The 82,770-nt window shown below is 61.6% G+C and carries 77 protein-coding genes, 4 tRNA genes and 2 pseudogenes (1 of these 83 running past the window's edge); 54 read left to right on the plus strand and 29 right to left on the minus strand.

Annotated elements, in window-relative coordinates; all coding sequences use genetic code 11:
- The 5 genes from HFC70_RS08520 to HFC70_RS08540 form a co-directional block, all read right to left on the minus strand.
- Positions 1-721, minus strand: partial view of a serine/threonine-protein kinase gene (locus HFC70_RS08520; protein WP_168472799.1) — the 5' end (the start) only. 755 nt of this gene lie to the left of the window's left edge; the window shows 721 of its 1,476 coding nt (coding positions 1-721); the start codon lies at positions 719-721; its stop codon lies off the left edge, out of view.
- Positions 722-828: 107 nt separating this feature from the next.
- The gene (locus HFC70_RS08525) at positions 829-2,490 is read right to left on the minus strand and encodes a sigma 54-interacting transcriptional regulator (protein ID WP_168472800.1); all 1,662 of its coding nucleotides are present in this window, start codon (positions 2,488-2,490) and stop codon (positions 829-831) included.
- 138 nt (positions 2,491-2,628) lie between these two features.
- On the minus strand, positions 2,629-5,310 hold the full coding sequence (gene tssH, locus HFC70_RS08530; RefSeq protein ID WP_168472801.1) for a type VI secretion system ATPase TssH: 2,682 nt from the start codon (positions 5,308-5,310) through the stop codon (positions 2,629-2,631).
- Between the two features lie 467 nt (positions 5,311-5,777).
- Positions 5,778-6,290, minus strand: a complete 513-nt coding sequence (locus HFC70_RS08535; RefSeq protein ID WP_168472802.1) for an Hcp family type VI secretion system effector — start codon at positions 6,288-6,290, stop codon at positions 5,778-5,780.
- 141 nt (positions 6,291-6,431) lie between these two features.
- On the minus strand, positions 6,432-6,749 hold the full coding sequence (locus tag HFC70_RS08540) for a hypothetical protein (protein ID WP_210259189.1): 318 nt from the start codon (positions 6,747-6,749) through the stop codon (positions 6,432-6,434).
- On the opposite strand from HFC70_RS08540, the gene HFC70_RS08545 reads away from it, so the two are divergent.
- The 13 genes from HFC70_RS08545 (at position 6,739) to HFC70_RS08605 (ending at position 24,963) form a co-directional block, all read left to right on the plus strand.
- Positions 6,739-9,936, plus strand: a complete 3,198-nt coding sequence (locus tag HFC70_RS08545) for a DUF2169 domain-containing protein (protein ID WP_168472804.1) — start codon at positions 6,739-6,741, stop codon at positions 9,934-9,936. The two genes, HFC70_RS08540 and HFC70_RS08545, sit on opposite strands and share 11 nt — an antisense overlap.
- On the plus strand, positions 9,929-11,044 hold the full coding sequence (locus tag HFC70_RS08550) for a pentapeptide repeat-containing protein (RefSeq protein ID WP_168472805.1): 1,116 nt from the start codon (positions 9,929-9,931) through the stop codon (positions 11,042-11,044). Before HFC70_RS08545 ends, HFC70_RS08550 begins: the two co-directional genes overlap by 8 nt.
- Positions 11,045-11,046: 2 nt before the next feature.
- Entirely contained in the window at positions 11,047-11,451 is a 405-nt protein-coding gene (locus HFC70_RS08555; protein ID WP_168472806.1) for a PAAR-like domain-containing protein, read from the plus strand.
- A 58-nt stretch (positions 11,452-11,509) separates the two neighbouring features.
- A complete protein-coding gene (locus HFC70_RS08560) occupies positions 11,510-13,027 on the plus strand; it encodes a type VI secretion system Vgr family protein (protein WP_168472807.1) in 1,518 nt (505 codons plus the stop codon).
- Between the two features lie 34 nt (positions 13,028-13,061).
- A complete protein-coding gene (locus HFC70_RS08565; protein ID WP_168472808.1) occupies positions 13,062-14,054 on the plus strand; it encodes a hypothetical protein in 993 nt (330 codons plus the stop codon).
- 41 nt (positions 14,055-14,095) lie between these two features.
- Positions 14,096-14,740: a DUF3540 domain-containing protein gene (locus HFC70_RS08570; RefSeq protein WP_168472809.1), complete on the plus strand. Its 645-nt coding sequence runs from the start codon at positions 14,096-14,098 to the stop codon at positions 14,738-14,740.
- 10 nt (positions 14,741-14,750) lie between these two features.
- A complete protein-coding gene (locus tag HFC70_RS08575; protein ID WP_168472810.1) occupies positions 14,751-16,706 on the plus strand; it encodes a tetratricopeptide repeat protein in 1,956 nt (651 codons plus the stop codon).
- Entirely contained in the window at positions 16,707-17,069 is a 363-nt protein-coding gene (locus tag HFC70_RS08580; RefSeq protein WP_168472811.1) for a hypothetical protein, read from the plus strand. It begins immediately after the preceding gene.
- 147 nt (positions 17,070-17,216) lie between these two features.
- Positions 17,217-18,005: a hypothetical protein gene (locus tag HFC70_RS08585; protein ID WP_168472813.1), complete on the plus strand. Its 789-nt coding sequence runs from the start codon at positions 17,217-17,219 to the stop codon at positions 18,003-18,005.
- Positions 17,995-20,133, plus strand: a complete 2,139-nt coding sequence (locus HFC70_RS08590) for an MFS transporter (RefSeq protein WP_168472814.1) — start codon at positions 17,995-17,997, stop codon at positions 20,131-20,133. The genes HFC70_RS08585 and HFC70_RS08590 overlap by 11 nt, the downstream gene beginning before the upstream one ends.
- Positions 20,134-20,143: 10 nt before the next feature.
- Positions 20,144-21,193, plus strand: coding sequence for an ABC transporter substrate-binding protein (locus HFC70_RS08595; protein WP_168472815.1), 1,050 nt, complete (start codon positions 20,144-20,146; stop codon positions 21,191-21,193).
- A gap of 4 nt (positions 21,194-21,197) precedes the next feature.
- Positions 21,198-23,285, plus strand: a complete 2,088-nt coding sequence (locus HFC70_RS08600; protein WP_168472817.1) for a hypothetical protein — start codon at positions 21,198-21,200, stop codon at positions 23,283-23,285.
- Positions 23,275-24,963: a PP2C family protein-serine/threonine phosphatase gene (locus HFC70_RS08605; protein ID WP_168472818.1), complete on the plus strand. Its 1,689-nt coding sequence runs from the start codon at positions 23,275-23,277 to the stop codon at positions 24,961-24,963. Before HFC70_RS08600 ends, HFC70_RS08605 begins: the two co-directional genes overlap by 11 nt.
- Positions 24,964-24,995: 32 nt before the next feature.
- Here HFC70_RS08605 and radC read toward each other — a convergent pair.
- From radC to HFC70_RS08625, 4 genes and pseudogenes are all read right to left on the minus strand, one after another.
- A pseudogene (gene radC, locus HFC70_RS08610) lies at positions 24,996-25,754 on the minus strand (DNA repair protein RadC); the annotation flags it as partial.
- A 106-nt stretch (positions 25,755-25,860) separates the two neighbouring features.
- Complete coding sequence (map, locus tag HFC70_RS08615) at positions 25,861-26,691, minus strand: type I methionyl aminopeptidase (RefSeq protein WP_168472821.1); 831 nt, start codon at positions 26,689-26,691, stop codon at positions 25,861-25,863.
- Positions 26,692-27,444, minus strand: a complete 753-nt coding sequence (sfsA, locus tag HFC70_RS08620; RefSeq protein ID WP_168472823.1) for a DNA/RNA nuclease SfsA — start codon at positions 27,442-27,444, stop codon at positions 26,692-26,694.
- A gap of 40 nt (positions 27,445-27,484) precedes the next feature.
- A complete protein-coding gene (locus HFC70_RS08625) occupies positions 27,485-29,332 on the minus strand; it encodes a PHA/PHB synthase family protein (protein ID WP_368669585.1) in 1,848 nt (615 codons plus the stop codon).
- Positions 29,333-29,486: 154 nt separating this feature from the next.
- Here HFC70_RS08625 and HFC70_RS08630 point away from each other — a divergent pair, with 154 nt between their 5' ends.
- From HFC70_RS08630 to HFC70_RS08665, 7 genes are all read left to right on the plus strand, one after another.
- A complete protein-coding gene (locus HFC70_RS08630; RefSeq protein ID WP_168472825.1) occupies positions 29,487-29,876 on the plus strand; it encodes an SHOCT domain-containing protein in 390 nt (129 codons plus the stop codon).
- Positions 29,877-30,103: 227 nt separating this feature from the next.
- A complete protein-coding gene (locus HFC70_RS08635; protein WP_168472826.1) occupies positions 30,104-31,321 on the plus strand; it encodes an LL-diaminopimelate aminotransferase in 1,218 nt (405 codons plus the stop codon).
- 62 nt (positions 31,322-31,383) lie between these two features.
- Positions 31,384-32,706 carry a homoserine dehydrogenase gene (locus HFC70_RS08640; RefSeq protein ID WP_168472827.1) on the plus strand — a complete coding sequence of 441 codons (1,323 nt, stop codon included), beginning with the start codon at positions 31,384-31,386 and terminating at the stop codon, positions 32,704-32,706.
- 578 nt (positions 32,707-33,284) lie between these two features.
- Positions 33,285-34,283 carry a calcium-binding protein gene (locus tag HFC70_RS08650; protein ID WP_168472828.1) on the plus strand — a complete coding sequence of 333 codons (999 nt, stop codon included), beginning with the start codon at positions 33,285-33,287 and terminating at the stop codon, positions 34,281-34,283.
- Positions 34,284-34,556: 273 nt separating this feature from the next.
- Positions 34,557-34,772, plus strand: a complete 216-nt coding sequence (locus HFC70_RS08655) for a hypothetical protein (RefSeq protein WP_168472829.1) — start codon at positions 34,557-34,559, stop codon at positions 34,770-34,772.
- Between the two features lie 125 nt (positions 34,773-34,897).
- Positions 34,898-36,700 (plus strand): single-stranded-DNA-specific exonuclease RecJ, encoded by a 1,803-nt coding sequence (recJ, locus tag HFC70_RS08660; RefSeq protein ID WP_168472830.1) that lies wholly within the window; start codon positions 34,898-34,900, stop codon positions 36,698-36,700.
- A gap of 100 nt (positions 36,701-36,800) precedes the next feature.
- Positions 36,801-37,643, plus strand: coding sequence for a hypothetical protein (locus HFC70_RS08665; RefSeq protein WP_368669586.1), 843 nt, complete (start codon positions 36,801-36,803; stop codon positions 37,641-37,643).
- Positions 37,644-37,742: 99 nt separating this feature from the next.
- On the opposite strand, the gene HFC70_RS08670 is transcribed toward HFC70_RS08665, so the two are convergent.
- The 4 genes from HFC70_RS08670 to HFC70_RS08685 all read right to left on the minus strand — a co-directional run bounded on the left by HFC70_RS08670 (position 37,743) and on the right by HFC70_RS08685 (position 39,592).
- A tRNA-Glu gene (locus HFC70_RS08670) sits at positions 37,743-37,817 on the minus strand.
- 212 nt (positions 37,818-38,029) lie between these two features.
- Positions 38,030-38,104 (minus strand) — tRNA-Glu (locus tag HFC70_RS08675).
- A 211-nt stretch (positions 38,105-38,315) separates the two neighbouring features.
- The gene (locus tag HFC70_RS08680) at positions 38,316-39,044 is read right to left on the minus strand and encodes a hypothetical protein (RefSeq protein WP_168472831.1); all 729 of its coding nucleotides are present in this window, start codon (positions 39,042-39,044) and stop codon (positions 38,316-38,318) included.
- 107 nt (positions 39,045-39,151) lie between these two features.
- Positions 39,152-39,592: a VOC family protein gene (locus HFC70_RS08685; protein ID WP_168472832.1), complete on the minus strand. Its 441-nt coding sequence runs from the start codon at positions 39,590-39,592 to the stop codon at positions 39,152-39,154.
- A 189-nt stretch (positions 39,593-39,781) separates the two neighbouring features.
- Between HFC70_RS08685 and HFC70_RS08690 the strand changes: the two genes are divergently transcribed.
- From HFC70_RS08690 to HFC70_RS08735, 10 genes are all read left to right on the plus strand, one after another.
- Entirely contained in the window at positions 39,782-40,360 is a 579-nt protein-coding gene (locus tag HFC70_RS08690) for a cold-shock protein (RefSeq protein ID WP_168472833.1), read from the plus strand.
- Positions 40,361-40,397: 37 nt separating this feature from the next.
- Positions 40,398-40,835 (plus strand): DUF192 domain-containing protein, encoded by a 438-nt coding sequence (locus HFC70_RS08695; RefSeq protein WP_246735686.1) that lies wholly within the window; start codon positions 40,398-40,400, stop codon positions 40,833-40,835.
- 96 nt (positions 40,836-40,931) lie between these two features.
- Positions 40,932-41,008, plus strand: a tRNA-Pro gene (locus HFC70_RS08700).
- Between the two features lie 96 nt (positions 41,009-41,104).
- On the plus strand, positions 41,105-41,410 hold the full coding sequence (locus HFC70_RS08705; protein ID WP_168472835.1) for an ETC complex I subunit: 306 nt from the start codon (positions 41,105-41,107) through the stop codon (positions 41,408-41,410).
- Positions 41,411-41,463: 53 nt separating this feature from the next.
- A tRNA-Arg gene (locus HFC70_RS08710) sits at positions 41,464-41,540 on the plus strand.
- Positions 41,541-42,275: 735 nt separating this feature from the next.
- Entirely contained in the window at positions 42,276-42,791 is a 516-nt protein-coding gene (locus HFC70_RS08715) for a spore coat U domain-containing protein (protein ID WP_210259190.1), read from the plus strand.
- Positions 42,792-42,815: 24 nt separating this feature from the next.
- A complete protein-coding gene (locus tag HFC70_RS08720; protein WP_168472837.1) occupies positions 42,816-43,244 on the plus strand; it encodes a molecular chaperone in 429 nt (142 codons plus the stop codon).
- Positions 43,245-43,252: 8 nt separating this feature from the next.
- Positions 43,253-45,691 carry a fimbria/pilus outer membrane usher protein gene (locus tag HFC70_RS08725; protein WP_168472838.1) on the plus strand — a complete coding sequence of 813 codons (2,439 nt, stop codon included), beginning with the start codon at positions 43,253-43,255 and terminating at the stop codon, positions 45,689-45,691.
- On the plus strand, positions 45,672-46,652 hold the full coding sequence (locus tag HFC70_RS08730; RefSeq protein WP_168472839.1) for a spore coat protein U domain-containing protein: 981 nt from the start codon (positions 45,672-45,674) through the stop codon (positions 46,650-46,652). The genes HFC70_RS08725 and HFC70_RS08730 overlap by 20 nt, the downstream gene beginning before the upstream one ends.
- Positions 46,653-46,876: 224 nt before the next feature.
- Positions 46,877-47,620, plus strand: a complete 744-nt coding sequence (locus tag HFC70_RS08735) for a thermonuclease family protein (RefSeq protein WP_168472840.1) — start codon at positions 46,877-46,879, stop codon at positions 47,618-47,620.
- Between the two features lie 88 nt (positions 47,621-47,708).
- On the opposite strand, the gene HFC70_RS08740 is transcribed toward HFC70_RS08735, so the two are convergent.
- The 4 genes from HFC70_RS08740 to HFC70_RS08755 form a co-directional block, all read right to left on the minus strand.
- Complete coding sequence (locus HFC70_RS08740) at positions 47,709-48,482, minus strand: amino acid ABC transporter ATP-binding protein (protein ID WP_168472841.1); 774 nt, start codon at positions 48,480-48,482, stop codon at positions 47,709-47,711.
- A 15-nt stretch (positions 48,483-48,497) separates the two neighbouring features.
- Entirely contained in the window at positions 48,498-49,658 is a 1,161-nt protein-coding gene (locus HFC70_RS08745; RefSeq protein ID WP_168472842.1) for an amino acid ABC transporter permease, read from the minus strand.
- A gap of 3 nt (positions 49,659-49,661) precedes the next feature.
- Complete coding sequence (locus tag HFC70_RS08750) at positions 49,662-50,855, minus strand: amino acid ABC transporter permease (protein WP_168472843.1); 1,194 nt, start codon at positions 50,853-50,855, stop codon at positions 49,662-49,664.
- A 101-nt stretch (positions 50,856-50,956) separates the two neighbouring features.
- Positions 50,957-51,982 carry an amino acid ABC transporter substrate-binding protein gene (locus HFC70_RS08755; RefSeq protein ID WP_168472844.1) on the minus strand — a complete coding sequence of 342 codons (1,026 nt, stop codon included), beginning with the start codon at positions 51,980-51,982 and terminating at the stop codon, positions 50,957-50,959.
- Positions 51,983-52,121: 139 nt separating this feature from the next.
- Between HFC70_RS08755 and HFC70_RS26775 the strand changes: the two genes are divergently transcribed.
- Both HFC70_RS26775 and HFC70_RS08765 read left to right on the plus strand, forming a co-directional pair.
- Positions 52,122-52,283, plus strand: coding sequence for a hypothetical protein (locus HFC70_RS26775; RefSeq protein ID WP_210259191.1), 162 nt, complete (start codon positions 52,122-52,124; stop codon positions 52,281-52,283).
- 59 nt (positions 52,284-52,342) lie between these two features.
- Positions 52,343-53,533, plus strand: coding sequence for a cystathionine beta-lyase (locus HFC70_RS08765; protein WP_168472846.1), 1,191 nt, complete (start codon positions 52,343-52,345; stop codon positions 53,531-53,533).
- A gap of 2 nt (positions 53,534-53,535) precedes the next feature.
- Here HFC70_RS08765 and HFC70_RS08770 read toward each other — a convergent pair whose 3' ends face one another.
- Positions 53,536-54,699: an FAD-dependent monooxygenase gene (locus tag HFC70_RS08770; protein WP_168472847.1), complete on the minus strand. Its 1,164-nt coding sequence runs from the start codon at positions 54,697-54,699 to the stop codon at positions 53,536-53,538.
- Between the two features lie 28 nt (positions 54,700-54,727).
- Positions 54,728-54,973, minus strand: a complete 246-nt coding sequence (locus HFC70_RS08775; RefSeq protein WP_168472848.1) for a zinc-finger domain-containing protein — start codon at positions 54,971-54,973, stop codon at positions 54,728-54,730.
- Positions 54,974-55,157: 184 nt separating this feature from the next.
- Between HFC70_RS08775 and HFC70_RS08780 the strand changes: the two genes are divergently transcribed.
- A complete protein-coding gene (locus tag HFC70_RS08780; RefSeq protein WP_168472849.1) occupies positions 55,158-55,940 on the plus strand; it encodes an alpha/beta fold hydrolase in 783 nt (260 codons plus the stop codon).
- A 37-nt stretch (positions 55,941-55,977) separates the two neighbouring features.
- Here the strand turns inward: HFC70_RS08780 and HFC70_RS08785 are convergent, their stop codons facing one another.
- Positions 55,978-56,781 (minus strand): enoyl-CoA hydratase-related protein, encoded by an 804-nt coding sequence (locus HFC70_RS08785; RefSeq protein WP_168472850.1) that lies wholly within the window; start codon positions 56,779-56,781, stop codon positions 55,978-55,980.
- Positions 56,782-56,856: 75 nt separating this feature from the next.
- Here HFC70_RS08785 and cysE point away from each other — a divergent pair, with 75 nt between their 5' ends.
- The 7 genes from cysE (at position 56,857) to HFC70_RS08820 (ending at position 62,863) form a co-directional block, all read left to right on the plus strand.
- The gene (gene cysE / locus HFC70_RS08790) at positions 56,857-57,699 is read left to right on the plus strand and encodes a serine O-acetyltransferase (RefSeq protein ID WP_168472851.1); all 843 of its coding nucleotides are present in this window, start codon (positions 56,857-56,859) and stop codon (positions 57,697-57,699) included.
- Positions 57,700-57,793: 94 nt separating this feature from the next.
- Complete coding sequence (locus tag HFC70_RS08795) at positions 57,794-57,997, plus strand: DUF3126 family protein (RefSeq protein ID WP_168472852.1); 204 nt, start codon at positions 57,794-57,796, stop codon at positions 57,995-57,997.
- Between the two features lie 248 nt (positions 57,998-58,245).
- A complete protein-coding gene (locus HFC70_RS08800; RefSeq protein ID WP_168472853.1) occupies positions 58,246-58,596 on the plus strand; it encodes a phasin family protein in 351 nt (116 codons plus the stop codon).
- A gap of 250 nt (positions 58,597-58,846) precedes the next feature.
- A complete protein-coding gene (clpS, locus tag HFC70_RS08805) occupies positions 58,847-59,194 on the plus strand; it encodes an ATP-dependent Clp protease adapter ClpS (protein WP_168472854.1) in 348 nt (115 codons plus the stop codon).
- Between the two features lie 10 nt (positions 59,195-59,204).
- Positions 59,205-61,700, plus strand: a complete 2,496-nt coding sequence (gene clpA / locus HFC70_RS08810) for an ATP-dependent Clp protease ATP-binding subunit ClpA (protein WP_168472855.1) — start codon at positions 59,205-59,207, stop codon at positions 61,698-61,700.
- Between the two features lie 72 nt (positions 61,701-61,772).
- Positions 61,773-62,525, plus strand: a complete 753-nt coding sequence (locus HFC70_RS08815) for an AzlC family ABC transporter permease (RefSeq protein ID WP_246735687.1) — start codon at positions 61,773-61,775, stop codon at positions 62,523-62,525.
- Positions 62,522-62,863 carry an AzlD domain-containing protein gene (locus tag HFC70_RS08820; protein ID WP_168472856.1) on the plus strand — a complete coding sequence of 114 codons (342 nt, stop codon included), beginning with the start codon at positions 62,522-62,524 and terminating at the stop codon, positions 62,861-62,863. Before HFC70_RS08815 ends, HFC70_RS08820 begins: the two co-directional genes overlap by 4 nt.
- 3 nt (positions 62,864-62,866) lie before the next feature.
- Here the strand turns inward: HFC70_RS08820 and HFC70_RS08825 are convergent, their stop codons facing one another.
- The 4 genes from HFC70_RS08825 to HFC70_RS08840 all read right to left on the minus strand — a co-directional run bounded on the left by HFC70_RS08825 (position 62,867) and on the right by HFC70_RS08840 (position 65,742).
- Positions 62,867-63,292, minus strand: coding sequence for an HIT family protein (locus HFC70_RS08825; RefSeq protein ID WP_168472857.1), 426 nt, complete (start codon positions 63,290-63,292; stop codon positions 62,867-62,869).
- Between the two features lie 61 nt (positions 63,293-63,353).
- On the minus strand, positions 63,354-64,547 hold the full coding sequence (locus HFC70_RS08830) for a GNAT family N-acetyltransferase (protein ID WP_168472858.1): 1,194 nt from the start codon (positions 64,545-64,547) through the stop codon (positions 63,354-63,356).
- The gene (locus HFC70_RS08835; RefSeq protein WP_168472859.1) at positions 64,544-65,275 is read right to left on the minus strand and encodes a glycerophosphodiester phosphodiesterase; all 732 of its coding nucleotides are present in this window, start codon (positions 65,273-65,275) and stop codon (positions 64,544-64,546) included. The genes HFC70_RS08830 and HFC70_RS08835 overlap by 4 nt, the downstream gene beginning before the upstream one ends.
- The gene (locus HFC70_RS08840; protein WP_168472860.1) at positions 65,272-65,742 is read right to left on the minus strand and encodes a RidA family protein; all 471 of its coding nucleotides are present in this window, start codon (positions 65,740-65,742) and stop codon (positions 65,272-65,274) included. The genes HFC70_RS08835 and HFC70_RS08840 overlap by 4 nt, the downstream gene beginning before the upstream one ends.
- Before the next feature lie 118 nt (positions 65,743-65,860).
- On the opposite strand from HFC70_RS08840, the gene HFC70_RS08845 reads away from it, so the two are divergent.
- The 14 genes from HFC70_RS08845 (at position 65,861) to lpxB (ending at position 80,048) form a co-directional block, all read left to right on the plus strand.
- Positions 65,861-66,688, plus strand: a complete 828-nt coding sequence (locus tag HFC70_RS08845; protein WP_168472861.1) for a cell envelope integrity EipB family protein — start codon at positions 65,861-65,863, stop codon at positions 66,686-66,688.
- A 208-nt stretch (positions 66,689-66,896) separates the two neighbouring features.
- Positions 66,897-67,664 carry a 30S ribosomal protein S2 gene (gene rpsB / locus HFC70_RS08850; protein WP_168472898.1) on the plus strand — a complete coding sequence of 256 codons (768 nt, stop codon included), beginning with the start codon at positions 66,897-66,899 and terminating at the stop codon, positions 67,662-67,664.
- Positions 67,665-67,925: 261 nt separating this feature from the next.
- A complete protein-coding gene (tsf, locus tag HFC70_RS08855; RefSeq protein WP_168472862.1) occupies positions 67,926-68,852 on the plus strand; it encodes a translation elongation factor Ts in 927 nt (308 codons plus the stop codon).
- A gap of 94 nt (positions 68,853-68,946) precedes the next feature.
- Positions 68,947-69,669 (plus strand): UMP kinase, encoded by a 723-nt coding sequence (gene pyrH, locus HFC70_RS08860; protein ID WP_168472863.1) that lies wholly within the window; start codon positions 68,947-68,949, stop codon positions 69,667-69,669.
- A 52-nt stretch (positions 69,670-69,721) separates the two neighbouring features.
- Positions 69,722-70,282: a ribosome recycling factor gene (gene frr, locus HFC70_RS08865; RefSeq protein ID WP_168472864.1), complete on the plus strand. Its 561-nt coding sequence runs from the start codon at positions 69,722-69,724 to the stop codon at positions 70,280-70,282.
- A 44-nt stretch (positions 70,283-70,326) separates the two neighbouring features.
- Entirely contained in the window at positions 70,327-71,070 is a 744-nt protein-coding gene (locus HFC70_RS08870) for an isoprenyl transferase (protein ID WP_168472865.1), read from the plus strand.
- Between the two features lie 5 nt (positions 71,071-71,075).
- Positions 71,076-71,909 (plus strand): phosphatidate cytidylyltransferase, encoded by an 834-nt coding sequence (locus HFC70_RS08875; protein WP_168472866.1) that lies wholly within the window; start codon positions 71,076-71,078, stop codon positions 71,907-71,909.
- 29 nt (positions 71,910-71,938) lie between these two features.
- Entirely contained in the window at positions 71,939-73,072 is a 1,134-nt protein-coding gene (gene rseP / locus HFC70_RS08880) for an RIP metalloprotease RseP (protein ID WP_168472867.1), read from the plus strand.
- A gap of 196 nt (positions 73,073-73,268) precedes the next feature.
- Entirely contained in the window at positions 73,269-75,599 is a 2,331-nt protein-coding gene (gene bamA / locus HFC70_RS08885; RefSeq protein WP_168472868.1) for an outer membrane protein assembly factor BamA, read from the plus strand.
- A gap of 50 nt (positions 75,600-75,649) precedes the next feature.
- A complete protein-coding gene (gene lpxD / locus HFC70_RS08890; RefSeq protein WP_168472869.1) occupies positions 75,650-76,711 on the plus strand; it encodes a UDP-3-O-(3-hydroxymyristoyl)glucosamine N-acyltransferase in 1,062 nt (353 codons plus the stop codon).
- Positions 76,708-77,175, plus strand: a complete 468-nt coding sequence (gene fabZ, locus HFC70_RS08895; RefSeq protein ID WP_168472870.1) for a 3-hydroxyacyl-ACP dehydratase FabZ — start codon at positions 76,708-76,710, stop codon at positions 77,173-77,175. The genes lpxD and fabZ overlap by 4 nt, the downstream gene beginning before the upstream one ends.
- A complete protein-coding gene (lpxA, locus tag HFC70_RS08900; RefSeq protein ID WP_168472871.1) occupies positions 77,172-77,987 on the plus strand; it encodes an acyl-ACP--UDP-N-acetylglucosamine O-acyltransferase in 816 nt (271 codons plus the stop codon). The genes fabZ and lpxA overlap by 4 nt, the downstream gene beginning before the upstream one ends.
- Before the next feature lie 4 nt (positions 77,988-77,991).
- Positions 77,992-78,870: an LpxI family protein gene (locus HFC70_RS08905; protein ID WP_368669587.1), complete on the plus strand. Its 879-nt coding sequence runs from the start codon at positions 77,992-77,994 to the stop codon at positions 78,868-78,870.
- Positions 78,867-80,048, plus strand: a complete 1,182-nt coding sequence (gene lpxB / locus HFC70_RS08910) for a lipid-A-disaccharide synthase (RefSeq protein ID WP_168472873.1) — start codon at positions 78,867-78,869, stop codon at positions 80,046-80,048. The genes HFC70_RS08905 and lpxB overlap by 4 nt, the downstream gene beginning before the upstream one ends.
- A gap of 22 nt (positions 80,049-80,070) precedes the next feature.
- Here the strand turns inward: lpxB and fghA are convergent, their stop codons facing one another.
- From fghA to HFC70_RS08935, 5 genes and pseudogenes are all read right to left on the minus strand, one after another.
- Entirely contained in the window at positions 80,071-80,904 is an 834-nt protein-coding gene (gene fghA / locus HFC70_RS08915; RefSeq protein ID WP_168472874.1) for an S-formylglutathione hydrolase, read from the minus strand.
- A gap of 23 nt (positions 80,905-80,927) precedes the next feature.
- Complete coding sequence (locus HFC70_RS08920; protein ID WP_168472875.1) at positions 80,928-81,587, minus strand: DUF1345 domain-containing protein; 660 nt, start codon at positions 81,585-81,587, stop codon at positions 80,928-80,930.
- Positions 81,588-81,630: 43 nt separating this feature from the next.
- Positions 81,631-82,071, minus strand: coding sequence for a YaiI/YqxD family protein (locus HFC70_RS08925; protein ID WP_168472876.1), 441 nt, complete (start codon positions 82,069-82,071; stop codon positions 81,631-81,633).
- 54 nt (positions 82,072-82,125) lie between these two features.
- Entirely contained in the window at positions 82,126-82,491 is a 366-nt protein-coding gene (locus HFC70_RS08930) for a hypothetical protein (RefSeq protein ID WP_246735688.1), read from the minus strand.
- Between the two features lie 158 nt (positions 82,492-82,649).
- Positions 82,650-82,770 (minus strand): annotated as a pseudogene (locus HFC70_RS08935) (S-(hydroxymethyl)glutathione dehydrogenase); the annotation flags it as partial.

Consider the following 82,770-nt stretch of genomic DNA (forward strand, 5'->3'; position numbering starts at 1 on the left):
TGCCGCCGCGGCCGATCTCGGTGTCGAGAATGAAGCGGTCGCGCAGGATGGAGCCTATGCCGGCGCGCTGGGTGGAATAGTCGGAAAGCTTGCCCAGCGTCACGCCGCTGGTGGCGCCGTCGCGCACGGCGCGCTTGGCGTCGGAGCGAAAGCGGGCGCTGCGATAGGTGCCGAGCAGGCCGTCGAGCATGTTGCCACGCTTTGCGCCGGCGTCATCCGATGCTTCGCCGCCGCGCGTCTGCCGCAGCGACCGGTATTCGCCGATCAGGTCGGACAGAACCGCATCATCGACGCGGGTCTTCAGGGTGTCGAAGCCGGGCAGGGCGGACGCTCCGGTATCCCGCGGCCCGGCCGGCGGCATGACCCCGGTTTGAGCTGCCGCTGGCATCGGCGGCACTCCGGGTAACGGTCCGGTCGGCGACAATCCGTTCGGTAATGGGCCGGCTATCGGTGCCGCCGGCACGTCGCCGCTCTGCGTCGGCCAGGTCGGTGACGGGGTGAAGGCATGCGGCACCGTGTCTTCCTCGAAGAGGTCGCTTTCGGGAGATGGGTGAGGTGGAGACGAAGGCGGCGCAGCCGCGTCCGATCGGTCCTCGGCGGGCAGCATGGATAGAAGGATCGCAGCAATATCGTCCGGCAGGCGGCCGGCATCGGTTATCGTCTGGAGCGCATGGCGCACGGCTTGGGCATCGTTGGCCGCATCCGCCTTCAGTCGCGTCACCAGGGCATCATAGCTCAGTCGCCCGCCGATGAAGGCCGCCAGCGCGCTGTCAGGATCGGTAATTTCGCCGGACTGTTGCCGGGCGCCAGCCTTGCTGCCGAAGAATCTCAGGTTTCTGCTCTCTCAAGATCGCCGCGGATGGGAAGTCCGGGCCGTCTTATGTCGTATCTGTTCAGTTTCTCAACAATCGTCCGCCGGCTGACCTTGAGATTGCGGGCCGCGTGGCTCTGGTTCCAGTTTGCCTCGCGAAGCTTGGTCTCGATCACCAGCGCTTCGTATTGTCCCACAATTGTCTTCAGATCGCCATCGGGAATCATGCCGGGCAGGGACGGCGGCGGCTGGTCGTCCTTGAAGCCGCCGACTTCGGCCGGCAGATGCTCGCGGCCGATCGGCTGGCCCTTGTTGGCCAGAAGCACGGCCCGTTCCAGGATGTTCTTGAGCTCCCGCACATTGCCGGGGAAGCTCCAACGCAACAGGGTATCGAGGGCTTCCCGCGACAGTTGCGGGCGATGATCGCCATTGCCGTAGGCGCTCTGGAGAAAGTGTTCGATCAGGCCGGGAATGTCGGATGGTCGTTCCCGCAAGGGCGGCACGACGATCGGGAAGACGTTCAGGCGGTAGTAGAGATCCTTGCGGAACTCGCCGCGCTCGATCTTTTCCTCAAGATTGACATTGGTCGCCGCGACGATGCGCACATCGACATGTTCGGTCTTGGTGGAGCCGACCCGGCGCACCTCGCCCTCTTGCAGAAGGCGCAGCACCTTGGCCTGCAGGCCGAGCGGCATGTCGCCGACCTCGTCGAGAAACAGCGTACCGCCATGGGCCTCGTGGGCAAGGCCCGGCTTGTGGGCCATGGCGCCGGTGAAGGCGCCCTTGACATGGCCGAACAGCTCGCTTTCCAGCAGGCTCTCGGGCAAGGCGGCGCAGTTCTGTGCTACGAAGGTGTTGGCGTGGCGGTCGCTCGACAGATGGATGTAATTGGCCATCATCTCCTTGCCCGTGCCGGTTTCGCCGCGCAACAGGATGGGGACCGACGAGCCGGCCGCCCGCTCGATGAGATCGAAAACCTTCTCGATCGGCGGGCTATTGCCGATCAGACCCTTCGGCTTGGCGGATTTGGTCGCCGCCTTGCTCAACAGGCGGGTATTTTCCTCCAGCAATTCCTCGTTCATCCGGCCGAGCTGCTTGATCAGGCGCTGGTTTTCCTCAAACAGCCGGGCATTGCGGATGGCGGCGGCTGCGTGGGCGGCAAGTCCCTGTAGCGGCCGCATCATCGCTTTCGGCAGGCCGCCCGTCAGCCCACCGGATCGATCGCGCAGATTGACGAGCTGCAGCATGCCGATCGTCTCTTCGCCATCGACGGTCAGCGGAATGATGACCAGGGATTTCGAGCGGAAGCCGATCCATTTGTCCATCTCGCGGATCACTGAAAAATCGAATCCGGGCGCATTGTCGATGTCGGCGACGTTGACGACTGTCGAGGTCGAAATGGCAAAGGTGGCGGGATCGCGCAGGTTGGGGGTCAGCGACTTGTCGTAGAGCGAGATCCGCGCCTCCGACTGGTTGGCCGTGGTAATACCGCGATAGTTGAAGCAGACCCGATGCAGATGCCGGGCCAGCCGGTCCAGCGTGAAGATCGCCGCACCCTCGGCCTTGGAGAGCCGCAGAGCGGCGTCCAGAACGTGGACAAGCAGGGCCTCGACACGGCGTTCCTTGGCGAGCGCAATCGTCAGGTCCAGCAGATCCTCGTAGATCGTCTCGTTACTCATCTTGACCGCTCCCCCGGTTGCGGTGTTTCAGTCGGCTGGTCGCCAATCGCCGGATGACCGGGCCAGTGCGCCACCAAGCATTGCCAGCCGTGGCCATGTCCGGCAGATCGTTGTGGCCAACCCCCCGGCCGCCTGAATTTATGACAATGTATAAACGAAACTGCCGGCCTCGCTGACGCTGATGTCGACTGCGCTGTGGGATTTGCCGTCCTCGCCCATGTTGCTCAGCAGTTCGGTTGCGAGTTCCGGCAAAATCGTCCGGTTGACGATATGGTCGATATTGCGGGCGCCGGTTTCGACTTCCGTGCAGCGCGCCGCAATCGTCTCGACCACGGCTTCCGAATAGCTGAAGGCCATTTTCTGGTTTTCCCGCAACCGCTTGCCGACCTTGTTGAGCTTGAGCCGGACAATATTCTGCAGCGGTGCGCCGATCAGCGGATAGAAGGGCACGATCTGCATGCGGGCCAGCAGCGCCGGCTTGAAATGCCGGCTGAGGATCGGCCGGATCGCCTCGACCAGTGCATCCGGTTCGGGGCGGTCGGGCCGCAGGCCCAGTTCCGTCAAGGCGTCGGTCGCCAGGTTGCTGGTCAGCACGACGATGGTGTTCTTGAAATCGACCTGTCGGCCTTCGCCGTCCGACAGCACACCCTTGTCGAACACCTGATAGAACAGGTTCATCACTTCCAGATCGGCCTTTTCGACCTCGTCGAGCAGCACCACCGAATAGGGGCGCTGGCGCACCGCTTCGGTGAGGATGCCGCCTTCGCCGTAGCCGACATAGCCGGGGGGCGAGCCGACGAGCTTGGAGACCGTATGTTTTTCCTGGAATTCCGACATGGCGATCGAGATCAGGAAGCGTTCGCCGCCGAACAGCTGGTCGGCAATCGCTGTGGCCAGTTCCGTCTTGCCGACGCCGGACGGGCCAACGAACAGGAAGACGCCCATCGGCGCGTCCGGGTTCTGCACGCCGGCTTTGGCGGCGCGCACGCCGTCGTCGATGGCGCGGATCGCCTGGTCCTGACCGATCACCCGTTTGGACAGGTTTTCGGCCAATTGCAGAATGGATTTCGCTTCGTCACGCACCATGTTGCCCAGCGGAATGCCGGTCCAGTCGGCAATCACCTGGCCGATTGCCTCGGCGGTCACCTCGAAGGAAACCAGCGGATCGCCGCGCTGCAAATCGTTGAGGCGGCGCACGGCCTGATCGAACTCGGTGCGCAGGGCTTCCTCGTCGATGACAGGGGTTTCCTCGACGGCGTCGGCATCGGCGGTCGCCGCCTTGTCGCCCTGCAGCGACAGGCCGAGCAGTGCGCGGATCTCCAGAATGCGGTGCACCAGCGCCAGTTCTTCGTCGCGTTTGGCGGACAGGCGGGCGGCTTCTGCCTCAAGAGCGACGATGTCGGCCTCGATCTCGGCGATGCGCGGGTCTTCAGCACCGATCCCCGATTGCTGGTCGCGGCGCAGGGCGGCAAGCGCACGATGCTGCTCGGCGATGCGCTTGACCTTCAACTCGATGACCGGCGGTGTCGAGGACAGGGAAAGCTTGACGCGGGCGCAGGCCGTATCGAGCACGTCGACGGCTTTGTCCGGCAACTGCCGGCCGGAAATGTAGCGCGCCGACAGTTTTGCGGCCGCCTCGACGGCGCTGTCGCGGATATAGACGCCATGGGCCTTTTCATAGGACGAGCGCAGGCCGCGCATGATGGTGACGGCCTGGTCCGGGCTCGGTTCGTCCAGTTTGACGAGCTGGAAGCGGCGGGCCAGCGCCGGATCCTTTTCGAAGTACTTCTTGTATTCGCTCCAGGTCGTCGCGGCGATGGTGCGCAACTCGCCGCGCGCCAGCGCCGGCTTCAGCAGGTTGGCGGCATCCGCCCCACCGGCGGCACCACCGGCGCCGATCAGCATATGGGCTTCGTCGATGAACAGGATAATCGGCTTCGGCGAGGCCTTGACCTCGTCGATAATGCCCTTCAGGCGGCTTTCGAACTCGCCCTTGACGCCGGCGCCGGCCTGCAGCATGCCGAGATCCATGCCGATCAGCTCGACATCCTTCAGGAAATCGGGAACGTCGCCCTCGGCAATCTTCAGGGCCAGGCCCTCGACCACAGCCGTCTTGCCGACGCCCGGCTCGCCGACACAGATCGGGTTGTTCTTGCGGCGCCGGCCGAGAATGTCGATCATCTGCTGGATCTCGCGGTCGCGGCAGAACACGGCGTCGATGCGGCCCTTGCGGGCCTGCTCGGTGAAATTGGTGCAGAATTTCGCAAGGGCGCTGTCCCCGGAAATGCCGGGCGCTGCCGTTCCCGCAGCACTATCGGAGCCGGAGGGTGCCGCAGATGCGATGGTTTCCTGCGAGCCGCCGATGATGGTCTGGAAATCGGCCTTGAACCGGTCATACTTGATCGCCTCCAGGCCTGACAGCCAGCGTTCGTCGCCGAACCGGTTCGGACGGGCGAAGATCGTCGCGAACAGTGCGCCTGAACGGCACTGGTCGAGCGAGAATTCCACCGAGGCGACCAGCCAGGATTCCGTCAGCCATTCGACGAGGAGCGGCGAGAAGACCGGACGGCCCTGATTGCCGCCGCGAATGCCTTCGAGCAGCGACTGCAGCTTGCGCTTGAACGTCGCCGTGTCGATTTCGAAATGACGGCAGGCGGCCTGCACATCGTGCTGAGTGTCTTCGAGAAACACCAGCAGCAGGTGTTCGACCGACACCTCGTAATGGCCGCGCGACACGGCAAGGCCGGCGGCGGATTCCAGGGAGCGTCGGGAATAGGTGTTGAGGCGTCCGATGAGACGGCGAAGGTCGATATCAATCACTAAAGCATCCCCAGCGAAAGTGCCGCCGTACTTGCGGCAGTGCAATTTATGGATAAAGGCCTGCGATCCGAATTCGGTTGAAAATCTCAACGCGCTCCGCGTCATCGAAGGTATGTGCAAGTCCGCGCCTCGGCAAGCGCGAAGAATAGATTGCCACGGCAAATACGTCTGATGCCGATGCTCTTGAAACGTGACTGATACGGCAGCTGATCAAACTATATGAGTCATGGCCCGAACCAGCGGATTTCAAGAGGAAAGCCGGATCTATTGTCGTGCCCTCCGCTGCCCGAACGTTTGACCATGGATTGGATATCGATCACCGATCCTGCAACGACCCATAGTGGACGCATATGACAGGCGTTTGGCAGGCCTGTTCCGGTGATCGGCGAGGGCGTTGTATATCGGTACGGGCGGCGGTGGCCGCCCGCGCGAGCAGGCGGCCGTTCCGACGTCGGCCTTCGGGCGGCTCAGACCACAGGCTTGCGCCAGTCGTCGGAAGCGGAGGTGCCAGCCTTCTCATGGGTCCAATCGCATTTGCGATAGGTGAACGACCATTGTTCGGAATGGCCGCGGGCATCATTGGCGGAATCGTTGGTGTCGGGCAGGATGACCTTGCCGCCGACCAGGACGGCGTCCGTCCACTTGATCGTGTAGTAATGCTCCTGCGTGCCGGTGGTCGAGGTGCGCCAGAACTTCAGTTCGACCTCAAGGTTCTCACCGGTGGCCAGAGCCTGCCAGAGCAGGGGGGATGCCTTGTCGAGCGGCTTCAGGAAGGTTGCCGGCTCGTGGCGGCGGGTGCCGATGGCGGTTCCGGAGTTCGGATCGCGCGGAACGATCGCATTGCTTTCGAAGAAATAGACGATGGATTCGCCTTCGTGGCCTTCCTGCCAGACGTTGCCGATGGAGTCGGCCGTCGAGGCATCCTTGGTGATTTCGCCCTGGGTGGAGCCGGTGATTTTGATATATGCGATGCTTGCCATTCTAATCTCCTGTGGTGCTCGGGATGGTGACCGGGTATCAGCCGCAGCCGATGCCAGGAGATTTGCAAGCGCCGTGCCATGTTCGATACCGAAACTGAATATCGTTTTATAACAGATGGATAGCGCCGAAATCTGGCTGTTTCAGTCCTTCTGTAACTGAGAAGATATCTTCTCAGTTACAGGTGCGGTCGCGCAGTTTTCCGGCGGCTCGAACGAAGCAGAAAGTGCATGGCTGCCGGTTTCGAGGCGGGAAGCACCCAAACTTTTATGACAGGCCCTTTGTTTTCCATCGCTTTTTTCCGTCATCAAAATCGAAGCGAAAACGCTGCGCAGATTTTCGCGAATTGACCCCTTGGTTGGGTGGTGAAATCTTGCCGATCCACCGCCCAAGTTCCGGGACAATTTTGTCACGGGGGCTTCTTCAGCCGGCGAGAGGAAAGGGGTCAGCATGCCAGCCATCATCAAGCCTTCGCGCCTTGCTGCCGCCATCCGCACCGAGCCGGTGCCGCAGGGTGGGCTGATCACCGTATCGGCCTTTCTGCTGTTCGACTTCGAGAACCCCCGCGACTTCCTGACCGAGCAGGCGCTCTGGCCGATGGTCACCGAGCAGATGCCGTCCGGCATCTTCGACAAGGGCAGCCTCAAGCCTAGGGGTGAGTGGATCGTCGCCGGCGCGGCGCTGGCGCCGGGGTCGGAGCCTGTTCAAGGTGTGCGCGTCACGGCGCGGCTTGGATCTGCGGAAAAGCACCTGGCCGTTTTCGGTGATCGGTTCTGGCGCTTGACGGAGCGCGGCATCGTCATGACCGAAGCGCTGCCCTTCGACCGGATGCCGATCGACGAGGCCCATGCATTCGGCGGGCAGCGATTCAGCGAGAATACCCGCGGCAAAGGCCACGATGCGCGTGCCATTCTCGAGGCAGGCTATGACGCGCCACTGCCGAATGTCGAGGCGGCGGGTCGGTTGATCCGGTTCATCGACGACATGCCGCATCCCGCCCATTTCGGGCCGTTTGCGCCCGATTACGCGGCGCGCATGCGCTATGCCGGGACCTATGACCAGGCTTGGATCCAGACACGGGCGCCGATGGCACCGGACGACTTCAATCCGCTCTTTCATTGCGACGCGCCGCTCGATCAGCGGCTGGACGGCCATTTTGCCGGCAACGAAGAGTTTTTCGTGGCTGGAATGACCCGCGGCGGGCAGGCTGCCGGGCGTCTGCCCGATGTCGTCGTGCGCGGTTTTGTCCATCGCCCGGCCGACGACAGTTTCACCGAGATCCGCATGGTCTGCGATACCGTCACCCTGTTTCCCAATGTGACCAAGGCGGTGATGGCTTTTCGCGGTCTGGTCCAGTGCCGGGATTCGTTCGGGGAGGATATCGGAACCGTTCTGCTGGCCTTCGAAAACCGCGAGGATGTTCCCCGGCCGGCGGACTATTATCTGCACATCTTTCGCATGCGGACCGACAAGCAAGAGGCGCACAAGCATGCGCTGTCCGATTTCCAGCTGATGCCACATCGGGAAGCGACGGAGATCGCGGCGCGCCGGGCCATGCGGTTGCGCAAGGCACAGGACGATCGCGTGCTGTTCATGGAAAACCAGAACTGGGCGGCCCGCAGGGCCTTTGCCGACGAGGGCCTGTCGCCGTCACTTGTTCCGCCGCCGATGATCGCGGCGATCGACGACCTGCCGCTCGTCGCCATGCCGACGCGGGCCGATATGGAGCGCGGCGATTTCGATCTTGCCGAACTGATCGACGATATCGAAAAGCTCGACAAAGCGCTTCGAGCCAAGAGCGACCTCGAAATGGCGCGTACCGAACTTGTGCGCCGCTCCGTGGTGCGCAGCGCGCCGCATCACCTGTTGCCACCCTTGATGCTGGAGCCGCTGGTCTCTGACGAGAACATGGCAAGATTTGCCGATCTGTCGCCGGAGGCAGCGATCGACGGCATGGACTTCGAGGCCGCATTTGCGGAGCGGCCGGCGCCGATCGCCGACGAATTTTCCAGTGCCGCTGGAGAAGAACTCTCGCGGTCGATCGCCGAAGCATTCCAGCGTCTGGACGGACCGCAATCGGTCGATCCGCAGGCTGTGGAGGACCAGTATGCCAAGGCCTGCGCCCGTGCCCTGGGACTGCCCGAGGGGTCGCTGTTTCACGAATTGCGCCAATCGCTTGGCATCATCGCTCCGGGACTGGGAAGGGAAGGGCCGGTTGCGGATCCGGCCGAACCGAATTTCATCAAGGAGCTTTACGAGCGCATGAGCGCGATCGGCGAGATCCGGCTCGATGCCGCAGACGGCGTCGCGGCAGCGGGGCTCGCGCCATTGCCGGACGATGCCGGTGGCGATCCTGGTGCCCTCGACACAGCGCTGGTCGGTCTGTCCGATAGGCTCTCGTCGCTGGCATCGGGTGGAGTGGAAAACGAGGGCGACACTTCGCTGAACGCCATTCTGGCCGATTTGCAGGCTTCTATTCCGGCCGGTCGCCGTCAAGAAGGCGCAGCCACGATCGGCGCGACCCTGTCGCAGAAGACGTCAGACGTGCTGGCAACGCTGGAGGAGACGGAGACCGACACGCAGGACGCGATCGGCCAGTCCCGCCGGCTGTCGCCGGCGGCCTTGTTTCCGATGGAACCGTTCCATCCTGATGTGTCCGAACGGTTCGGGCGGTTCATTGCCGAGCGACTGGCGGAGGGGCAGGGGTTTCGCGGCGCGGATCTTGCCGGCGCGGATCTGCGTGGCATCGATCTGAGCGGGCTCGATCTGCGCGCCACCTTCTTCGAACGCTGTGATCTGCGCGGGGCCAACCTGTCGGGTGCGGATCTGGAAGGGGCCGTGTTCACCGAGGCCAATCTGGAAGGCGCCGATCTGACATCGGCGCGTCTGAACAGTGCCAATCTCAGCAAGTCCCGGCTGTCTGGCGCCCGGCTGGACGGCTGTAGCTTTGAAGGCAGCACGTTGATCCAGGTGGCATTGGTGGACGCCTCCCTGCGCGGTTCGCGCTTCTCCCAGGTGACCTTCATCGAATGCGATCTCCAGCACGCCGATTTCACCGGCGCCTTGTTGGCCGACATGCAATTCCTGCGCGGCAAAGCGGACGGCATTATCCTGGAAAACGCCAGGATGGCCCGCGCGGCGATTTTGCAGCTGTCCATGAAGGCCGGCAATTTCTCGGCCGCCCATTTCGAGCGGACAACCTTTGCGGAAGTGGCCGCGCCGGCTGCCAATTTCACCAAAGCCGTTCTGTCCGAATCCGGTTTTCTCGGCGATTGCGATCTCTCCGGCGGGAATTTTGCCGGGCTTGTGGCCAGCAGTTCTTCATGGAGCAAGGCACGGCTTGCCCAGTCCTGTTTTCTGCAGGCCGAATGCGACGGTTGTTTCTTCAATGGCTGCGAGATGTCGGAGTCGGATCTGCGGCTTGCATCCTTCCGGAACGCCCGCCTGGACAAATCGGTTCTGGCCGGCTGCGACCTGTTTGCCGCCAATCTCTATGCCGCCTCGCTCGGTGGCTGCGATCTGACACGGGCCTCGCTGCGCAGCGCGAACCTGTTCCTGGCCAATCTCGATGGAGCGCGCCTGGGCAGTTGCGATCTGACCGGCGCCAATCTCGGCAAAACGATGATGGAGCGCGCGACAGATGCCTAAGGGCCTTGCAAAGACCGTGACCACCAGAGGAGATATCCTCGACTATCTGGCGCATCGCCAGCAGATCGTCGCCAAGGATGCAGGCGGGCTTGATCTTTCAGGCGCGGTGCTGGCCGAGGCGATGTTTGTCAGCTGCGATTTCAAGGGATGCGATTTTTCGAGCGCCGATCTGTCGAATGCCACGTTCACCTCCTGCAATCTGTCGGGATCGGTATTTTCGGGCGCGGTCCTGACCTCGACCACCTTTGTCGACTGTGGCCTGGATGCCGCCGATTTCCGGGATTGCGATCTGTCGCAGACGCAGTTCATGGCAGGCACGGCGGCCGGGGCGGCCTTCGAGGGTGCGAACCTGGAACGCACGGTGTTTGCCAAGACCACTCTCTCCGGCAGCGATTTCAGCGATTGCGCGATGGAGCGCAGCTCTTTCCTCGACTGCGATATCGCCGGCATGTCGCTGGCCGACAGCGTGCTGAACACCGTGACGATTACCAAGGCGGCCCTGAACGCCGTCGATCTCTCCGGCACCCATGTCGATACCGGCCTTTTTGCTGAAGCGGATATGTCGGACATGGATCTCTCCGGCCAGTCCTGGCAACGCTGCACATTCTTTCAGGGGAATTTCTCCGGCACGCGCCTGAATGGTGCCCGGCTCGGCGGCAGTATCTTTGCGCAATGCGATTTCCAAGGTGCGACGCTGTCGGGCGTCGGGGCCAATTCGGCGTGCTTCACGCAAAGCCGCCTGGAGGGCGTCGATCTTTCGGGGAGCGACCTGACTCTCGCCAATTTTTACCAGGCGAAACTGTCGGGCGCGGTTCTCAATGCGAGCCAGCTTTTTTCGGCGGTCTTCATCGAGGCGGACTGCCGCGGCACGCAGATGGAAAAATGCGATCTCAGGCAGGCTGACCTGTCGCTCGCCGCTCTGGGCGGTGCCACACTGACGGGCTCGGATTTCTCGAATACGAAGTTTCATGCAGCCGAAACCGGCGGTACGCTGTTTCTCGGCAGTTCTGGGAGCACGATCGGAACGGATCAGGATCGGGCCATCGCCGAACTCTATGCGTCGAGCCGGGTCGCACTTTATGGTGACACCCGGGAAGGGAGGGGCTGAGCATGCCGTTCGTCAATTCGCAGGGACCCATACCCGGCATGGATTTTTCCGTGCCCGATGTCTACCTTCAGCCGACGCCGGTCGGGCCTATTCCCATTCCGCTGTTCAGCATGGGCATGCGGGCGACCGAGATCCCGACCAATTTCCGCTGTCTCATTTCCTGCATGCCGTCGCACAACATGATGAATGTCGCGCCGGTGACCATCAGCGGCCCCGGTCCGGGCGTCGCCTCCGGCATGGTCTGTTCAAATAGCCGCAATGTGAAGGGCTCGGTCAAGTTCTTCATTCAGGCGATGCCTGCCACGCGGGCTCTGATGGATCCGACGGTGCAGAACGGCGTTTCGCCCAACTCGGTCGGCACGACCATCGTGCCGTCGCAGATCAGGCTGCTCAATCCGAGCGGGTGAAATTCCAAAAACGCCACGACGACATGATTACAGGCCAGGTTTTGAAGGGATGAGCGCCATGGATGCCGCACAGGAAATAACGATCACCCTGCCGAATGTCGATGCGGGTGCTGTCTATGCCGACCGGGTCCGCGGCCGCGAGGCGCTGAGCCAGACATACGAATTTGAAGTGGATGTCCTGTCGCCCAAGGTGCTGGATATCGATGCGATGCTGGGAAAAGCCGCGACGCTGAAAGTGCGCGTGCTGGACGAGACCGCGACGGTGCATGGTGTGGTGCAATCGGCGCAAAGTCTCGACCCCACCAAGAACCGGGAATTCTGCTATCGTTTCCTGATCGTGCCCGCCTTGGCGATGATGCGCCACAGCACGCAAAACCAGGTCTACGGCACCGATCGCGACGTGAGCGTGATCGACATCGTGGAAAATGAACTGAAAGACGCCATCAAGCGCGCGTCGGCCACCGGCGGCAGCCGGTCTGATCGACGCATCACCTATCGCATGATGGCGGCCGGCGAATATCCGAAGCTGGATTTCGTGATGCAGTACCGGGAGAACGATTTCGATTTCATCTCGCGGCTCTGCGAGAAATTCGGCATCTTCTACGCCTTCGATCAGAGTGGCGATCGGGAGGAAGTGCTGTTTTGCGATAGGAACGTTCATTTCCAGCGGGTTTCCGGCAACAGCGTCAGCGGCGACATTGCCTATCGCAATGCGGCGCACACGCTGGGTGAGGGAGGATTTGCCATCCGCTCCTTCAATTCCGTTCACACAGCTGGTGCCGGCCAGTTCCAGTTGCGCGAGTATAACGACGAAACGCCAAGCGTCGATCTAAGGGTTTCCGCCAGCGCGCCTTTCGCCAGCCATGGCGTTGAGGTGTCGTACGGCGAAAACTATCGCACCACCAGCGAAGGCAAGATGCTTGTCAAGCTTCATGCGGAACGGGCTGCCGCCCGGCAGCTGCGGTTTGTCGGAGAGAGCAATATTCCGCTTCTGCGGCCAGGCTATTTCTTCACCCTGACCGACCATCCGGACGGTGCCTTCGAGCAGCAGTATGTCGTGACGGAAATCGAGCACCGGATCTGCGAGCCATCGCCACGCGGTTTCAGCTCGGCGGAAAAAACGGCCGAGCCCTACAGCAACCGCTTTGTCTGCATTCCCTTGAAGACGCCGTACCGGCCGGCCCTTACCACGCCGAAGCCGGTGGTCCATGGCGTGCTGGTCGCCTTCATCGACGGCCCGGACAATTCGACGCTGGCGCAGATCGACGAATATGGGCGCTATCACGTGCGCATTCTGGACGAGGAAAGCGGCCTTTCCGGCGGCATTGCCAGCCATCTGGTGCGCAAGACCGAACCCTATGGCGGTGGCGATGGCTACGGATCCCATTCCGTGCTGCTGGTCGGAACGGAGATCGTCCTGTCCTTCATCAACGGTGATCCGGACCGGCCGCTGATCGTCGGTGCGTTGTCGAATGCCGAGAAGAACAACACGGTTGTCGACAGCAACGCCGGTGTGGCGCATCGTACGCGCACGGCATCCGGAATCATTTTCGAATTCAACGACGGCGCCCTCTGACCGGCGGATCCTCGTGAACTGAAAGGAAAGAGAAATGGCTCTCGCATCCACTCCCGGCAAAGGCCCGCGGACGTCGATCCAGAACGGCTCCGCCCATCTGTTCGTTCCCTATTCGGCGGGAACAAACGCCCGCAGTACGGCCGACGATTCCCGCAAGCCCGGCGCCTATTTCCGTCTGGGCGGCTATTCCGGCGTAGAGACGGCGGCGATCGCCGCCGACAGCACGCAGCCGGGTTCGGGCGACAATCTCGCCAATTTCTATCCGCGCCAGCACCTGACCGACACCGGCACCAATGCCGTCGAGTTTGCCGCAGGCGAGGGCTCGAGTTACAAAGGCGGCATCATGCTGTCGTGCGACGGTCGCATGCTGATGCGCGCTGGCGAGAAATTCTACCTTCATGCCAAATCCGCGATGCACGTGGACACCGAGAGCACCCTGACGGTTTATGCCGCCGACGCCATCAAAGTGGAATCCGGCGTGTCGATGACGCTTCAGACGTACAATGCCGGGCCGATCACGATCAGCGCCGATGAAGGGAAGGGGTCGATCACCCAGAAGAGCGTCAAGTCATTGAAGGAAGTCAACGGCAACGATTACACGTATGTCACAGCGGACAGCTACACCTATACCAAAGCCGATTCCTATTCTTACCGATTGGGCCGGCAGGAAAGCGTTACGCTGGGTGGAACGTTGAGCCTGTTCATCGGCGGTACTATGTCGGTCAATGTCGGGGCGACTCTTTCGATCAAGCTGGCCTATGACGCGACTATCTATGTTGGCAAGCTTGATCTCGGCTACAGCAAGATCGATTTCTGCACTTTGAAAACGGAGATCAAGGCGGGCAAGATCGAGACGACAGCGACAAAAGTGACGTCCACGCTCACCACGTCCGCGCTGAATGCGATCGAGGCCAAGACGGGCGCTATCACTGCGATTTCCAACGGTATCGACAATGTCAAGGCTGGGCTCGAGGCCAAGGTGAATGGCCTGTCCAATAATCTCTCCGGCCTTTTCATGGTGACGTGATGACTGGCCGACGGAACCGACAGGTAGGGGACTAAACGAAGATGCAAGGTGTCACGCAGGCATTGACGGCCTCCCTGGCCGGGAAAGAGGCCGACCTTGGCGGGGCCTCCGCCGATGGTCTTTCCCATGCGATCGTAAGGGCTTTCCTGACCGAGACGGATGCCAGTCTCCAGACGCCGGGTGGCGGTAGCTTAATCGCTCGCCAGGCGGCAAGCTGCCTGCTGGCGCCGGTGATCGGCGATCGGGTGCTGGTCTATACCGATGGCGAGGAGGCCTTTATCCTGTCCGTTCTCGTGCGTTCGGCCGACCATGCCGCAGAGATTGCCGTGCCGGGCGCAGAGCAGGTGGTTCTCAGGGGCAAGGGTCGTCTCGACATCCACGCGCCGCATGTCTCGATCGGCACCGGACGGCTCGATGTGGTCGCCAAGGCGCTTTTTCAGGCCGGAGACAGGCTGACCAGCCATTTCAAGCGCATTACTGAAACCGTGGTCGACAAGGTGATCGGCGCACGGACCATCACCACGCAAGCCGAGACGCGGACCGCGGTGATCCGGGACGTGGAACTGCTGAGTGCCGGCACGCTGGTGCAGACCGTCGACAATGTCGCCACCCAGAAAAGCGAAATCGCGCTGATCACCGCCAAGCGTGACGTGCGGATCGACGCCGAACGCGTCAGCGTCGGGTGAGGCGGGCGCGATGATCCTGATCGAGGACAGGTTGCAGGCGGCAGAGGCGCATCGTCTGGAGGGGCGCAGCGAGAATGCGCTGCTGCTCTATCAGTCCGTTCTCGACATCAATCCCGCCAATATAGAGGCGATCAAGGGCGTTGCGGAGATCCAACTCGCTCAGGGCAATGTGGCCGAGGCTCTGGCGCTTGCCGCAAAGGCGGTTGCGCTGTCCAACTGCGACCTGGCGGCGCTGGCGCTTCTGGCGCAGGCCGCGCAACTCACCGGCGACGCGGTGAGAGAGGCGGCAGCGCTCGATCAGGCGGCACTCCTCGATCCCTTCGAACCGGTGACGATAAAGCTTCGAGCAGGCCTTGCGGCGCGCAACGGCGATCTCGTCACCGCCGAAAAAATCCTGGTCGATGCCCTGGCCGTTCATCCGCAGGAGATCGGGTTGATCGCCGCGCTGTCGCAGGTCTACATGGAGGCCGGTCTTGTTGGGGAAGCCCTCGAGCTTAGCCAGAAGGCGCTCGCGCTCAAGCCGCAGCAGCCGGACACTCTGATGCTGGCCGGCACCCAACTGGCAGCGCTCGGCGAGCATTCCCAGGCGCTCGGACTGTTCGAGCAGGCCTTTCTGCTGGAGCCGGGCAATGTTCTGTTGATGGCCTGCCTTGCCGACTGCCATGCCGGCCTTGGCCAATTGAGCGAGGCGCATCGGATCGCGCAGCGGGTGATCGGTCTTCGCCCGGATTTCCTTCCGGGCTGGCGGGTCTTTAGCCGGGTCATGATCCTTCGTGGCGAGGCGGCAATCGGGCTGCGGGATCTGGCGACCGCCTGCCGCCAACATCCCGATCGTATCGAGGCGCTGATCGCCCTTGCCGACGGCTACCGCGCAGCCGGCGAACACCGGCAGGCGCTGGCGCTGCTGGATCCGCTCGCAAACCGGCTGGCCGGGCTGCCGGCACAACAGCGGCAGAGCGTCATCGCACTGCTGCGCGATTGCCGCCTGTCGCTCGGGCTGATCGAAGAGGCTGGTGCGTTGACGGCCGATGTCCGCCTCGGCCAGCCGGATTCCACCTTTGGCCTTCCAAACAACGAGCAGGAAGCCGTGGCAGCGATTGGCAGTGGGGCGGTGGCGCAGGCCTTTGCTGCGTTGCCGGTCATCATCGGCCCGGCCGTGCCCATCCTTGAGGCCCTGCCGCTGCTGCGTTTCTGCACAGGCGGCGGCGATCGCAGGCGGCAGATCACGGGGCCGGCGGGTTTTGCTGATCTTGTCGATCTGGTGCCCGGAACAGTCTTCGCCATTGCCGAGGACGACGATCCTCAGACTCAGACTGCCGGCATTCCACTGGCTGCGGTGCTGGCGCTGCCGGCAGACGTGCGCGGCGGTATCGAGCTGCCTGAGCCCTATATCGAAGCGCCGCAGGAGCGGCGCGCCATCTGGCAAGGCACATTTGCCGATCTGCCACGGCCGCTCGTCGCCATCGCCTGGAACGGTTCACGACCGGGCCTGCTGTTGGACGACCTGCGCCCGGCTCTTGACGGATTTTCCGGTACGCTGGTGTCTGTTGCCTGGGACGACAGCCGTCATCAACTGGCCTTCATGCCGGACATTCTCGACGCGGGCGTGCATTTCGGCGGATTGTCGGATCTCGCCGGTGTCCTGGCCGAGATCGATGCGATCATCGGGCCGGACGGCGTCGCCCTGCACATGGCCGGCGCCATGGGACGTCCGGGCGCAGTTCTGGTGCAGCCGAACGCTGCCTGGTACTGGCATGCCAAGGACGAATTTGCGCTGTGGTATCCATCGATCCGGGTTCTGCGGACGGGCAAGGTGGGGCATTGGTCGGCCGTTCTGGATGATGTTCGCCAAGGGCTTGTGGATTTCCTTGCCGCGCTGCCGGCCAGCGGAGCCGCGGTTCCGAAAGCGGAGGACGGTGCCCTGCGTCAACCGACCGATCCGCAAACCAGATGCGAGGTGGCTTGAATGGCATCCTGGCGACCTGCCATACGCGAGACCGACCCCTTGCGTGCCGCTCTTCTGGACTATCTGCGGGCGCGCGCCGCGCGGGTCTTTCTGGAGGCGAGTGCCGGGGTGCAGCCGCTTGGGCGGGCAACCACGGTCACCAGCGACGGACAGCAGCTCGTCATCGACCTGACAGTGGCCCCCGAGCGTGCCGCGACGGTGGCAAACCGCGCCGCCCTGATCTTCGCAGTCGCCGGCCACGCCGCGAATCGCGAGGCCGGATACCAGGTGCAGGGCCGTATCGTGCTGGATCGAAAGACGCTGGCCTTCCTGTCGATCGAGGTCTCGGTCGAGTTTCTCGGGCCGCCTTCGTCCCAATACTGATCATGAATGGGAATTGGGCAAGCATTTCGTTGTTGGAAAGGACCAGATTCGGTCTATCCGCTAGACAATTTCCGATAGTCATGGAACCTTCAATGGGCGATGCTAAAGCTCGCCAATCGCGTTTCTTTCAGGATAGGGCAGCTTGATATGCGCATAGGCTTGCGCGTCTACATTTACAGTATGTTCGTGATCATGGCGGCCTTGGCTCTTTTGGGGCTGATGAGCATCGTCAAGTACGAGAACATCCTTACGAATACGCTGGCCAAACGGCTGACGATCGTGACCGAAGATACGCGGGCATCGGCAGAAAAGGCCGGGAGCCTTGGCGTGTCGCTGAAAGCACTGGCGCAGCAGAACGGCGGCCCCGTCGACGTCGCCTCGCAGCTGCTGCCGGAGGATGTGCGCGTCGTCGTGTTGGACCCGCGCGGCGAGGTCATCGCCGTGCCGGGCCGCGACAGTTCGCTGCCAGTGGCCGCCGAACCGCTGATCGGCAAGATAGCCGCCAAGCAGACCAACTGGCATATGCGCGAAGGCGGTTACCTGATCGCCGGCAGCACCGTGATCAACTCGTTCGGAGAGCCGGAAGGCGCGATCATTGCCTTGCAGCCCGATCAGATCATCGACCAGCGCGATACGGCTATGTTGCGCCGCATCACCAGCTTCTCGTTCCTGACGCTGGTGCCGATCGCCATCATTGCGGCGATCGTGGTGTTCATCAGCCTGCGTCCGCTCGGCCATTCGATCCACGCCATGCGTTCGGTAGTCGAGGAGCAGGATGCCGCCCAGATTTCCCGGGTGCATGGGCCTTTGGCGCCGACGTTGCACTGGTTCGGGCGGATCTTCGGCGATCTGGAAGAACAGCGCGACCAGGCCGTGAAAGCCTTGAACGAAATCGAGGCCCTTGCATCGACCGAGGGTAAGCGCGATGGCAAATGATACCGAAAGCATGACCGGCAGCGAGAAGCTCGTCGACAGTGCGGCGCAAAGAATTACGCGACATATCGGCATATCGATCGCGCTGCTCGTCGTCTTGGCGAGCTGCATCCTGTTTGTCCTGACCATTCAGGCCTTCCAGAAGGATCTGGAGCCGGATATCCGGGCTGCCAGCACCCAGGTGGCCCGCTCGGTCACCAACACCCTCGATTTCGCAGCCGAACTCGATATCCCGGTGCGTGAGCTGAGAGGCGTCGATCAGTTGTTCGATCTGACGATCGCCCAGAATCCGCAGATCCAGTCGCTGGCGCTGGTTTCTCCCGATGGGTCTCTGCTGGCGGCTGCCGGCCGAAACGCTGCCACGCCATCCGAAGACATGACAACCGGTTCCGAGCCGGTCGCGGCAGTGCGCGAGGATGGCCTGAGCCAGTTCCTGTTCGACAGTGCCGAAGGGGTGCTCGGGCTGTTTTCCACCACCGTGCCGGTCCTCGAAGAGCCGATCATGAAGGACGGCGCGCTGTTCGGGACGCTCAAGGTCGAAGTGGCCAAGGATTTCATCAACGGCCAGTTCCGCGACATTCTGTTCGACATGGTGGTGATCCTGATCGTCTCGCTGCTGGTGGCCTTCGAAATCATGACGGCCTTCATTCTCTTCCATATCGTCACGCCGATCCGGCGGCTGATCTTCCTGGTCGTCAATGGCGCGCATGGACGGTTCGACACCTATATCGTGCCGAAGAACGACGACGAGATCGGCCAGATCACCCGGCGGGTATCCGATGTGGTGATCGCCCTGCATCGCCGTTTCGTCACCATCATGTCGTCGCTGTCGAGTGCGGCCCCTGCGGTGCGCAGCCAGCTCGATCTGGCCTCGTCGCGGTTCAGCCTCAGCGCGGAAGGCCCGAAGCGCCTGTTCATCGGCAGTTTCGTCGATGTCCGGGTGCCGCTTTTCCTGTTCAGCTTTGCCGACGAATTGCAGAAATCCTGGCTGCCGCTCTATGCCAGGAGCCTGGCTGGACCGAATTCCTATCTGTCGCAGGAAGTCGTGGTCGGTCTGCCGATCTCGGTCTATATGGGCACGATTGCCATAGCCACGCCGTTTGCGGCGCGCTGGGCCGACCAGTATGGCGCGCGGCTGATGTTCCTGATCGGCCTGTTCCCGGCGGTGGTCGGCTACGTTCTTTGCGCGTTGGCGCCGGACGCGCTTTTCCTGGTGCTGGGACGAGGTGTCACGGCTTTCGGCTATGCGATCATCACCATTTCCTGCCAGGGTTATATCGCAGCCATTGCCACGAGCGAGAACCGCGGCCGGGCCATGGCGATGTTCGTCGGCGTGCTGATGAGCGCCACGATGTGCGGCACGGCGATCGGCGGCGTGCTGGCCGATCGCGTCGGCTATCGCGCCGTGTTCTGGATTTCCGTCGGGTTGTCGCTGGCGGCCGGCCTGCTGGCGCGGTCGATGCTGATCTCGGAACTGGCGGCCGACAGGTCGCCGAAGATGAGCCTGCTGCGCGGCATCAAGGCTCTGGCGCAGAACACCCGCTATTCCGCGATGATCCTGCTGGCCGCCATTCCTTCGAAGATCCTGCTGACCGGATTCCTGTTCTATCTGGTGCCGCTCTATCTCTCGAGCCTCGGATCCAACGAGGCGGAAATCGGCCGGGTCATGCTGCTCTATTCGCTGACCATCATCCTGTTCGGATCGGCGAGCGGTCGCATCGTCGACTGGCTGGGCCGCACCGGCTTCATGCTGGCCCTGGGTGGCGTGCTGTCGGCGGTCGGGCTGGTTGCCTTCTATGAGTGGCAGAACATCTGGTCCGTGGTATTGATGGTTTTCGTCATGGGGCTTGGCCATTCGGTGACCAAGAGCCCGCAGATTGCCTATGCGTTAGAAATTGCCGAGGAGGAGAGCGTGCGGATCGGGCGGACCACCGTTCTTGGCGTGCTGCGCACCACGGAGCGTATCGGTAGCGTGCTGGGGCCGATGCTGGCCGCCTTCCTGGTGCTGCAGTTCGGCTTCCAGCAGGCGATCCTTGGCATCGGCCTGGGGATCGTGGCAACGTCGGCGCTGTTCTACATCATCATCGCCCGCGAAGGGGCGAGCGGTGCGAAGACCGCATTGCCGAGCTAGGAAGACCGTCATGAAGCGTATTATGTCCAATTTCTTGCGACGGGCGGCAGGCGGTCTGTGCGTCCTGATGCTGACTCTTGCCCCTGCCGCGCAAGCGCAGCAGGCGACGGGCACGCCGGACAAGCGGTTTACCATCTACATGGCGGCCTGGCGCGGCTGCGAAGAGGCCTGCCAGGGCTTCATCGACTATGTCAAGGAAAGCGGCATGCCGGCCGATGTGGTGATCCGGGATGCCAAGACCGACAAGACCGTCCTGCCGGACTTCGTCCGGGAGGTAAAGGAAATGCGTCCGGACCTGGTCGTCACCTGGGGAACGACCGTCACGGCGCAGATGATCGGTCCCTACGATGCTGCCGACAGTTCGAAATATATCGGCGATATCCCGAGCATCTTCATGATCGTCGCCGATCCGGTCGAGGCGAAGATCGCCAAGTCCTTCGAATCCTCCGGGCGCGAATTCGTCAGCGGCACGCGCAACCGCGTGCCGGAAATCATCCAGCTGAAGGCCATGCTGGAATACCGTCCGTTCAAGCGTTTCGGCATCATCTACAACGAAAACGAGTTGAACTCGAAGCTCAATGCCGATGTCGTCAAGCGGGCGGCGGATGAATTGGGTCTCGACCTCGTCATGCTGCCGATGCCGCTTCACAACGGCGAGCCCGATGCCAATGATATTCCCGACCTGATCCAGGAAGCAGCCGACCGCGGCGTCGAGTTCCTCTATATCGGCAGCAGTTCGTTCATCAGCGTCAATGCCGACATCTACACCCAGACGGCGGTCAAGCTCGGCATTCCCGTGGCGTCGAGCTATGAAACGTCGGTCACGGAAAGTTCCGGCCTACTGGCGATCGCCTCGAAATACGGCATGGTCGGACGGCTGGCCGGCTACCAGGCCAAGCGAATCCTGGTCGACGGCATCAAGCCGATCGACCTGCCGATCGCAGCCCTCGACCGCCACTCCTATATCATCAACATCAAGACGGCGGCCGAGTTGAAACTCTACCCGCCGATGACGCTGCTCAGCTATGCCGAGATCGTCAACCAGCGCGGTGAAAACTGATCCGATGAGCGACGAACCGGGCCGCAGCCAGAGTGCCTTGTCGCGGCTGGCGTTTTTCGTTGCGGTCGTGGCCTTGTCGGGCCTGTCGCTGCTGGCGCTGACGGCAATCGGCAACCGGCTTCTGGAAATCCGGCTGATCCAGAGCCTTGATTCGGTCGCGGACAGCTTTGTCGACAATGTCGAGGCCTCGCTCGATTTCGGCCTGCCGATCAACGGGCCGGGCGGCGTGGAGGAGGCTCTGCAGCCGCCGGACGGTCTTTCTACCGGCCCGGACGCGCTGACCCTGACGCTCGACAAGCTGACCTCCGGGGACGGCGGCAAGGCTCCGGCCACCGGCGAGACCCGTCTGACCGGGGAGCATGCGGTGGTTGCCGAACGGTCCGTCCTCGACAGTCATGGCGAAGTTTCGGCCTTTCTTGTCGTCAAGCGGTCGACGGCGGGGATCGATCACGCATCCGAGCTTCGTGGCCGGATCCTTGCGATTTGTCTGGCCGTTTTTGCCGCCGTGACAGGGCTGCTGCTGTTCTTCCTGAAGCCGTCGCGCGTTCTTCTTCTGCCGGCCATCCTATTCCTTCCCGCGACACTGGCGCTGTCGGCAAGTTTCGGGCTGCAATCGACAAGCATCGCCCGGCAGGTTGCCGTTCTGGCGGTCGCCGATACCGGCAGCGACCTTGGCCGCGCCGCGCAACTGGGCATTTCCTTCGGCAATCTCGTCGGCATGCAGGACTATCTAAAGCAGCAGGTGGGCACCAATCCGGCGATCGACCGGATCGAGGTCAAAGGGCCCGGTGGCGTTCTCTATAAGGCCGGAACAGAGACGCTTGGATCGAGTGTAGCCGAAATGCTGTCAGTCCTGCCGTTTTCCGGCTTCGTCGATCTGACCGTCGGGCATGCCGTGTCCGAGGAGATCAGCGTGCGGGCCACCGCCAACATTCAGCCGATCCTTGCCGATCTCTCCGTCCTGCTGCTGGCCGCATTCGTGTTGTGGTTCTGCTGCGGAGCCCTGTTGCAGGGCGTATGGGGCGAAAAGGCAAGACATGACCGCATGAGTGCCGGTCCCTTTCTCGCCCCGGCTCTGCTTTTCCTTCTGCTGTTCCTGTCCACCCTCGGATCGCCTGGCGGCAGCGAGATCGCGCCTGCCACGGGGTTTGCAGCACTGGCTGCGGCATTTGCCGTGGGGTTGCTGGTGCCGGCCCGACTGGTGGCGCCGGCGCTCGTTGTGGGCGCGCTGGGCACGCTTTACGGCCTGTTCGGCAATGGCGCTGCGCTGCTGCTCGGAGCGGGCCTCGTGGCCGGCACAGGCTATGCTGCGACGGGTCTGCATCTGCGCCCGCTGCATCTGGCGGCAGCCCTTCTGCCGTCGATCGGCCTGTTATGGGTCTCCTATCTCAAGCTGATGCCTAGTGTCCCGTTCGGCGCCATCCTGTGCGTCGCACTCACGCTGGTTCTAGCGATGCTGGCCGGTTTCGGTCGGATGGGCCGGCCGACGGCCTCCCGTTCCATTTCCTTGCCGGTCGCTGCCATGCTGGGAGGAGCATGGATGTGGGTGTGCCTGTTCGTCATGCAATGCGCCGGTTTTCTGTTGCTGGCGATCGCTGCAACTCATGTCGGCGCCGACGGCCGCGAGCCTTCGCTCGCCTCCGCCTATCTGCTGCTGGGCGTGGTTCTCTATATCGGTGGAAACCTGGCGGCCGGCCTTTTGGGCAAGGCGGCGCGGCTACGATGGATCCTGTTCGAAATCAGCGTTCTCGTCGTGGTGCTGCTCATCGGTGCGGCCTATGTCGGCAACGGCGATTTGGCCCTCAACACGGCCTTGGCGGCCGCGCTGATGGGGGCCATCGCGCGCTGGTCTGCGGAACTGCCGTTTCTGGCGGCGCGCAACCGGCTGAGCGGCGCATTGGCAACCGCCATCGAATTGCTCGGCCTGGTGACGGCGCTGGCGATCGCTGGTTGGCTGAGTGCGCCTGCCTCTGCCGCCTTGCCGGCCACCTTGACCTACCTGGTCATGCTGTCGCCCTTAGCTTTCGCCATGATCGCCGGGATCAGGACGCAGCCGCGCCGTTCCGCGGAAGAGGCGGGACATGGCGCTTAGAACCCGCATCGCGCTCTTCGTCGGTCTTGCCACCCTATTGCTGAGCCTCATCTTCGTGGCGCAGGTGGTGCTGAGCGTGCGCGTCACCGACCAGTCGGCGCGCCGCGATACGACGCTTCTGATCGAGGCCATGTGGCAAAGCTATGTGGATGACGAGACCCTGGCGCAGGATGGCGTGGCAAACCGGGTGCGCCGCGACGTCGAGATCCTCAATGCGCTGTTTCAGGATCGCGGCGACATCATCCAGGCGCAGATGGATATCGGCGGCATCGAAAGCGGCGCCGATGGCCAGGTGATCATCATCATCAATCAGGCGCTGAAGCCGATCTACACGAATCTCACGAAACCGCTGCCGCCGGATTTCAGCCAGGCCAATACGCGTATGGTGCGGGTGACCGATACCGATGGATTTTCGAAATTCGATTTCGGCGAAGGCGAACTGGTCTACCGGATAAAGATCGTCCCGTTGCGCTTTCGCTTCGGCGTGGTCGGCTATGTGATTGTTGCAGCACCCGTCTCGAAGATTTTGGCGCGATTCGATCAATCCGTGGATCTCGATGCCAGGCTCGTCGACGTTGCCGATAGCGGGGCGATGTCGGCCCAGACCGTGATGATCCCGCTCGCCGACGGTTTCAGCGATGGCCGGGTTCTGGCCTATCTCGGGGCGTCCAACGACCGAACGGACGAGTTGCGCCAGACGCGCTGGCTGCAATGGATCGCCGGTGGCCTGGTGGTGGTCTTCGTCGGCCATGTGCTTGGCGGGCTGGTCTGGATGGTCAAGCGCGCGTTTCGGCCGCTCGATGCCGCGATCGACGTGATCGACAAGCTGACGCAAGGGCAGGAAGCGCCGCCGCTCGACACCAGTACGGGCACGATCGAAATCCAGCGGTTGTCGAAGGCGGTCGAGGCACTGCGCTCGGCCCATGCCAATCAGGAGGCACTGCGGCATTTGCAGGCGGAGCTCGCCATCGCCTCAGAACTGCAGCAGGCGCTCTTGCCGCGCGGCCCCCTGGTTGTCGAGGGCATTTCCTTCCATGGGCAGATGGTTCCCTCGCAGGAAGTGGCCGGCGATTATTTCGACTATTTCCAGATCGATGACAATCGCGTCGGCTTCCTGATCGCCGATGTCTGCGGCAAGGGAACGCCGGCCGCCCTGTTCATGGCCATGTCGCGGACCGTGGTCCGGTCGCTCGCCATGACCGGCCAGGCACCGGGCGAGGTGCTGACGGAGGCCAATCGCGTCCTTGCCGAGACCAATGACAAGAACATGTTCGTCACGCTGTTCTACGGGGTCATCGACCGGGCCGAGAAGCGGCTGCGTTATGCCAATGCCGGCCATGTGCCGCCGATCCTTAAAGGCCGTGACGGCTCGGTCTCGTACCTGCCGGCGACCGGCGACCTGGTGCTCGGGATGATCATCGATATCGGATACGACACCGTCGATATGCCGCTGCCGACCGACTGTCTGCTGGTATGCTACACCGACGGCATTCCGGAAGCCTTCGACAGCCGGGACCAGCAGTTCGGCGACGAGCGTCTGCTGTCGCTGATCGAGACGACGACGGTCAGCGATCCCGCGGAATTGATGGAACACCTGCGCAGCGCCGTGCTTCGATTTGCCGGCGGACGGCCGCAATATGACGATATCACCCTGTGCATCGGCGCATTTTCCGCCTGATCCGGTCTGATCCCGTCCAGTCGATAAGGTTGTCAGATCAGCCGCAGGCCTTTGAGGCTGGCGTGGCCGTCCTTGCCGATGATGATGTGGTCGTGCACCGTGATGCCCAGCGGCTTGGCGGTGTCGACGATCATCTTGGTCATGTCGATATCGGCGCGCGACGGTGTCGGATCACCGCTCGGGTGGTTGTGGACCAGGATGATGGCCGTGGCGGAGAGTTCCAGGGCACGTTTGACGACTTCGCGCGGATAGACCGGCGTATGGTCGATGGTACCTTTGCCCTGGACCTCGTCGGCAATCAGCGCATTGCGCTTGTCGAGGAACAGGATGCGGAACTGTTCGCGCGCCTCATAGGCCATGGCCGCGTGGCAATAGTCGATGACCGACGACCAGGAGCCGAGCACCTGCTTGCCCTTGATTTCGCTTTTCAGCATGCGCTGGCCAACGGCCGAGATCAGCTTCAGGTCGAGCGCCACGGCCTCGCCGACGCCCTTGACCTCCTGCAGCAGGGACGGCGGCGCGCCGATCACGCCGGCCAGGGTTCCGAACCGCTCGAGCAGCGCCTTGGCGATCGGCTTGGTGTCGCGCCGCGGGATCAGCCGGAACAGCAGCAGTTCGAGGATTTCATAATCGGCCAAAGCCGTATCGCCATTGGCGCGGAAACGGTCGCGCAGGCGCTCGCGATGGCCGTGGTAATGGGCCTGATCGCTATCGGGTTTTGAGGCCAGCAGCGGCGATTTCTTCAAGGTGCCTGATTTCGGTGCCTGCTCGGCGAAAAAGCCGCGTTCGTCAGTCTCATCGGGTTCGCTTGTCCCGACATTGTCCCCAGTCTCGACCCGTGGAACATGATCGTCATACGGCGGGAGATCGGTCGGGAGTCGGGCCATGGATTACCCTTTACAGAGGCGGAAGTCCGGGACGGTCGAGACCGGCTGGCGACAGGGTGAAGATCTCGCAGCCGGTCGCCGTGACGCCGACGGCATGCTCGTATTGCGCGGTCAGGGAGCGGTCGCGGGTGACGGCCGTCCAGCCATCGGAGAGCACTTTGACATGCGGGCGGCCGAGATTGATCATCGGCTCGATGGTGAAGATCATGCCTTCGCGCAGTTCCGGGCCTTCGTTGGCGCGGCCGTAATGCAGGATATTGGGCGAATCATGAAACAGCCGGCCGACGCCATGGCCGCAGAAATCGCGCACCACGGAACACCGCTCGGCTTCGGCATAGGTCTGGATCGCCTCGCCGATGGCGCCGGTGCGGGCGCCCGGGCGGACGGCGGCTATGCCGCGCATCAGGCATTCATAGGTCACTTCGAGCAGGCGTTCAGCAGCGCGCTTGATGGTGCCGACCGGATACATGCGGCTCGAATCGCCATGCCAACCGTCGACGACGTAGGTCACGTCGATATTGACGATATCGCCCTCGCGCAAAGGCTTGTCGTCCGGCATGCCGTGACAGACGACATGGTTGATCGAGGTGCAGACGGAATATTTGTAGCCGCGATAGTTCAGCGTCGCCGGCAGCGCGCCGTTATCCATGCCGAAGTCGAAGACGAAGCGGTCGATGGCCTGGGTGGTCACGCCCGGCTTGACGATCTCAACCAGCGCGTCGAGGCAGCGGGCCGTCACATTGCAGGCCTTGCGCATGCCTTCGAAGGCCTCCGCGTCGTAGAGCCGGATCGCGCCGGTATTCTTGAGCGGGGCGGACGCCGCATCGATATAATTCACCATTTATCCGCTTTCTGATAGTTCCATTTCTGTTGTTCTTAATGCAGCAAGGCCTGGTTCGTCTATGTGGATCAGGCGATGGGGCGTGATTTCGTTTGGCGTGATGCGGCATTTGACGGCATAGGCCTCGATGCCGCGGGCCGCCGCCAGCCGGAATGCGGCGTCATAGGCCGGGTCGAGATCACCCGACAGGCGGAAGAGTTCGCAATCGTCGCGCTGGATCAGGTAGATCATGATTGCCCGATGACCGGCGTCGGCCATGTCGGCGAGTTCAAGGAGATGTTTTGCGCCGCGCGCCGTGACTGTATCGGGAAATTCGGCAAGGCCTGATGTGCGAATGAAGTGGACGTTCTTCACCTCGACATAGGCGTCGGGTCGGGCGTTGCCGGTGAGCAGCCAGTCGATCCGCGAATTGCGGCCGTAGCGCTGTTCGCTGCGGACCGTTTCATAATGAGAGAGATCACCGACCAACCCGGCGCGGATCGCTTCCAGCGCCAGCCGGTTGGGAAGTGCGGTGTTGATGCCGACCAGGGTGCCGTCTGCCTCGACCAGTTCCAGGGCGTAGCGATACTTGCGGCTTGCACTGTCGTGGACGGACAGCCAGATCCGCGAACCGGGCTCGGTCAGGCCGCGCATCGAGCCGGTATTCGGGCAGAAACCGGTCACCTCCTGTCCGTCGTCCAGTAGGGCGTCGAACAGGAAACGCTTGTAGCGGCGGATCAGCCGGGCAGGGGTGAGCGGTGGATCGAAGATCATCGATCAGGCCGACAATTGCAGTCCGGGACGGCCAAGAGCGCTAGACCCGTGCCAGGACATAGGTGCCTGGCGCATCGGCGATGGCGTTGAGCGCCCCGCCGCCGGGAATGCGCGCCGGCACGCGCTCATGGTCCATCTGCTCGATCCAGTTCTGCCAGTGCGGCCACCAGGAGCCGGGGGTCTCGGTTGCCGCATGCACCCAGTCCTCATAGGTGCCGGTGGTCGGGCCGCCGGTCCAGTACTGGTATTTCTTCTTGTCGGGCGGATTGACGACGCCGGCGATATGGCCGGAGCCGCTCAGCACGTAGGTGACCGGCCCGCCGAAGAAACCGCTGCCGACGAAGACCGACTTGGCCGGGGCGATATGATCCTCGCGGGTCGCCAGATTGTAGACCGGGATCGTCACGTCCTTCAGCGACAGGGTCTTGCCGGCGAGCTTCATCCGGCCGCCGGACAGGTTGTTGTCGAGGTAGCAGTTGCGCAGATAGTAGGAGTGATTGGCGGCCGCCATCCGGGTCGAATCGGAATTCCAATAGAGCAGGTCGAAGGGCATCGGATCCTGGCCCTTCAGGTAGTTGTTGACGAAATAGGGCCAGATCAGTTCGGAGGCGCGCAGCATGTTGAAGGCCGAGGCCATCTTAGAGCCGTCGAGATAGCCGAGCGTCTTCATGCGGTCTTCCATGGCGAGGATCTGCTCCTCGTCGACGAAGACCTTGAGGTCGCCGGCATAGGTGAAATCCACCTGCGTGGTGAAGAGCGTGGCGCTGGCGATGCGCTTGTCGCCCTCCTGGGCATGCAGGGCAAGGGCTGCGGCCAGCAGCGTGCCGCCGACGCAGTAGCCGATGGCATTGACCTGCCGTTCGCCGGTGGCCTTTTCGACGGTGTCGAGCGCTACGTCGATGCCCTCGCGGATATAGGCCTCCCAGTCCTTGCCGGCATGGCGCTCTTCCGGATTGATCCAGGAAATGACGAAGACCGTATGGCCCTGGTCGACGCACCACTTGATGAAGCTTTTCTGCGGGTTGAGGTCGAGGATGTAGAACTTGTTGATCCAGGGCGGGCAGATCAGCAGCGGCCGCTTCAGCACCGTGTCGGTCGAGGCCTCGTACTGGATGACCTCGCAGACATCGCTCTGGGCGATGACCTTGCCGGGTGTGACGGCCATGTTCTCGCCGACGGCGAACTTGCTGTAGTCGGTCTGGCGCATTCTCAAATCGCCGCCGCCAGCGGTGATGTCTTCGGCCAGCATTTTCATGCCCTTGACCAGATTGGCGCCATGGCTTGCCACCGTCTCCCGGTAGAGCTGCGGGTTGGTCAGAAGGAAGTTGACCGGCGAGATGGCGGCGGTGATCTGCTTGACGTAGAAGGCCGCCTTGTGGCGGGTGTGTTCATCGAGACCCTCGGCATCGGTCACCAGCTTGTCGGCCCATTCGGACACGACCAGATAGGTCTGGCGCAGGAAATCGAAGAACGGATTGCGCTGCCAGTCCTCGTCGGCGAAGCGCTTGTCGGTGGGCACCCCGGCCTGCGGCTCTGCGGCATCGTCGCCGGACAGTCGATGAAGCGTACGGGTCCAGATGCCGAAGATCGAGGCCAGCAGATAGGTTTGCGCTTCCAGCGTCCGTTTCGGATCGGATATCCAGTATTCCGCCACTTTGGACAGGGTCTTGACCAGCTCCGTCATGGGCTCGGATACCGGATCGACGATCTCGCCGCGTTCGCGGGGCGCCAGCCATATCGAGGCGGCCTTGCCGAGGTTTTCGAGCGCCTTGGCAAAGTTCATCGCCATGGCTTCGGGATCCTTGACCACATAGGGATCCAGAAGTTTCGGGTCGAACCCTGGCTGCTTGGCCTGCGCTGTGCCGCTGTCTTCGGTGTTGCCGCCCACGCTGCCCTCCCTGGAAGCTTCTTATGGTATTCTTTTACAATTGCGCATCCTGCATGAAAACGACTACAAGTTCCAGCGATACGAAAGCACCGTGCCGGTCTTGCGCATTTGCGGGTGGGCATTGGGGTCAATCCAGGGAATTGGGACGATTGCCGTGAATGAAGCTGCGATGAACGGGATGCGGTTGCTGGTGTCGGGCGTAGCGGCAGTCGCGCTTTTGATGGCCGGCGGTTGTACCACGTCGCAGTCGCCTGCCGCACGGCAGGCGGACAGTCTGACCGTGACAGTTCCCGAGGAGGGCGATGTTTCGACCCGGCCGGCGCCTACGCCGGGCGGATATCCGGATTTCTCGCGACCACTGACGGCGGCCAATACCCAGATGAGCAACGAAGACGCCGCCAGCCTGCAACAGCGCATGACGGCGCTTGGCGCGGCGCGGCGGGCCGGCACCGTGTCGGAGGCCGAGTATCAGCGCCGGCTGGCCGAACTGCGCAAGCTGGCGCTAGAGCATGGCACGGATGCACAAGCCCAGATCGCCAATTAGCGCTTGCCTTTCCTTCTCTTTGGACGCAAAGCAAAATTCGAGGAGGGGGCAGTTTCTGTCCTGCTTCGGCCTGTTTGCGACCTTCGGTCAAAAAATTACCGTATAGGTCCAAAATGGGTTAGTATCGGTCGTCACGGTTCCGCAGTTCGTTACGGGACGATCGCATCAGCCGAGCAACGAACTCGCCGACCGCAGCCAAGGCCCTATGCGGTTTTACGGGGATTAAGATGGAAGAATTTCATAAAGTCCGGCGCTTGCCGCCCTACGTCTTCGAACAGGTCAACCGTTTGAAGGCCAGCGCGCGAGCCGGTGGCGCCGACATTATCGATCTTGGCATGGGCAACCCCGACCTTCCGACCCCGCAGGCCATTGTCGACAAGCTTTGCGAAGTGGTCCAGGACCCGCGCACCCATCGCTATTCGTCATCGAAGGGCATTCCCGGCCTGCGCCGCGCCCAGGCCGCCTATTACGCGCGCCGCTTCGGCGTCAAGCTGAACCCCGATACGCAGGTCGTGGCGACGCTCGGCTCCAAAGAAGGCTTTGCCAACATGGCGCAGGCGATCACCGCGCCGGGCGACGTTATACTCTGCCCCAACCCGACCTATCCGATCCATGCTTTCGGCTTCCTGATGACCGGCGGTGTGATCCGCTCGATTTCCGTCGAGCCGGACGAGACCTTCTTCCCGCCGCTGGAGCGGGCGGTGCGCCATTCGATCCCCAAGCCGATCGCGCTCATTCTCAACTATCCGTCGAACCCGACGGCGCAGGTTGCCTCGCTCGACTTCTACAAGGACGTCATTGCGTTCGCCAAGAAACACGACATCATCGTGCTCTCGGATCTGGCCTATTCGGAAATCTATTTCGATGGCGCGCCGCCGCCGTCGGTGCTGGAAGTGCCGGGTGCCGTCGACGTGGCCGTCGAGTTCACCTCGATGTCGAAGACCTTCTCGATGCCGGGCTGGCGCATGGGCTTTGCGGTCGGCAACGAACGGCTGATCTCCGCTCTGACGCGCGTCAAATCCTATCTCGACTACGGCGCCTTCACGCCGATCCAGGTGGCGGCGAGCTTCGCGCTCAACGGCGACGGCAGCGACATTGCCGAAGTGCGCTCGATCTACAAGCGCCGCCGCGACGTGATGGTCGAAAGCTTCGGCAAGGCCGGCTTCGAGGTGCCGCCGCCGGCGGCGACCATGTTTGCCTGGGCGAAGATCCCGGAAAAATTCCGCCATCTCGGCTCGCTGGAATTTTCCAAGCTGCTGGTCGAAAAGGCCGACGTGGCGGTCGCGCCGGGTATCGGCTTCGGCGAAATGGGCGATGATTACGTGCGTCTGGCGCTGGTCGAGAACGAGCACCGCATCCGCCAGGCCGCCCGCAACATCAAGAAGTTCCTGTCGACGGCCGACGATACGATGCACAACGTGGTGTCGCTCAACGCCCATCGTTGATTTTTCGGGCGGCCCGTTCGCGGCCGCCTTCACTCCTCCATTTGATATATCGGGAATGACACATGGCTGATGCCCTTCGAATTGGCATTGCGGGTCTGGGGACTGTTGGTGCCTCTCTGGTTCGTATTCTGCAAACCCGCGGCAATGCGCTGGCCGTCGCCTGCGGCCGCCCGATCCGGGTGGTTGCCGTTTCGGCGCGCAATCGCGACAAGGACCGCGGCATCGACCTTGCCGGCGTGACCTGGTTCGACGATCCGAGCGAATTGGCGAGATCCGCCGATATCGATGTCTTCGTGGAACTGGTCGGCGGTGCGGAAGGGGCAGCCGACGCCTCGGTTCGCGCCGCACTCACCCGCGGCCTGCATGTCGTCACCGCCAACAAGGCGCTGCTGGCCAAGCACGGGGTCGAGTTGGCGCGCATGGCGGAAGACAAGGGTCTGCTGCTCAACTATGAAGCCGCTGTCGCCGGTGGCATTCCGGTTATCAAGACCCTGCGTGAATCCCTGACGGGCAATGGTTTTTCGCGCGTCTACGGCATTATGAACGGCACCTGCAACTACATCCTGACCCGGATGGAAAAGGAAGGCTTAAGCTTCGAGGCGTGCCTCAAGGAAGCCCAGCGCCTTGGCTATGCCGAAGCGGACCCGACCTTCGATATCGAAGGCAATGACACCGCGCATAAGCTTGCCATCCTGACGACACTCGCCTTCGGCAGCGAGATTGCTGCGGATGCTATCTATCTCGAAGGCATCAGCAATATCTCGATCGAGGACATTCATGCCGCTGCCGATCTCGGCTACCGGATCAAGCTGCTCGGCGTTGCCCAGCGCACCGAAACCGGCATCGAGCAGCGCGTTCATCCGACCATGGTGCCGCTCGATTCGGTGATCGCGCAGGTCGATGGCGTGACCAATGCGGTGGCGCTGGAATCCGACATTCTCGGTGAATTGCTGATGGTCGGCCCCGGCGCCGGCGGCAATGCCACGGCGTCGGCCGTGCTCGGCGATATTACCGATATCGCCAAGAGCCGCCCGGGTGCCCAGCAGGTGCCCGTACTCGGCCGGCCCGCCCATCTGCTCGAGCCCTATCGCCAGGCCGCGATGCAAAGCCATGAGGGCGGATACTTCATCCGCCTGACGGTGCAGGATCGCACCGGGGTCTTTGCCAGCATCGCCACCAACATGGCCGAGAACGGCATCTCGCTGGAATCGATCGTGCAGCATTCCAAGCAGCCCGTCGGCAAGGATGCGCCACAGACCATCATTCTCGTCACCCATGCGACGATGGAATCGGCGGTTCGCACCGCCGTGTCGGCGATCAAGGGCGAGGGATATCTGGTCGGCGAACCGCAGGTCATCCGCATCGAACGGCCGAAGACCGCGTAAAACGCCGGTTGTCAGCGGCGCTTTAATGCGTACAGCATTCGAAAAGAGCATTGCGGTAAACCCTTTCGGTTTTGCTGCTGTGCTCTTTTGGCTTTGATCTAGAGCGTTTCCTGGTTAGATTGAAGCATTCTGTTGGCTCAAACGGAGTCGGATGGTCGCCCGGTCGGCGCGTGTCGTAGCGACGCCCTACGGCCAAGCCGGCCGGGCGATCAAGCGGCCCGTTTCAGCCAACCCGAAGGGCCGGGCATCTTTCCGCCAGGATCAAAGGCGATCGGCTCGGACGTACCAAAAGGTATGCCCTTCGCCAATCGCCTTTGCCCTGACGAAAACCTGCTCCGGCAGAATGCTTCAATCTAACCAGGAAACGCTCTAGGACATTCGGCCGCCGTCTCCGGAGGCCCTGGGTCGTGAGCAAAGTCTGATCTCTCGGCTTCGAACCGCCATTTGGGCGTGACCGATTTGTGTCGCCAACAAAACAAAATAAAACCGAACAGGACGAAATACGCGACTTGGACTTTCCTTGATACGTCTTCGGTCGCCACGAGAGCATTGCGTGGCCTGAACGAGGAAGAACAGATATGGCAAAGATCCAGGCTATTCCAAACCCGACCCAGTCCGAGGTATCCCAATCTGCAGCAGCGGAGATCAAGCATGCTTGGTGGAATCCGTTCGACATCGATCTGCCCGATTGGTGGAATGATCTTACCGGCAATGATCGCGATCATGCATTCAGCGGTACCTCCCGATCGGATGCCCTTTATGGCAGCTCCAAGGCGGATTTCCTGTTCGGCGGCGCCGGTAACGATACGATCAGCCGCGGCCGCGGCAACGACACCGTCGATGGCGGACGCGGGGCCGATACGCTGAAAGGCGGAGCGGGAAATGACACCTATCTGGTCGACAATGTCCGCGACAAGGCGATCGACATCGCCCATGGCGGTACCGACACCGTGATCAGTTCTGTCAGTTATACGCTCTCGTCGGCCATCGAAAACCTTACACTGACCGGAACGAAAGATCTCCGGGCCATCGGCAACGGCCTCGACAACGTACTGACCGGCAATGCCGGCGACAACGTGATAAGCGGCGGCGCGGGCGATGACCGGCTTTATGGCGGGTTAGGCAACGATACCATGTTCGGCAATGGCGGCGACGACACCTTGAGCGGCAGCGTCGGCAAAGACCACTTAAGCGGTGGCGACGGAAACGACAGTCTGCGCGGCGGCCTTGGCAAGGATATCCTGACTGGCGGCGCGGGCGCCGACGTGTTCGTCTTCGGGTCCGTCGTCGACTCTGGTCGCCTCGGCCGGGACGCCATCACCGACTTCTCCAGCACGGACGGTGACCGTATCGATGTTTCGCATATCGATGCGAATATCAGCAACGGCCTGCGGGGCAACGATGCCTTCACGTTCATTGGCTCGGAGCTGTTCCATGGCTCCGCCGGTGAGCTGCGCTATCAGACGACGGCGTCGAATAACTTCATCTACGGCGACATCAACGGCGACAAGATCTCCGACTTCTCGATCCAACTGGATCAGCCGCTGGATCTTGCCAAAGGCGATTTTATTCTCTGACTTAGCTGGAGGTCCCGGCGTCGATGTTCGGTACCTGATGACGGGCGCTCTGCAGGGCGTCGATCATGCGGGCTAGTTAACCCTCCATGCCAGCAACGCGATCGCGCCGTCGAGGCGCGATCATTGTGTCCGCGGTCTCTGTGGCTCGAATCTGGAGACAAGGAATGCGACCTTAGGACCGATCTGTGCCAAAAAAGTCAATCGCCTCTCGCCTGCCTCTCGAATCGCAGCTATAATCGGGGTTCATTTAAGGTCCTGGGGAGGAGCCTTGCCATGTTTCATCCGAAAAAGCCGGCGCCGGGGGGCGCGTCCTATCCGTTGATGCGCGATAGCTTTGGTGGCCCCTGGTCTTCTATCGAACGCGTGTCATCTGCAGTGCGATTGTCGGAGGATGACGATTTCGAAGGGATCAGGAACTGGTCCGTCATCCTTGTCTTCGGCGCGATGCTGGTTCCCGCCCTTGCGCTTGTTGCCGCGCTGGTTCTCTAGCGCGTTTCCTGCCTTTAGCGCCCGTCTATGCCTGAGAGCGAGCCGATGGTTTCGGACGCTTTGCGGGCTGGTCATTTTCCCGCCAGCCTGTAGAAGACGTCGACAGACAGTATTGGCGAGTGGACATGGCAGAACCTGTTGATCCCGTACCCCGCGCATTCCTTGGCGTCGAGCGTTCCGCGACCGGCCAGCGCTGGGTCTCGCGTCCCGACCAGGCGGCCCAGAACCGGGCGCTGGCCATGGCGCAGCAACATGGATTGCCCGAACTTGTGGCGCGGGTGCTGGCCGGGCGCGGCGTTGGCGTCGACGAGGCGCCGGGATTTCTTGATCCGACGATTAGGAGCCTGATGCCGGATCCCTCGTCGCTGACCGATTGCGACAAGGCCGCTGCGCGTTTGGAGCGCGCCATCAGGTCCGGCGAGCGTGTGGCGATCTTCGGCGACTACGATGTCGATGGTGCTGCCTCTTCGGCGCTGCTTTACCGGTTCCTGGCCCATTTCGGCGTCACGGCGGAAATCTACATTCCCGACAGGATCTTCGAAGGTTACGGACCCAATGCGGCGGCGATCGGCCAGCTGATCGATCGCGGCGCCGGGCTGATCGTCACGGTCGACTGCGGTTCGACCAGCCACGAGGCGCTGGCCGAAGCCGCAACGCGGAAAATCGACGTCGTGGTGATCGATCATCATCAGATGGGGCACGAATTGCCGATCTGTCATGCGCTGGTCAATCCGAACCGCGAGGACGATCTGTCGGGGCAGGGGCATCTCTGTGCGGCCGGCGTCGTCTTCATGGTGCTGGTCGCAACGCTCAGGCTGCTGCGCGAGAAGGGGCATCCGCAGGCTCGCTCGCTCGATCTTCTGGCCTGGCTCGACCTGGTGGCGCTGGCGACAATCTGCGACGTGGTGCCGCTGAAGGGCCTGAACCGCGCCTATGTGGTCAAGGGGCTGGTTGCCGCCCGCCACATGAACAATGCCGGCCTTGCCGCGCTCTTGAAGGTGGCGGGCATCGGCGGGCCGGTGACGCCCTATCATTTCGGCTTTCTGGTCGGGCCGCGCATCAATGCCGGCGGACGGATCGGCGATGCGGCGCTCGGCAGCCGTCTGCTGACGCTCGACGACAGCAGCGAGGCCGAGACGATTGCCACGCAGCTGGACGATCTCAACCGCCAGCGGCAGGCGCTGGAAGTGGTGATGCTGGCCGAAGCGGAAGCCGAGGCGCTGGCCGAATACGGCACGGCCGAGACGGCATCGGTCATCGTCACCGCGCGGGAAAACTGGCACCCGGGTATTGTCGGGCTGCTTGCCGCCCGGTTGAAGGAAAAATTTCAGCGGCCGGCCTTTGCCATCGCCTTTGATCCGAACGGCAAGGGAAGCGGCTCCGGCCGGTCGATAGCCGGCTTCGATATTGGCCGCATGGTGCGGGCCGCCGTCGATGCGGGCCTGCTCGTCAAGGGCGGCGGCCATGCCATGGCAGCGGGCCTGACCGTCGAGCGGGCCAAGCTCGGACTGCTACGAGCGTTTTTCGACGAGGCCTCGCAGCAGGCCGTGATGGCGCTGGCCGCCAATCGGTCCTTGAAGATCGACGGGGCCTTGAGCGCCTCCGGGGCGACGCTTGCGCTTGTCGACCAGATAGAGACGGCAGGCCCGTTCGGTTCCGGCCATCCGCAACCGATCTTTGCCGTTCCGAGCCATTGCATCCGCGACGCGCGGCCGATCGGTACGAACCATGTCAAGGTGACGCTGGAGGCGCCGGACGGCACGCGGCTCGAGGGAATAGCTTTTCGCGCCGCCGATACGCCGCTGGGCGAGTTGCTGCTGAACGGCCGGGGCAGTCAGGTGCATGTGGCCGGTTCGTTGAGCGCCGATCATTGGCAGGGCACGCGGCGTATCCAGATCCGCATCATCGACGCCGCGCCGGCGCTTTAACCGGTTCGCGCCCAGCATTCCGATAGGCGCCATGAGGATTGCTATACGGGCAGTTGCAGACTAGCGTGTTTGCACTGTGTTAATACTTCGGGAGGCTTGGGTGGTTAAAGTCACGGTTCACAAGACGGTCGGGCTGGATATGGGCGGTCTCGACATGTCGGTGCTGTTCGAGGGCATCAGCTATACCGGCAGCAGCACGGTTTACACAATCAACTATGGTGACGGTTTCCGCGACCAGTTCCGCGGCACCGGTTTTCGTTACGATTCCAATGCGACGCCGATAGCCGGAACCGTGACGACTTATATCGGCTATCGCAATTCGACCCAATTGGTGCTGGTCGAGGGAATGAGTGTTGCGGCGACGGCGATCGTTAAGTCCGCGAGTACGTCGAGCCTTGCCGATGATCGCGCCCTGATCAACAAGATCCTGGCCGGTGCCGATACGATCAATGGCGGCAATCTGCAAGACGATGTCGGCGGACGCGGCGGCAACGACATCATGAACGGCAATGGCGGCAACGACATTTTGTCGGGCGACAGCGGTCATGATCGCCTGAACGGCGGCGGGGGAGCCGACAGGTTAACCGGTGGCGCGGGTGCCGACAGGCTGACCGGCGGCATAGGTGGCGATCAGTTCATTTTCAAGGCAATTTCCGACAGCACCGTTGCCGTCGGGGGGCGTGATACTGTTCTGGACTTCGTGGCGTCACAGGGAGATCGCATCAACCTGACGGCGATCGACGCCAATAGCAGGATGGCCGGCAATCAGGCTTTCTCGTTCATCGGCAACGATGGGTTCAGCAAGACGGCGGGCGAGTTACGTTTCGTCAAAGGCTCGTCCGACAGCTATCTCTACGGCGATGTGAACGGTGACGGAAAAGCCGACTTCGCCATACATTTCGACGATGGCCTATCGTTCGCCCAGGGTGCGTTTCTGCTCTAGCCGATGGGCGGCGCGCTTTTTTGATACCCAGGCGCGCCTTGGCTTTCACGCGCTATAGCGCTGTGATCGGCACCGATAAATTGTTCTGATGGGAAGGAGTGGCACGCCCTAGGGGAGTCGAACCCCTCTTCCCAGAATGAAAATCTGGTGTCCTAACCGATAGACGAAGGGCGCGTGCGCTCCGTGGCGCCCTTATAGTCAGGGGCCGTGAAAGCCGCAAGCGGAATCTTGCTGTTTTTCCACCGGGATTTCGAAAAATATCGCGCATTGATCGCGACCTAAATGCACCGACAACAGGCGTCCCCAAACGGATGTAGCGCATTCGGCAACGGCCCGATAAAGGGCGTCCCAGTTTCATCATCTGTCATGGAAAAAGAGGGAAGGAGTGGCACGCCCTAGGGGAGTCGAACCCCTCTTCCCAGAATGAAAATCTGGTGTCCTAACCGATAGACGAAGGGCGCGTGCGCTCCGTGGCGCCCTTATAGTCAGACCATTCGGATCCGGCAAGCGTCAATTTCGGTTTTTTATCAAAAAAATGACAGCTGTGAACAAGCGCTGGCTTTTGGCGATTTTCCAAGACGAATCAGGCTGTTGGATGTTGACGTTGCTGCAGCCGGCAACCGCTGCCTGTCGCGGCTTGCCATGCACTTTGTGCTGACTTTGCGGTTTCGGCTAACGGCTGGCGGTGGTGTCGCGGCGGTGCAGGCGGCGCAGCACGGAGCCTTTCTTTTTCTTAACGCCCGGTGCCAGGACAGGCTCGGCCGGGACCTCTTGCGTCGTTGCCTCCGGCGATTCTGCCTTTGCCTCGACGGCGGGGGGCGAGGCTTCCGTTTCGGGCGGATTCACCTGAACCGGCTGCTCTGTGGTTTCCTCCGGCATTGCCGATCCCGGCGGTGCGCTGAAGACGCTGGCGAAAGCGGGGTTGATGCCGCGGGTCGGCATGTCCTGGGGTACCAGGCTGGCGACTGCGGCCTGGGTGACGGGCACTTGTGCGTCCGGATCCATGCCCGGCTCCGGGCCGTATTGCGGTGGATTGGTGGAAAAAATACTGGAGCGTCCGGCCTGGATGCCGGTCGGCTGGGTGATCAGCGCTGCCATGTCGCTCCGAGGTGCCGTGCCGTCGACGACCGCGGCCTCCAGCTCGTCGCTGGCAGCAGACCATTCCGGCGTCGGCTCCGATGCCGCGGCCACCATGGGGTCGACATAGCCGCTCTTGGGACCTTTGGCCTTGGCCTTTGCGTCGGTCGCCTCGGCGGGCAGTTCAGGCAGATCGGCGTCGCCGATGGCGGCGCTGTCCTTCGATGTCGTGGCGCACCCGCCGAGAAGGAGCACCGCTAGTGCAACGCCGGCGGCCAGGCTGATCTGTTTGGCCGCTATTCTATATCCGGTTGCTGACGGCACCGCGCAAACTCCTTACGGTCTGGCTGATGGCCAGACGTCCTATCCAACGCCCATGGCGTATCATGGGCGTCAGAATGACGGAGCAATCTTGCGCGAGGCCGTTTGCCTCACCAGGCGCCGGTGTTCTGCATGGACGCCCAGGGCTCGGCCGGGGCCAGGCTCTCGCCCTTCTGGAGGATTTCGATCGAGATGCCGTCCGGCGAGCGCACGAAGGCCATGTGGCCGTCGCGGGGCGGACGGTTGATGGTGACGCCGTTTTCCATCAGCTTCAGGCAGGTGGCGTAGATATCGTCGACCTCGTAGGCGAGATGGCCGAAATTGCGACCACCGGTGTAATCTTCCGGATCCCAGTTATAGGTGAGTTCAAGGCAGGGCGCCTTGTCGGCGTGGGCGGCCCCGACGTCTTCGTCGGCGGCCAGGAAGATCAGCGTGAAGCGCCCCTTGTCATTTTCGATGCGGCGGACCTCGGCCAGGCCGAAAAGCTCGCAATAAAATCTGAGCGAAGCATCCAGATCTTTGACCCTGACCATCGTATGCAGATAACGCATAGTTCATCTCCTCTTTGTTTGTGCCGATATGGGCCAGGCGACAGCCTGGAGCAAGGCTAGAGCTTCAAAAAAGCAGCTGGGAATATTTTAAACTAGGGCTTGCGCGGAACCGTTGCCGGAATGTTAATCTGTTCGTCAAGAATCAGTTAACTGTCACAATGTGTCGCGTAATCGAGGGGCGGGTAGAAGATGACGGACAGGATTTCATCTAAGGAAATTCTTGATTTCGACGAGCTGGCCGGCGAACCGGTCGACCTCATCGAAATCACCGGCGTTGTCAAATGGTTCGACGTTGCCAAGGGCTTCGGTTTCATCGTTCCCGACAACGGCATGCAGGATGTTCTGCTGCATGTGACCTGCCTGCGGCGCGACGGTTTCCAGACCATTCTCGAGGGCACCCGGATCGTCGCCCTGGTGCAGCGCCGCGAACGCGGCTATCAGGCGTTCCGCATTCTGTCGATGGACCAGTCGACGGCCGTCCATCCCTCGCAGATGCCACCGGTTCGCACCCATGTGCAGGTGACGCCGTCGAGCGGCCTCGAGCGTGTCCTGGTCAAATGGTTCAATCGCACCAAGGGTTTCGGCTTTCTGACGCGCGGCGAGGGCACCGAAGATATCTTCGTTCATATGGAAACGCTGCGGCGCTTCGGCCTCACCGAACTGCGTCCCGGACAGACCGTGCTGGTGCGGTTCGGCAATGGCGACAAGGGCTTGATGGCTGCCGAGATCCATCCGGACAATCCGGGTCCTGCAAGTCTGGCCCATTGAGATGAGCTCGCTGCAAATCTGGTTGAAGAGCGCTGTCATGGCGCTTTTTTTGATTCTGCCGACCGTCGTGCAGGCACAGGCGCCACAGTTTGAGACAGGGCGCTTGGTGATCCAGACGGCGTCCGGCATCCGCCACGAATTCACCGTCGAGCGCGCCACAAGCCCGGCGCAACGTGAGGTCGGCCTGATGCACCGCACCGTGCTTGATGCCGACCACGGCATGCTGTTCGACTTCGGCACGCCCCGCACCGTGATGATGTGGATGAAGAACACGCCGCTGCCGCTCGACATGCTATTCATCGACGACACGGGCCTGGTGATCCGCATCGAATCGCGCACCACACCGTTTTCGGAGAGCATCATCGCCTCCGGCGGCATCGTCCGGTTCGTGCTGGAAATCAACGGAGGCCGATCGGAAGCGCTGGGGATTGCGGCGGGAGACCAGGTCGTCGAAGGGCTTGACGATGGTCGATGAGCGCTTTCAGGCTTAATGTACATGGGTGCGAGAAAAGCGGATTTTGCTGTTGCGGCCAAGGGATGAACCGTGTATCTCCGCTCATGATTGCCGTAGCGGAGTGTAGCGCAGCCTGGTAGCGCATCTGGTTTGGGACCAGAGGGTCGGGAGTTCGAATCTCTCCACTCCGACCATTCGGCAGGGCGACTTTGCCGCCTGCAGCGTGTGACCGCGATCATGAGGATCAGGGAGGTTTCTCTCTGACCCTGTCCACAGGGAGCTTTATGGGAATGTCTGCCAAGATCTATCGCCCCGCCAAGACCGCCATGCAGTCCGGCAAGGCAAAGACCCATGTCTGGCTGCTCGAGTTCGATCAGGCCGGCCCTCGCAAGATCGATCCGATCATGGGCTATACCAGTTCGGCCGATACCCGGCAGCAAGTCAAGCTGACGTTTGAAACGCTGGAGCAGGCGGAAGCCTATGCGACGCGCAACGGCATCGAATACCGGGTGATTCTCCCCAAGGAAGCCAACCGTCAGGTTGTATCCTATACCGACAATTTCCGTTTCAACCGCATGCAGCCCTGGACTCACTAACGCTCATCAGCGCCCGGGTCCGCGGCTCGGTTTGTTCCGGTGACGCCGGAAACGGCCCCTTAGCTCAGCTGGATAGAGCACCTGCCTTCTAAGCAGGTTGTCGCAGGTTCGATTCCTGCAGGGGTCGCCAAAATTCCTTCTGTCTTTCCTGCATTCTCGATTCCGTTCAAATCGCCGGCCGCGACATTGGCATTGGGGCTTCGCATGGCGCGTCCGTTCGGCCAAGAAGCCCGATTCGCTTTGCCAAAGTTGCGCCTTTCTCAACGGGATGCGTTGTCATTGGTTCGTTTCCTCGCAATTCGCTGTCGCCAATATCGGGCGAGTTGCTTAGAGGCGAATACATGTGTCGAAACCCGCCTAGAAGAGAAAATCGCGATGAAGGCAGGTTGAATAGGCGCCCCATTCAATCATCCAGGATTGAAATTCACCGCAGGGGGCCAAAATAGCGACGCGCATGAGAAGGACATCTCCCCGGACCTATCTAGGCTACAGTTCGACGTTGCGATGCCGGAAATGCGCTTTCCGATGCCGGAATTGCGGATGACGGAATCGGTCGCCATTCTGATTTTATACTTAATCTGTTTTTTGTATTTATGTAATAAAATTATTATTCTGCGTATATTGTATGAATCAATTTCGTCATAAATCTGAATTTCTGAATTAATAGCTATGATATTTTTGTCTGCTTAAGGATTTTTCTGTGAATTAAAATTTAGTAACTGTCATTTAGCAATTTATATATTTGGAATTAATCAGAAATAAACTCTTTTTAACGCTTTCTTAATGTCTGAATCTCAAAACAGGGGTGGCGAAAACGCCGATATCGACCCACGCGCAGATGAAATGCGCTTATTCGAGGATCTTCATGATGAAGTTTACAGTTCCAGCCGCGACAATTGCCGTCGCTCTCTTTCTCTCCTCCACCACCGCATTCTCCCAGACCCAGACCGGCGACATGGCAGTATCGATGACCGTCGCCGCCGAATGCACGATAGCAACCGAAGCTCTGGCTTTTGGCACGGTTGGGATCATCGACACCAATATCGATGCTGAGGCAAACCTCACGGTGCAATGCACCTCTGGCTCTGCTTACCAGATCTCCCTTGATGACGGCCTTGGTGTTGGCGCAACAACGGCCGCACGTCTGCTGACCAATACGGCCACCAGCGACGACGTCGCGACCTACTCGCTATACCAGGACGCCAGCCGCACCACAGTCTGGGGCAGTACGGCTGGTACGAATACGGTCGACAGCGACGCCGCAACAGGCGCCGATGAAGTCATCACCGTCTATGGACGGGTCGATGCGGGCCAGAACGTCGCCACCGGTACCTATCAGGATACCGTGGTTGCGACGATCACCTACGGCACCGGACTCTAAGCGACCAACGACGAGGATAACATTATGACCTACTTGCGCCTTATTGCGGCAAGCTTGGCCGTATGCCTATCGGCAGTCATCGCGAATGCAGCCGCGTTACGTGTGTCACCGATCGGACTCGACCTGAAAATGGGATCCGCGGCCTCTACCGTGCGACTGTGGAACGACGCCCGCACGGCAACCAGCGTCCAGGTTCGGGTCTTCCGCTGGACCAAAGTCAATGGCAAGGAGAGGCTTGATCCGACCCAGGACGTGGTCGCCAGCCCGCCGATCACCAAGCTCGCCCCGGGAACCGAAAACCTCATCCGGGTCGTGCGCGTCAGCAAGACTCCTGTCAGCGGCACCGAAGCCTACCGGCTCGTGATCGACGAACTGCCGGATCCCAGCAAGAAAGTCCCAGGTCAGGTCAATGTGATGATCCGGCACTCGATTCCTGTTCGCTTCTCTGAATAGGGCGTCCTGTGACAAGACCAATCGGCCGGACGCTGGCAATCAGCGCGCTCGCCATGCTCGCCTGGCCGCTTGGCGCCATGGCGGGATCCGGGAAACCATCCCCGGATCCCGCCACAGCGGCGGACCAGGACCAGACCGCAATGGCGACCGGGCGCGATCTCTTTCTTGCTGTATCCGTCAACGGAGTTCAAACCGATCTCGTCGCGGCCTTCCATCAGGACGCGGACGGCACTCTTAGCATCGAAGCCACGCAACTGCGCAATGTCGGTATCCTGCCTCAGGCGAATGCCAAGATGGCCAATGGCCGGATCCGGATCGACCGTCTGGCGTCCGTGCGCTACGTCTACGATGAACTCAACCAGAGTATCGCCTTTACCGCCGCCGACGGCCAGCGCGCGCCGCGGATTATCGACGCAAAGGCACCGAAGCGCGGTGCCGACAAGAAGCAGGCACGGCTACAGGCGCAATCCTCCTATGGGGCACTGATGAATTATTCTCTGCGGGGCGCCATCGACAATTCCGGCAGCGACGAACGCTACGCCATTTCCGGCCTCAGCGGCACGTTTGAAGCGCGAAGCTTCGGTCCGCTGGGTGTGATCAGTAACAGCTTCATCGCCAGCACGTCCGACAGCTGGTATTATGATTCCACCCGACTGGAAAGCACGTGGAGCTATTCCGACCAGTCGTCGATGATAACGTACAATGCCGGCGATATCATTACCGGCGGATTGGGCTGGACACGCTCCACCCGCCTCGGTGGCGTGCAGATACAACGCAATTTCGACCTGCGCTCGGATCTCGTGACGTTTCCGGTCCCCTCGATGTCCGGCAGCGCTGCCGTTCCTTCGACGGTCGACGTCTATCTCGACAATGCGCGGCGCTTCACAGGCCAGGTCGACTCCGGTCCCTTCGAAATCACCAATCTGCCAATCGTCGATGGGACGGGCACCGCCCGTGTCGTCGTGACCGACGCACAAGGACAGCAGGTCACCACCGAATCCGACTTCATCGCCTCCAACAAATTGCTGTCGCCCGGCCTTCTGGACTTCTCGGCCGAAGTCGGATTCGCACGGCTGAACTACGGCGTGAATTCGAACGACTACGACAAGCGACCTTATGCCTCGGCAACCGCGCGGTCCGGCGTCAGCAGATGGATGACCCTGGAGGGCCATGCCGAGGGCGGCGAGGATCTGCTCAACGGCGGCTTCGGCGCGGTTTTCGCCTCGCGCCTGCTCGGCGTTCTATCGATATCCGCCGCCGGCAGCCTGAGCACAGACGGGCCGGGCCGGCAGCTGGGCCTCTCGCTGGAGAGGGATTTTTGGGGTGTTCATCTGAATGCCCGGCTGCAGCGCAGTTTCGGCAACTATCAGGATATCGCCTCTATCACGGCGGACGAGCAGGAGCCCGGCGCCGATACTCTGTCGAGGTCTTCCGATCCGCCGAGGGCGCTCGAACAGATCTCCGCCTCTGTGCCGCTGATGTTTGACGATTCCAATATAAATTTCAGCTATACCCACTACGAATATACCGACGGCGATGAGAGCCGTGTTCTCGGCATTTCCTATAACCGCCCGATCTTCAACGGCAGCACCATTTCCGTCTCCGCCATCGAGGATCTGGAAGATCATGCGTTCGGGATCTATGCCAGTCTGATCGTTCCCATCGGCGCAAAGGAGACGGCGACAACCTCGGCTTCGTCCCAGGACGGCGATTTTTCCATCACCGAGCGGGTAACCCATTCGCAGGGCCAGCAGATCGGCGACTACGGCTGGAGCGTTGCCCGGCAGCAATCTGACGATTCGTTGACGTCTGCTTCGGCAAGCTACCGGACATCCGCCGCAAACGTTACAGCGCGGGTTGACGTCCGCGACGACAAAAACCGTGCGACCATCAACCTGGACGGCGCCGTGGTCGCCTCGGGAGGCGGGGTATTCGTCTCAAACCAGATCCACGACGCCTTCGCCATTGTCGATGCCGGTGCGCCGAATGTCGAAGTGCAATATGAAAACCGCCCTGTCGGCGTGACGAACAGCGATGGCAAGCTGCTGTTGCCGCGCCTTCGCTCCTACGAGCGCAACCGCATCTCGATCGATCCGACCAATCTGCCGCTCGACGCCGTGGTCAACAATACCCGGGACGTGGTCATGCCCGCCGACCGTTCCGGCGTCGTCGTCAAGTTCGATGTCGATGCTCATCCCGATGCCGGGCTGGTGAGCTTTACCATGCCGAACGGCGAGCCCGTGCCGATGGGGGCCGTCGGCAAGATCGCGCCGGACAAAGAGCCGTTCATCATCGGCTACGACGGCCAGGCGCTGGTCGAAGACCTTGTCGCCGTCAACCATGCCAGCATCACCCTGCGCGACGGCAGCGTCTGCGTCGCGACATTCCGCTACAAAGCCGATCCCGGCAAACAAGTGAGTATCCGCGATGCGATATGCCGACCCTAGATTCCTGAGAGCCGCGATCATCCTGACCGCATTCCTGTCGGCCGTCCAGGTGGCCACGATCACTACCGCCTCCGCCGCAAGCTGCAATGCCAGCGTCGATGCGCTGAACTTCGGCAACGTCGATACGCTGTCTGGATCGACCGCCGACGGTACCGCGCAGGTCACGATCAGTTGCGATGACGTCGACACCTCCGAAACGACGGTGACGGTCTGTGCCAATTTCGGCGCGGGCAGCGGCGGCGCCTCCGGCAGCGTCCGCCACATGTTGTCGGGCGGGGAAGAACTCGATTACCAGCTTTATGGCGACAGCGGCCGCGGTGCGTCCTGGGGGACCTACAATGACACGACCCTCGGGCAGCCCAAGACCATCCAGCTCTCAGCTTCCGACGGTACGGCAAGCGGCAGCGTGACAGTCTACGGAACCGTCAGCGCCGGTCAAACATCGGCCACGACCGGTTCCTATCTCTCGTCCTTCAGCGGCTCCGATGCTTCATTCTACTATGCGGAAGGCAGTTCGCTGGACTGCGCCGCGCCCACCACCGGGACTTTGACGCAGGCGGACTTTACCGTGGATGCCACGGTTGCCGCCAATTGCCTCATCGAGATTGAGGACATCGATTTTGGCATCCATGGCATCATTGATACGGAGGTGACGGCAACCGGCGGCATCGACGTCACCTGCACGCCGGGCACTACCTATTCCATCTCCATGGACGGCGGATTGACCGGCGCCACCGATCCGGAACAGCGCCTGATGCAATCTGGCAGCAATACCATTGCCTATGGACTTTATTCCGACGCCAGCCATAGCACTCCTTGGGGCTCGGCCAGCGCCAACCTGGTCTCAGGCACGGGGGCGGGCTCCGTGGAATCTCTGCCGGTCTATGGCCGGGTCGAACCGCAATCCGCTGCGCCGGGGCAATATAGCGACACCGTCGTTGTGACCATTACCTACTACTGAAACGTGTCGCGATCTTCATATGTGCTCCCTACGCTCTAGTTTTCCGTTCCTCTGCGAGCAGGTTGTCGGTATGACCTGCGATGAGCGCCTGTGGGGGGCGAATCGTCTGCGGGTTTCTCTTCCGGCACGTTCGACCCAACCATCGGCGTCACATATCCACCGGCCGCGCCAACCTTTCGGAAACCCTTGGCGGCGATGATGGGTAGGTATGAAAGGGTCTCTGCATGTCGACATCTGCCACTTCCAGGAAACGGCCGCGCAAGCGCCGCAAATCGACCTCGGCAAGGCAATCCGGAGCGGGCCTCTGGCCTTGGCTGATGGCGCTGGTTGTCGTGGCGGGCGGCATTGCTGCTTATGAGAACAGGGCCGATGTTGTGGGGCTCGTCTCCTACTACATGCCGCATGGCGAGAGAAAGGAAACGGCGCGCAGCCAGCCGGCCGAGCGCTCGTCGGAGCGACCCGCCAAGCCCGAGACACGGTCTGCGCCGCCCAAGCCGCCGGTGCCGCGCGCTAGGGACGTGGTCAACGCGGACAAGGCGCCCGTGCCGCCAGCGGCGATCGGGCCTGATCTGCCCAAGCCACCCGTGCCGGACGGTCGCCCGGTCGATGCGCCGCCGATCGGTCGTGGCTATACCGCCAAGTTCTATTTCTGCGGTACGTCGGGGCTCGACAATTGCGTGGTCGATGGCGATACGTTCTGGCATCAGAAGACGCGGATCGAGCTTGCCGATATCGTCGCTCCGGAGACCGAGCGGGCCAAATGCCAGCAGGAACGTGATCTCGGCTTTGCCGCCAAGGTGCGGCTGCGCGATCTCTTGAATGCCGGCGCCTTCGAACTGACCGTGCTGAAGGGGCAGGGCGATGCGTCGCAACGGGTGGTGACGCGCGGCGGCCGTTCGCTGGGCGCCATGCTGGTTTCGGAAGGTCTTGCGCATCCGAGGATGGGCAAGCCGCGGCCGTGGTGCTAAGCCCAAATCAATTCCCATGAAAAAACCCGCCGCGGCGTGCTGCCGGGCGGGTTGAAAAGGCAAGCGGCTTCAGCCGCGTCGTTGCTGATCAGTGCAGGATCTGGCTCAGGAACAGTTTTGTGCGCTCATGCTGCGGATTGTCGAAGAACTCGGCCGGTGCATTCTGTTCGACGATCTGGCCCTGGTCCATGAAGATGACCCGGTTGGCGACCTGGCGGGCAAAGCCCATTTCATGGGTGACGCACAGCATGGTCATGCCTTCTTCGGCAAGGCCCACCATGGTGTCGAGCACTTCCTTGATCATTTCCGGATCGAGCGCCGAGGTCGGCTCATCGAACAGCATGATCTTCGGGTTCATGCAGAGCGAGCGGGCGATCGCCACGCGCTGCTGCTGGCCGCCCGACAGCTGGCCCGGATATTTATTGGCCTGTTCCGGGATCTTGACGCGCTTCAGGAAATGCATGGCGATCTCTTCGGCCTGCTTCTTGGGCATCTTGCGGACCCAGATCGGGGCCAGCGTGCAGTTTTCCAGAATCGTCAGGTGCGGGAAGAGATTGAAGTGCTGGAACACCATGCCGACTTCACGGCGCACTTCGTCGATCTTTTTCAGGTCGTTGGTCAGTTCGATATTGTCGACGAAGATGTTGCCGGACTGGTGTTCCTCCAGCCGGTTGATGCAGCGGATCATCGTCGATTTGCCGGAGCCCGAGGGGCCGGCGATGACGATGCGTTCGCCGCGCATGACCTTCAGGTTGATGTCGCGCAGCACGTGGAAGTCGCCATACCATTTGTTCATGGAGACGATTTCGACAGCCACGTCGGTGTCGGAGACGGTGAGGTTCTTGGGTTGGGCGTCAGCCATGGTTTTCCCCTTGTGTTATCGTTTGTGGCCGGTGTCGAGATGGCGCTCCATGAAGCCGGAATATCGCGACATGCTGAAGCAGAAGATCCAGAAGATGAAGCCGGCAAAGACCAGGCCGGTGAGCGGCGTGACCGGAGAGGCCCAGCTGGCATCGGTGAAGTTCAGACGGACGATGCCAAGCAGATCGAACATGCCGATGATCGACACCAGGGACGTATCCTTGAAGAGGCCGATGAAGGTGTTGACGATGCCGGGAATGACCAGCTTGATGGCCTGCGGCAGCACGATCAGCCGCGTCTTCTGCCAATAGCTGAGACCGAGCGAATCGGCGCCTTCATATTGGCCTTTCGGGATGGCCTGCAGGCCGCCGCGGATGACCTCAGCCATATAGGCGGAGGCAAACAGGGCGACACCGACCAGGGCGCGCAGGAAGTTGTCGATCGTCCAGCCGGTCGGCAGGAAAAGCGGCAACATGACATTGGCCATGAACAGCACCGTGATCAGCGGCACGCCGCGAATGACCTCGATGAAAACGACGCAGAGCGTCTTGACCACAGGCATTTGCGACCGACGACCGAGCGCGAGAAGGATCCCGACCGGCAGCGACACGGCGATCCCGACAAAAGACAGGATCAGGGTCACCATCAGGCCACCCCAGAGCGGGGTTTCCACTTCGGCCAGGCCGAAGACGCCGCCATGCAGCAGGAAGAAGGCGACGATCGGGAAGATGACGAACAGCAGAATGGCATTGAGGCCCTTACGCGGCAGCGACGGCTTCAGGAGCGGCGCCAGAAGCACGACGAACAGGACGGCAACCAGTATGACGCGCCAGCGTTCGTCAAGCGGATAGCGACCGAACATGAACTGCTCGAAGCGATCCCCGACGAAGGCCCAGCAGGCGCCGCTCCAGCCTTCCGGCTGGATGCCGCCGCTCTGTACCACCGTGGCGCAGACCGAGCGATCCGCACCGACCCAGGCCGCCTGGATGAACAGCCAGTTTATGGCACCCGGAAGTGAGGTGGCCAGGATGAAGATGGCGATCACCGTCAGCACGACATCCTTGGGGGTGGCAAGCAGGTTGGTTCTGATCCAACCGGATACACTGTGACTGCTCAAGGGAGCCGGCTCGGGCGCCAGCATTTCGGTTCTGACGAAGGAGATTTCCTTGGTTTTCATGGTTTATCTCTCCACCAGGGCCATCTTGGCATTGAACCAGTTCATGAACAGCGATGTGGCGATGCTGATGGTCAGATAAACGACCAGCCAGATCGAGACGATTTCGATGGCCTGGCCCGTCTGGTTCATCGTCGTGCCGCCGGTTGACACCAGTTCGGGAAAGCCGACCGCAACGCCCAGCGAGGAATTCTTGGTGAGATTGAGATACTGGCTGGTCAGCGGCGGGATGATGATGCGCATGGCCTGCGGAACGACAACGAGCCGTGTGGTTGCCGTGGGCTGCAGGCCGAGAGCCGAGGCCGCTTCCGTTTGTCCTTTGGACACGCCGCGGATGCCGGCGCGGATGATCTCGGCGATGAAGGCGGCGGTGTAGAAGGACAGCGCCAGATAGAGGGCGACGAATTCCGGCGCGACGACCGATCCGCCGGTCAGGTTGAATTTTCCAGCAATCGGGTAATCGAAGCTGAGCGGCGCGCCGACGGCCAGAAAGGCGACGAGCGGCAGGCCAATGACGAGGGCGATGATCGTCCAGACGGTATGAAACTGCTGGCCGGTCTTCATCTGGCGCTGCTTGGCCCAGCGGGCAACGATGACCGATGCAACGATGGCGATAAGAAGGGCGGCCGGAATGACCCAGCTGCCTTCACCCCAGATCGGCTTCGGGAAGGCGAAGCCGCGATTGTTGAGGAAGGTGTTGAAGGGCAGCTGCAGCGAATCCCGCACCTGCGGCAAGGAGGACAGAACGCCGCTGTACCAGAAGAAAATGACCAGCAGCGGCGGAATGTTGCGGAACACCTCGACATAGACGGTGCAGAGCTTGGCAACCAGCCAGTTCTTCGACAGGCGACCGATGCCGATGATGAAGCCGATGACCGTCGCCGTGATGATGCCGGTGACGGCGACCAGCAGCGTGTTCAGGAGGCCGACGATGATGGCGCGGCCGTAGGTCGAATCGCTGGAATACGGGATCAGCGACGTTCCGACATCGAAACCGGCGCGGCCGTTCAGGAATCCGTAGCCCGATGCGGTGTTGGAACGGGCAAGGTTGGTGGAGACGTTATGGCTGATCGTCCAGATGGCCAGAACAACCACCACGGCGGTTAGAACCTGGAAAAAGATGCTACGCACCTTTGGGTCGTATATCAGGGAGCTTCTGGATGCCCCTTGCGACGATGCATGAATGGCATGATCTGTCATGCGTTGCCCTATCCCCTGTGACCACTTTGGGTCTTTTTGTTTTTGTTCCCACATTCAAGACAAACAAGGCGGCCGAAGCCGCCTTGCTGTCTAACCGATGCTTAGCGGATCGGCGGTGCGTATTGCAGGCCGCCCTTGGACCACAGCGCGTTGAGGCCGCGCTCGATCTTCAGCGGCGTGTTCACGCCGATGTTGCGCTCGAACACCTCGCCGTAATTGCCGACGGCTTTGACGATGTTGTAGGCCCAGTCGTTGGTCAGGCCGAGGTCGGTGCCGATCTTGCTGTCGGCTTCAGCGCCGAGGAAGCGCTTGATATCCGGGTTGGTCGAGGTCTTCATTTCGTCGACATTGGCCTGGGTTACGCCGAACTCTTCAGCCTGCACCATGGCATACTGCGTCCAGGAAACGATGTCGAACCACTTGTCGTCGCCCTGGCGGACGGCCGGGCCAAGCGGCTCCTTGGAGATGATTTCCGGCAGGACGATGTGCTCGTCAGGGTTGGACAGCGTCAGGCGGATCGAATACAGGCCCGACTGGTCGGTGGTGTAAACGTCGCAACGGCCGGCCTGGTAGGCGGCATTCACTTCTTCGAGCTTTTCGAAGACGACCGGGTTGTACTGAAGGTTGTTGGCCTTGAAGTAGTCGGCGAGGTTCAGTTCGGTGGTGGTGCCGGACTGGACGCAAACGGCAGCGCCGGACAGTTCGAGAGCCGACTTCACGTTGAGGTTCTTCGGAACCATGAAGCCCTGGCCGTCATAATAGTTGACGGTGCGGAAGTTGAAGCCGAGCGCTGTGTCGCGGCTGATGGTCCAGGTGGTGTTACGCACCAGCACATCGACTTCGCCCGACTGCAGGGCGGTAAAGCGGCTCTGGGCGGTCGTCGGGGTATACTTGACCTTGGTCGCGTCGCCGAAGACTGCAGCGGCAATGGCCTTGCAGTAGTCGACGTCGAAACCGGTCCAGTTGCCGGAAGCGTCGGGCGAGGCGAAGCCGGCAAGACCGGTGTTCACGCCGCATTGTACGAAGCCTTTAGCCTTCACGTCGTCAAGGGTGGCAGCAGATGCAGCCGATGCGCCAAATCCCAGGACCGCAGCGCCCAAGGCGGCTGACAGGAGCTTATTGTTCATTTTTCCCAACCTTTTAACTGTTTTCTTTTCCATTCGACGGCGACCAATACGGGCCAAAGCCCAGCCACCTGCCTGCTCGCGGCCCTCCCGGTGCGAGCAGGCCTATCACAGTCTTAAATGGACGCAGGGTCAAGTGTTGATGCCGATAATTGAGGCGAAACGGATAAATTCGGAAAAAGCGGTTGAAAAACAGGCAGAAAATGTTGAATTAGTCACGGCTTTGATTAAAAAAAGGACGTTTGCAAGCGCTTTGGACAGCGATTTCAACCGTGCCGAACAGTCCAGACAAGGCTTGACCTGACTGGCACGGGCCGTCACAAATCGGGCTTCGAACCTCGCCATGAAAGGCCATCTTACAAAATGAAAGACAGGAAAGAACTGCTGGCCGGCGCCGGCACGGATACGCGGCTTTGCCATATCGGTTACGACCCGTCGAGCTATCACGGTTTCGTCAATCCGCCGGTCGTGCATGCTTCGACGGTGCTGTTTCCCAACGTCAAGACGATGGAGACGCGGGGACAGAAATACACTTACGGAACCCGTGGAACACCGACCACCGATGCGCTATGCGAGGCGATCGACGAGTTGGAAGGTTCGGCGGGCACGATCCTCGTCCCTTCGGGCCTTGCCGCGATTACCGTGCCGTTCCTGGCGTTCCTGTCGCCGGGTGACCATGCGCTGATCGTCGATTCGGTCTATTCGCCCTGCCGGCATTTCTGCGACACCATGCTGACGCGGCTCGGCGTCGAGGTCGAATATTACGATCCGACGGTGGGTGCCGGGATCGAGGCGCTGATCAAGCCGAATACCAGACTGGTGCATACCGAGGCGCCGGCGTCCAACACGTTCGAGATGCAGGATATCGGCGCGATTTCGGCCGCCGCCCACAGGCACGGCTGCGTCGTCACCATGGACAATACCTGGGCCACGCCGCTCTATTTCCGGCCGCTCGATTTCGGCGTCGATATTTCCATGCATGCGGCGACGAAATATCCCTCGGGCCATTCCGATATCCTGATGGGCACGGTTTCGGCCAATGCCAAGCACTGGCAGCGGTTGCAGGAAGCCAATATCACGCTCGGCATCTGCGGCACGCCGGACGATTCCTACCAGATCCTGCGCGGCCTGCGCACCATGAACCTGCGGCTGGAGCATCATAACAGAAGCGCCCTGTCGGTTGCCAGCTGGCTGGAAGGCCACCGCGATGTCGCCCGCGTGCTGCATCCGGCGCTGCCGAGCTTTCCGGGACACGAGATCTGGAAGCGCGACTTCAAGGGGGCGAGCGGCATCTTTTCCTTCGTGCTTGCCGTCGACGAACCGACACAATTCAAGCCGAAGGCGCGGGCGTTCCTGGATGCGCTGCGTATTTTCGGGCTGGGTTATTCCTGGGGCGGCTACGAGAGCCTGGCGGTGATGGTCAATCTTGACGACCGCCGGATCTGCAAGGCGCCGACCGACGGACCGGTGATCCGGCTGCAGATCGGCCTGGAAAATGTCGAGGATATCGTCGCCGATCTTGAAGGCGGCTTTGCCGCGGCCGCGGCCATCTGATCTCAGCCTTTGGCGCGATAGCCGTAGAGCCAGTCCAGATCCTTGGCCAGGCTCTGCGGCGAGCGCAGCGACAGGACGAGATCACGCCCGAGCCGGATCGGGCCGCGGGCGTGATAGGCGAATTTGTTGAAGGCGCCGCGGTTGCGCACCCGCGCGGCGCGGGCCTGCCGGACGCTTTCGTAGGCGGCAAGCGCCTGGGGCAGGGGCTGCGTGGCGACAAACCCGGAAAGTTCGAACGCATCCTCGATGGCCATGGCCGCACCCTGGGCGGCAAAGGGCATCATCGCATGGGCCGCATCGCCGATCAGCACCGTATCCCTGCCGTTTTGCCAGCGACCTGGCCTCGCCTGATAGAGCGGCCAGAGGTTGGGGCGCTCGGCAAGGTCGAGCAGGTCGCGGATTTCCCGATTCCAACCACTGAATTGACCGGCCAGCCCGGCGCGCTGGGCCGTTGTCCCCTCGGCAAGGAAGGTCTCTCCCGGGCTAATGCCGGCGGCGATCGCCACGATGTTGAAGCCGCCGATCTCCTTCAAGGGATAGCAGACCAGATGGGTCCGCGGTCCGAGAAAGGCGGTAACGCTGTGCCTGTCCAGAAAGGCCGGCGCCTGGTCGCCGGGAATGGTGAAACGCCAGGCGATGTTGCCGGAAAAGGCAACGCTCGGGCTGCCGGGAATGCGGGCTCGCAGACGCGACCATGCGCCGTCGGCGCCCACCAGCAGGTCGGGCGAACCCGGCATGTCAGCGAGCATCTGGTCGGCGGCCGCCGTCTCTATCCGATGCCCGAGGTCGAGCCGGCAGAGCGGGTTGCGCAGCACCGCGGTCAGCAAGGCCTGCTGCAAGGTGGCGCGGTGGACGACGCCGTAAGGGGCTCCCCAGCGTTCACGGGCAAAGGTTCCGGCCGGAATGGAGGCCAAGGATTTGAGCGATACGCCCGAAACGAGACGGATGTGGTCCGGCTCGAACCAGTGCTGTTCGAGCTCTTCCAGGACGCCGAGCTGGCGCAGGATCCGCGATGCATTGGGAGACATCTGCAAACCGGCGCCGACCTCGCCGAGCTGGGGTGCCTGCTCGAAAATATGAGACGAAATTCCATGCCGTGCAAGCGACAGGGCGGCGGTCAGGCCGGCCATGCCGGCGCCGACAATCACCGCGGTCTTGATGGACATGATCTTGCCAATCGCAATGGCTGACGGGTCAGGCGGCCTTGATGTGGAAGATGCAGCCCGGCGGATTGGTTTGTTCGGCCTTCAGCGCCCCATTGTAGCGGTAGAGCGTCGAGCAGTAGGAACAGACCTTTTCGGTGTCGTGGCCAAGGTCGATGAAGATGTGCGGATGATCGAAGGGCGCGGATGCGCCCGTGCACATGAACTCCTTGACGCCGATTTCGATGACCTGGTGCCCGCCGTCGTTCTGGAAGTGGGGAATGGTATGGCCGGCCATGCGTGCGTCTCCGAATGCTTCATTGTTGCGGCGGACATTATCGCCGTTCCTTTAAAATGTGTAGAGCCAAACACAGGATGAACCCACAGAAAATCGTGGGCTGCGGGGTTTGACCGCAGGGCATCAATCAATATTGTGCCGGCCAACGCTTCTTCTTCCCTCTCCTTGCATGCGGATCGACCTGATGAACCTGACAGCACCGGCGTTTTCCCTCTTTTACCACGATGGGCTGCAACTGGCCTATTTCGACGAAGGAGACCCGCTCGGCCTGCCGGTGCTGCTGATCCACGGCTTCGCCTCGACGGCGGTAGTCAACTGGGTTCATCCGGGATGGCTGAAGACCCTGGGTGATGCCGGCTACCGGGTGATCGGAATCGACAATCGCGGCCATGGAGCCAGCGACCGGCCCCATGATGCCGATGCCTATTATCCCTCGCTGATGGCGGCGGATGCGGCGGCTCTGCTCACTCATCTCGGCATCGACCGGGCCCATGTCATGGGCTATTCCATGGGCGCCCGCATCTCGGCTTTCATGGCCATGGAGCATCCGCACCGCCTGCGTTCGCTTGTGCTGGGCGGCCTTGGCATCGGTCTTTGCGACGGGGTCGGCGACTGGGATCCGATCGCCGAGGCGCTGCTGGCGCCGTCGCTGTCCGACGTCACTCATGAGCGTGGCCGCATGTTTCGCGCCTTTGCCGAACAGACCCGCAGCGACCGTTTTGCGCTGGCCGCCTGCATTCAGACGTCGAGGGTTCTAGTCGACCGTGCCGATATCGCCAAGGTGGACCTGCCGACGCTGATCGCGGTCGGCACCAAGGACGATATTGCCGGGTCCGGGCAGGAGCTGGCGGCGCTGATGCCCCATGCGACGGCCATCGATATTCCGGACCGCGACCACATGCTGGCCGTCGGTGATCGAGTGTTCAAGAAGGCGGTGCTCGAATTCTATCGGGAGGTCGGCAACTGAGCCGACCGCCGGCGCACCTGTCCATCGATCACGCCCGTCAGCGACCGGTGAAAACCGGCTTGCGACGTTCGGTAAAAGCGGCGCGGCCTTCGGCGTAGTCGGCACTGTCGAAGGTGGCGGCACCGATCACTTCGGCCTCGCGCAGCAGGTCGTCGTCGTGCTGCAGGGCGGCGCGCAGGGCCAGCTTCGAAGCCTGGACCGACAGAGGTGCATTCTCGGCGATGGTCTGGGCCAGCGAAAAGGCGGCGGCATCGAGTGCGTCTGCTGCCACCAGTTCGAGCAGGAAGCCGCTGCTGAGCAATTCCGCTGCCTTCATCGGCTGGCCGGTGAACAGCGCCTTGCGAGTTAGCTGGATCCCAAGCGACTGGACGAAATCCTGGATGGCATCGGCCGGATAGGCAAGGCCCAGCCGGGCGGCGGGCACGGCAAAGATGGCGGTCTCGTCGGCGATGCGGATGTCGCAGGCGGCCGCCAGTCCAAAACCGCCGCCGTAGCAGATGCCGCGAATGGCGGCGATCACCGGTACGCGCGCATCGCGGATGGCGGCAAAGGCGGCACTGTTCTGCGCCTCATAGACGCGGGCGGTGGCGGCATCCTTGCGCACTGCGGGAAACTCGGAAATATCGGCACCGGCGCTGAAATCCTGGTGCCCGGCACCAGTCAGCACGATGGCGCGCGCCCGGCCATCGGCCGTCAACCAATGGATCGCTTCGGGGATAGCCCGCCACATGGCCGCCGACAGCGCGTTCTTGCGTTGCGGATTGTCGATGACCAGAACACCGCCGCCGTCTTGGCTGGCGGCGCGAAGGGCGCCCCCGGCGAAATCGCATGTGTGCTTCATTGGCAATTGGCCCATTTATGTTGTTTCAAGGATACTCTATATAATAGAACCGTTGCCCACTTGAGGAGATCGACGATGGCCGCAAAGACCGAATACCTGCTTGGCGAGCACGTCAAGTCGATGGACCCGATCTGGGACAGCGTGAAGAACGAGGCGCGCGTCGCGGCTGATCGTGATCCGATGCTGGCGGCCTTCTTCCATTCGACCGTGCTCAGTCATCGATCGTTGGAGGAGTGCGTCATCTACCGGATCTGCGAGCGTCTCGATCACAGCGACGTTCCGGCGACCGTGCTGCGTCAGGCCTTTGAGGAGATGTCGGCGGACTGGTCGGAGTGGAGTGCCATTCTTCGGGTCGACATCCAGGCGGTCTATGACCGAGACCCCGCCTGCACCCGCTTCCTGGAACCGGTCCTCTATTTCAAGGGTTTCCATGCGATCCAGACTCATCGGCTGGCGCATTGGCTTTGGAGCTGCGGGCGGCGCGATTTCGCTCTCTACCTGCAGAGCCGTTCATCGAACATCTTTCAGACCGACATCAATCCGGCCGCCCGGATCGGCAAAGGCATTTTCCTCGACCATGCGACCGGCCTGGTGGTCGGTGAAACGGCGCGGATCGGCGACAATGTCTCGATCTTGCACGGGGTGACGCTGGGCGGAACCGGCAAGGAGGGCAGCGACCGCCATCCGAAGATCGGCGACGGCGTTCTGATCGGGGCCGGCGCGAAGGTCTTGGGGAACATCGAAGTGGGCAGTTGCTCTCGTATCGCTGCCGGTTCGGTCGTGCTGAAACCCGTTCCCAAATGCACGACGGTCGCCGGGGTGCCCGCACGGGTGGTGGGCGAGGCCGGCTGTGCCGAGCCGGCCCGGTCGATGGACCAGATGCTGCAGGACTCGATGGACCAGAAGCTTCAGGGCTGAGTTCAAGACGACGAGAATGTCCCTGGCCGTCTTTACAGGCGGGTTTAGCCCATGCGACAAGCGGCGCGATTTGAATCGCGGATGGAGAATTCTCGTGAAACCAGAAGAAATCAAGAAACTGGATGCCTATTTCAAGCGCATGTTCGGTTCGACCATGGTGGTGAAGGCGCGGCCTCGCAAGGACGATTCCGCCGAAGTCTACCTCGGAGACGAATTTCTCGGCATCGTCTTCCGCGACGATGAAGATGGCGATCTGTCGTTCAATTTTTCGATGGCCATCCTGGACGTCGATCTTTAAGTCCTGCGCTTTCCTATCGCAAAATCGCTACGCATTATTTGCGTGGCATGGGTTAAGCCTTCGGTTGTCTCCGGCTGCTGATATATCTTTTCGATAACAATGCGAAAGGGCTGGCACCACGGTGCCAGCCCTTGCTTTTGGTCAAAAATGCAACCACTGGGCGATAGTGCAGCGCACAAAAACAATTGACATTTTTTGTGCAATTGCTATCTGTATTAGCACTTCAACTGGGCAGAAGGAGTGCTGGCATGTTCAATTTCGATGAAGCCAACAAGAAGGGCAAGGAAGCCATGGACACCATGATGAAGAGCTATTCGGAGGTGGCGAAAGGCTTCCAGGCGATCGCCGCCGAGGCCTCTGAATACTCGAAGAAGTCGTTTCAGGACCTGACGTCCTTCATGGAATCCCTGTCGGGCGTCAAGAGCGTCGAGACGGCCCTGGAACTGCAGTCGGGCTATATGAAGTCATCCTACGAGACCTTCGTTTCCGAGGCGACCAAGATGAGCGAAATGTATGCCGATCTCGCCAAGACCGTTTACAAGCCGTACGAAGCGCCGATCGCCAAGTCGACCGGCATGACCATGTCGACTGCCGCCTGAGGCATTTACAGCCACTCATTTCGGCAGAAATGCTGGGGACCGGTCGCGGCAGCGTGACCGGTCCTTTTATTTTGCGCCGTTTGGGGCGGTTTTGCGGGCTTTGTCGGGCCTGCGGATGCAATTCTGTTTGCACTGCGCCGCAGGGGGCTTAAAATCACCGCAGAATGAACTACCTTAGTGGACTGAGCGTTCGCCTGGGAGAATCGCCTTTCATCAATGGCTGGGCTGGACGATTGGAGAATAGACTGAAATGATCGCCGAACCGGTCTTAATGCAAAACCAGCAGGACGGAGACAATGCCAATCGCGGCACCTCCGTCATCACGCGCACCAAGGCCAAGACCAAGAAACCCAATTTGTACCGCGTTCTGATTCTCAATGACGATTACACGCCGATGGATTTCGTCATCCATATTCTGGAGCGTTTTTTCCAGAAGGACCGGGAAGCGGCGACACGTATCATGCTGCATGTGCACAACCACGGGGTGGGGGAGTGCGGCGTGTTTACCTACGAAGTCGCTGAAACGAAGGTAAGCCAAGTCATGGATTTCGCCAGGCAGCACGAGCACCCGCTGCAATGCGTCATGGAAAAGAAATGAGGAATTGACCGTGCCAACATTTTCTCCCAGCCTCGAAAAGGCCCTCCATCAGGCACTCACATACGCCAACGAGCGGCATCACGAATATGCCACGCTCGAGCATCTGCTTTTGGCTCTGATCGACGATGCCGATGCGGCTGCGGTCATGGGTGCCTGCAATGTCAATCTCGACTCGCTGCGCAAGACCGTCAGCGACTATGTCGACAACGAACTCGCCAATCTGGTGACCGGCTACGACGAGGACTCAAAGCCGACCTCCGGCTTCCAGCGCGTCATTCAGCGGGCCGTCATCCACGTGCAATCGTCCGGTCGCGAAGAAGTGACCGGCGCCAATGTGCTGGTGGCGATCTTCGCCGAGCGCGAAAGCCATGCGGCCTATTTCCTGCAGGAGCAGGAAATGACCCGCTATGACGCCGTCAACTACATTTCGCATGGTATCGGCAAGCGTCCCGGCACCACCCAGACCCGCACGCCGCGCGGCGTCGAGGAAGGCGAAAGCGATGCCAAGCAGGCGCGCGAACAGGACGAGGGCTCGGCCAAGAAACAGCCGGAAGCCCTGAAGGCCTATTGCGTCAACTTGAACGAAAAGGCGAAGTCCGGCCGCATCGATCCGCTGATCGGTCGCCATAACGAGGTGAACCGCACCATCCAGGTGCTGTGCCGTCGTTCCAAGAACAATCCGCTCTATGTTGGCGATCCCGGCGTCGGCAAGACGGCGATCGCCGAAGGTCTGGCCAAGCGCATCGTCGAGGGCAAGGTGCCCGACGCGTTGAAGGATGCGACGATCTTCTCGCTCGACATGGGCACGCTTCTGGCCGGCACCCGCTATCGTGGCGATTTCGAAGAGCGCTTGAAGCAAGTCGTCAAGGAACTTGAGGACTATCCAGGCGCCGTGCTGTTCATCGACGAGATCCATACGGTGATCGGCGCCGGTGCGACGTCGGGCGGTGCGATGGATGCGTCCAACCTGCTGAAGCCGGCTCTGTCGTCGGGGGCGATCCGCTGCGTCGGTTCGACCACCTACAAGGAATACCGCCAGTTCTTCGAAAAGGACCGGGCGCTGGTACGGCGCTTCCAGAAGATCGACGTCAACGAGCCGTCGATCGAGGATGCGATCGAGATCATGAAGGGCCTGAAGCCCTATTTCGAGGAGTATCACAAGCTTCGCTATTCCAACGAGGCGATCAAGTCGGCCGTCGAACTGTCGGCCCGCTACATCAACGACCGCAAGCTGCCGGACAAGGCGATCGACGTGATCGACGAGACCGGTGCGGCGCAGATGCTTCTGCCGGCCTCCAAGCGGCGCAAGCTGATCACCGAGCGGGAAATCGAAGCGACGATCGCCACCATGGCCCGCATTCCGGCCAAGACCGTCTCCAAGGACGACGAGATGGTTCTCGCCAATCTGGAGAAGGAATTGCGCTCGGTCGTCTACGGCCAGGACGCCGCGATCGAAGCCCTGTCGACATCGATCAAGCTGGCGCGTGCCGGCTTGCGCGAGCCCAACAAGCCGATCGGCTGCTATGTGTTCTCCGGTCCGACCGGCGTCGGCAAGACCGAAGTGGCAAAGCAGCTCGCCGCCTCTCTGGGCGTCGAACTGCAGCGCTTCGACATGTCGGAATACATGGAGCGTCATACGGTTTCGCGTCTGCTCGGGGCGCCTCCCGGCTATGTCGGCTTCGACCAGGGTGGCCTGCTGACCGACGGCGTCGACCAGCATCCGCATTCTGTGGTGTTGCTCGACGAAATCGAGAAGGCCCATCCGGATATCTACAACATCCTGTTGCAGGTCATGGACCATGGCTCGCTGACCGACCACAACGGCAAGAAGATCGACTTCCGCAATGTCATCCTGATCATGACGACCAATGCGGGCGCGTCGGAAATGGCAAAGTCCGCCATCGGCTTCGGCTCGTCCAAGCGCACCGGCGAAGACGAGGAGGCGCTCAACCGCCTGTTCACGCCGGAATTCCGCAACCGGCTCGATGCGACGATCGCCTTCGCACCGCTGCCGACCGACGTGATCCACAAGGTCGTGCAGAAGTTCGTGATGCAGCTGGAAGCGCAACTGTCCGAGCGCGGCGTCACCTTCGACCTGTCGCCGGAAGCGATCGCCTGGCTTGCGGAACGCGGGTATGACGAAAAGATGGGTGCGCGGCCGCTGTCGCGCGTCATCCAGGAACACATCAAGAAGCCGCTTGCCAACGAGATCCTGTTCGGCAAGCTGAAGAAGGGTGGCCTGGTCAAGGTCGGCGTCGTAACCAAGGATGACGGATCGACGGATCTGCATCTGGAAGCGTTTTCCGATGCGCAGCCGGTCAAGCCGAAGCCGGAAGTCGAGCTGCTGGCCGAGGATCACGACGAGCTGGCGACCATCACCAAGCCGAAGCGCAAGGCGAAAGCCAAGGCGGCCGTCGTGGTTGAGGCAATCGCCGATGAGCCGAAGGCCGACGCAGAGGCACCGCGCAAACGCAGCGCCGTGCCCAAGGTGCCGAAGAAGAAGTAAGCCGAAGGGCTTCGAGACAATCAGTGCCGGGTCAAAGCCCGGCACTTTCTTTTTGTTCATTGCGGAAGTGCGATGTCTGTCGAAATCGAAGAGCGTTCCGCCGGCTTCTGGTTCGTGCGCGGCATGGGGGGCATTTTCTCGCTGCCGGCCCTGATCCTGATGGTCTCGTTTGTCGGCTTCAGCGCCTATGCCTTCGAGGCCGGCCTGACCCGCGGCGAGGCGGTATTCATGACGGTGACCATCTGGGCGCTGCCGGCCAAGATGATCCTGGTCGGCATGATGGCCAGTGGTGCCAATATCGCCGCCTGCTTCCTCGCCGTCACGCTGTCGTCGATCCGCATGATGCCGATGGTGGCGTCCCTGATGCCGGAAATCCGTACGGAAAAGACCCCGACCTGGGTCCTGCTCTTCCTGTCGCATTTCATCGCCATCACCGCCTGGGTATTTGCCATGCAGCATATCGGCGCCGTGCCGCGCGAGCGCCGGGTCGCCTATTTCGCTGGCTTCGGCATGACGCTGACGCTCACCAATACGGCGCTTGTCGCCTTCTGCTATGGCCTCGTGGCGAGTTTTCCGCCGCTTGTCGCCGCCGCGCTGTTTTTTCTGACGCCGGTCTATTTCGTCGCTTCGATCTGGGCGACGGCCCGCCAGACGGTGGTGAAAATTGCCTTTGCTATCGGCATTGTCGCCGGCCCGCTGTTTGCAGTCCTGACGCCGGGGCTCGATATCCTGATTGCCGGCATCGGCGGCGGAACGCTTGCCTATCTGATCGATCGCTTCGCGATACGCGGACGCAATCGTTCGGAAGGGGAGGTTCAGCGATGATTGCCGAGTGGTGGCCCTATATCGTGATCATCGTCGCCGGCTGGCTGGCGACCGATCTCTGGCGCTGGCTGGGGGTCGTGACCGGCAACCGGCTGCGGGAAGATTCCGAGGCCCTCACCTGGGTCAAGGCGGTCGCCACCGCACTGGTCATGGCGGTGACGGCCAAGCTCATCGTCTTTCCGAGCGGCACACTGGAAGCTTCGCCGCTGTGGCTGCGCCTGGCGGCGGCGGGCCTGGGTTTCGTGGCCTTCCTTCTGGCTGGCCAGCGCGTGGCGGTCGGTGTCGGGGTCTCGCTGCTGCTGCTGGTCGCCGGGCTTTACGGGCTCGACGTCCAATAGCGCTTAAAGCGCTGCCTTGATCTTCTCGGCATGAGCCGTCAGCACGGCAATGTCTTCCATCGTGCCGGAATGCGGCTTCAGGGGCAGGCCTTCATGGCGCGGCACGACGTGGAAATGCAGGTGGTAGACCGTCTGGCCGGCCGCCGGTTCGTTGAACTGCGCGACATAGACGCCATCGGCCTCGAAGGCCTCCTTGGCTGCCACGGCCAGCTTCTGCACCACGGGAAGCAGTTTGGCCAGAACCGCCGGATCGGCATCCAGCAGGTTGCGCGAGCCGATCTTGGGGATGACCAGCAGATGGCCGGGCGCCTGCGGCATGACATCCATGAAAGCCAGCGTGTCCTCGTCCTCGTAGAGCTTGACGGAGGGGATCTCGCCTTTCAGGATCTTGGCGAAGATGTTGTTGGGGTCGTAGGCGCTGCTTGTCATCGGATGTCTCCTCGTTTTCGGCTCTACATACGGCTTCACGCAGCCCTGGATCAAGGCTTCGTCAGTCTTCGTCCTGCTGCTGACGTTCGCCTTTGCGGAAGGGCGTATGCTCGCTCAGGTATTCGCCGATCTGCTCGACCTCTTCGCGCTCGCGCTGCAGATAATCGGCAATCGCATTGCGCAGTCCGGGATGGGCGATGAAATGGGCGGAATGGGTGGTGACGGGCTGGTAGCCGCGCGCCAGCTTGTGTTCGCCCTGCGCGCCGGCCTCGACGCGCTTCAGGCCTCTGGATAACGCGAAGTCGATGGCCTGATGGTAACAGACCTCGAAATGCAGGAAAGGATGGTCCTCGATACAGCCCCAGTGCCGGCCATAGAGCGCATCGGAGCCGATGAAATTGATGGCGCCGGCGACATAGCGGCCATTGCGTTTGGCCATGACCAGCAGAATGTCATCGGCCATGCGTTCGCCGACCAGGGAATAGAAGGCCCGCGTCAGGTATGGCTTGCCCCATTTGCGGCTGCCGGTGTCCATGTAGAAGGCGAAGAACTGGTCCCAGATCTCCTCGGTCAGGTCCTTGCCGGTCAGCCAGTCGATCGACAAGCCGTTTTCGAGCGCGGCGCGGCGTTCCTTGCGCAGGGCCTTGCGCTTGCGCGATGCCAGCGTCTCGAGGAAGGCCTCGTGATCGGCATAGCCCTGATTGATGAAGTGAAACTGCTGGTCGGTGCGGTGCAGGAAGCCGGCATCCTCGAAGGCGTAGAGTTCGTTGTCGGGCAGGAAGGTGGCATGGGCCGAGGAGATCTTCAGCTCGCGCGTCACCTGCTGGAGACCTGCCGCCAGTAGCGCCTGGGTCGAGCGCATGTCCTGGCCGTCTGCCACCATCAGCCGCGGCCCGGTGGCGGGCGTGAAGGGAATGGAACATTGCAGCTTGGGATAATAGCTGCCGCCGGCCCGTTCAAAGGCATCGGCCCAGCCCTGGTCGAAGACATATTCGCCGCGGCTGTGGTTCTTCATGTAGCAGGGCAGGGCGCCGAGCAGGTCACCCGCCGCGTTCTCCATCAGCAGGTGATGGCCGAGCCAGCCGGTTTCCAGCGTCGCCGAGCCTGATTCCTCCAGCGACGACAGATAGGCGTGGGAGTTGAACGGATTGTAGGGCGAGGAAGACCGCGTGGCGGCGCCCGAAAGCGTCGCCCAGCGGTCTGCCGGGATGGTCTTGAAGGATCGCTCGATGCGGATGGTGACGTCTTGTCTCATGCGGTCGCGGTCTGGCTCTCCCTCGGGTCGAAACCCTCGAATGTCATCTGGTCGGCATGCTCATAGGTCCGGGCACGCATCGGTTCGTCGCGCACGGTCCAGGTAATCACCGGAATGCCGCGGGCGCGCTCGGCGGTGATGAAGCTGTTGGGCAGATGGGCCACGGCATAGGAGATGAAGTCGAGCCCGAGCTTCATGGCCTTTTCATGGGCAACGAAGTCTTCCGGCTTGATGCCTTCCGCCGTCAGGCCGACGGGATAAGGGCAATCCTGGGCCTTCAGGTCTTTCAGCAGATGAGCATCGAAGCTCATCAGCGCCACCGGCCCCTGATAGCCCTTCAACACCTCAAGCACGTCTTCGGCAAAGCCTTCGTCGTCGGCGCCGCGGCCTTTCAGTTCGAGGACCAGCGGCACGCGGCCCTTGGTCAGGTCCAGCAATTGCCTGAGCGTCGGGATCTTGTCGGCGGTCGCGCCGACCGACATGAGCTTCAGTTCGCCCGAGGTCTTGGCCCGCACGTCGCCCTTGATGCCGCACAGCCGCTCCATGTCGTCATCGTGGAAGACGACCGGCACGCCGTCGGAGGCATATTGCAGGTCGCATTCGATGGCAAAACCGGCATCGATGGCGCGTGCGAAGGCGGAAAGCGTGTTTTCCCATACGGTCTTGTTGCAGTCGTGGAAGCCGCGATGGGCGATCGGCTGGGCCGTCAGCCAGGAGAGGTCGGTCATAGGGCGATCTCGATGATGGCGTCGATCTCGACGGCGGCATTGAGCGGCAGGGCGGCCATGCCGACGGCGGCGCGCGCATGCTTGCCGGCCTCGCCCAGCACGGCGGCGATCAGGTTCGAGGCGCCGTTGAGGACCAGGTGCTGTTCGGTAAAGGTCGGCGCGGAGGCGACGAAGCCGTTCAGCTTGATGACCCGGACGATGCGCTCCAGCTTGCCGTCCAGGGCGGCTTTTGCTTGAGCGAGAATGTTGATCGCGCACAGTTCGGCGGCGCGCTGGGCAGCGGACAATTCGACGTCCTGGCCGACGATTCCCGTCACGGCGATCTTGCCGTTTTCCATCGGCAACTGGCCGGAGAGATAGAGCAGATTGCCGCTGATGACGTAAGGAACATAGTTTGCGGCAGGCGCTGCTGCCACGGGCAGAGTGACGCCCAGCGCGCTCAGGCGGCTATCGATGGTATCGGACATTTTCGCATCCCGGATTGATTGTAAAACTGGTAGGAATATTGCATTCAAGGCAATCGCGCCTCGCTTTTGCCCCGACTGTTCATATAGCATCAAAGGCCGAACCAACAGGAGATATTGAATGCTGCGGTCGAGCTTTGCCGCTGTTCTGGCCCTTTCTGCCGCTGCCGTCGGCCCGGCATCCGGGCTTGCAGCTCCTGTCGCGGCGCAAGGTCTGGCGCCGCATCGTGCCATCTATGATATCGAGCTCAAGGAAGCCTCGGAACAGTCCGGCATCGAAAGCATGCGCGGCCGCATGGTCTATGAATTCAACGGCTCGCAATGCACGGGCTATACGACCAGCTTCCGATTCGTGACCGAGATCGAGAGCGGCGAAGAGGTCAGCGTGACCGACCAGCAGATCAAGACCTTCGAGGACCTGGTGACGCGCCGATTCGATTTCGATTCGAAATCCTACACCGACGACAAGCTCGACAAGGGCGTCCGGGGCGCGGCGGTGGTGGCCGGCAGCGGCATCAAGGTCGAGTTGAAGGAACCGGCCTCGCGCAATGTCGAACTTGCCGACGCCAAATTTCCGGCCGCGCATATGGTCGACCTGATCCGCCAGGCCCGCAAAGGCGCGCGGTTCTTCGAGGCGCGCATCTTCGACGGTACGGAGGATGGCGACAAGAGCTACCTGACCACGACGATCGTCGGGCGGTTGGAAGCCTCGAAGGGTGGCGATAAGACCGGTATCGTCGAAAAGACGCTGGCCGGCGCATCCTACTGGCCGGTCTCGATTGCCTATTTCGACGACAAGGCGATCGGCGACCAGCTGCCGGTCTATACCCAGTCCTTCAAGCTCTACGACAATGGTGTCACCCGCGACCTGACGCTGGACTACGGCGATATCGTGCTCAGCGGTCGGCTCGCCCAGCTTGAGATGCTCGAGGCCGCCGGCTGCAAGTGATTGTGTCCGGACGACGCTTGCCGGCGGCAAGGCCGCATTTGTTCGGCAATATGCCTTGATTTCCTGTCGGATTGGCTATATGGCCAGCCGCATTCCACACGCGTGGCTTGGGACTGTTCGGGAGAAATCCGATCCGTTCCGCCCGGTGGCATCCCAAAAGGATGCTGTTTGTCACGCGGGGGTTAAACCGGAAAAGGAGAATAAAGGCATGTCACTGCCCGATTTTAGCATGCGTCAGCTTCTGGAAGCTGGCGTTCACTTCGGCCACCAGACTCATCGCTGGAACCCGAAGATGAAGCCGTACATCTTCGGCGATCGCAACAACATCCACATCATCGACCTGGCACAGACCGTTCCGATGTTGTCGAAGGCCCTTCAGGTCGTCTCCGACACCGTTGCTCGCGGCGGCCGCGTTCTGTTCGTTGGCACCAAGCGTCAGGCGTCCGAACTGATCGCCGACAGCGCAAAGCGCTCGGCCCAGTACTATGTCAACTCGCGTTGGCTCGGCGGCATGATGACCAACTGGAAGACGATTTCGAATTCGATCCAGCGTCTGCGCAAGCTCGACGAGATCCTGAATTCGGAAGCTTCCGGCTTCACCAAGAAGGAACGCCTCAACCTCGAGCGCGAACGCGAAAAGCTGGACAAGGCTCTTGGCGGTATCCGTGACATGGGCGGCACGCCGGACCTGATGTTCATCATCGACACCAACAAGGAAAAGATCGCGATCGACGAAGCCAAGCGCCTCGGCATCCCGGTCGTTGCCATCATCGACTCGAACTGCGATCCGGACCTGATCGACTATCCGATCCCGGGCAACGACGACGCCTCGCGCGCCATCTCGTTCTACTGCGACCTGATCGCCCGCGCTGCCATCGACGGTATCGCCCGTCAGCAGGGCTCTTCCGGTCGTGACGTCGGCGCTTCCGCCGAAGCTCCGATCGAGCCCGCACTCGAAGAAGAAGCCAGCGCCTGATCGCGCTTGGCGGCTGAGCCCTTCAAGGGCTCGCCGCCTTCCCGAAATGGGACCGGGCCGCCCGTCAGTTCTGCTGCCCGGCGGCCCGATCTTATCGGGCGTTCCGACATTTCTGTGCAAAGCGGGACGATCAAAATTTCCGTGATGGCCGATCTTCATCACGTTGTCATATATCCGGGTACATTTCGTGCCCCAAACAGGGACGCCGGCTGCATCATCCGCAAGGGCAGGCGTACCGCTTGAAACGACAAGAGGCAAACAATGGCTGAAATCACTGCAGCACTGGTAAAAGAACTGCGCGAAAAGTCCGGCGCAGGCATGATGGACTGCAAAAAGGCGCTGACCGAGACCAACGGCGATATCGAAGCCGCGATCGACTGGCTGCGCGCCAAGGGCATTGCCAAGGCCGACAAGAAGTCGGGCCGTACCGCCGCCGAAGGCCTGATCGGCATTGCCAGCGCCGGTACCAAGGCGGTTGTCGTTGAAGTCAACTCCGAAACCGATTTCGTGGCCCGCAACGATGCCTTCCAGGACATCGTGCGCGGCGTCTCCGCCGTTGCCCTGTCGACGGACGGCACTGTCGAAGCCATTGGTGCTGCGACCTATCCGGCCACCGGCAAGTCGGTCACCGACACCATCAAGGACGCAATCGCCACCATCGGCGAGAACATGAACCTGCGTCGTGCAGCACTTCTGTCGGTCGAAGACGGCGTCGTTGCCACCTACGTCCACAATGCCGCTGCTGAAGGCCTCGGCAAGCTCGGCGTTCTCGTGGCCCTGAAGTCGACCGGCAACAAGGACGTGCTGACCGCCATCGGCCGCCAGGTCGCCATGCATATTGCCGCCACCAACCCGCTTGCCATCCGTTCCGAAGAAGTCGATGCAGCGGTTGCCGAGCGCGAACGCAATGTGTTCATCGAGCAGTCGCGCGCTTCGGGCAAGCCGGACGCCATCATCGAGAAGATGGTCGAAGGCCGCATGCGCAAGTTCTTCGAGGAAGTCGCTCTTCTGTCGCAGGCTTTCGTCATCAACCCTGACCTGACGGTCGGCGCTGCGATCAAGGAAGCCGAAAAGGAAGCCGGCGCTCCGATCGAAGTGACGGGCATGGCGCGCCTGCTGCTCGGCGAAGGCATCGAGAAGGAAGAAACCGATTTCGCGGCCGAAGTTGCGGCTGTCGCCAAGGGCTGATCGGCTACTGTCCTAATTAGGGAAAACTTGGGGCATCGCGTGACAACGCGGTGCCCTTCGTGTATCCGGCATCTAGTTCATTCGAGGAGCCATTATGACTTCAACGCCTCTCTACAAACGCGTCCTTTTGAAAGCCTCGGGCGAGGCTCTGATGGGCAGCCAGGGCTTCGGGATCGACGTGGCGGTGGCTGACCGGATCGCATCCGACATCGCCGAAGCGCGGGCTATGGGCGTCGACGTCGGCGTCGTGGTCGGCGGCGGCAATATTTTCCGCGGCGTGGCCGTCGCCTCCAAGGGCGGCGACCGGGTGACCGGCGACCATATGGGCATGCTCGGCACCGTCATCAACGCGCTGGCCCTTGCCACGTCGCTGCGCAAGCTGTCGATCGATACGGTCGTACTGTCGGCCATTGCCATGCCGGAGATCTGCGAGAGCTTCTCCCAGCGCGTCGCCCTGCATCACCTGAGCCAGGGACGCGTGGTGATTTTTGCCGGCGGCACCGGCAATCCGTTCTTCACCACCGACTCGGCCGCAGCACTGCGGGCCGCCGAAATGGGTGCCGAGGCGATCTTCAAGGGTACACAGGTCGACGGCATCTATTCCGCCGATCCGAAGAAGGATCCGACAGCCACCCGTTTCGACCGGCTGACCCATAGCGAAGTGCTGGAAAAGGGACTGGCGGTCATGGACGTGGCCGCCGTTGCGCTGGCGCGCGAAAATTCCATTCCGATCATCGTCTTCTCCATTCACGAGAAGGGCGGTTTCGGCGAAATTCTGACGGGCGGTGGCCGCATGACCATCGTCAGCGACAATTGACAGGCTGCTTGCGCAGGTCCTTGTGACTTTGCGCGAAATACGGGAGAAAATCATGAGTGCAGGTATCGAACTCAGTGACATCAAACGCCGCATGGATGGTGCCATCAACGCGTTCAAGAGCGACATCGCCTCGTTGCGCACCGGCCGCGCCTCGGCCAACATTCTCGACCCTGTTATGGTCGAGGCCTATGGTTCGCGCGTGCCGCTCAACCAGGTTGCCAACATCACGGTTCCCGAGCCGCGCATGCTCGGCGTCTCGGTCTGGGACAAGTCGATGGTGCATGCCGTGGATCGCGGCATCCGCGAATCCAATCTCGGCCTGAACCCCATCATGGACGGCCAGAACCTGCGCATTCCTCTGCCGGAACTCAACGAGGAGCGCCGCCGCTCGCTGGTGAAGGTGGCCCATGATTATGCCGAGAAGGCCAAGGTGGCGATTCGCCACGTTCGTCGCGACGGCATGGACGACCTTAAAAAAGCCGAGAAGGACGGTGCTATCGGTCAGGACGACAGCCGCGCTCTCTCGGAAAAAGTGCAAAAGATGACCGACGAAACGATTTCTGATGTGGATCGCTTGCTCGTCGAAAAGGAAAAGGAAATCATGCAGGTTTAGAGGTTCCTCTTCGCCTTGCCGCGATGCCATCGACCGGACACAATATGACGACACCTGACAGACAGAGCATACCCGAGCATGTCGCGATCATCATGGATGGCAACGGTCGTTGGGCGAACGAGCGTGGACAAAGCCGCACGGTGGGACATCGCAAGGGCGTGGAGTCTGTCCGCACGATCGTGCGGGCGGCGGCGGATGCCGGTGTCAAATATCTGACGCTGTTTGCTTTTTCGTCTGAGAACTGGCGTCGGCCGGAGGCCGAGATCAACGATCTCTTCGGGTTGCTGAAGGCTTTCATCCGGCGCGACCTGGCCGAACTGCATGGCCAGAACGTGCGCATCAGGGTCATCGGCGACCGGGTGGCGCTGCGCAGCGATATTCTCCAGCTTCTGCTCGAAGCCGAGGAGACGACGAAGCACAATACCGCCTTGACCCTGGTGATCGCTTTCAACTACGGCTCGCGCGACGAAATCGCCCGCGCCGTGGCGAGCCTTGCCCGCGATGTCGAAATCGGCCTGTTGAAAGCGTCGGCGATCGACAGCCAGATGATCGCGGACCGTCTCGACACGGCCGGAATGCCGGATCCCGACCTGATCATCCGCACCAGCGGCGAGGAGCGGCTTTCCAATTTCCTGCTGTGGCAGGCGGCCTATGCGGAACTGATGTTCGTGCCGGAATACTGGCCCGATTTCAGCCGCGAGCTGTTTTTCGCAGCGCTTGAGCGCTATGCGATGCGCAGCCGCCGGTTCGGCGGACTTTCGGCGGCAGCCGTGGCCATGAGATCGTAACCGGCATGACACGCGAACTGACGCTCCGCATCTATTCGTCTATCGTTATGGTTGCGGTCGTGCTTGCGGCCACCTGGTTCGGCGGATTGGCATTTCGGGCGCTGGCCTCGCTGATTGCCCTCGTGATGTTCTATGAATGGTCGACGATCACCCGTTCCTACGAGCAGAGCCCGCGCGGCAATGCCTGGGGCTGGCTGTCGATCGTCACCATCTGCGCCAATCTGCTGTTTGGCGATCCGCAGCTGACCGTTCCATTGTTTTCGGGCCTGTTTCTCACGGCCTGCATCCCGGCGCTGTTCGGCAAATGGAGCTGGTGGCAGCCCGGCGGCATCTTTTATGCCGGACTGAGTGCCATCTCGCTTTCGGCCATTCGCGGCGAGGACGCGCTTGGATTTGCCGCTATGCTGTTTGTTTTCGCCGTTGTCTGGGGCACGGATATCCTGGCCTATTTCGTCGGCCGGGCGATCGGCGGCCCGAAACTTGCTCCGCGGATATCGCCGGGCAAGACCTGGTCCGGTGCCGTGGGCGGCACAGTGGCTGGCGTCTGTGGCGGCGTTCTGGTCGCCTTGTCCTACTTCCCATCAATCGGATGGTGGATCGCGGCGGTTGCTCTGCTACTGTCGATTTCGAGCCAGATCGGCGACCTTTTCGAGTCCTTCGTCAAACGTCGATTCGGGGTCAAGGATTCGAGCCACCTCATTCCCGGCCATGGCGGAATCATGGATCGTGTGGACGGGCTTGTTTTCGCCTGTTTTGCGGCGTTCTTTCTTGCGGTGCTGTTTGCCTTGTTCAGCGGCAGCACAGTTGAATCAATCGGCGGCTTCTTGTTCGGCTTTTGAACCCGCGTTTCGGACTTTAGGATTGTGCGATGGATGGACTGACGGCTGTTTTCGGCTTCCTCACGGGCTATATCGTGCCTTTCGTGCTGGTCCTGTCCCTTTTGGTTTTCGTTCATGAAATGGGCCATTATCTGGTCGGACGCTGGTCCGGCATCAGAATTCTGGCCTTTTCGATCGGATTCGGTCCCGAACTCATCGGCTTCAACGATCGCCACGGCACGCGCTGGAAGCTGTCGGCCATTCCGCTCGGCGGCTATGTGCGCTTCTTCGGCGATGCCGATGCTGCCAGCAAGCCGGACGAGGACGAACTGTCGACGCTAACGCCTGAAGAGAAGGCGCAGACCCTGTCCGGCGCAAAGCTGTGGAAAAGGGCAGCCACTGTGGCGGCCGGCCCGATCGCCAACTTCATTCTGGCCATCGCGATCTTTTCGGTAATCTTTGCCATCTACGGCCGGCCGTTGGCTGACCCCGTCGTGGCCGAAGTGAAGGCCGACAGTGCGGCCGCTGCTGCCGGCGTCCTGCCCGGCGACGTGCTGGTGGCGCTGGACGGAAAATCCGTTTCCACCTTTGACGATGTGGTGCGCTATGTCAGCGTGCGGCCGGAACTGCCGATTGTTGTGACCATTCGCCGCGCCGATCTGACGCTCGATCTGCAGATGGTGCCGCGCCGTACCGAGATGACGGATCGCTTCGGCAACAAGATGGAGATCGGCCTGATCGGCATCGTCACCAATCAGCAGAGCGGCAATTTCCGTGTGGAAAAGCTGACGCCGCTGCAATCGGTGGGAGAGGGTGCCCGCCAGACCTGGCACGTCGTCACCGGGACCTTCGACTATCTGTCCAATCTGGTGACCGGCCGGATGAACGCCGATCAGCTTGGCGGGCCGGTTCGCGTTGCCCAGGCGTCGGGCCAGATGGCGACGCTCGGCGTTGCAGCATTGCTGCAACTGGCGGCCGTTCTGTCTGTATCGATCGGACTTTTAAATCTTATGCCGATTCCAGTGCTTGATGGCGGCCATCTTATCCTTTATGCGCTTGAGGCACTGCGTGGGAAACCGGTCAGTGCCAATGCGCAGGAAATCGCCTTCCGGATCGGTATGGCGATGATCCTGTCGCTGATGGTTTTCGCAACGTGGAATGATATTAGCAGGCTGATCGGGTAGGGGCCTTCTTGCAAAGCCGGATAGGATTTGTTTACGATGTTTCAAGTTGATAGTGGCGATTGGGTCACGGGTTGAAACGAAGTAAACAGAAATTAACCGGCAGCCTTGCTTGTAGGGTAAAACCGGTTAAAACCACCAAAGGGCCGGAGTCGGTCTCCGTGACTGACGGACAACGGAAAAAAGGTTAGTAGTTCACATGAAGGCTGGTTCAAGATTTTTGAACGCGGTATCGGCGGTCGCGCTGTCTGCTGGTGTTGTTTCTTCGGGCGCTGGCGTCCTGGTCCTCGGATCGGCGGTCGTTGCCCACGCGGCTGTCATCCAGCGTATCGACGTGCGCGGTGCGCAGCGGGTTGGCGTCGAGGCGGTTCGCTCCAATATCACCATCGAGCCGGGCAAGAGCTTCTCCAATACCGATATCGATGAATCCGTGAAGCGTCTTTACGCAACCGGCTTCTTCTCGGATGTCCGCATTTCCGTTTCCGGTAGCAGCCTGGTGATTTCGGTTTCCGAAAACCAGCTGGTCAACCAGGTCGTCTTCAACGGCAACCGCAAGATCAAGGACGATAAGCTGGTCGGCATCGTGCAGACCCAGCCGCTCGGCCCTTACAGCGATACGCTGATCAGTGCCGATATCGAGCGCATCCGCGAAGCCTATCGCGCGATCGGTCGTAGCGACATCGAAGTGACGACCCAGGTCGTTCCTGTTGCCGAGGGTCGTGTCAACCTGGCTTTCGTCATCAACGAAGGCGACCGCACGAAGATCTCGCAGATCAATTTCGTCGGCAACCAGGCCTATGGCGATGGTCGTCTGGCGGCCGTGCTCACCACCAAGAAGTCGAGCCCGCTGTCGTTCCTGACCCGCAAGGACGTCTACAATGAAGACAAGCTGCGCGCCGACGAAGAAGCGCTGCGCCAGTTCTACTACAATCACGGCTATGCCGATTTCCGGGTGATCTCGTCCGACGTGACGATGAACGAGGAAACCAACGAATACGCCATCACGATTACCGTCGATGAAGGCGAGCGCTACAAGTTCGGCAATGTCGCCGTCGAAAGCACTGTTGAAGGCATCGATGGCAACGAACTCAGCGGTCTGCTTGAGACCCGCGCCGGCAGCACCTACAGCGCCCGTGACGTCCAGAAGTCGATGGAAGCGATCTCGCAGCGTGTTTCGGCGGCTGGTTATCCATTCGCCCGCGTCGTGCCGCGCGGCGACCGCAATCTTGAGAACAACACGATCGGCGTCACCTACCTGGTCGATCAGGGCGATCGCGCCTATGTCGAGCGCATCGAAATTCGTGGTAACACCCGCACACGCGATTATGTCATTCGTCGCGAGTTCGACATCAGCGAAGGCGACGCCTTCAACCAGGAAGTCATTTCGCGCGCCAAGCGTCGGCTTGAGGCTTTGGGCTATTTCACGACGGTCAATATCGGTACGTCTGCCGGCAGCGCCCCTGACCGTGTCGTCATTGTCGTCAATGTCGAAGACCAGTCGACCGGTTCGTTCGGCATCGGTGCCGGCTATTCCGTCGGCGGCGATGGCCTGTTGGTCGAAGCGTCCGTCGAGGAAAAGAACTTCCTCGGCCGCGGCCAGTTCATCCGTCTGGCCGCTGGTGCCGGTACGGAAGACAGCCAGACCTACAATTTCTCCTTCACCGAGCCTTATTTCCTCGGCTATCGTCTGGCCGCCGGTTTTGATCTCTTCAAGAGCAATACCAGCAGCAACGACGATTACGATTATGAAGAGCAGGGCGTTACACTGCGCGTCACTGCGCCGATCACCGAAGATCTGGCGACAACGCTGCGTTACACCTACAAGGAAATGGACTACACGCTGAACGATACGGATTATGCTGATCTTTCAGGCCCTTATCAGGATCTGATCGATCAGGGCAGCTTCCAGCAGTCAGTTGTCGGCCATTCGATCGTCTACAATACGCTGGACGACCGCATCCTGGCGCGCGAAGGCATCTATGCCAGCTTCACCCATGAATATGCGGGCCTCGGCGGCGACTCCGAATTCTACAAGCTGTACGGCAAGGTCAAATATTACCACACGCTGTCCGACGAAGCCGATATTATCGGCTCGCTGTCGGGTAGCGCCGGCCATGTCATGGGCACGGGCGACGATCTGAACATCTTCGACCAGTTCATGATCGGCGGCAAGGAAATCCGCGGCTTCGAAAACGGCGGTATCGGTCCGCGCATGCCGAACGGCGATGCGCTGGGTGGCACGACCTATTTCACCGCGTCTGCGGAGGCGAGCATGCCGATCCCGGGCGTTCCGCAGGACTTCAACCTGCGCGCCGCGTTCTTTGCTGATGCCGGTACGCTTTACGGCAACGAAGTCGGTAACAGTGCTGGGGCGGTGGGTACGGACATGAGCCTGCGTGCTTCGGTCGGCGCCGGCATCATCTGGATTTCGCCTTTCGGTCCGCTGCGTTTCGACTATGCCGTTCCGGTTATGAAGGAAGACTTCGACGAGACACAGGAATTCCGGTTCTCCATGGCCAATCAGTTCTGATCTGAAACGTCTGAGCCTCAGGCAAGAAAACCGGTCTGGGACGATTGTTTATGGTGCATGATCATTTCTTCCCGCCCCATGAAGGGGTCAGCCTTTCGGTGCTGGCTTCCCATCTTGGGGCGGAACTTGTTGACGAGACCGCTGGGGATCGCCTGATCCGCTCTGTTTCGCCTGTTCATCGGGCGAGAGAAGGCGATCTTTGTTATATCCTGTCTCGCAAGAACCGCGATGAACTGGCGACGTGCCAGGCCTCGGCCATTCTCTGTGATGCGTCGCTTCGCTCGCTGATCCCCGATCACATTCCCGTTCTGTTGACGACTCATCCGCATGCGGCCTTTGCTATGGCTGGCGCGCTTCTGCATCCGCTCGCCATGCGTCCGGTTGCCGTCGTCGATGCCGTCTCGGAGATCGCGCCGTCCGCCGTCGTCGATCCGTCGGCGCGACTTGAACCAGGCGTGGTTGTCGAGCCGCTCGCCGTGATCGGCGCCGGCGTCGAGATCGGCACGGGCAGCCATATCGGGGCGGGCGCCATCATCGGACGGGGCGTCAGGATCGGCCGCGACTGCTCGATTGCCGCGGGTGCCAGCGTGCTGTCGGCGCTGATCGGCAATGGCGTGATCATCCACAACGGCGCACGGATCGGCCAAGACGGTTTCGGTTATGCGCCGGGACCGCGCGGCATGCTGAAGATCGTGCAGATCGGCCGTGTCATCATTCAGGACAATGTCGAGATCGGCGCCAATACGACGATCGACCGCGGCACCATGGATGACACGGTGATCGGCGAGGGCACCAAGATCGACAACCAGGTGCAGATTGCCCATAACGTACGGATCGGCCGCCATTGCGCCATCGTCAGCCAGGTCGGCATTGCCGGCAGTACGGTCATTGGCGACGGCGTGCAGATCGGCGGGGCGACCGCCGTCAATGGCCATATTCAGATCGGCGCCGGCGTGCAGATCGCCGCGATGAGCGGCGTCGTTGCCAGCATTCCGGCCGGAGAGCGCTATGGCGGCATCCCGGCCCGTCCGATGAAAGACTTCCTGCGTGACATCGCCGAGATCGCCAGTCGCGCCGACAACCGCGCCAAAGCCAGAAGGGGGGATACATGACCGTCGAGCCAAAAGAAGCACTGGGTGCTGCCGACATTATCGAGATCATGCGGCTTTTGCCCCATCGTTATCCCTTCCTGCTGGTTGATCGCATCATAGAGATCGATGGCGACGATTCCGCCATCGGTATCAAGAATGTCACGGCCAACGAGCCGTGCTTCACGGGACATTTCCCGGAACAGCCGATCATGCCGGGTGTCTTGCTGGTCGAGGGCATGGCCCAGACGGCAGGTGCGATCTGTGCCCGCAAACAGGGCGAGGGCGGCAATCTGGTCTATTTCATGACCATCGACAATGCCCGCTTCCGCAAGCCGGTGGTGCCCGGCGATCGGGTGGAGTATCATGTCACCAAGCAGAAGCAGCGTGGCAATATCTGGAAGTTCCATTGCGACGCGAAAGTCGATGGCGTTCTGGTGGCTGAAGCGGATATCGGCGCGATGATCGCCAACAAGGACAAGAAATGAGCTTGATAGCGTCCAGCGCGAGGATTCACCCCCTTTCGGTGGTGGAAGACGGGGCCGTGATCGGCGAGAACGTGTCGATCGGGCCGTTTTGCCATGTCGGCCCGAAGGTGGAACTGAAGGACGGCGTGACGCTCCTGTCGCATGTCGTTGTCACCGGGCGCACGGTGATCGGCAAGGGCTGCACGATATTTCCCAATGCGGTCATCGGCGGTGATCCGCAGAGCATCCATCATGCCGGCGAAGAGACGACCTTAAGCGTTGGCGACAATTGCACGATGCGCGAAGGCGTGACGATGAACACCGGCACGACTGAGGGCGGCGGTAAGACGGTGGTCGGCAGCAACAACCTGTTTCTGGCCAATTCCCATGTGGCGCATGATTGCCAACTCGGCAATCATATCATCCTGTCGAACAATGTCATGCTGGCGGGGCATGTGTCGATTGCCGACCGGGCCATTCTGGGTGGCGGCTGCGCCGTGCATCAGTTCACGCGCATCGGCCGCCAGGCTTTTATCGGCGGACTGTCCGCTGTCAGCTACGATGTCATCCCCTACGGCATGCTGAACGGCAATCCGGGCCTGCTGGGCGGGTTGAACGTGGTCGGCATGACCCGGGCGGGCATCGAGCGCTCGGTCATTCATCAGGTGCGCCGGGTCTACAAGCATATTTTCGAAGAAGAAGGCGCGATCCGCGCCAAGGCGGCGGCCATTCGCGACGAGCATGCCGATTGCCCGCAGGCCATGGAGATCCTCGATTTCATCGCTGCTGACAGCGATCGCGCCCTGTCGTCGCCCTTCCGGGGCAAGAGCTAAGCGCGTGGCGGAGACGGCCGCCAGGCGAACGGGCCGGTTGGCGGTCATTGCCGGAAGCGGCATGCTTCCGGTCTTCGTGGCAGAGGCGGCCCGCGCGGCCGGCGAAAATCCTTTTGTCTTCCGGCTGAAGAACGAAGCCGACCAACGCTTCGAGGCGTTCGAGGGCGTGCCGATCGGCGTCGGCGATATGGCCGGGCTCTCCGCCTTGCTGAAGGCCAAGGGGATCGGCCGGGTCGTGATGTCGGGTGGTGTCCGGCGGCGGCCGCATTTCGGCGAGATCCACGTCAACCTTCGTTCCATCCTGAAACTGCCATCGGCACTGCGCACGCTGCTGGCTGGCGGTGACGATGCCGTTTTGACCATGGTTATAAAGCTGATCGAGGCGCAGGGCGTCGATGTGGTGGGGGCGCAGGAGATTGCGCCCGGCCTGCTCGCGACCACCGGGCCGCTGGGGGCGCATCGTCCAAGCGACGAAGACCGGCGCGATATCCAGGCTGCGGCAAAAGCAGCCGAGGTGCTGGGCCGTCTGGATGTCGGGCAGGGGGCGGTCAGCGTCGGCGGACGCATCGTCGCGCTGGAAGGTGTCGAGGGCACGGATCGCATGCTGAAGCGGGTGGCCGACCTGCGCTCCGAGGGGCGGATTTCCAGCCGCCGCAAGGGCGTGCTGGTAAAACTGTGCAAGCCGCAGCAGGATGTCCGCGCCGACCTGCCAACCGTCGGTCTTTCCACGGTGGCCGAAGCGTCCCATGCCGGTCTTGCCGGCATTGCCGTGGAATCGGGCCGGGCGCTGATCATCGAGCGCGACGCCATGCTGGCCGCCGCTGACGCGGCGGGCCTGTTCGTGTGCGGCATCGATCTCGGGCTGCCGGGAGAGCTGATGTGAGCGCCAGGGCCTTGAAGGTTGCCGTCATTGCTGGCGAAGTATCCGGTGATCTGCTGGGGGCGGATCTGATTGCTGCGCTGAAAGCGCAGTCCGGGCGGGATATCGACCTGGTCGGCGTTGGCGGCGAGGCGCTGCAGGCGCAAGGGCTTCACTCGCTCTTCGATTTTTCGGAATTGTCGGTGATGGGCATCACCCAGGTATTGGTACGGCTGCCGCGGTTCATCCGCCGGATCGGCCAGACGGCCAAAGCCATCATCGAAGCCCGGCCCGACCTGCTGCTGATCGTCGACAGCCCGGATTTCACCCATCGGGTGGCGCGCAAGGTGCGGGCGGTACTTCCGGATCTTGCGGTGGTCAATTACGTCTGTCCGAGCGTCTGGGCCTGGAAGGAATATCGTGCCCGGCAGATGCTTGCCTATGTCGACGAGGTTCTGGCCGTCCTGCCGTTCGAGCCGGAGGCCATGGTCCGTCTTGGCGGGCCGAAAACCCATTTCGTCGGCCATCGGCTGACCACAGTGCCTGAACTGCTCGAGACGCGGGCGAGACGCGCCGCCAGAGGGGCTCCGGCGCCAGGCGCAATCAAAACGATCATGCTGCTGCCGGGGTCGCGCCGCGCCGAAATCTCGTCGCTGCTGCCCGTCTTCGGTGAGGCCGTGCAGGATTTCGTCGCCCGCAATGGCGACACCCGCTTTGTGCTGCCCACCGTGCCACGCCAGGAGAAGACCGTTCGCGAGATTGTCGCGACCTGGCCGATCAAACCCGAGTTATTGATCGGCGATACCGCCAAGTGGCGGGGCTTTGCCGAGGCCGATGCGGCGCTGGCGGCGTCCGGCACCGTGCTTCTGGAACTGGCGCTGGCCGGCGTGCCGGTTGTCTCGGCCTACAAGACCGACTGGCTGATCAGGCTGCTCAATTTCAAGATCCGCATCTGGACGGCAGCTTTGCCCAACCTGATCGCCGACTATCCGGTCGTGCCGGAATATTTCAACGATTCGATCAGGGCCGGCGCCCTGTCGCGCTGGATGGACAGGCTGTCGTCCGACACCCTGCAGCGCCGCGCCATGCTGGAGGGTTTTGACCGCGTCTGGCAAAACCTGGAAACGCAAAGCCCCTCCGGCGAGGAAGGGGCTCGGCTGGTTCTGGAGCTGCTGCGGCGGAAGATGCCTGGTCTGTTCTGACGGGGGATTGCCGTATTTGCCTCTATCCCAGCCGCTCGGCATGCCATTTCAAATGGTCGTCCATGAAGGTCGAGATGAAGAAGTAGGAGTGGTCGTAGCGCTCGTGCATCCTGAGCGTCAGCGCGATATCCGTATCCTTCACCGCCTCCTCGAACAGCCATGGCCGCAGGCCTGTGTCGAGAAAGCTGTCGGCCTTGCCCTGGTCGATCAGGAACTCGGGAAAGCGGGCGCCGTCTTTGACGAGCGCACAGGCGTCATAGGGGCGCCATGCGGCTTTGTCGGGGCCGAGATATTTCTCGAAGGCGTCCTGTGTCCAGTCGGCAGTGCTGGGCTCGACGATCGGCGCGAAGGCTGAGCAGCTCTTGAAGCGGTCGGGATTCTTCAGCGCAATGGTCATGGCGCCATGGCCGCCCATGGAATGTCCGAAAATGCCCTGACGCGACATGTCGGCGCGGAACTGTTCGCCGATCAGGGCCGGCAGTTCCTCGGTGATGTAGCTGTACATCCGGTAATGCTGCGACCATGGCTGCTCGGTGGCGTCGAGATACATGCCGGCGCCCTTGCCCATTTTCCAGTTGGTGAGTTCGTCGGGCACGTCATTACCGCGCGGGCTGGTGTCGGGGCAGACGATAATCAGGCCGAGTTCGGCGGCCATGCGGCGATACTCGCCCTTGTCCATGACATTGGCATGGGTGCAGGTCAGGCCGGAGAGATACCACAGCACCGGCCGTTTTTCGGCGATCGCCTGCGGCGGCACAAAGACCGCAAAGGTCATGTCGCATTGGCAGGTCTCGGAGGCGTGGGAAAAAACGCCCTGCATGCCGCCGAATGCGGTGTTCTGGGAAATGACATTCATCGGGATTTCCTTGAGTCTTGAGGTCAGGACGCAAACGACACCGCGCCGTTGACGGCGGCGGCAATCAGCACGGTGTTGAAGAAGTAGGAGACGGTGGCGTGCACGAGGTTGAGCTTGCGCATCGCCGTGGTGGTGATCTGCACGTCCGAGGTCTGGGCGGTCATGCCGATGACGAAGGAGAAGTAGACGAAATCGTAGCCCGACGGTTCCGGCGTGCCGGGAAATTCGAGCCCGCCCCGATATCCACGCTTGCCGTCCACCGGCTTGCCCATCGGCTTCCAGAACACATGGGCATAGTGCATGGCCGCCATGGTGTGAATGGTCAACCAGCCGAAGAGGACCGAGCAGAAGGCTAGCAGGAGTTCGAAGACATTGCTGGGCGCGTCGCGATTGAGCGCCAGGAATAGTGATCCGATGGCCGCAATGATGGTGAGTGCCGTTGCAGCGAAGATCACCAGGGCCGGCGCATCGGCGGCATCGGCATGAATCTTCAGATAGGCCGGCGTCAACCGCCTGAGCCGCAACCAGGATAGCAGCAGGTAGCCGGCAAAGAACAACAGCGCCGGCCCTTCGATGGCAATGTCGGGCGACCGGTAGGCAATCACCGGCAGGGCGAGCAAGGCCAGTCCGCCGGCGACCATGAAGGAGCGGTAGCGGTAGTCGAGGATCCAGTTCAGGGTCATGCTTTCACCCGGCATCGGCCATTCAAAGCCCGGACGGGCGCGGTCATTTCTTGACGCGGCGGCACAGCCTGTCAAGCGTTTCCAGGAAGGCGGAGCGGTCGCGCGGCGAAAAGGCGGCGTTGTAACCTTTGCTCTCACCGGTCTCGCGCAAATGGGCGCCAAGGTCGCGCATGGCGGTCGCCATGCCGATATTGGCCTGGTCGAAGACGCGGCCGGTCGGGCCGGTCACCGACGCCCCGGCTCCGACACAGCGACCGGCCAGCGGTACATCGGCCGTCACGACGATGTCGCCCGGTCCTGCGCGCTCGGCAATCCAGTCGTCGGCGGCATCGAAGCCGCTGGAAACGATGACATTCTTCACCATCGGATCGCGCGACGGGCGCAGGCCGGAATTGGCGACCAGGGTCACCTCCATGCCATGGCGCTCGGCAACTTTCAGAATTTCCGGTTTGACCGGGCAGGCGTCTGCGTCGACATAGATCACGGAGTTCTCGTGCCTTCCTTGCTTGCGAACGCCTGCTCCTTTGCCTGACAAATGCTAGCGCGTCCAGTTCTCGGAGATCACCTTTTCAGAGCCACCATAGGTCCAGACGCCCTGCCAGCTGCCGTCCGGCTGCTCGAAATACATGGCAATGCCGAAATTCTCCTTGGAGACATAGCCAACGGAGATGGCGGTGTCATCGTCGGAGGCCGGACCCATTTCGAAACGGTCACCGATGAATTTGGCGCCCAGGCCGGTTCCGACGAATTCATCCCCGGCGATCTCCCAATAGACGGCATAGGTCTGTCCGGTGCGGACCACCTTTACCGTCCCGGTATATTCCTCGGTCGCGTCCTCGTTGCTGCCGGTGACTTTGAAGGTTCCGGTCGGATCGGCCAAGGCTGCCGCCGGAGCCAGGATCAATGCGCATGCTGTCAAAATTGCCCGTATGGACATAGGTCTACCCCCTCAAGAATCGGTTGAATGCCAACCGTGCAATATTAGCATCCGATTGCCTGTCTGGGGTGAAGGCGCAGCCCTGCCGGGCTGACTATTACCGGGTCAACCGCGCCTTTTCATGCTCAATAGATCACGACGCCGCGGATGCTTTCGCCCTTGTGCATCATGTCGAAGCCCTTGTTGATGTCGTCGAGCGGCATGGTGTGGGTGATCATCGGGTCGATGAGGATCTTGCCCTGCATG

Origin of the sequence: Agrobacterium sp. a22-2 (assembly GCF_012276985.1) — a bacterium.
Classification (GTDB): domain Bacteria; phylum Pseudomonadota; class Alphaproteobacteria; order Rhizobiales; family Rhizobiaceae; genus Allorhizobium.

Coding starts and splice junctions, on each gene's coding strand:
- tsf (WP_168472862.1), top strand. CDS start 67,926: ATGGCTGAAATCACTGCAGCACTGGTAAAAGAACTGCGCGAAAAGTCC.
- HFC70_RS08845 (WP_168472861.1), top strand. CDS start 65,861: ATGCTGCGGTCGAGCTTTGCCGCTGTTCTGGCCCTTTCTGCCGCTGCC.
- HFC70_RS08835 (WP_168472859.1), bottom strand. CDS start 65,275: ATGACCGACCTCTCCTGGCTGACGGCCCAGCCGATCGCCCATCGCGGC.
- fabZ (WP_168472870.1), top strand. CDS start 76,708: ATGACCGTCGAGCCAAAAGAAGCACTGGGTGCTGCCGACATTATCGAG.
- bamA (WP_168472868.1), top strand. CDS start 73,269: ATGAAGGCTGGTTCAAGATTTTTGAACGCGGTATCGGCGGTCGCGCTG.
- HFC70_RS08690 (WP_168472833.1), top strand. CDS start 39,782: ATGACGGACAGGATTTCATCTAAGGAAATTCTTGATTTCGACGAGCTG.
- HFC70_RS08580 (WP_168472811.1), top strand. CDS start 16,707: ATGGCATCCTGGCGACCTGCCATACGCGAGACCGACCCCTTGCGTGCC.
- HFC70_RS08780 (WP_168472849.1), top strand. CDS start 55,158: ATGAACCTGACAGCACCGGCGTTTTCCCTCTTTTACCACGATGGGCTG.
- HFC70_RS08560 (WP_168472807.1), top strand. CDS start 11,510: ATGGATGCCGCACAGGAAATAACGATCACCCTGCCGAATGTCGATGCG.
- HFC70_RS08830 (WP_168472858.1), bottom strand. CDS start 64,547: ATGAGACAAGACGTCACCATCCGCATCGAGCGATCCTTCAAGACCATC.
- HFC70_RS08635 (WP_168472826.1), top strand. CDS start 30,104: ATGGAAGAATTTCATAAAGTCCGGCGCTTGCCGCCCTACGTCTTCGAA.
- HFC70_RS08785 (WP_168472850.1), bottom strand. CDS start 56,781: ATGAAGCACACATGCGATTTCGCCGGGGGCGCCCTTCGCGCCGCCAGC.
- cysE (WP_168472851.1), top strand. CDS start 56,857: ATGGCCGCAAAGACCGAATACCTGCTTGGCGAGCACGTCAAGTCGATG.
- fghA (WP_168472874.1), bottom strand. CDS start 80,904: ATGAATGTCATTTCCCAGAACACCGCATTCGGCGGCATGCAGGGCGTT.
- HFC70_RS08875 (WP_168472866.1), top strand. CDS start 71,076: ATGACACGCGAACTGACGCTCCGCATCTATTCGTCTATCGTTATGGTT.
- HFC70_RS08765 (WP_168472846.1), top strand. CDS start 52,343: ATGAAAGACAGGAAAGAACTGCTGGCCGGCGCCGGCACGGATACGCGG.
- HFC70_RS08605 (WP_168472818.1), top strand. CDS start 23,275: ATGGCGCTTAGAACCCGCATCGCGCTCTTCGTCGGTCTTGCCACCCTA.
- rseP (WP_168472867.1), top strand. CDS start 71,939: ATGGATGGACTGACGGCTGTTTTCGGCTTCCTCACGGGCTATATCGTG.
- HFC70_RS08825 (WP_168472857.1), bottom strand. CDS start 63,292: ATGACAAGCAGCGCCTACGACCCCAACAACATCTTCGCCAAGATCCTG.
- HFC70_RS08720 (WP_168472837.1), top strand. CDS start 42,816: ATGACCTACTTGCGCCTTATTGCGGCAAGCTTGGCCGTATGCCTATCG.
- HFC70_RS08550 (WP_168472805.1), top strand. CDS start 9,929: ATGCCTAAGGGCCTTGCAAAGACCGTGACCACCAGAGGAGATATCCTC.
- HFC70_RS08730 (WP_168472839.1), top strand. CDS start 45,672: ATGCGATATGCCGACCCTAGATTCCTGAGAGCCGCGATCATCCTGACC.
- HFC70_RS08735 (WP_168472840.1), top strand. CDS start 46,877: ATGTCGACATCTGCCACTTCCAGGAAACGGCCGCGCAAGCGCCGCAAA.
- HFC70_RS08685 (WP_168472832.1), bottom strand. CDS start 39,592: ATGCGTTATCTGCATACGATGGTCAGGGTCAAAGATCTGGATGCTTCG.
- HFC70_RS08640 (WP_168472827.1), top strand. CDS start 31,384: ATGGCTGATGCCCTTCGAATTGGCATTGCGGGTCTGGGGACTGTTGGT.
- HFC70_RS08820 (WP_168472856.1), top strand. CDS start 62,522: ATGATTGCCGAGTGGTGGCCCTATATCGTGATCATCGTCGCCGGCTGG.
- HFC70_RS08525 (WP_168472800.1), bottom strand. CDS start 2,490: ATGAGTAACGAGACGATCTACGAGGATCTGCTGGACCTGACGATTGCG.
- HFC70_RS08755 (WP_168472844.1), bottom strand. CDS start 51,982: ATGAACAATAAGCTCCTGTCAGCCGCCTTGGGCGCTGCGGTCCTGGGA.
- HFC70_RS26775 (WP_210259191.1), top strand. CDS start 52,122: ATGCCGATAATTGAGGCGAAACGGATAAATTCGGAAAAAGCGGTTGAA.
- HFC70_RS08745 (WP_168472842.1), bottom strand. CDS start 49,658: ATGAAAACCAAGGAAATCTCCTTCGTCAGAACCGAAATGCTGGCGCCC.
- lpxD (WP_168472869.1), top strand. CDS start 75,650: ATGGTGCATGATCATTTCTTCCCGCCCCATGAAGGGGTCAGCCTTTCG.
- HFC70_RS08815 (WP_246735687.1), top strand. CDS start 61,773: ATGTCTGTCGAAATCGAAGAGCGTTCCGCCGGCTTCTGGTTCGTGCGC.
- HFC70_RS08565 (WP_168472808.1), top strand. CDS start 13,062: ATGGCTCTCGCATCCACTCCCGGCAAAGGCCCGCGGACGTCGATCCAG.
- clpS (WP_168472854.1), top strand. CDS start 58,847: ATGATCGCCGAACCGGTCTTAATGCAAAACCAGCAGGACGGAGACAAT.
- lpxA (WP_168472871.1), top strand. CDS start 77,172: ATGAGCTTGATAGCGTCCAGCGCGAGGATTCACCCCCTTTCGGTGGTG.
- HFC70_RS08575 (WP_168472810.1), top strand. CDS start 14,751: ATGATCCTGATCGAGGACAGGTTGCAGGCGGCAGAGGCGCATCGTCTG.
- HFC70_RS08750 (WP_168472843.1), bottom strand. CDS start 50,855: ATGACAGATCATGCCATTCATGCATCGTCGCAAGGGGCATCCAGAAGC.
- recJ (WP_168472830.1), top strand. CDS start 34,898: ATGGCAGAACCTGTTGATCCCGTACCCCGCGCATTCCTTGGCGTCGAG.
- HFC70_RS08920 (WP_168472875.1), bottom strand. CDS start 81,587: ATGACCCTGAACTGGATCCTCGACTACCGCTACCGCTCCTTCATGGTC.
- HFC70_RS08590 (WP_168472814.1), top strand. CDS start 17,995: ATGGCAAATGATACCGAAAGCATGACCGGCAGCGAGAAGCTCGTCGAC.
- HFC70_RS08800 (WP_168472853.1), top strand. CDS start 58,246: ATGTTCAATTTCGATGAAGCCAACAAGAAGGGCAAGGAAGCCATGGAC.
- HFC70_RS08555 (WP_168472806.1), top strand. CDS start 11,047: ATGCCGTTCGTCAATTCGCAGGGACCCATACCCGGCATGGATTTTTCC.
- HFC70_RS08540 (WP_210259189.1), bottom strand. CDS start 6,749: ATGGCTGGCATGCTGACCCCTTTCCTCTCGCCGGCTGAAGAAGCCCCC.
- HFC70_RS08595 (WP_168472815.1), top strand. CDS start 20,144: ATGAAGCGTATTATGTCCAATTTCTTGCGACGGGCGGCAGGCGGTCTG.
- HFC70_RS08840 (WP_168472860.1), bottom strand. CDS start 65,742: ATGTCCGATACCATCGATAGCCGCCTGAGCGCGCTGGGCGTCACTCTG.
- HFC70_RS08570 (WP_168472809.1), top strand. CDS start 14,096: ATGCAAGGTGTCACGCAGGCATTGACGGCCTCCCTGGCCGGGAAAGAG.
- HFC70_RS08535 (WP_168472802.1), bottom strand. CDS start 6,290: ATGGCAAGCATCGCATATATCAAAATCACCGGCTCCACCCAGGGCGAA.
- HFC70_RS08650 (WP_168472828.1), top strand. CDS start 33,285: ATGGCAAAGATCCAGGCTATTCCAAACCCGACCCAGTCCGAGGTATCC.
- HFC70_RS08600 (WP_168472817.1), top strand. CDS start 21,198: ATGAGCGACGAACCGGGCCGCAGCCAGAGTGCCTTGTCGCGGCTGGCG.
- HFC70_RS08870 (WP_168472865.1), top strand. CDS start 70,327: ATGACGACACCTGACAGACAGAGCATACCCGAGCATGTCGCGATCATC.
- HFC70_RS08705 (WP_168472835.1), top strand. CDS start 41,105: ATGTCTGCCAAGATCTATCGCCCCGCCAAGACCGCCATGCAGTCCGGC.
- HFC70_RS08740 (WP_168472841.1), bottom strand. CDS start 48,482: ATGGCTGACGCCCAACCCAAGAACCTCACCGTCTCCGACACCGACGTG.
- pyrH (WP_168472863.1), top strand. CDS start 68,947: ATGACTTCAACGCCTCTCTACAAACGCGTCCTTTTGAAAGCCTCGGGC.
- sfsA (WP_168472823.1), bottom strand. CDS start 27,444: ATGATCTTCGATCCACCGCTCACCCCTGCCCGGCTGATCCGCCGCTAC.
- HFC70_RS08770 (WP_168472847.1), bottom strand. CDS start 54,699: ATGTCCATCAAGACCGCGGTGATTGTCGGCGCCGGCATGGCCGGCCTG.
- HFC70_RS08695 (WP_246735686.1), top strand. CDS start 40,398: ATGGCGCTTTTTTTGATTCTGCCGACCGTCGTGCAGGCACAGGCGCCA.
- frr (WP_168472864.1), top strand. CDS start 69,722: ATGAGTGCAGGTATCGAACTCAGTGACATCAAACGCCGCATGGATGGT.
- HFC70_RS08585 (WP_168472813.1), top strand. CDS start 17,217: ATGCGCATAGGCTTGCGCGTCTACATTTACAGTATGTTCGTGATCATG.
- map (WP_168472821.1), bottom strand. CDS start 26,691: ATGGTGAATTATATCGATGCGGCGTCCGCCCCGCTCAAGAATACCGGC.
- HFC70_RS08545 (WP_168472804.1), top strand. CDS start 6,739: ATGCCAGCCATCATCAAGCCTTCGCGCCTTGCTGCCGCCATCCGCACC.
- HFC70_RS08715 (WP_210259190.1), top strand. CDS start 42,276: ATGATGAAGTTTACAGTTCCAGCCGCGACAATTGCCGTCGCTCTCTTT.
- HFC70_RS08775 (WP_168472848.1), bottom strand. CDS start 54,973: ATGGCCGGCCATACCATTCCCCACTTCCAGAACGACGGCGGGCACCAG.
- HFC70_RS08655 (WP_168472829.1), top strand. CDS start 34,557: ATGTTTCATCCGAAAAAGCCGGCGCCGGGGGGCGCGTCCTATCCGTTG.
- rpsB (WP_168472898.1), top strand. CDS start 66,897: ATGTCACTGCCCGATTTTAGCATGCGTCAGCTTCTGGAAGCTGGCGTT.